The 113,239-nt window shown below is 65.5% G+C and carries 104 protein-coding genes and 2 tRNA genes (2 of these 106 running past the window's edge); 40 read left to right on the top strand and 66 right to left on the bottom strand.

The window, feature by feature from the left end:
- Positions 1-452: the beginning of an ABC transporter permease gene (locus N7I30_RS08290; protein WP_498638038.1), read on the bottom strand. 2,146 nt of this gene lie to the left of the window's left edge; only the first 452 of its 2,598 coding nucleotides appear in the window; its start codon is at positions 450-452; the stop codon falls past the left edge of the window.
- Positions 449-1,174 (bottom strand): ABC transporter ATP-binding protein, encoded by a 726-nt coding sequence (locus tag N7I30_RS08285; protein ID WP_498638036.1) that lies wholly within the window; start codon positions 1,172-1,174, stop codon positions 449-451. The genes N7I30_RS08290 and N7I30_RS08285 overlap by 4 nt, the downstream gene beginning before the upstream one ends.
- Before the next feature lie 16 nt (positions 1,175-1,190).
- Between N7I30_RS08285 and N7I30_RS08280 the strand changes: the two genes are divergently transcribed.
- Positions 1,191-1,919 (top strand): arylesterase, encoded by a 729-nt coding sequence (locus tag N7I30_RS08280; RefSeq protein WP_498638034.1) that lies wholly within the window; start codon positions 1,191-1,193, stop codon positions 1,917-1,919.
- Here the strand turns inward: N7I30_RS08280 and N7I30_RS08275 are convergent.
- Positions 1,894-2,583, bottom strand: a complete 690-nt coding sequence (locus N7I30_RS08275) for a GNAT family N-acetyltransferase (RefSeq protein WP_498638032.1) — start codon at positions 2,581-2,583, stop codon at positions 1,894-1,896. The genes N7I30_RS08280 and N7I30_RS08275 overlap by 26 nt on opposite strands.
- A 178-nt stretch (positions 2,584-2,761) precedes the next feature.
- Here N7I30_RS08275 and thpR point away from each other — a divergent pair, with 178 nt between their 5' ends.
- The 7 genes from thpR to N7I30_RS08240 all read left to right on the top strand — a co-directional run bounded on the left by thpR (position 2,762) and on the right by N7I30_RS08240 (position 7,633).
- Positions 2,762-3,355, top strand: coding sequence for an RNA 2',3'-cyclic phosphodiesterase (thpR, locus tag N7I30_RS08270; RefSeq protein WP_498638029.1), 594 nt, complete (start codon positions 2,762-2,764; stop codon positions 3,353-3,355).
- Between the two features lie 84 nt (positions 3,356-3,439).
- On the top strand, positions 3,440-3,820 hold the full coding sequence (locus N7I30_RS08265; RefSeq protein ID WP_029703649.1) for a YkvA family protein: 381 nt from the start codon (positions 3,440-3,442) through the stop codon (positions 3,818-3,820).
- Positions 3,821-4,176: 356 nt separating this feature from the next.
- Positions 4,177-4,683: an invasion associated locus B family protein gene (locus N7I30_RS08260; protein WP_024351891.1), complete on the top strand. Its 507-nt coding sequence runs from the start codon at positions 4,177-4,179 to the stop codon at positions 4,681-4,683.
- A 187-nt stretch (positions 4,684-4,870) separates the two neighbouring features.
- Positions 4,871-6,112, top strand: coding sequence for a dual-specificity RNA methyltransferase RlmN (rlmN, locus tag N7I30_RS08255; RefSeq protein WP_498638025.1), 1,242 nt, complete (start codon positions 4,871-4,873; stop codon positions 6,110-6,112).
- A 96-nt stretch (positions 6,113-6,208) separates the two neighbouring features.
- On the top strand, positions 6,209-6,664 hold the full coding sequence (locus tag N7I30_RS08250; RefSeq protein ID WP_277021908.1) for a hypothetical protein: 456 nt from the start codon (positions 6,209-6,211) through the stop codon (positions 6,662-6,664).
- 5 nt (positions 6,665-6,669) lie between these two features.
- A complete protein-coding gene (locus N7I30_RS08245) occupies positions 6,670-6,891 on the top strand; it encodes a BrnA antitoxin family protein (protein ID WP_498638023.1) in 222 nt (73 codons plus the stop codon).
- A gap of 82 nt (positions 6,892-6,973) precedes the next feature.
- On the top strand, positions 6,974-7,633 hold the full coding sequence (locus N7I30_RS08240) for a glutathione S-transferase family protein (RefSeq protein ID WP_188076427.1): 660 nt from the start codon (positions 6,974-6,976) through the stop codon (positions 7,631-7,633).
- A 13-nt stretch (positions 7,634-7,646) separates the two neighbouring features.
- Here the strand turns inward: N7I30_RS08240 and N7I30_RS08235 are convergent, their stop codons facing one another.
- A complete protein-coding gene (locus N7I30_RS08235) occupies positions 7,647-8,291 on the bottom strand; it encodes a LysE family translocator (RefSeq protein WP_024351896.1) in 645 nt (214 codons plus the stop codon).
- A 195-nt stretch (positions 8,292-8,486) separates the two neighbouring features.
- On the opposite strand from N7I30_RS08235, the gene N7I30_RS08230 reads away from it, so the two are divergent.
- Entirely contained in the window at positions 8,487-9,707 is a 1,221-nt protein-coding gene (locus tag N7I30_RS08230) for an argininosuccinate synthase (RefSeq protein WP_009207897.1), read from the top strand.
- A 95-nt stretch (positions 9,708-9,802) separates the two neighbouring features.
- Here the strand turns inward: N7I30_RS08230 and N7I30_RS08225 are convergent, their stop codons facing one another.
- Positions 9,803-11,596 (bottom strand): L-lactate permease, encoded by a 1,794-nt coding sequence (locus tag N7I30_RS08225; RefSeq protein ID WP_024351898.1) that lies wholly within the window; start codon positions 11,594-11,596, stop codon positions 9,803-9,805.
- Between the two features lie 167 nt (positions 11,597-11,763).
- On the opposite strand from N7I30_RS08225, the gene N7I30_RS08220 reads away from it, so the two are divergent.
- Both N7I30_RS08220 and N7I30_RS08215 read left to right on the top strand, forming a co-directional pair.
- Entirely contained in the window at positions 11,764-12,774 is a 1,011-nt protein-coding gene (locus N7I30_RS08220; protein ID WP_498638019.1) for an LLM class flavin-dependent oxidoreductase, read from the top strand.
- Between the two features lie 99 nt (positions 12,775-12,873).
- Positions 12,874-13,572 (top strand): HAD family hydrolase, encoded by a 699-nt coding sequence (locus N7I30_RS08215; protein WP_498638017.1) that lies wholly within the window; start codon positions 12,874-12,876, stop codon positions 13,570-13,572.
- Between the two features lie 17 nt (positions 13,573-13,589).
- Here N7I30_RS08215 and N7I30_RS08210 read toward each other — a convergent pair whose 3' ends face one another.
- On the bottom strand, positions 13,590-14,813 hold the full coding sequence (locus N7I30_RS08210; RefSeq protein ID WP_228240796.1) for an MFS transporter: 1,224 nt from the start codon (positions 14,811-14,813) through the stop codon (positions 13,590-13,592).
- Between the two features lie 139 nt (positions 14,814-14,952).
- A tRNA-Ala gene (locus N7I30_RS08205) sits at positions 14,953-15,028 on the bottom strand.
- Between the two features lie 176 nt (positions 15,029-15,204).
- Between N7I30_RS08205 and N7I30_RS08200 the strand changes: the two genes are divergently transcribed.
- Positions 15,205-15,507 (top strand): YggT family protein, encoded by a 303-nt coding sequence (locus tag N7I30_RS08200; protein ID WP_228240747.1) that lies wholly within the window; start codon positions 15,205-15,207, stop codon positions 15,505-15,507.
- A gap of 21 nt (positions 15,508-15,528) precedes the next feature.
- Complete coding sequence (locus N7I30_RS08195; RefSeq protein ID WP_498638016.1) at positions 15,529-15,846, top strand: DUF167 family protein; 318 nt, start codon at positions 15,529-15,531, stop codon at positions 15,844-15,846.
- A gap of 114 nt (positions 15,847-15,960) precedes the next feature.
- Here N7I30_RS08195 and N7I30_RS08190 read toward each other — a convergent pair whose 3' ends face one another.
- The 4 genes from N7I30_RS08190 to N7I30_RS08175 all read right to left on the bottom strand — a co-directional run bounded on the left by N7I30_RS08190 (position 15,961) and on the right by N7I30_RS08175 (position 18,140).
- The gene (locus N7I30_RS08190) at positions 15,961-16,110 is read right to left on the bottom strand and encodes a DUF1127 domain-containing protein (protein WP_155898549.1); all 150 of its coding nucleotides are present in this window, start codon (positions 16,108-16,110) and stop codon (positions 15,961-15,963) included.
- Between the two features lie 239 nt (positions 16,111-16,349).
- On the bottom strand, positions 16,350-16,886 hold the full coding sequence (ppa, locus tag N7I30_RS08185) for an inorganic diphosphatase (protein ID WP_009211470.1): 537 nt from the start codon (positions 16,884-16,886) through the stop codon (positions 16,350-16,352).
- Between the two features lie 212 nt (positions 16,887-17,098).
- Positions 17,099-17,605, bottom strand: a complete 507-nt coding sequence (locus tag N7I30_RS08180; protein WP_024351904.1) for a GNAT family N-acetyltransferase — start codon at positions 17,603-17,605, stop codon at positions 17,099-17,101.
- Positions 17,606-17,759: 154 nt separating this feature from the next.
- Positions 17,760-18,140: a PH domain-containing protein gene (locus N7I30_RS08175; RefSeq protein ID WP_024351905.1), complete on the bottom strand. Its 381-nt coding sequence runs from the start codon at positions 18,138-18,140 to the stop codon at positions 17,760-17,762.
- Positions 18,141-18,344: 204 nt separating this feature from the next.
- Between N7I30_RS08175 and N7I30_RS08170 the strand changes: the two genes are divergently transcribed.
- The gene (locus N7I30_RS08170; protein WP_498638012.1) at positions 18,345-19,556 is read left to right on the top strand and encodes an aminotransferase class V-fold PLP-dependent enzyme; all 1,212 of its coding nucleotides are present in this window, start codon (positions 18,345-18,347) and stop codon (positions 19,554-19,556) included.
- Positions 19,557-19,651: 95 nt separating this feature from the next.
- Here the strand turns inward: N7I30_RS08170 and typA are convergent, their stop codons facing one another.
- Positions 19,652-21,478, bottom strand: a complete 1,827-nt coding sequence (gene typA / locus N7I30_RS08165) for a translational GTPase TypA (RefSeq protein ID WP_228240750.1) — start codon at positions 21,476-21,478, stop codon at positions 19,652-19,654.
- Between the two features lie 311 nt (positions 21,479-21,789).
- Between typA and N7I30_RS08160 the strand changes: the two genes are divergently transcribed.
- Entirely contained in the window at positions 21,790-21,999 is a 210-nt protein-coding gene (locus N7I30_RS08160; protein WP_498638010.1) for a hypothetical protein, read from the top strand.
- A gap of 94 nt (positions 22,000-22,093) precedes the next feature.
- Here N7I30_RS08160 and N7I30_RS08155 read toward each other — a convergent pair whose 3' ends face one another.
- The gene (locus N7I30_RS08155) at positions 22,094-23,677 is read right to left on the bottom strand and encodes an alkaline phosphatase D family protein (RefSeq protein ID WP_498638008.1); all 1,584 of its coding nucleotides are present in this window, start codon (positions 23,675-23,677) and stop codon (positions 22,094-22,096) included.
- Between the two features lie 145 nt (positions 23,678-23,822).
- Positions 23,823-25,880 carry a M3 family metallopeptidase gene (locus tag N7I30_RS08150; protein WP_498638007.1) on the bottom strand — a complete coding sequence of 686 codons (2,058 nt, stop codon included), beginning with the start codon at positions 25,878-25,880 and terminating at the stop codon, positions 23,823-23,825.
- 291 nt (positions 25,881-26,171) lie between these two features.
- On the opposite strand from N7I30_RS08150, the gene N7I30_RS08145 reads away from it, so the two are divergent.
- Together N7I30_RS08145 and N7I30_RS08140 are read left to right on the top strand one after the other, a co-directional pair.
- Positions 26,172-26,591: a MarR family winged helix-turn-helix transcriptional regulator gene (locus N7I30_RS08145; protein WP_230788167.1), complete on the top strand. Its 420-nt coding sequence runs from the start codon at positions 26,172-26,174 to the stop codon at positions 26,589-26,591.
- A gap of 153 nt (positions 26,592-26,744) precedes the next feature.
- A complete protein-coding gene (locus N7I30_RS08140) occupies positions 26,745-27,977 on the top strand; it encodes a multidrug effflux MFS transporter (protein ID WP_498638477.1) in 1,233 nt (410 codons plus the stop codon).
- A gap of 39 nt (positions 27,978-28,016) precedes the next feature.
- Here the strand turns inward: N7I30_RS08140 and N7I30_RS08135 are convergent, their stop codons facing one another.
- The 6 genes from N7I30_RS08135 to N7I30_RS08110 all read right to left on the bottom strand — a co-directional run bounded on the left by N7I30_RS08135 (position 28,017) and on the right by N7I30_RS08110 (position 33,976).
- Complete coding sequence (locus tag N7I30_RS08135; protein ID WP_498638005.1) at positions 28,017-28,604, bottom strand: protein-S-isoprenylcysteine O-methyltransferase; 588 nt, start codon at positions 28,602-28,604, stop codon at positions 28,017-28,019.
- Entirely contained in the window at positions 28,601-29,800 is a 1,200-nt protein-coding gene (locus tag N7I30_RS08130) for a hypothetical protein (protein ID WP_498638003.1), read from the bottom strand. The genes N7I30_RS08135 and N7I30_RS08130 overlap by 4 nt, the downstream gene beginning before the upstream one ends.
- Positions 29,801-29,986: 186 nt before the next feature.
- A complete protein-coding gene (locus N7I30_RS08125; protein WP_155898552.1) occupies positions 29,987-30,775 on the bottom strand; it encodes a glutamine amidotransferase in 789 nt (262 codons plus the stop codon).
- Between the two features lie 4 nt (positions 30,776-30,779).
- Entirely contained in the window at positions 30,780-31,247 is a 468-nt protein-coding gene (locus N7I30_RS08120) for a tellurite resistance TerB family protein (RefSeq protein ID WP_228240756.1), read from the bottom strand.
- Between the two features lie 38 nt (positions 31,248-31,285).
- Positions 31,286-32,911 carry a heme biosynthesis protein HemY gene (locus tag N7I30_RS08115; protein WP_498638001.1) on the bottom strand — a complete coding sequence of 542 codons (1,626 nt, stop codon included), beginning with the start codon at positions 32,909-32,911 and terminating at the stop codon, positions 31,286-31,288.
- Between the two features lie 9 nt (positions 32,912-32,920).
- On the bottom strand, positions 32,921-33,976 hold the full coding sequence (locus tag N7I30_RS08110; RefSeq protein WP_498638000.1) for a COG4223 family protein: 1,056 nt from the start codon (positions 33,974-33,976) through the stop codon (positions 32,921-32,923).
- A gap of 109 nt (positions 33,977-34,085) precedes the next feature.
- On the opposite strand from N7I30_RS08110, the gene N7I30_RS08105 reads away from it, so the two are divergent.
- A complete protein-coding gene (locus N7I30_RS08105) occupies positions 34,086-35,243 on the top strand; it encodes a hypothetical protein (protein WP_498637999.1) in 1,158 nt (385 codons plus the stop codon).
- On the opposite strand, the gene N7I30_RS08100 is transcribed toward N7I30_RS08105, so the two are convergent.
- Together N7I30_RS08100 and hemC are read right to left on the bottom strand one after the other, a co-directional pair.
- Positions 35,240-35,938 (bottom strand): uroporphyrinogen-III synthase, encoded by a 699-nt coding sequence (locus tag N7I30_RS08100; protein WP_498637997.1) that lies wholly within the window; start codon positions 35,936-35,938, stop codon positions 35,240-35,242. The two genes, N7I30_RS08105 and N7I30_RS08100, sit on opposite strands and share 4 nt — an antisense overlap.
- A 16-nt stretch (positions 35,939-35,954) precedes the next feature.
- Complete coding sequence (gene hemC / locus N7I30_RS08095; RefSeq protein WP_024351921.1) at positions 35,955-36,890, bottom strand: hydroxymethylbilane synthase; 936 nt, start codon at positions 36,888-36,890, stop codon at positions 35,955-35,957.
- A 209-nt stretch (positions 36,891-37,099) separates the two neighbouring features.
- On the opposite strand from hemC, the gene tsaD reads away from it, so the two are divergent.
- The 6 genes from tsaD (at position 37,100) to N7I30_RS08065 (ending at position 41,009) form a co-directional block, all read left to right on the top strand.
- Positions 37,100-38,176: a tRNA (adenosine(37)-N6)-threonylcarbamoyltransferase complex transferase subunit TsaD gene (gene tsaD, locus N7I30_RS08090; RefSeq protein WP_498638476.1), complete on the top strand. Its 1,077-nt coding sequence runs from the start codon at positions 37,100-37,102 to the stop codon at positions 38,174-38,176.
- Positions 38,173-39,153 (top strand): NAD(P)H-dependent glycerol-3-phosphate dehydrogenase, encoded by a 981-nt coding sequence (locus N7I30_RS08085; protein WP_498637995.1) that lies wholly within the window; start codon positions 38,173-38,175, stop codon positions 39,151-39,153. Before tsaD ends, N7I30_RS08085 begins: the two co-directional genes overlap by 4 nt.
- Positions 39,154-39,216: 63 nt before the next feature.
- Positions 39,217-39,510: a YciI-like protein gene (locus tag N7I30_RS08080; protein ID WP_187391587.1), complete on the top strand. Its 294-nt coding sequence runs from the start codon at positions 39,217-39,219 to the stop codon at positions 39,508-39,510.
- 8 nt (positions 39,511-39,518) lie between these two features.
- Positions 39,519-39,956, top strand: coding sequence for an EVE domain-containing protein (locus N7I30_RS08075; protein WP_187391681.1), 438 nt, complete (start codon positions 39,519-39,521; stop codon positions 39,954-39,956).
- 86 nt (positions 39,957-40,042) lie between these two features.
- Positions 40,043-40,267 (top strand): DUF3072 domain-containing protein, encoded by a 225-nt coding sequence (locus tag N7I30_RS08070; RefSeq protein WP_024351926.1) that lies wholly within the window; start codon positions 40,043-40,045, stop codon positions 40,265-40,267.
- A gap of 76 nt (positions 40,268-40,343) precedes the next feature.
- On the top strand, positions 40,344-41,009 hold the full coding sequence (locus N7I30_RS08065; RefSeq protein ID WP_498637993.1) for a class I SAM-dependent methyltransferase: 666 nt from the start codon (positions 40,344-40,346) through the stop codon (positions 41,007-41,009).
- Positions 41,010-41,072: 63 nt separating this feature from the next.
- Here the strand turns inward: N7I30_RS08065 and N7I30_RS08060 are convergent, their stop codons facing one another.
- Complete coding sequence (locus tag N7I30_RS08060; RefSeq protein WP_498637991.1) at positions 41,073-43,397, bottom strand: FdhF/YdeP family oxidoreductase; 2,325 nt, start codon at positions 43,395-43,397, stop codon at positions 41,073-41,075.
- Positions 43,398-43,530: 133 nt separating this feature from the next.
- Entirely contained in the window at positions 43,531-44,064 is a 534-nt protein-coding gene (locus N7I30_RS08055) for a L,D-transpeptidase family protein (protein WP_277026088.1), read from the bottom strand.
- A 112-nt stretch (positions 44,065-44,176) separates the two neighbouring features.
- Here N7I30_RS08055 and N7I30_RS08050 point away from each other — a divergent pair, with 112 nt between their 5' ends.
- Positions 44,177-44,860, top strand: coding sequence for a response regulator transcription factor (locus N7I30_RS08050; protein WP_009211447.1), 684 nt, complete (start codon positions 44,177-44,179; stop codon positions 44,858-44,860).
- 226 nt (positions 44,861-45,086) lie between these two features.
- Positions 45,087-45,542, top strand: coding sequence for a cyclic nucleotide-binding domain-containing protein (locus tag N7I30_RS08045; protein ID WP_024351930.1), 456 nt, complete (start codon positions 45,087-45,089; stop codon positions 45,540-45,542).
- Positions 45,543-45,582: 40 nt separating this feature from the next.
- On the opposite strand, the gene N7I30_RS08040 is transcribed toward N7I30_RS08045, so the two are convergent.
- The 4 genes from N7I30_RS08040 to N7I30_RS08025 form a co-directional block, all read right to left on the bottom strand.
- On the bottom strand, positions 45,583-46,389 hold the full coding sequence (locus N7I30_RS08040) for an exodeoxyribonuclease III (RefSeq protein WP_498637988.1): 807 nt from the start codon (positions 46,387-46,389) through the stop codon (positions 45,583-45,585).
- 185 nt (positions 46,390-46,574) lie between these two features.
- Positions 46,575-47,297, bottom strand: coding sequence for a hypothetical protein (locus N7I30_RS08035; RefSeq protein ID WP_498637986.1), 723 nt, complete (start codon positions 47,295-47,297; stop codon positions 46,575-46,577).
- A 268-nt stretch (positions 47,298-47,565) separates the two neighbouring features.
- Positions 47,566-48,210: an outer-membrane lipoprotein carrier protein LolA gene (locus N7I30_RS08030; RefSeq protein WP_024351933.1), complete on the bottom strand. Its 645-nt coding sequence runs from the start codon at positions 48,208-48,210 to the stop codon at positions 47,566-47,568.
- Between the two features lie 165 nt (positions 48,211-48,375).
- Positions 48,376-51,222, bottom strand: a complete 2,847-nt coding sequence (locus tag N7I30_RS08025; RefSeq protein WP_498637983.1) for a DNA translocase FtsK — start codon at positions 51,220-51,222, stop codon at positions 48,376-48,378.
- A gap of 206 nt (positions 51,223-51,428) precedes the next feature.
- Between N7I30_RS08025 and N7I30_RS08020 the strand changes: the two genes are divergently transcribed.
- A complete protein-coding gene (locus tag N7I30_RS08020; RefSeq protein WP_498637981.1) occupies positions 51,429-51,698 on the top strand; it encodes a GNAT family N-acetyltransferase in 270 nt (89 codons plus the stop codon).
- A gap of 88 nt (positions 51,699-51,786) precedes the next feature.
- Here N7I30_RS08020 and N7I30_RS08015 read toward each other — a convergent pair whose 3' ends face one another.
- From N7I30_RS08015 to tesB, 4 genes are all read right to left on the bottom strand, one after another.
- Positions 51,787-53,151 carry an ammonium transporter gene (locus N7I30_RS08015; RefSeq protein WP_498637979.1) on the bottom strand — a complete coding sequence of 455 codons (1,365 nt, stop codon included), beginning with the start codon at positions 53,149-53,151 and terminating at the stop codon, positions 51,787-51,789.
- A 283-nt stretch (positions 53,152-53,434) separates the two neighbouring features.
- The gene (locus tag N7I30_RS08010; protein ID WP_491391818.1) at positions 53,435-54,805 is read right to left on the bottom strand and encodes an ammonium transporter; all 1,371 of its coding nucleotides are present in this window, start codon (positions 54,803-54,805) and stop codon (positions 53,435-53,437) included.
- A gap of 17 nt (positions 54,806-54,822) precedes the next feature.
- Positions 54,823-55,161 (bottom strand): P-II family nitrogen regulator, encoded by a 339-nt coding sequence (locus N7I30_RS08005; protein ID WP_029703667.1) that lies wholly within the window; start codon positions 55,159-55,161, stop codon positions 54,823-54,825.
- Positions 55,162-55,400: 239 nt separating this feature from the next.
- The gene (gene tesB / locus N7I30_RS08000; RefSeq protein WP_277024931.1) at positions 55,401-56,267 is read right to left on the bottom strand and encodes an acyl-CoA thioesterase II; all 867 of its coding nucleotides are present in this window, start codon (positions 56,265-56,267) and stop codon (positions 55,401-55,403) included.
- Between the two features lie 140 nt (positions 56,268-56,407).
- On the opposite strand from tesB, the gene N7I30_RS07995 reads away from it, so the two are divergent.
- The 9 genes from N7I30_RS07995 (at position 56,408) to N7I30_RS07955 (ending at position 64,561) form a co-directional block, all read left to right on the top strand.
- Positions 56,408-57,658 (top strand): ubiquinone biosynthesis hydroxylase, encoded by a 1,251-nt coding sequence (locus N7I30_RS07995; RefSeq protein ID WP_498637975.1) that lies wholly within the window; start codon positions 56,408-56,410, stop codon positions 57,656-57,658.
- Between the two features lie 194 nt (positions 57,659-57,852).
- A complete protein-coding gene (locus tag N7I30_RS07990) occupies positions 57,853-58,203 on the top strand; it encodes a DUF2849 domain-containing protein (RefSeq protein ID WP_498637973.1) in 351 nt (116 codons plus the stop codon).
- Between the two features lie 73 nt (positions 58,204-58,276).
- Positions 58,277-59,965, top strand: a complete 1,689-nt coding sequence (locus N7I30_RS07985) for a nitrite/sulfite reductase (protein ID WP_498637971.1) — start codon at positions 58,277-58,279, stop codon at positions 59,963-59,965.
- A complete protein-coding gene (locus N7I30_RS07980) occupies positions 59,962-60,465 on the top strand; it encodes a DUF934 domain-containing protein (RefSeq protein ID WP_498637969.1) in 504 nt (167 codons plus the stop codon). The genes N7I30_RS07985 and N7I30_RS07980 overlap by 4 nt, the downstream gene beginning before the upstream one ends.
- A 4-nt stretch (positions 60,466-60,469) precedes the next feature.
- Entirely contained in the window at positions 60,470-61,258 is a 789-nt protein-coding gene (locus tag N7I30_RS07975) for a phosphoadenylyl-sulfate reductase (protein WP_024351943.1), read from the top strand.
- Positions 61,255-62,157, top strand: a complete 903-nt coding sequence (gene cysD, locus N7I30_RS07970) for a sulfate adenylyltransferase subunit CysD (RefSeq protein WP_188076392.1) — start codon at positions 61,255-61,257, stop codon at positions 62,155-62,157. Before N7I30_RS07975 ends, cysD begins: the two co-directional genes overlap by 4 nt.
- 1 nt (position 62,158) lies before the next feature.
- The gene (gene cysN / locus N7I30_RS07965) at positions 62,159-63,895 is read left to right on the top strand and encodes a sulfate adenylyltransferase subunit CysN (protein WP_498637965.1); all 1,737 of its coding nucleotides are present in this window, start codon (positions 62,159-62,161) and stop codon (positions 63,893-63,895) included.
- Entirely contained in the window at positions 63,895-64,062 is a 168-nt protein-coding gene (locus tag N7I30_RS07960) for a hypothetical protein (RefSeq protein WP_498637963.1), read from the top strand. The genes cysN and N7I30_RS07960 overlap by 1 nt, the downstream gene beginning before the upstream one ends.
- Positions 64,063-64,249: 187 nt before the next feature.
- Complete coding sequence (locus N7I30_RS07955) at positions 64,250-64,561, top strand: hypothetical protein (RefSeq protein ID WP_498637961.1); 312 nt, start codon at positions 64,250-64,252, stop codon at positions 64,559-64,561.
- 81 nt (positions 64,562-64,642) lie between these two features.
- Here the strand turns inward: N7I30_RS07955 and N7I30_RS07950 are convergent, their stop codons facing one another.
- From N7I30_RS07950 to N7I30_RS07935, 4 genes are all read right to left on the bottom strand, one after another.
- Positions 64,643-64,843 carry a Trm112 family protein gene (locus N7I30_RS07950; protein WP_024351947.1) on the bottom strand — a complete coding sequence of 67 codons (201 nt, stop codon included), beginning with the start codon at positions 64,841-64,843 and terminating at the stop codon, positions 64,643-64,645.
- A 94-nt stretch (positions 64,844-64,937) separates the two neighbouring features.
- Positions 64,938-65,624, bottom strand: coding sequence for an LON peptidase substrate-binding domain-containing protein (locus N7I30_RS07945; RefSeq protein WP_498637960.1), 687 nt, complete (start codon positions 65,622-65,624; stop codon positions 64,938-64,940).
- Between the two features lie 147 nt (positions 65,625-65,771).
- Positions 65,772-66,833 (bottom strand): thioredoxin, encoded by a 1,062-nt coding sequence (gene trxA / locus N7I30_RS07940; protein ID WP_498637958.1) that lies wholly within the window; start codon positions 66,831-66,833, stop codon positions 65,772-65,774.
- Positions 66,830-67,795, bottom strand: a complete 966-nt coding sequence (locus N7I30_RS07935) for a prolyl-tRNA synthetase associated domain-containing protein (protein ID WP_498637956.1) — start codon at positions 67,793-67,795, stop codon at positions 66,830-66,832. Before N7I30_RS07935 ends, trxA begins: the two co-directional genes overlap by 4 nt.
- A 40-nt stretch (positions 67,796-67,835) precedes the next feature.
- On the opposite strand from N7I30_RS07935, the gene N7I30_RS07930 reads away from it, so the two are divergent.
- Positions 67,836-67,910, top strand: a tRNA-Gly gene (locus tag N7I30_RS07930).
- A 213-nt stretch (positions 67,911-68,123) separates the two neighbouring features.
- Positions 68,124-68,498 carry a hypothetical protein gene (locus N7I30_RS07925; RefSeq protein ID WP_498637954.1) on the top strand — a complete coding sequence of 125 codons (375 nt, stop codon included), beginning with the start codon at positions 68,124-68,126 and terminating at the stop codon, positions 68,496-68,498.
- 177 nt (positions 68,499-68,675) lie between these two features.
- Here N7I30_RS07925 and N7I30_RS07920 read toward each other — a convergent pair whose 3' ends face one another.
- On the bottom strand, positions 68,676-69,017 hold the full coding sequence (locus N7I30_RS07920; protein WP_188076385.1) for a DUF1330 domain-containing protein: 342 nt from the start codon (positions 69,015-69,017) through the stop codon (positions 68,676-68,678).
- Between the two features lie 20 nt (positions 69,018-69,037).
- Positions 69,038-69,439, bottom strand: a complete 402-nt coding sequence (locus N7I30_RS07915) for a hypothetical protein (RefSeq protein ID WP_188076384.1) — start codon at positions 69,437-69,439, stop codon at positions 69,038-69,040.
- A gap of 132 nt (positions 69,440-69,571) precedes the next feature.
- Here N7I30_RS07915 and N7I30_RS07910 point away from each other — a divergent pair, with 132 nt between their 5' ends.
- A complete protein-coding gene (locus tag N7I30_RS07910) occupies positions 69,572-70,414 on the top strand; it encodes a helix-turn-helix domain-containing protein (protein WP_498637952.1) in 843 nt (280 codons plus the stop codon).
- A gap of 381 nt (positions 70,415-70,795) precedes the next feature.
- Here the strand turns inward: N7I30_RS07910 and N7I30_RS07905 are convergent, their stop codons facing one another.
- The 13 genes from N7I30_RS07905 to N7I30_RS07845 form a co-directional block, all read right to left on the bottom strand.
- Positions 70,796-73,336 (bottom strand): DEAD/DEAH box helicase family protein, encoded by a 2,541-nt coding sequence (locus tag N7I30_RS07905; protein WP_498637951.1) that lies wholly within the window; start codon positions 73,334-73,336, stop codon positions 70,796-70,798.
- The gene (locus N7I30_RS07900; protein WP_498637950.1) at positions 73,336-75,138 is read right to left on the bottom strand and encodes a hypothetical protein; all 1,803 of its coding nucleotides are present in this window, start codon (positions 75,136-75,138) and stop codon (positions 73,336-73,338) included. The genes N7I30_RS07905 and N7I30_RS07900 overlap by 1 nt, the downstream gene beginning before the upstream one ends.
- A complete protein-coding gene (locus tag N7I30_RS07895; protein ID WP_498637949.1) occupies positions 75,138-76,352 on the bottom strand; it encodes a hypothetical protein in 1,215 nt (404 codons plus the stop codon). The genes N7I30_RS07900 and N7I30_RS07895 overlap by 1 nt, the downstream gene beginning before the upstream one ends.
- Positions 76,352-79,552 (bottom strand): UvrD-helicase domain-containing protein, encoded by a 3,201-nt coding sequence (locus N7I30_RS07890; protein ID WP_498637946.1) that lies wholly within the window; start codon positions 79,550-79,552, stop codon positions 76,352-76,354. Before N7I30_RS07890 ends, N7I30_RS07895 begins: the two co-directional genes overlap by 1 nt.
- A 2-nt stretch (positions 79,553-79,554) precedes the next feature.
- A complete protein-coding gene (locus N7I30_RS07885) occupies positions 79,555-82,101 on the bottom strand; it encodes a PD-(D/E)XK nuclease family protein (protein ID WP_498637944.1) in 2,547 nt (848 codons plus the stop codon).
- Between the two features lie 124 nt (positions 82,102-82,225).
- Entirely contained in the window at positions 82,226-84,307 is a 2,082-nt protein-coding gene (brxL, locus tag N7I30_RS07880; protein WP_498637943.1) for a BREX system Lon protease-like protein BrxL, read from the bottom strand.
- Between the two features lie 7 nt (positions 84,308-84,314).
- Entirely contained in the window at positions 84,315-86,822 is a 2,508-nt protein-coding gene (gene pglZ / locus N7I30_RS07875) for a BREX-1 system phosphatase PglZ type A (RefSeq protein WP_498637942.1), read from the bottom strand.
- Positions 86,815-90,342 carry a BREX-1 system adenine-specific DNA-methyltransferase PglX gene (gene pglX / locus N7I30_RS07870; protein ID WP_498637940.1) on the bottom strand — a complete coding sequence of 1,176 codons (3,528 nt, stop codon included), beginning with the start codon at positions 90,340-90,342 and terminating at the stop codon, positions 86,815-86,817. The genes pglZ and pglX overlap by 8 nt, the downstream gene beginning before the upstream one ends.
- Complete coding sequence (gene brxC / locus N7I30_RS07865; protein ID WP_498637938.1) at positions 90,342-93,881, bottom strand: BREX system P-loop protein BrxC; 3,540 nt, start codon at positions 93,879-93,881, stop codon at positions 90,342-90,344. Before brxC ends, pglX begins: the two co-directional genes overlap by 1 nt.
- A gap of 3 nt (positions 93,882-93,884) precedes the next feature.
- The gene (locus tag N7I30_RS07860) at positions 93,885-94,490 is read right to left on the bottom strand and encodes a DUF1788 domain-containing protein (protein WP_010336175.1); all 606 of its coding nucleotides are present in this window, start codon (positions 94,488-94,490) and stop codon (positions 93,885-93,887) included.
- Positions 94,490-95,092 (bottom strand): DUF1819 family protein, encoded by a 603-nt coding sequence (locus tag N7I30_RS07855; RefSeq protein WP_069709526.1) that lies wholly within the window; start codon positions 95,090-95,092, stop codon positions 94,490-94,492. The genes N7I30_RS07860 and N7I30_RS07855 overlap by 1 nt, the downstream gene beginning before the upstream one ends.
- Entirely contained in the window at positions 95,089-95,991 is a 903-nt protein-coding gene (locus N7I30_RS07850) for a BrxR family helix-turn-helix transcriptional regulator (RefSeq protein WP_009450526.1), read from the bottom strand. The genes N7I30_RS07855 and N7I30_RS07850 overlap by 4 nt, the downstream gene beginning before the upstream one ends.
- Positions 95,992-96,257: 266 nt before the next feature.
- Positions 96,258-97,229 carry a LysR family transcriptional regulator gene (locus N7I30_RS07845; protein ID WP_498637935.1) on the bottom strand — a complete coding sequence of 324 codons (972 nt, stop codon included), beginning with the start codon at positions 97,227-97,229 and terminating at the stop codon, positions 96,258-96,260.
- A 207-nt stretch (positions 97,230-97,436) separates the two neighbouring features.
- Here N7I30_RS07845 and N7I30_RS07840 point away from each other — a divergent pair, with 207 nt between their 5' ends.
- Positions 97,437-98,066 carry a TetR/AcrR family transcriptional regulator gene (locus N7I30_RS07840; protein WP_498637934.1) on the top strand — a complete coding sequence of 210 codons (630 nt, stop codon included), beginning with the start codon at positions 97,437-97,439 and terminating at the stop codon, positions 98,064-98,066.
- Here the strand turns inward: N7I30_RS07840 and N7I30_RS07835 are convergent.
- The 15 genes from N7I30_RS07835 to N7I30_RS07765 form a co-directional block, all read right to left on the bottom strand.
- Positions 98,061-98,282, bottom strand: a complete 222-nt coding sequence (locus N7I30_RS07835) for a DUF2274 domain-containing protein (RefSeq protein WP_038148826.1) — start codon at positions 98,280-98,282, stop codon at positions 98,061-98,063. The two genes, N7I30_RS07840 and N7I30_RS07835, sit on opposite strands and share 6 nt — an antisense overlap.
- Positions 98,283-98,284: 2 nt before the next feature.
- Positions 98,285-99,385, bottom strand: a complete 1,101-nt coding sequence (locus N7I30_RS07830) for a TraB/TrbI/VirB10 family type IV secretion system protein (protein ID WP_498638472.1) — start codon at positions 99,383-99,385, stop codon at positions 98,285-98,287.
- Positions 99,386-99,414: 29 nt separating this feature from the next.
- Positions 99,415-100,428 carry a P-type conjugative transfer protein TrbG gene (trbG, locus tag N7I30_RS07825; RefSeq protein ID WP_498637932.1) on the bottom strand — a complete coding sequence of 338 codons (1,014 nt, stop codon included), beginning with the start codon at positions 100,426-100,428 and terminating at the stop codon, positions 99,415-99,417.
- A complete protein-coding gene (gene trbF / locus N7I30_RS07820) occupies positions 100,425-101,114 on the bottom strand; it encodes a conjugal transfer protein TrbF (RefSeq protein WP_498637930.1) in 690 nt (229 codons plus the stop codon). Before trbF ends, trbG begins: the two co-directional genes overlap by 4 nt.
- Positions 101,111-102,475 carry a P-type conjugative transfer protein TrbL gene (gene trbL, locus N7I30_RS07815; protein ID WP_498637929.1) on the bottom strand — a complete coding sequence of 455 codons (1,365 nt, stop codon included), beginning with the start codon at positions 102,473-102,475 and terminating at the stop codon, positions 101,111-101,113. Before trbL ends, trbF begins: the two co-directional genes overlap by 4 nt.
- A gap of 3 nt (positions 102,476-102,478) precedes the next feature.
- The gene (gene trbK-alt, locus N7I30_RS07810; RefSeq protein WP_498637928.1) at positions 102,479-102,766 is read right to left on the bottom strand and encodes a putative entry exclusion protein TrbK-alt; all 288 of its coding nucleotides are present in this window, start codon (positions 102,764-102,766) and stop codon (positions 102,479-102,481) included.
- A 20-nt stretch (positions 102,767-102,786) separates the two neighbouring features.
- A complete protein-coding gene (gene trbJ, locus N7I30_RS07805; RefSeq protein ID WP_498637926.1) occupies positions 102,787-103,569 on the bottom strand; it encodes a P-type conjugative transfer protein TrbJ in 783 nt (260 codons plus the stop codon).
- Entirely contained in the window at positions 103,566-106,073 is a 2,508-nt protein-coding gene (gene trbE / locus N7I30_RS07800; RefSeq protein ID WP_498637924.1) for a conjugal transfer protein TrbE, read from the bottom strand. The genes trbJ and trbE overlap by 4 nt, the downstream gene beginning before the upstream one ends.
- A 10-nt stretch (positions 106,074-106,083) precedes the next feature.
- Complete coding sequence (locus N7I30_RS07795) at positions 106,084-106,365, bottom strand: VirB3 family type IV secretion system protein (RefSeq protein ID WP_024707401.1); 282 nt, start codon at positions 106,363-106,365, stop codon at positions 106,084-106,086.
- Entirely contained in the window at positions 106,365-106,697 is a 333-nt protein-coding gene (locus N7I30_RS07790) for a TrbC/VirB2 family type IV secretion system protein (RefSeq protein ID WP_009450539.1), read from the bottom strand. The genes N7I30_RS07795 and N7I30_RS07790 overlap by 1 nt, the downstream gene beginning before the upstream one ends.
- Positions 106,694-107,686 (bottom strand): P-type conjugative transfer ATPase TrbB, encoded by a 993-nt coding sequence (gene trbB, locus N7I30_RS07785; RefSeq protein WP_498637921.1) that lies wholly within the window; start codon positions 107,684-107,686, stop codon positions 106,694-106,696. Before trbB ends, N7I30_RS07790 begins: the two co-directional genes overlap by 4 nt.
- A 146-nt stretch (positions 107,687-107,832) precedes the next feature.
- The gene (locus N7I30_RS07780; RefSeq protein ID WP_009450541.1) at positions 107,833-108,294 is read right to left on the bottom strand and encodes a ribbon-helix-helix domain-containing protein; all 462 of its coding nucleotides are present in this window, start codon (positions 108,292-108,294) and stop codon (positions 107,833-107,835) included.
- A 14-nt stretch (positions 108,295-108,308) separates the two neighbouring features.
- Complete coding sequence (locus N7I30_RS07775) at positions 108,309-110,297, bottom strand: conjugal transfer protein TraG (RefSeq protein WP_498637919.1); 1,989 nt, start codon at positions 110,295-110,297, stop codon at positions 108,309-108,311.
- Between the two features lie 175 nt (positions 110,298-110,472).
- Positions 110,473-111,705 carry a DUF3363 domain-containing protein gene (locus N7I30_RS07770; RefSeq protein ID WP_498638470.1) on the bottom strand — a complete coding sequence of 411 codons (1,233 nt, stop codon included), beginning with the start codon at positions 111,703-111,705 and terminating at the stop codon, positions 110,473-110,475.
- 1,153 nt (positions 111,706-112,858) lie between these two features.
- Positions 112,859-113,239, bottom strand: partial view of a lytic transglycosylase domain-containing protein gene (locus N7I30_RS07765; RefSeq protein WP_498637917.1) — the 3' portion only. Its footprint extends 330 nt past the window's final position; only the last 381 of its 711 coding nucleotides appear in the window; its start codon lies beyond the right edge, outside the window; its stop codon occupies positions 112,859-112,861.

Below are 113,239 nucleotides of genomic sequence, written 5' to 3'. Positions count from 1 at the left end.
CCGAGCGGCGCCGCAGGCGTGGTCTCCAGCGTGCCGAAGAGCGGATAGGCACCGTCGATGGCCTTCACCTCGGCCAGCGACTGGTCGGTGCCGTCGGGAAGCCGCACCATGGAGCGCAACGACGCGGCTTCGGCCACGTCGCCGAGCTCGTTGAAATAGGCCATCTCCTCGGCCGTGGCTTCGCGCTGGACGAGGGCGAAACGCAGATCGCCGCCGAGGATGGCGCGCCCTTCCTGGGCGATGCCGCTGGTCATCATCGTCGCGACGGAATTGACCGCGCCGATGGCCGCCACGCCGAGCGTGATGCAGGCGAGGAAGATGTAGAAGCCCGACAGACCGCCGCGCATCTCGCGCAGGGCAAAGCGCAGCGCCAGCCGGAAATGGCTGCGCCCGCCGACGATGTCGGGCCGCGCCGGCGCGGCGACGGCTTCGGTGGTGTCGGCGACGCTCATCCGGCAGCGCTCGCGAGCTCTGCCTCGGTCCGCGTGCCGGGCGCATCGCGATCGTCGTAGATGACGCCGGAACGCACGGCGATCTCGCGGCCGCAGCGATGGGCGAGCGCCGGATCGTGAGTGACCAGCACCAGCGTCATCTGGCGGCGCTGCTGTTCGGCAAAGAGCAGATCGGCGATCTGCCGGCCGGTTTCCTGGTCGAGATTGCCGGTCGGCTCGTCGGCGATGAGGATCGCCGGCTCCGGCGCCAGCGCCCGCGCCATGGCAACGCGCTGCTGCTCGCCGCCCGACAGTTCGCCCGGATAATGCGACACGCGGTCGGCGAGGCCGACCTGTCCCAGCTCGTGGGTGGCGCGCTCGAAGGCCTTCGGATGCCCGGCCAGCTCCAGCGGCACCGCGACATTCTCGAGCGCCGTCATGTTGGGGATCAAGTGGAAGGACTGGAAGACGATGCCGACATTCTGGCCGCGGAAGGCAGCGAGACGGTCTTCGCTGAGACCCTCCAGCGAGCGTCCGGCGATCTCCACCTTGCCGCTGTCGGCCCGTTCCAGACCTGCCAGCACCATCAGCAGCGTCGACTTGCCCGAGCCGGACGGCCCGACGATGCCGACGGACTCGCCGCGATCAACGGACAGATCGACGCCCTTGAGGACGTGGACCGCGCTTCGGCCGGACCCGAGCGTCAGATGAACGTTTCGTAACCGGATCGCTGGTTCTGCCAAGCCTGCCAGCTCCTATATGCGGGGGCGACCGCCCCGGCTGGGGCCTGCGCTATATGGGTGTGCGATGCAACGCTTCCAACCGATCCTGATGGTCATGACAATCTTGTCATGGCTGATGCTGCCGGCCGCGGCACTGGCGCAGCAGACGGCCACGCCCCCCGAGGCGGGCGAAACGCTGCAGATCGTCGCATTCGGCGACAGTCTGAGCGCCGGCTACGGCGTCGGCCCGGGCGAATCCTTCCCCGAGCAGTTGCAGGCGGCCCTGCGCGATGCCGGCCACGACGTCAGCGTCGCCAATGCAGGCGTCTCCGGCGACACCACCAGCGGCGGCCTCGCGCGGCTCGAATGGTCGGTGCCGCAGGAGGCCGATCTGGTCATCGTCGAACTCGGCGCCAACGACGCGCTGCGCGGCATCTCGCCGGAGATCACCGAGCGCAATCTCGACCAGATCCTCGCCAAGCTGCAGACCCGCGACCAGACCGCACTTCTCGCCGGCATGATGGCGCCGCCCAACATGGGCCCCGACTACGCGGCCGAGTTCGACGGCATCTACCAGCGTCTCGCCGACAAATACGACGTCGCCTTCTATCCGTTCTTCCTCGATGGCGTCGCCGCCGAGCCGGCGCTCAACCAGGACGACGGCATGCATCCCAATCCGGAAGGCGTCGCCGTCATCGTCGAGCGCATCCTGCCGGCGGTGACCAAGGCGCTCGATGCGATCAGTGCGGAGCGGGAAACGGGTTGAAGCTCGCGGCCAGCCGGCGCAGCGGCGCGGCGAAGCTGCGCAGGCGCTTGCGCCGCCATTCGATCATGGCGAAGGCGAAGGCTTCGGTCTCGTCGGTCCATTCCCGCGCCATGCTCCGCACGTCGGCATAGGGCCGCAGGATCTCCGCGGTGACGTCGCCGGCCTCGAAGCTGAGGTCGGCGCCGTGCTTGGCGGCGATCGCCTGCATGCGGCGGTTTTCGCGCAGACAGGTCAGGAACAGCCGCCGCACGCCGCGATTGCGCGCGCTGGCGACGAGCCGGCCGAACAGGCGGTCGCCATGGCCGTGGCCCTGATAGGGCTTCTCGATGGAGAACGCGCCCTCGGCCTCGTCATGCGAGCCGGTCAGGAAGCGCAGTTCCGCGGCGCCGCGCAGTTCGCCGTCGATGAACAGGCCCTTGACCAGGGCCTCCTCGCCGAGCGCCAGCGACACGTAGCGTTCCAGGAAGAAATCGTTGACCGCATTGCCGAAGCGCAGGCGCCGGATCTCGGGGTCGAGGCGCTTGAGATGGGCCAGCAGCAGCGGCTCCTCGCCCGGATGCAGGCGCCGGACATGCACCGGTCCGGAGGCGGCACCGGACTGGGCGGCGGCCGCAACGGTAACGCTGGGCGCTGACGGGCGTGCAGGAGACGGGACGTTGGACATGCTCTTCAGCCTTGTTTCGTCCTCCCGCGGCGATCTCCCGAGCCGCAAAGTGAATATAATTGTGCATTGCGAAACGAACAACGCGGCGAAGGCCCGTGCAGGGCTGCCCTGTGCTTGCCACATGGCTCGCGAGGTGAGACGCTTTTCGCGATGGCAACACCGCACGGAGGTCTTTCCGATGCCGCGACTGTTCACCGCCCTCGAGATTCCCCACGACATCGCCCTGTCGCTGTCCTTCCTCCGCGGTGGCTTGCCGTCGGCCCGGTGGATCGATGCCGAAAACTACCATCTGACCCTGCGCTTCATCGGCGACGTGGAATCGCGCCTGGCCGACGAGATCGTCGCCCAGCTCGACCGGATCGACTGTTCGGGCTTCACTTTGTCGCTGAAGGGGGTCGCCGCCTTCGGATCGAAGAAGCCACATTCGCTCTATGCGGGGGTCGAGGCGCCCGTGGAACTGGCCGAGCTGCAGGCCGAGATCGACCGGATCTGCCGCCGGGTGGGCCTGCCCGCCGACCCACGCAAATTCGTGCCGCACGTGACCATCGCCCGGCTCCGACAACCCAAGGTCGAGGAGGTCGCCCGCTATCTCGCCGGCCGCGGCAATTTCTCGACCCTGCCCTTCAAGGTCTCCCGCTTCGGCCTGTTCTCGGCGAAGGACTCGGTCGGCGGCGGCCCCTACATTCTGGAAGAGGCGTTTCCGCTGGCGCCGGACGGCGCCGCGCACCAGGATATCGCTGCCGACCAGGTGCAGCAGTACCGCGTCGGCTGAAGGAACGGGACGCCCCGGCGAACCGCCGGGGCTTGAGACGCCGCCCGATGCGATCCATCTACCGTCCGCGAGACGGAGAATGCGATGGCAATCGAGAACGGCAAGATCGGCGAAATCCTGCGCCCGGGCAGCGAGGCCGAGCAGGCGCGGCAGGAATCGGACGTCCGCCGCTCCTTCTTCGACACGGTCCGCCGGGGCCTGCGCCACATCCCCTTCATGGAGGACGTGGTGGCCTCCTATTATTGCGCCCTCGACCCGCAGACGCCGGCTGCCAGCCGCGGCGTCCTCCTCGCCGCGCTCGCCTATTTCGTGCTGCCCTTCGACATCGTTCCGGACTTCATCCTCGGTCTCGGCTTCACCGACGACATCGCGGTTCTCTGGGCCGCATTCCGAACGGTGCGCGACAATATCCGGCCCGAACATTATGCGAAGGCGCGCACGGCCCTGGGCGAACTGGACGACTGAGATCGACGGGCGCCGTGGCCGTCCTGCCGGCCGAAATCGCGCCAACCCCATGTCTCGCAACGATTTTCGGTGCTTTTTCCGCGAATTGCGGCATACGCGCCAAACTGTCGCCCGATTCTTTCCGTCATTCACATTCCGTGAAGTCGGCGGATGTGCCGGGGCTGTCCCGCGTGGTGACGACGCCGGGGGCCTTCTTGGCCCACAGGCCGGACATCGACGATCTTCGGCCGCACCTTGGGGTTTCGTTAACCAAGGATAAAGGCCCGGCCGCTAGACTGCGACAGTAATCTTTCGTCCGGCGTCGCGCCGGTCGCCACAGCCATACCACGCACGCACATCGAAATGAGCGGGGAACCATGAACCTCAAGAACGTCCTGACGGCCGCTGCGGCCATTCTGATCTTCTCGAGCGCCGCCGGGGCGGCCCAGACCCCGACGCGCATGAACCAGTTCAACGCCTGGGGCACCTATTCCTACTCGGGCTCCGACGGGAAGATCTGCTACGTCCTGTCGACGCCGACCAAGATGACGCCGGCCAATGTCGATCATGGCGACATCTTCTTCCTCGTCTCGCAGAAGCCGGGCCAGGGCGTCTCCTACGAGCCGCAGGTCGTCATGGGCTATGCGCTGAAGGAAGGCTCCAAGGTCATCGTCGACGTGGACGGCAAGGATTACTCCATGTTCGTCAAGGGCGAGTCCGCCTGGATGGAGAACGCTGCCGAGGAACCGCAGCTCGTTGCCAATCTGCGCGCCGGCCGGGTGATGACCGTCGAGGCGACCTCCCAGCGCGGCACCGAGACCAGCTACACCTATTCGCTCTCGGGCGTGACGGCGGCGCTGAACTCGATCAACGACTGCAAGTAGGCCTCACCGGCTTCGGCCGGGGTCTGCCATCGCTGAAAACGCCGGGCCCGGAAGCCCGGCGTTTGGCGTTTCAGGCAGCGGAAAGACGGCCTGACCTTGCGAAACCGACCGGAAACCGTCATGTGACGGGGTGAATTTCCGAATTTCAGTCAGTCTCGCCGGCACGTCGCCTGCGAAAGGACACGCTATGGCCGTCTCGCTCGATCTCGCCCACGCCGCCAATCGCCCGCGTCCCGCGCCGCCGGCCATGCCCATGGCCGGCGACGAGAAGCCGTCGCTGGTCGGCCTCGACCGCGCCGCCCTCGGCGAGGCGCTGTCCGCCGTCGGCGTGCCGGACAAGCAGATCCGCATGCGCGTCGCGCAGCTCTGGCACTGGCTCTATGTGCGCGGCGTCGCCGATTTCTCGCAGATGGCGAATGTCGCCGGCACGCTGCGCCAGGCGCTGGACGAGGCCTATACGATCGCCCGGCCGGAAGTGGTCGACGAGCAGATCTCGGTCGACGGCACCCGCAAGTGGCTGTTCCGCTTTCCGCCGCGCGGCGCCGGGCGGCCGGTCGAGATCGAGACCGTCTACATTCCCGAGGAAGGCCGCGGCACGCTGTGCATCTCCAGTCAGGTCGGCTGCACCCTGACCTGCACCTTCTGCCACACCGGCACTCAGCGCCTCGTGCGCAACCTCCTGCCCGACGAGATCGTCGGCCAGATCCTGGCGGCGCGCGAGCGGCTCGGCGATCTGCCGGACGCGGCGACCCCGGCCGGCGCGATCGTGCCGAACGGTGGCCGGCTGGTGACCAATGTCGTGCTGATGGGCATGGGCGAGCCGCTCTACAATTACGACAATGTCCGCCAGGCGATGGCGGTCGCCTCCGACGGCGAGGGCCTGTCCCTGTCGAAGCGGCGCATCACGCTGTCGACCTCCGGCGTCGTGCCGTCGATCGTCAAGGCGGGCGAGGAGATGGGCGTCAGCCTGGCGATCTCGCTGCATGCCGTGCGCGACGAATTGCGCGACGAACTGGTGCCGATCAACAAGAAGTACCCGCTCAAGGACCTCCTCGACGCCTGCCGCGCCTATCCCGGCCTGTCGAACGCCCGCCGCATCACCTTCGAATATGTGATGCTGAAGGACGTCAACGATTCCATGGCCGACGCCAAGGAACTGGTGCGCATCCTTCGCGGCATCCCGGCCAAGATCAATCTGATCCCGTTCAACCCGTGGCCGGGCTCGGCCTATGAATGTTCCGACTGGGACCAGATCGAGCGCTTCGCCGACTATGTGAACCAGGCCGGCTATGCCTCGCCGATCCGCACGCCGCGCGGCCGCGACATCTTCGCCGCCTGCGGCCAGCTGAAGTCGGAATCCGAGCGCATGAAGAAGAGCGCCCGCGATCGGCTCGAATCCCTGCGCGCCAGCGAACTCGCCGCGGACTGATCGCGGTCTGCGCGCCGTGGCCCGTCCTGCGAGCCGCCCCATATTCAGCCTGCGGGGCGCTCGCCTCGGCCGTTCGGGAAGGATAAGAGCCGCCGCATGAGCACCGTCCTGCGTTTTCTCTTCGTGATCCCGATCGGCTTCGTCGCCGCCGTCATGACCGCCGCCTTCGCCATGCTCTGGCCGTTTCTCGACGCGCCGCGAGGCATCACCGGCGCCGATCCCGTCTTCCTGTTCCACACCGGCATCGCCTTCTTCGCCCAGGCGGCGCAGATCGGCTCGGTCGTGCTGGTGCCCTGGGCCCTGTTCATGGTCGCCACCGAGCTCTTCGCCCTGTCGTCGATCGTTCTCCACATCGCCGCCGGCATCATCGGCGGTGTCGCGATCATCGTCACCGCCTATGGCGGCAGTGCTCCGCATATGAGCGTCCAGACGGCGATCGTCGTCGCCTCCCTGTGCTTTGCCCTGGCCTACTGGATCGTTGCCGGACGAACCGCCGGCCGGTGGCGCCGCCGCAGGACCGAACCGAGCGCCGACGGCGCCAGCGAAGGATAGACAGAATGGCCCGCCGCCCCACCGATCCCCGCGCCGCCGCAGAGGCCGTCTTCAAGCCCGCCGCGCCGTCCAACGAACGGCTGAAGGAAACCTCCACCGGCGTTCCGACGGCGAAGGAGATGGTCTCGTTGCGGATCGACCGCGACGTGCTGGAGCATTTCCAGGAGGAGGGCCCCGGCTGGCAGGACCGGATCAACGCCGCCCTGCGCAAGGCGGCCGGCCTCTGAAGAGGCCTTCCCGCACGTCGTTGCGGGATCATGGCGCGCCGGCAGACCTTGCCCTGACGCTGCACTGCGGCAGATTGGCGCCATGATCACGATCCATCACCTGAACAATTCGCGCTCCCAGCGCGTCCTGTGGCTCCTCGAGGAACTCGAGGTCACCTACGAGGTGAAGCGCTACGAGCGCGCCAGGGACATGCGCGCGCCGGCCGAGCTGAAGGCCGTCCACCCGCTCGGCAAGTCGCCGGTGCTGACCGACGGCGCGCGGACCGTCGCCGAGACCGGGGCCATCGTCGAATACATCCTCGCCGGCCATGGCAACGGACGGCTGATGCCGCCTGAGGGCAGCGCGGATTACTGGAACGCCCGCCACTTCCTGCACTATGCGGAAGGCTCGGCGATGCCGCCGCTGTTCCTGATGCTGGTGCTGCAGATGATCCCGGCCCGCGCGCCCTTCTTCGCCAAGCCGATTCTCAAAACCTCGATGAAGAAGGTCGACGACATGCTGGTGCGCCCGCAGATGGCGCTGCATCTCGACCATTGGGAAGCCTCGCTCGGCGACACCGGCTGGTTCGCCGGGCCGGAAATGACCGTCGCCGACATCATGATGAGCTTTCCCGTCGAGGCGGCCGCCCAGCGTTTCGGCTACGAGGACCGACCGAAGCTGCGCGACTTCCTGCTGCGCATCCACGAGCGCCCGGCCTATCGCCGCGGCCTGAAGCGCGGCGGCCCCTACGCCTACGCCTGAGGCGCGATCGGGCTCAGCGCCCCTGCGTCAGAAGGATCTTCACCGCGAAGGCCGAGAACACGCTGGCGAACAGCCAGTCGATGCCGCGCATGATCTTCGGCCGGCGCTTCAGCGCCGCCGCGAACCTGTCGGCGGCCAGGATCATCGCCGCGCTCATCGGCACCGCCAGGACGATGAAGAACACGCCGAGGAAGAACAGCTTGCCGGCGACGTCGCTGTCCTGCGCCGAGACGAATTGCGGCAGGAAGGTCACGAAGAACAGGATGATCTTCGGATTGAGGAGATTGATCCCGATCCCGGTCAGCCAGTTGGAGAACAGGCTGTGCGGGCGCCGCGCCGCGGTGCCGTCGAGGCGGAAGGTGGAACTGCCGCGCACCGCCTGGATGGCGAGGAAGACGAGATAGCCGGCGCCGACGATCTTCAGCGCCAGGAACGCCTCCGGCGAGGCGGCGATCAGCGCCGAGATGCCGAAGGCGGCAAGGCTGGTGTGGACGAGGATGCCCGTCGCCGCCCCGAGCATGGCCGCGAAGCCGGCCGCCCGCCCTTCCGACAGGGTGCGGCCGAGAAACAGCGTCATGTCCGGCCCGGGGGTGATCGTCAGGACGAACGCCGCGGCGACGAAGGCAAGCAGCGTCGCAAGATCGGGAAGAAAGCTCATCGCGCCCTCATCTGTGTGCCGGGACCCTTCGCTCGCGCCATCTGCGGCAGCGGCAGACCGGCGCCGAACCTAGGCCCGCAACGGGCCGAACGCCACCGGATTTCCGCCCGCACCGGCCCTGCCCGTGCGACGCCCGGTTTCCCTCGCGGCCCGCTTTGCGCTAGAGCCCATGCAAACGGCAAGACGGAAGAACCCATGGCACAGCATCGCGACATCAAGAAGGTCGTCCTCGCCTATTCGGGCGGCCTCGACACCTCGATCATCCTGAAATGGCTGCAGACCGAATACGGCGCGGAGGTCGTCACCTTCACCGCCGATCTCGGCCAGGGCGAGGAGTTGGAACCGGCCCGTAAGAAGGCCGAGATGATGGGGATCAAGGAGATCTACATCGAGGACGTGCGCGAGGAATTCTGCCGCGACTTCGTCTTCCCGATGTTCCGCGCCAATGCGGTCTACGAGGGCACCTACCTTCTGGGCACGTCGATCGCCCGGCCACTGATCTCCAAGCGACTGGTCGAGATCGCCCGCGAGACCGGTGCCGACGCCATCGCCCATGGCGCCACCGGAAAGGGCAACGACCAGGTCCGCTTCGAGCTGTCGGCCTATGCGCTGGCCCCCGACATCAAGGTCATCGCGCCGTGGCGCGACTGGGAGTTCAAGTCGCGCACCGATCTCCTCGATTTCGCCGAGAAGAACCAGATCACCGTCACCAAGGACAAGCGCGGCGAGGCGCCCTTCTCGGTCGACGCCAACCTGCTGCACTCCTCCTCCGAGGGCAAGGTGCTGGAAGACCCGGCGGAATCGGCGCCGCCCTACGTCTTCATGCGCACCGTCAGCCCCGAGGACGCGCCGGACCAGGCGACGATCATCACCGTCGGCTTCAAGAACGGCGATCCGGTCTCCATCGACGGCAAGGCGATGAAGCCGCACGAGTTGCTGGCGGCGCTGAACGATCTGGGCCGCGACAACGGCATCGGCCGTCTCGACCTCGTCGAGAACCGCTTCGTCGGCATGAAGTCGCGCGGCATCTACGAGACGCCGGGCGGCACGATCCTGCTCGCCGCCCATCGCGCCATGGAATCCATCACCCTCGACCGCGGTGCCATGCACCTCAAGGACGAGCTGATGCCGCGCTATGCCGAGCTGATCTACAACGGCTTCTGGTTCTCGCCGGAGCGCGAGATGCTGCAGGCCGCCATCGACCACAGCCAGCGCCATGTCGAGGGCACGGTGCGGCTGAAGCTCTACAAGGGCAATGTCATCGTCGAGGGCCGCGAGAGCGCGAAGTCGCTCTATTCCGACGCGCTGGTCACCTTCGAGGACGATCACGGCGCCTACGACCAGAAGGACGCCGCCGGCTTCATCAAGCTGAACGCCCTGCGCCTGCGCACGCTCGCCAAGCGCGACGGCCGCTAGGCTCTCGCCCGGCGCCCGCGCGCCGGCAGCAGTCCCGAACGACAAAGGCCCGGCGGATCGCTCCGCCGGGCCTTTTCTTTGCCGGAACCGTGCGCCTATCGGGCGGGCGCCGGCTCCTGCGCGGCGACCGGGCGCCGGCTGCGGTTGAAGGCCATGGCGGTCAGGACGATCGCCAGCCAGACGACCGCCAGGATCAGCCAGATGCCGCCATAGATCAGCCCCATGCCGATCAGGCCGGCCTGCACGACGTAGTAGGCCATGGGGATCAGTGTCATGCGGATCACCTCGCCCTCGCGGTCGGTCAGGCCCACCACGGCGGAGGCCGCGACGACATTGTGGACGCAGATCATGTTGCCGGCGGCCCCGCCCACGGCCTGCAGCGTGACGACGATCATCGCGCCGGCCGCGCCGAGCCCGATCTGTTCGGCCGCCGAGAACTGGAACAGCGAGAACATCATGTTCGACACGGTGTTCGAGCCGGCGATGAAGGCGCCGAGCGCCCCGATCAGCGGCGCGAAAAGCGGCCAGGCGCTGCCAACGACGCTGGAGACGCCTTCGGCCAGTACCAGCGGCATCGATTCCAGCGGCCCGCGGCCGGTGTTCAGGAACACCTGCACCATCGGCACCGCCAGGAGCAGCGCCGGCGCCGCGGCGACCATGGTGCGGGCCGAGCCGGCCCAGGCCCTTGCATAGGCCTTGCCGCTCATGCCGAAGATGAACACCGCCAGCAGCGAGGCAATGATCAGCACCGCACCCGGCGAATAGAGCAGCTGCGCCGTGGCGTTGATGCCCGAGCCGAACAGATCGTTGAAGGCGAGCGTCGCGCTCGGCGAGGTCAACGCCGCCTTCAGCGGCGCGATGACCCGGGTCAGCACCAGCAGCACCGCGATGATCAGATAGGGCGACCAGGCCCGCATGAGCGAGATCTGCCGGCCGCTGGCATGGCCCGCCGCCACCTCTTCGGCCTCGGCGGCCTTCAGCGTGCCGAACCAGTGATCGTTCCAGCCCTGCCGCGCCGGGAACTCGAACCGGTCCTTCGGCAACAGGAAGCCGCGGCGCGCCGCCGGCACGACGATCAACAGGCCGATCAGGCCGCCGACCAGCGACGGAAACTCCGGCCCCAGCAGCCATGCCACCAGATAATAGGGGACGGTGAAGGCGATCCCGGCGAAGAGCGCGAACTTCCAGACCCGGAAGCCCTCGATGAAGGAGCGGTTGGCGCCGAAGAAGCGGGTCAGCATGCCGACCATGATCAGCGGGATGACGAAACCGACGAGCGCGTGGACCATCGCGACATTGGCGGCGATGGCATAGACATAGTCGATCAGCGGCAGCGGCGAGATGGTCTGCAAGACGCCGTCATTGCCCGACAGGCCGGTGTTGATGCCGACGAGCATCGGCGTGCCGACGGCGCCGAAGGAGACCGGCGTCGACTGGATGATCAGCGTCACCAGCACGGCCGCCATGGCCGGGAAGCCGATCGCCACCAACAGAGGTGCTGCGACAGCGGCGGGGGTGCCGAAGCCGGAGGCGCCCTCGATCATCGAGCCGAACAGCCAGGCGATGATGATCGCCTGGATGCGGCGGTCGGGCGACAGATCGGTGAAGCCGCGGCGGATGGCGCGGATGGCCCCGCTTTCATGCACGGTCTGCAGGACGAGAATGGCGCCGAAGATGATGAAGAGCAGCGTCAGCGCGGTGACGAGACCGTTGACCGTGGCGCCGGCAACCGTGCCGAGATCCTGGCCCCAGACGGTGAGCGCGATTATCGCCGTGGCCGCATAGGCCACCAGCATGGCGAGCTTGGCCGATCGCCGCATGACGACGAGCAAGACGAACACGATCGCGACCGGCAGCAATGCCAGGCCGAAGAGAACTCCCTGCCCCATTCCCGTTTCCTCCGAAGGGTGAGTGACTTGGCTGCTAATTTTCCTCGGCTGGACAGAAAGCAAGAGGGATTGTTCGCCGTCCTGACGATTGACTGTTCAGACCGGCTTTTCCCGGGCTCCTGCGATCCCCAGATAGACGAAAGTCTGATCCCGAAAGGTGCCAAGCGATGATCCCCTATTCCGTCCTCGACCTGTCGCCGATCCCCGAGGGCGGCACCGCCGCCGACGCCCTGCACAATTCCGGTGACCTGGCACGCCACGCCGAGGCGCTCGGCTACACGCGCTACTGGATGGCCGAGCATCACAACATGACCGGCATCGCCAGCGCCGCGACGGCCGTGGCGCTCGGCTATGTAGCGGGGCAGACGCAGACGATCCGCGTCGGCGCCGGCGGCGTCATGCTGCCCAACCATGCCCCGCTGGTGATCGCCGAACAGTTCGGCACGCTGGCGACGCTCTATCCCGACCGGGTCGATCTCGGCCTCGGCCGCGCGCCGGGCACCGACCAGATGACCGCGCGGGCGCTGCGCCGCAGCCTCGACAACTCCGACAACTTCCCCCAGGACGTGATGGAGCTGATGGTCTATTTCGAGGAGGCCGAGCCGAACCAGCGCATCCGCGCGGTGCCCGGCGAAGGCACCCGGGTGCCGGTGTGGATTCTCGGCTCCAGCCTTTACGGCGCCCAACTCGCCGCCCATCTCGGCCTGCCCTATGCCTTCGCCTCGCATTTCGCGCCGGGCGCGCTCGCCCAGGCCATCGAGGTCTATCGCGACAGCTACCGGCCGTCGGAGCGCTGGCCCGAGCCGCATTTCATGCTGGCGGTCAACGTCTTCGCCGCCGACAGCGACGAGGAAGGCCGGGTGCTGAAATCCTCGATGCAGCAGGCCTTCGTGAACCTGCGCACCGGCATGCCGGGACCGCTGCCGCGGCCGGTCGACGATTTCGAGGCCCGCGTCGACCCGATGGCGAAATCCATGGTCGACCAGGCGTTGTCGGTCTCGGCCACGGGCTCGCCGGCCAGTGTCGCCGCCAGCCTGTCGGCGCTGATCGACACCTACCGCCCCGACGAGGTGATCCTGACCGGCCAGATCCACGATCACGCGGCCCGCAAGCGCTCCTTCGAGATCGCCGCCGGGGTGATGCAGGAGATCGGCGCCCGACGCGACGCCGCCGAATAGGCAGTCACGGGTTTCGGAAGAGCGGTCCGCCGCCCGGGCGCTTTGCAGCGCCGACGCGCGGCGCTACAGATTGCGCGTCACGGATGCGGAGTGTGCCCGATGCCCGCCCTCACCACGATCGGCTTCGATGCCGACGACACGCTCTGGCACAATGAGCGGTTCTTCCAGCTGACCGAGGCCCGGTTCCGCAAGATGCTGGCCGATCATGCCGATGCGGAGCTGGTCTCCAGCCGGCTCCTGGAGGCCGAGCGTCGCAATCTCGGCCACTACGGTTTCGGCATCAAGGGCTTCGTCCTGTCGATGATCGAGACCGCGCTGGACGTCACCGGCGACACCGCCTCACCGGCCATCGTCCGGCAAATCCTCGATGCCGGCCGCGAGATGCTGGAGCACCCGGTCGAAGCCCTGCCCGAAGCGCAGGAGACCCTTGCCGCGCTTACCGGGAGCTATCGGCTGGTGCTGATCACCAAGGGCGACCTGTTCGACCAGGAGCGCAAGCTCGCGGCCTCCGGGCTGGGCGACTATTTCGACGCGGTGGAGATCGTCAGCGACAAGACGGCGGCGACCTATGAGCGGCTGTTCGCCCGCCATGGCGACGGGCCGGCCCGCGCCATGATGGTCGGCAATTCGCTGAAGTCGGATGTGCTGCCGGCGCTGGCGGCGGGCAGCTTCGGCGTCCATGTCCCGCACGAGCTGACATGGGCGCTGGAACATGCCGAGGCTCCAAAGAGCGCGCCGCGTTTCCGGCAGGTCGACAGGCTCGGCGAAGTGCGCACCATCCTCGCAGAGATCGGCTGAGCGCGGGCCGGCCCGCCTCAGTCGCGGCCGGCCAGATGCTGGGCCTTGCGCAGATCCGGGAACATCCACGACCACAGGCCGGCGACGCCGACTGTCGCGAGCCCGCCGAGCACCACCGCCGGCACGGCGCCGATCCAGAAGGCCATCACCCCGGCGCGGAACTCGCCGAGCTCGTTGGACGCGCCGATGAAGACCATGTTGACGGCATTGACCCGGCCGCGAACCTCGTCCGGCGTCCAGAGCTGCATGATGGTCTCGCGGATGTAGACGCTGATCATGTCCGACGCGCCCATGAAGATCAGCGCGACGATGGCGAGCCACGGCACGGTGGCCATGCCGAACAATGCGGTAAAGGCGCCGAACAGGCCGACGAAGACGAACATCTTGACGCCGGCATGGGTCTTGATCGGGTGGGCCGCGAGCCACACCGCCATCGACACCGCGCCGATGCCCGGGGCGGCGCGCAGGAGCCCGAGCCCCCAGGGGCCGACATGCAGGACGTCCCGTGCATAGACCGGCATCAGCGCCACGGCGCCGCCGAGCAGCACGGCGAAGAGGTCGAGCGAGATCGCGCCGAGCACCACCTTCTCCGACCAGATGAAGCGGAAGCCGGCGACGATGGTCTCGAAGCTCGCCGGCTCGCTCGAGCGCTTCTGACTGGGCGCGGTGATCGACAGGACCAGCACAGCAGCCGCGACGAACAGCGTCAGGCCGGTGCCGTAGGCGGCGACGGGCGACACGCCGTAGAGCAGCCCGCCGGCAACCGGGCCGACAATCGCCGCGATCTGCCAGGAGGATGAGTTCCAGGCAATCGCGTTGGCGAGTTCGCGCTTGGTGACGAGATTGACCACCAGCGACTGCGAGGCCGGGCCGAAGAAGGCGCGGGCAATGCCGAAGCCGACGAGAATGGCGAAGACCGGATAGGGTGTGGCGAGACCGTGCCAGGTCAGGAGCAGCAGCCCGAGGGCGCCGAGCGCCTCGACGAGGATTGCCACCGCCATGATCATCCGCCGCGAATAGCGGTCGGCAGCCGCCCCGGTGACCAGCACCAGGACGAGAGCCGGCAGGAACTGGCAGAGGCCGACGATCCCCAGATCCAGCGGATTGCGGGTCAAATCGTAGATCTGCCAGCCGACCGAGACGACGACGATCTGGATGGCGAAGGTGGAGAAGAAGCGCGACAGCCAGTAGCGCAGGAACCGCGGATTGCGGAAGGCGGCGAAGCGATCCTCGACCGGAATGGCGCTCGCGTCCGGATCGCCCGGCGCGGCGGAAGCGGTCTCACTGTCCTGTGTCACCCACGCACCTGCAACGATCCGGCCCGCACCAACCGGGCAAGGCGGACCATGACTGCGCGATGTCCTGGAAGGAAATGATGGCTGGTGGAGCTGAGCGGGATCGAACCGCTGACCTCGTCATTGCGAACGACGCGCTCTCCCAACTGAGCTACAGCCCCGTCCACCATTTCGACCGGCATTTAGTGCCGCGGCGCCGGCCCTGTCAACGCCCCTTGCATGGCGGCCACGGCGTGACCGAACCGGGCCGGTCGCGCAAGCGGCGAAGCGGGCGCGGCTTGCGTATCGGCAAGGCGATGGCTACATCCGAAACCGTTATCGCAAAGGGCCCGATTTGATGCTTGCAGTCACCTACGTCCTCTATCAGGCACTCAATCTGTACTGGTGGATCGTGATCGCGTCGGCCGTGTTGTCGTGGCTCTATGCCTTCAACATCGTCAATCCCGGCAATCCCTTCGTCGACTCCGTCGGCCGCTTCCTGTGGCAGATGACCGAGCCGGTCTATCGGCGCATCCGCCGCGTCCTGCCGGATCTCGGCGGCATCGACCTGTCGCCGCTGGTCGTCCTGTTTGCCATCATGTTCCTGCAGTATCTGATCGCGGTCTACGTCAATCCGGCGATCTACAGCGCCGGCATCTGAGCGATCGCTCCGCCCGGTCCGGTGACGGACGCGCGCTTCTGGCGGCCTGACGGCGAGGATGCCGTTCTCGTCGATCTCCGCCTGACGCCGAAATCCGCCGCGGACCGGATCGAGGGCAGCGTAACGGATGCGGCGGGACGCGCCTTCCTGAAGGCGCGGGTGCGGGCCGTGCCCGAGGACGGCAAGGCCAATGCCGCGCTTCTCAAGCTCCTGGCCAGGACGATCGGCGTTCCGAAATCGGCGGTGACGCTGGTTGCGGGCCACATGTCGCGGGTGAAGACCCTGCGCCTCACCGGCGACGCTAAGCGTCTCGCGGCGGCGCTGAACGCCCTGAACTGACCTTTAGACACCAAAACGCCGCCCGAACTCAGTCGAAGGCGGCGTGGCATGCATTCATGTGGGGCAGAGCGGATCGATGCCCGATCGCGGCGTCCTGCGCCGCGGCCTCAAGTCTCAGAGACGGCCGAAGCGGACGGCCTGAGTGATCTGCGACCGGCCGACGCCGATGTCGGCGAGCTCGCGGTCGTCCATCATTTCCAGCTGGCGGATCTGGTTGCGATGGTTGCGGTAGGTGTTGAGGCGGGTGGTCAGACGGCGAAACATGGGATCCTGATTCCAGGGTTTGGGGTTTTCGATAGCCATCAAATAAGAGATCGCACTGCACAAAAGTAGTGCGTTTTGCTGCACGTCTCGTGTGCATTCTGCGCATGACGCAGTCATCAGTCCGTCAATATCTTCGATGCTACATTGCTCCGCCCCCTCGTCCGGACGGCGGAATGCAGAACGGGCGCGGCAGTTGCCCGCCACGCCCGTCACTGGATGCTGTCTGTGGACCGGTCCGGTCAGCCCTTGGCGTTTTCGGCCCGCTCGACCGCCGCGGTGATCAGCGAGCGCGCCTTGGCGCTGTCGCCCCAGTCGCCGATCTTGACCCACTTGCCGGGCTCCAGATCCTTGTAGTGCTCGAAGAAGTGGGCGATCTGCAGCAGCGTGATCTCCGGCAGGTCGCCATATTCGCGGACATTCTCGAAGCGGCGCGTGATGTGCGGTGACGGCACGGCGATGATCTTCTCGTCCTCGCCGCTGTTGTCTTCCATGACCAGCACGCCGATCGGGCGGCAGTTGATCACGCAGCCGGGAAACAGCGGGCGGGTGTTGCAGATCAGGACGTCGATCGGATCGCCGTCATCCGACAGGGTGTGCGGCACGAAGCCGTAATTCCCCGGATAGGTCATCGGCGTGTAGAGGAAGCGGTCGACGACCAGGCAGCCGGCGTCCTTGTCCATCTCGTACTTGATCGGGTGGCCGCCCAGCGGCACCTCGATGATGACGTTGATGTCTTCCGGCGGGTTCTTGCCGCGGGCGATCGCGTCGATGCGCATGATGTGTCCTTCCAGATGTGGCCTGTCGATCCGAACGGGCGACCCGCCTCGCATGTCCCCAAAGGACGCGAGAGCGATCCATGGCAGGGATGATCGCGTTGGTGGCCCGGTTTTCCCGAAGACGCTCTAGCCGCTCCGGCGAACCCGCGCAACACGCGGCTGCGCAGGCTGTACGGCCCTTCGGCCGGGCGCAGGCGCGTCGGCTGCGGAGGTCAGTTCCAGAGGAAGGCGATCTTGGCGACCTTGCGCGTGTCGAAGCATTCGCTGCCTTCGGCGATGTCGCGGCCGCCGAGGCGCCCGTAGAACTCGATCGCCCGGTCGTTCTCGGCCAGCGCCCAGACCACCAGCCCCTTCAGGCCCCGCTCGCGCAACAGCGCGGCGGCGGCTTCGAACAGGCGCTTGCCGAAGCCCAGCCCCTGATATTCGGGCCGCAGATACAGTTCGTAGATTTCGCCGTCGGCGCGGAGCGCCTCGGTGCGGTTGCGGCCCAGCGTGGCGTAGCCGATCGGCGCGCCGGAGAACTCGGCCACCAGGATCGCCGCGCCGCTGCGGATCGCCGTGTCCCACCAGTCGTCGTTGCGCCGGCCGATCATCTTCTCGAGGCTGCCATGCGGGATCAGCCCGCCATAGGCGCCGCGCCACGAGGTGGCATGCACCGCGGACAGGGCGGCGGCATCGTGCGGTTCGGCCAGACGGATTTCGGCGGCAAGCGTCTTCATGGAAGCTTAACCATAACCCACATCGAACGATCCGTCTTGGTTCGCCGGCACCGTCCGGCGATTCGCGGCGACTGTAGTCGTCCGGGAGTCCGAGCGGGGACACAGCAAGTGGCTATCCCCCGGTTTTTGCTGGGAGGTCGGATCGAAGGCGCGGCTATCGGGGCGCCAGCACGCCCTGCGCCAGCGCCCGCTGGATGCCGGCAATGTCGGCACGCCGCGACAGCGGCCGGGTGATCGGTGACTGGCCGGACACCCAGAGCGTCATTTCCGAATCCGTATCGAAGCTGCCGGCGGTCTCGATGGCAAACATGGTGATCGACCGATAGGGCACCGACTGGATGTGCCGCTTGCGGCCGGTCATGCCCTGCTTGTCGACCATGATCAGCCGCAGATCGGTGAACACCAGCAGATCCCGCACGATCTGGAAGGCGAGTTCGACGCCCTCTCCCGGCAACAGGATCGGCGCCAGATCGGCCTCGATCGCCGTCGCGTCCGCATCGCTGGAAAGGCCCATCAGGCCGGAAATCAGTCCCATCGCGTCACATCCCCGTTTCGTCTTCGCCGCCATTTCGGGCGCCGTCCGGCACTGTCCACCCGCGATGCCCACCGACGACGGCCATCAGTTTTTCTAAGGCATGGGTCAGAATTTGAAACTCTGCCTTACCGACCCGGCGGATTAAGGTCTGCCCACCTGGCCTCGCGGCACCCGTTCGCGCGGCTGCGCGTCTGGGAGGATCGCATGAAGCACGGTATCCGGCATCTCTACATTCCCGGCCCCACCAATGTCCCGGAGCGCGTCCGGCGGGCCATGAACGTGCCGATGGAAGACCAGCGGGCGCCCGACTTTCCAGCCTTGTCGCTGCCCCTCTTCGAGGATCTGAAGCGCGTCTTCAAGATGCGCGAGGGACGCGTCTTCATGTATCCCTCCTCCGGCACCGGAGCCTGGGAGGCGGCGATCCAGAACACCCTGGCGCGCGGCGACAGGGTGCTGATGTCCCGCTTCGGCCAGTTCTCGCATCTGTGGGTCGACATGGCCCAGAGGCTCGGGCTCGACGTCGACGCCATCGACGTGGAATGGGGCGCCGGCGTGCCGCTCGATGCCTATGAACGCGCGATCGCGGCGGACCGGGCGCATGCGATCCGCGCCGTCTTCGTCACCCACAACGAGACCGCCACCGGCGTGACCTCGGATGTCGCCGGCGTCCGGCGGCTGCTCGATGCCCATCAGCATCCCGCACTGATCTTCGTCGACGGTGTCTCGTCCATCGCCTCGATCGACTTCCGGCAGGACGAATGGGGCGTCGATCTCGCCGTCGCCGGCTCGCAGAAGGGCTTCATGCTGCCAGCCGGCCTGTCCTTCCTGGCCGTCTCCGAAAAGGCCCTGGCGGCGGCCCGCGACAACCGGCCGAAGATGGAGCGCACCTATTTCGCCTTCGCCGACATGATCACCCACAACGACAACGGCTTCTTCCCCTACACGCCGCCGACGCAGTTCTTCCACGGGCTGCGGGTGGCGCTGGACATGCTCTTCGAGGAAGGGCTCGACAATGTCTTCGCCCGCCATCACCGACTGGCCGAGGGCGTGCGGCGGGGCGTCGACGCCTGGGGCCTGAAGCTGCAGGCCGTGGCGCCGCAATGGCATTCCGACACGGTCTCGGCGATCCGCGTCCCCGAGGGCGTCGACGCCAATGCGGTGATCCGCACCGCCTATGAGCGTTACGACACATCGCTCGGCGGCGGGCTGGCGCAGCTCTCCGGCAAGGTGTTCCGCATCGGCCATCTCGGCGATCTCAACCCGGCGATGTGCCTGACGGCGCTGAGCGTCGCCGAAATGGCGCTGGCCGATGCCGGGGCGCGGATCGAGCTTGGCTCGGGCGTCGCCGCCGCACAAGGCTGGTACCGGGATGCCGCCGCCGAGGGCAGCGCCCTCATGCAGCACGCCGCGGAATAGAGATTTCCGCTAACTGAACTCGCAAACGAAAAGGGCCGCGCATCCCGGATGGAATGCGCGGCCCTTTATGTATCCGGCGAATGCCGTGCTGCGGATCAGGCCGCCTTGCGGCTCTTGTCGAAGCGCTTGCGCTCGTTGGAGTCGAGATAGATCTTGCGCAGACGGATCGTCTTCGGCGTCACCTCGACGAGCTCGTCGTCCTGGATCCACGAGAGCGCCCGGTCGAGCGTCATGCGGATCGGCGGCGTCAGCTTGATCGCCTCGTCCTTGCCCGATGCGCGCATGTTGGTCAGCTTCTTGCCCTTCAGAACGTTCACTTCAAGATCGTTCTCGCGGGTGTGGATGCCGATGATCATGCCGGCATAGACCTTGACGCCGGCGTCGATGACCATCGGGCCGCGGTCTTCCAGGTTGAACATGGCGAAGGCCACGCTCTCGCCGGTGTCGTTGGAGATCAGGACGCCGGTGTTGCGGCCCGGCAGCTCACCCTTGAACGGGGCGTAGCTGTGGAACAGCCGGTTCATGATCGCGGTGCCGCGCGTGTCGGTCAGGAGCTCCGACTGGTAGCCGATGAGGCCACGGGTCGGGGCATGGAACACGAGGCGCTGGCGATCGCCGCCCGACGGGCGCAGCTCGATCATCTCGGCCTTGCGCTCGGACATCTTCTGCACGACGACGCCGGAATGCTCCTCGTCGACGTCGATGACGACCTCTTCGATCGGCTCGAGCGTCTGGCCGTTCTCGTCTTCCTTCATGACCACGCGCGGACGCGAGATGCCGATCTCGAAGCCTTCGCGGCGCATGGTCTCGATCAGCACGGCCAGCTGCAGCTCGCCGCGGCCGGAGACGTAGAAGGAATCCTTGTCGGCGGCTTCCTCGATCTTCAGCGCGACGTTGCCCTCGGCTTCCTTCAACAGGCGGTCGCGGATGACGCGGCTGGTCACCTTGTCGCCCTCGGTGCCGGCGAGCGGCGAGTCGTTGACGATGAAGGACATCGTCACCGTCGGCGGATCGATCGGCTGGGCGTGCAGCGGCTCGTTGACCTGCGGGTCGCAGAAGGTGTCGGCCACGGTGCCCTTGGACAGGCCCGCAATGGCGACGATGTCACCGGCTTCGGCGAAGTCCAGCGGCACGCGCTCGAGGCCGCGGAAGGCGAGGATCTTGGAGATGCGGCCGCTTTCCAGCAGCTTGCCGTCGCCATGCAGCACCTTGACCGCCTGGTTCGGCTTGATCGAGCCGGACTGGATGCGGCCGGTGATCAGGCGCCCGAGGAACGGGTTGGCTTCGAGGATGGTGCCGATCATCTTGAACGGCTCGTCCTTGCCGGCCGTGTCCGGCTCCGGGACATGCTTAAGGATCAGGTCGAACAGCGGGGTCAGGCCCTGGTCCTGCGGGCCTTCCGGCTCCTCGGCCATCCAGCCGCCGCGGCCCGAACCGTAGAGGATCGGGAAGTCGAGCTGCTCTTCGGTCGCGTCGAGCGAGACGAACAGGTCGAAGATCTCGTTGAGGACTTCCTGATGGCGCTCGTCGGCGCGGTCGATCTTGTTGATCGCCACGATCGGCTTCAGGCCGACCTTCAGCGCCTTGCCGAGCACGAACTTGGTCTGCGGCATCGGGCCTTCCGACGCGTCGACCAGGATCACGGCGCCGTCCACCATGTTCAGGATACGCTCCACCTCGCCGCCGAAATCGGCGTGGCCCGGGGTGTCGACGATGTTGATGCGGGTATCCTTCCACTCGACCGAAGTCGCCTTGGCCAGGATGGTGATGCCCCGCTCCTTCTCCAGATCGTTGGAGTCCATCGCGCGGTCTTCGGTGCGCTGGTTCTCGCGGAACGATCCCGACTGCGCCAGGAGCTTGTCGACGAGTGTGGTTTTGCCATGATCGACATGCGCGATGATCGCGATGTTGCGGAGCTTCATAAGTGTCACCGGAAACGAGTTAAGGCCGCGGCGGGACCATCAATGGTCCACCCGGCGCGAATTCCACGCTCCCATACAGCAATTTGTGCGGGTGCGAAAGGTGGAGGCGTGTTTATGCGGCGCGACCCGCCCGTCCTCTTCACGGAAGACGGGGCGAACGCGACCGAACGAGCAACCCACATAGTCATTCTGCGCCCCGGACACAACAACCCGGCGCGATACATGCCGCAACCGGACTTGACACAACGGAACAAACGACGAACCATTTGTCCGCTGGAGTTCGATTCGCAGTCCTGCGGAAGGATGACACCATGACGACTGACAGCGGAAAAACCTTTCGGAACGCCGGGTTCGGCCAATACGTGACCAAGAGTTACGCCGAGACACACCCCCACACGACGATCAGCGAGACCAGAGGCGGCGGCTCCACCCATGGCGCCCATCGCAGCGCGATGACCGGCCGCTTCGTCGGGCCGGCCGCGGCGGGCCGCTGGCCGGACCGGACCATCAAGGACAGCTGATCCGTCACGGCGGCGCCGCCCGACGACCAGGAACCGGCGACCGGCTGATGCGCGTGGCTCAGCCAGCCGAGCTGTTTGTCTGTCCGCCGCTGCGTCACCCGCGCCGGACGGGGTCGAGCGTCGTCGTCCAGAGTTCCGTGTCGTCGGCATCCATCAGCCGGACCGTCATCTGTTCGCTGTCGCCGTCGATCTCGACGAGGCCGAAGAACTGCAGGCCCATGGACGGCGGCAGGTTGGCGCCCTGCTCCTCGGTGGGCGCCTTCACGAACCGCACCTCCGGCCCGAAGGTCTTGTCGAGATCGTTGGGGCCGAAGGTGCCGGCATGGATCGGGCCCGACACGAACTCCCAGAACGGGTCGAAATCCTGGAAGGCGGCGCGATCCGGGCTGTAATGGTGGGCCGCCGTGTAGTGGACGTCGGCGGTGAGCCAGACCGTGTTGGCGATGCCGGCCGACTTGATGAAGCGCAAGAGGTCGGCAAATTCCATCTCGCGGCCCTTCGGCGCGCCGCCATCATTGTTGGACACCGCCTCGACGAGCTTCCTGTCGCCGACATTGTCCCAGACGACGAGGCCGATCGGCATGTCGGAGGCGATCACCTTCCAGGTGGCGTCGGAGTTGGCCAGTTCGCGCTTCAGCCAGGCGATCTGCTCGGCGCCCATCATCTGCGTCGCCTCGGAGGCCTCGCTTTCCAGCCCCTCGGTGTTGCCGCCGCGATAGGAGCGCAGGTCGAGGAAGAACACGTCGAGCAGCGGGCCATAGGCGATCTTGCGATAGACCCGACCGGGCTCCTCGGCGACGTATCCGATGGGCGTCATCTCGTGGAAGGCGCGGGCGCTGCGGGCGGCCAGCAGCGCGATGTCCTTGACCGCATAGCGGTCGTCGGCGGTCAGGTCCTTGGCCGAGGACCAGTTGTTGATGACCTCGTGGTCGTCCCACTGGAAGAAGGTCGGGACGCGCGCATTCATCGCCTGGACGTTCTTGTCCATGAGATTGTACTTCCACTGGCCGCGATACTCGTCCAGCGTCTCGGCGACCTTTTCCTTCTCCGGGATGAGGAGGTTCTTCCAGACGCTGCCGTCGGGAAGTTCCACGCTCTCCTTCAGCGGACCGTCGGCATAGATCGTGTCGCCCGAATGCAGGAAGAAGTCCGGCTCGTGCTTTGCCATGGTGGCATAGGCCTTCATGCCGCCGCGGCTCTCGTCGATGCCCCAGCCCTGCCCGACCGTGTCGCCGGACCAGGCGAAGCGGATCGAGCGCCGCGACGCCGGCGCCGTGCGGAAGCGGCCGACGATGGGCTCGGAGACGCCGTTGACGTCGCCGAGATCGGTGGCGACGGCGCGCCAGAAGATCTCCTGGTCGGACGGCAGGCCGGCGATCAGCCGCTTGGCGGTGAAGTCGGATTCCGGCAGCGTCGTGAGGCTGTGCAGCTTCTTCGCATTGGCGAAGCTCTCGGTCGTCGCCCATTCGAAATCGATGCGCGACGGCCGGTCGGCCCGCGTCCACACCATGCCGGAGGTGGCGTCCACGTCGCCGGTCTGGACGCCGTGGGTGAAGGCCGGGCGGCTGGCCGCACGGCTGATCGCCGGCATGGCGAGGCCGGAACCGGCGACGAGCGCCGCCGCCCCCGACGAGGCGAGGAAGCGGCGGCGGGACAGGGGAAAGCGTTTCGCAGACATCGGGGAACCTCCAGCGGAAAGAGGCCCGCACCATCGCCAGCTTGCGTGGCAGGGCGATTGCAGCCCTGCGAAACTTTCGAGTCGTTCCAAACTGCGGCGGCGCCAGCGAAATTCCGGCCGGCCGCCGCGAAGGTCGGCCCTGGCCTCAGCCGGTCACGAAGCCGCGCTTGCGCAACAGCGCCCCGGAGGTCGGCATGCGGCCCCGGAAGGCGGTGTAGAGATCCGCTGCGTCCTGCGAATTGCCGGCGGAATAGACATGCTCCAGAAGCCGCCCCGCCGTCTCGGGATCGAACGGGTCGCCGGTCTCCTCGAACGCCTCGAAGGCGTCGGCGTCGAGCACCTCCGACCACATGTAGGAATAGTAGCCGGCCGAATAGCCGTCGCCAGAGAAGATATGGGCGAAGTGCGGCGAGCGGTGGCGCATGACGATCTCGCGCGGCATGCCCAGTTCTTCCAGCATGGCCCGCTCGGCGGCCAGCGGCTGGTCCGGCACCTCGCGCAATTCGTGCAGGCCGAGATCGATCAGTGCCGAGGCAGTGTATTCGACCGTGTCGAAGCCCGCGTCGAAGCTCTTGGCGGCCAGCATCTTGTCGAGCAGCGGCTTCGGCAACGGCTCGCCGGTCCGCACATGCCGCGCATGCTCCGCGAGCACGGATGGAACGGTGAGCCAGTGCTCGTAGAGCTGCGAGGGCAGCTCGACGAAATCGCGGGCCACCGACGTGCCGGACAGCGACGGCCAGGTCACGTCGGACAGGAGCCCGTGCAGGGCATGGCCGAATTCGTGAAACAGCGTGCGCGCGTCATCAAGCGACAGCAGCGCTGGCTGGCCAGCGCTCGGCTTGGCGAAATTGCAGACATTGTAGATGATCGACAGCTGCCCGCCATCGAGCTTGTGCTGGCTGCGCAGGGCGCTCATCCAGGCGCCGGACCGCTTCGACTGCCGGGCGAAATAATCGCCGAGGAAGAGCCCGCGCGGCCGCCCGTCGCGGTCGGCGACCGCCCAGACCCGCACATCCGGATGCCAGGCCTTCGCCTCCGGCAAGGGCGTGAAGGAGAGGCCGAACAGCCGGCCGGCCACGTCGAAGGCTGCCGTGATCATCCGGTCGAGCTCGAAATACGGCTTCAGCTCGCTCTCGTCGATGGCGAACTCCCGCTGCCGCCGCTGCTCGGCGTAATAGCGCCAGTCCCAGGGCTCCAGCGGATGATTGTCGCCGCGCTCGCCGGCCAGCAGGCGGAGCGCCGCCGCATCGTCGGCCGCGCGCGTCTTGGCATGCTCCCAGACCTCTTCGAGCAGCGTGCGCACGGCGACCGGCGTCTTGGCCATGGTGTCGTCCAGCTTGTAGGCGGCGAAGCTGTCGAAGCCGAGCAGCCGCGCCTTCTCGGCCCGCAGCCGGAGAATGTCGGCCATGACCTGCCGGTTGTCGGACGCGCCCTCGTTCTCGCCGCGGCTCGTCCAGGCGCGGAAGGCTTTCTCGCGCAGGTCGCGCCGCGTCGAGTAGGAGAGGAACGGCACGACCACCGAGCGCGACAGGGTGACGGCGTAGTTCTCGAGCCCGCGATCGGCGGCGACACCGGCCATGGTCGAGATCAGATCGTCCGGAAGACCCGCCAGATCGTCTTTTTCGAGGCTCATCACCCAATTGTGTTCGTCAGCCAGAATGTTCTGGGAGAAGCGGGTGCCGAGCGAGGACAGTTCGGCATCGATCTCGGCCAGCCGCTCGCGATCGGCCCCTTCGAGCCGCGCGCCGCTGCGCACGAAGCCCGCATGGATCCGGTCGAGAAGCCGCCGGTCTTCCGGCGACAAAGTCGCCGCTGCATCGCGATCGGCATGGACCGCATCGATACGGGCGAAAAGCACAGCATTGAGAGTGATTTGCGACGAATGACGCGAGAGAAGCGGCGAAACGTCGCGCTCGACCCCCTGCAATGCCGGGTTCGTATGGGCACCGGCAAGGGTGAAGAAGATCCGCGCCACCTCCTCCAGCTTCCGGCCGGCACGCTCCAGGGCGGCGATCGTATTGTCGAAATCGGCAGGGGCAGGGTTCTCGGCGATCGCCGTGATTTCAGACAGATGCTCGCTCATAGCGGCGCGAAACGCGTCCGGAAAATCTTCGGGACGGAATTGATCGAAGTCAGGTACTTCGCTGGCTAATGCGTCAGGATGGTTGTCGTCGAGCGGGACTGCGTGGTGCAAATCGTTCATCTGTCTGCCTTTATCCGCCTCTGCCATGCGCGTGTTCCACGTGTAGATGATGCGGACAGGGTTCAGATGAAAGACCATCGTGCTATTCTGGTCCTGCCGACAGGGTGAAATCCTTCACCCCGGCATTGAGCGAGTAATGTCATTCAGAGCCGGGACGGCTCACCGGAAAACGTGAAACAAGGGCCGCAACCAATGTCGCAACTTCTACCGGGCAACGCCCTTGGCTTTGTTATCGTGGACCTCGGGCGGCTGTATCGGCAGGCTTTCGAGAAAGCGGTCATCGACGCGGGAATGGAACTGACCCCGGGCGAGATCAGGGCGCTTGCCTATGTCGGCCGCTACAGCGGTTCGCGTCAGGCAGTTCTGGCCGAGCGGATGGGCGTCGAACCGATGACCCTGTCGGCCTATCTCGACCGGCTCGAGGCGCGCGGCCTGATCAGCCGCTCGGTCGATCCCAACGACCGCCGCGCCAAGGTCATCGCGCCGACCAGCTCCGCCGAGCGGGTGTTCGAGGAAGCCCGGCCCGTCGCCCTCGCCGTCTATGAGCGCACCGTCAGTGGCCTGTCCGAGGACGAGCGCAAGACCGTCGACGTCATCATGCGCAAGATGCGGGCGAACCTGACCAACGTGCCGCTGAGCGACGGCGACGACCGCGACGCGCCGGAGCCGCTCGCCGATGTCGCGGAGATGCGGGTACAGGGCGCAGCCTAAGGCTCCCTTACGTCTGGCAAGGGCGGCGCGTCGACCCTAGATGGCGGGGATCGGGACGGAACGGCGTGCATCGCGCGGCGTTGCCGTCCCTTTCCGGACAGCCACTCACCACGGACCGCCGCCTTGACCGCACAAACTGCCCGCGCGCCCATCATGTCGGAGCGCCGGACGAGCCTCATCGGCGGTTGCCTCGTGGCGATCGGCCCGATTTCCATGGCGCTCTACACGCCCGCCATGCCGACGCTGGTCGCCGAGTTCGACACCACCGAATCGATGATCAAGCTGTCGCTGGCGGTCTATTTCGCCGGCTTCGCGCTGACCCAGCTCGTCTGCGGGCCGATGTCCGACGCCTTCGGACGGCGCGTCACCACGCTCGGCTTCATGGTGCTGTACCTGGCCGGCGCGATCCTCGCCATGGCCGCCGCGAGTGTCGAGATGCTGATCGCCGCCCGCATCCTGCAGGGTGTCGGCGCGTCGGTGGGCGTCGCCACCGCCCGCGCCATCGTCCGCGACCAGTTCGAGGGCGAGACCTCCTCGCGGATCATGAACACCATCGGCATCATCCTGGCGCTCGGCCCCGCCGTCTCCCCGACCATCGGCGGCCTGACGCTGGAGCTCGCCGGCTGGTACGCGATCTTCGTGGTGATGATGTTCTTCGGCCTGATCGTCATCGGCGTCACGCTCGGCGCCATGCGCGAGACCGTCGTGCCCGATCCCAGCCGCATCCAGCCGAAGGCGATCCTGCACTCCTACCGGCGGCTGATCACCAACCGCCACTTCATGGCGACGAGCCTCACCGTCGCGGGCTCGGTCGGCGCGCTCTACACCCTCGCCACGGTCCTGCCCTTCGTCCTGATCGAGCGCGCCGGGCTGACGCCGACCGAATACGGTATCGGCATGCTCGGCCAGTCCGGCATGTTCTTCTCCGGCTCGCTGGCCATGCGCTACCTGATGACCCGCACCAGCGCCTATCGTCTCGTGCCGGTCGGCCTCGGCTTCATCGGCGCCGGCGCTCTGTCGATCGCCCTGTCGATCGCGGTCCTGCCGGTGACCTATCTGTCGATCATGGTGCCGGTCGGCCTCTATGCCTTCGGCATCGCCTTCGTCATGCCGGCCATGACCACGGCGTCGCTGGCGCCATTCCCGCACATGGCGGGCGCCGCCTCGGCGATGATGGGCTTCATCCAGATGGGAGCGGGCCTCGTCGGCGGCGCGATCTGCGCGGCTATCGGCGAGCCGGTGCTGGCCACGCAGATCGTCATCCCCGCCCTCGGGGTGATCGCCATCGGCTCCTATGCGGTCTATCGGACGCGTCCGCATCTGGCCGAGCCGGAGCCCGCGCCCGAAGTGCCGGCGCCGGAACTCAGCTACGACGGCCGCAGCTGAACCAGCGGTTCGCCCCGCTCCGCGGGCATCGGGACCAGGTCAGAAGATGCCGGGAATGATCCGCGCGGTGCGCGCCCGGTAGGCGCGATATTCGTCGCCGAAGGCCTCTTCCATCATCCGTTCCTCCGGCGCGACCCGGGCCGCGAAGAGGATGCCGAAGCCGATCAGCCCCGCCGGCCCGGCGATCCAGTTGGGCACCAGCAGCGCCTGCGCCAGCGCCATGGTCCAGAAGGCCGAATACATCGGGTGCCGCACCCGCCGGTAGATGCCCGACGTCACCAGCTTGTGCTTCTCGCGAATGTCGAGCGAGACCGACCACATCTTGCCGAGCGCCTTGTGGGTCTTGCGGAAGAGGACAAGCGCTCCTGCCATGGCGCCGAGGCCCAGAGCGATCTGCCACCAGGCCGGATCGTAGGTTGCGGATTTCGGCCAGCCGGTGGCGACGAACACGCCCGGCAGGATGCCGAGCCCCATCAGCGAGATCGCCATGCGCAGCGTTTCCGCCGGGCCGCGGCGGCTGCGCTCGACACGGGCGCGCTTGGCCCGCCGCTCGAACGGGTAGCGGATCACGTACCAGCCCGCGACCATCAGCGCCCAGGCGACCGATCCGACAAGGGCCGGCGTCACGGCCGCGCTCCTTCGCCCGCAGCGGGCGGCGAGAGCGGCGGCAGATCGACGGTTTCGAGGCGGCCGTAATCGACCAGCGGGCGGGGTCCGAGCAGAAGCATGTGGAACGAATAGGCGCTGCGCCGCTCGACCGCGAGGACGAATTGCCGGTGCAGGCGAAAGAAATCGCGCTTGATGCGCCGGTAGGTGGCCGTCGTCACCAGCCGCTTGAAGCGGATCCGCACCACCGCAGGCGCCTCGCCCTCCCTGATGCCCAGCGAGCGGGCCGGGTCGGATCTGTAGAAATTGATCGGGTCGGACAGGCCCTGCACGTCGATCCAGGGCACCGCATGGGTCACCACGATCTCGCGCACTGCCCGGCGCTGGGCACCGGCCGCCGGATGCAGCGCGGTCTTCATCAGGCTCGACCCGACGGTCAGCACCTGCAGCGGGCGGTCGCGGCGCAGCCCCGCCGCAAGCGCCCGGCCCAGCGCCAGGACGGCGAGGCTGGCGCCAAGACTGTGTGCGGCGATCACGATCTCGTCCGCCTCCGTCCCGGCCACGGCATGGCGCATGGCCTCGGCATGGGCGTCGATCCGGCGCGTGATGGCGGGATTGCGGTCGCGGCAGAAATCGCGGGCCATCGCCCAGTCGTCCATCGCCGTCAGCACGTGCAGGCGGCGGTTGGCGTAGAGCAAGAGCGCCCAGGCCGTCGCGAGCCCGGCCAGAACGGCGACCAGGAGGCCCGCAGGACCCGGCAGCGGAGCGAGCGCTGCCACGAGGCGACCGATGATCCAGCCGCCGAACAGCGTTCCGGCCAGAACGGCCAGCGGAAACAGGTAGAAGAACAGATAGCGCCAGCTCACCCGGGCGTAACGGAACACCGTCCCGGTGACGAGGAAGTCGCCGAGACCGGCCAGCCCGCTGAAGAGCCGCCGAAGCGACGAGCGCCCGGCATAGGCCAGGATGAGGTCGCTCCAGTCGCAGAAGACGAGATCGGTGTGGGTGCGCCAACCGTGGCCGGTGAGTTCGGCCCGCAGCACGCCGCGATGGGTCGCTGCCTCGGTCTCGGCGCGGCGATCGGTCGGCTCGATGGCGAGCCGCGTGTCCCAGAGCGGAGCCGTCCGGGCCGCGGCGCGCGCGAAGCGGTCCATATGCGCGGTGATCGGCATGGGCTCGAAGCCGGGAAACACGAACACCAGCCGCTTCTCGATCATGCCATCTCCAGCGGCCGCACGATTGGGCGGACCGAATGTCCGGCCTGGCGTGCAGCCTTCCACGCGATGCCCGCGCCCTTCAGCCGATCGCTACGCTACGTCGCAGCATTTGCAAAGATGCATGCAGGACAGCCGAGCTTTCCCGAGGTTCGATCGACCGCCAAGACCCCATCCGCCGCACCGGGTTCAGCCCTTCGGATGCGCCCCGAAGATGCGGGCGAGGAACTCTTCCAGCCAGCGCCGGACCGGCGCGTCGTAGATTGCCCGCCCGTCGAAATGCTGGCGGCGTCCCTGGGCGCCGGGCAGTGTCAGCCGCGCATGGCCGCGGGTCGTCCAGCGATGCATCATCGCCAGTGTCAGCTCGGCATGGAACTGCACGCCATAGGCATTCGGGCCGTAGCTGAAGGCCTGGTTCGGATACCAGTCGCCCTCGGCCAGAAGCGTCGCGCCCGACGGCAGGTCGAAGCCTTCGCGGTGCCATTGATAGACCATCTCCGGCCAGTGCGGCAGCAGCGCCCGGCCCTGCGGCGTCGCCTTCAGCGGATAGAAGCCGACTTCCGCCAGCCCGTCGCGATGGCTGCCGACACCGGCGCCGAGATGCTTGGCGAGCATCTGCGCGCCGAGACAGATGCCGAGAAACGGACGCTCTTCGGCCAGCGGCACCTTCATCCATTCGATCTCGCGTACGAGATGGGCGTCGGTATCGTTGGCGCTGGGCGGGCCGCCGAAGACCACCGCCCCGCGATGGTCGTCCAGCGTCTCCGGCAGGGCATCGCCCATCACCGGCCGGCGGATGTCCATACGCACGCCATGGGCGTCGAAGACCTGGCCAACGCGCCCCGGCGTCGAGCTTTCCTGGTGCAGGACGACGAGAATCGGACGGGGATCGTCGGTTTCCAGCGTATAGGCATGCCGGGCGATGGCCTGCGCGACCGTATCGGCGCCGTCACTGATGCTGTTGTCGTAATAGGCCATGAAATCAGTCGGCGACCCCGCTTCTCGTCGCTGCCTCCCGCTTCATCAACATCCGGTCCCGCGTCGAGACGCCGAGCAGGTCGGAGACCCGCCAGATCAGATTGTCTTCCAGCTCGTGAACCGAGCCGTCGGCATAGGTCACTTCCCAGAGCAGCTCGACGAAACGGATGCGCTCGGCCTCGCCCAGCCGGTTCTTCAGGACCGAGGTGAAGTTGTAGAGATCCACCGCCTCCGTGTCGGCCTCGTCACCCGCCGCGACGATCCGGTCGACCTCGTCGGGCGCCAGCGCGAATTCCTCGCGCAGAACCTCGTGCAGGCGGATTCGCTCGTCATCGGTCACGACGCCGTCGGCCCGGACGATGTGGAACAGGAGCGCGGCCGTCGCCACGCGCAGATCGTCTTCCGGGTCCTTGCGGCTTTCCGCCGGCCCGGCCCCGATATTACGCAGAAAATCGCGGAATGCTTCGAACATCGTTCCTCGCCGTGAGCGGCCGTCGGCCTTGAGAGCCGTCAGCCGAACCGCGCTTCCTTGCGCTCTTCGCTGGTCGGCGCGGGTTTGGTTTCCTTCGGCGGGTCAACTGCCTCGGCCTTGCGCGGTTCCGCCGGCTTCGTCGCATCCGTGGCGGCCGGCTGGGTCGCCGCTCCGCCGGTTCCGCCGCTGTTCGCCGCGGGAGGCGTAGCCGGCTTTGCCGGTTCGGACGCCGCCGGCTTGGCCGCCGCAGGCGTTGCGGCAGGCACGGCCACCGGTGTCGCCGGCTCGGGCGTTTTCGCCTCGGCACCGATCGTCTGTGCAGGACCGTGATCGGCCTCGCCGTCCTGCGCGTCGATCATCGGACCGTCGCCGTCGCCGATCCGCTCGACCGGCACCTTCCATTCGAAGGCGTCGAGACGTCCGGTGACCGGCGAGATCGGCGCCCAGTTGCGCGACACGACGCCGTCGGCCGTCCAGGCCGGATCGCGCGGCGCGCGGATGGCGCGTCCGAGCCACTCGCGCACCCGGCCGACTTCGCCGGTCTGCGCTTCCTCGATATCGGCGAGCAGCAGATAGGTGCTCTCGCGCGGCTCCGCATCGGCCGCGGCCATTGCGGATTTACGGGCCAGATCGAATTCGCCGGCATCGAGCGCCGCCCGCGCCAGGCACATCTCGGCTTCCGCACCGCTATGCAGGCCGTGCAGCTTGCGGGCCCGCTTCAGCCGGTCCTCGGGCGAATCGCCCGGCCGGGCATGCACATAGGCCTCGGCGATGTCGGGATGCGGCTGGCTGATCCAGCTGGTCTCCAGCACCTTCGAGCCGCGGCGCAGATCGCCCAGGCGGAACAGCGCCTCGGCAGCGACCAGGGCCGCAGGCGGCAGGTCGGGCGCGAGCTTCTGCGCTTCCAGCCCGGCGGTCTTGGCCCCCGCCGGATCGCGCTCCGACAGCGTCATCGCCTTGGCGGTCAGAAGCACGGCGCGCATCCGCTTGGATTCGTCGCGATCGACCAGCCGGGTGTTCTTCTGGGCTTCCAGGATGGCGAGCGCGCCGTCCCAGTCACCGGCAAGGCACTTCGATTCCAGGACCGCACCGCCGGCCCACGGCACATGCGGCGCGATCCGCACGGCGCGCTCGGCATAATGGCGGGCGGCGGATTCGTCGCCGACGCGCTCGGCTTCGAGGAACAGGCCACGCAGGGCGAGAAGCCGGGTCTCCGGATCGCGCTCCATCTGCTCGAAGGCCGAGCGGGCGCGGGCGTGATCCCCCTCGATCATCGCCGTCTGGGCGTCGAGGAAGCGGATCAGCGGCTCGCGCCGCGTGCCGAGCAGCTTGTCGCTGCGCTTGGTCATGCGGCGGGCGAGCACGGCATCGCCGGCACCGGCGGCGATGATGCCGCTCGACAGGGCCTTGTAGCCGCGGTCGCGTCGGCTCGTGCTCCACCAATTGCCGATGGCGCCGGGCGTCTTGAAGAAGGCCCGCACCAGCCAGACGACGAGCAGCACGGCGAAGATCAGGACACCGAGGCCGATGAGAAAGACCATCAGGCTGGTGGCGACCTGCTGGCCCTGCCAGACGAAGGTGACGCTTCCCGGATTGTCGGCCAGCCAGGCAAAACCGATGCCGGCGGCCAGAACGACGAGAAGGAAGGCGAGGATTCGCAGCATGTCTGTTCCTTAGCCCTGATTGTCCTGGGCAGCCGGCTGGGCCGGCGCCGTGGCCGACGCGAGCGCGTCGGCGATGACCCGGTCGGCGGTCTGCCGGGCTTCGACCTGGTCGGCGAAATCCTGGCTGGCCTCCTTGGCCGCGTCGGGAAGCGTCTGCCACTCGGCGGTCCAGGCAGCCAGATCGCCCGCGCCGATGGCGGCATCGAGCCGTGCCAGGCTTTCGTTCGGTCCGCCTTCGCCCGGCTCTGCCGAAGCCGACGGCTCGACCGGTCGCACCTGCACCAGCGAGCGCAGGCCCGACAGGAGCTGGTCGCCCACCGGCGCATCCGGCGCAACCGGCGTCAGCTGGCTGGCGATGCGGTCCTCGACCTCGGGCCAGCGCGTGGCCAGCTCGCGCTCGGTCGGCACGCCGTCCGCCGCAAGGGCCCGCAGCTCCTCGGTCGCACCCTCGCCGCCGGCGATCTGCGCGTAGTTCTCGAGCTGCTGCATGAACGGCCCGCCCGCATCGATGGCGGCCTTCAGATTGGCCGCGGCGAAGGCCTTGGAGGCCTGCAGGTTGCGCGCTTCGACGGTGGCGATGCGGCTGTCGAAGCCGGTAATCGTCTCGTTGATGGCAGCAATGCCCTCCTGCGCGCTGGCGGCTGTCGCCTGCGCGTCGCTCGCCGCCTTGGCGGCGGCATCGGCGCTCGACTGGGCCGCATTCGCCGCCTCCTGCGCAGCGCTGGCGGTCTGGCCCGCCTGCTCGGCAGCCTGCTGGGCCGCCGTCGCGGTCTGTGTCGCACCCTCCGCAGCCGTGCGGGCGGCTTCCGCCGCCTGCGCAGCGCTGTCATCCGCCGGTGCGGCAGCAGCCTGCTCCAACGCATCGACGCGGCCCGTCAGGGCCTGCGTGTCCGCACCATCGCCGGCCGGCGTCGCCGGCAGCGCCGCGAACTGCTCGCGCAGGGCGGCCACTTCGCCATCCAGATCCTGCAGCGCGCTTTCGCTGGCGTAGCTTTCGCCCGTGGTCTGCTCGCTTGCGCCAAAATTCGGCAGATAGCCGGCCGACTGCAGCGCGGCCCCGCCCACCAGGGCGACGATCGCGCCGACAAGGCCCGCCGCGGCTGCGCCGCCGAAGCCGAGCCCGGAGGACCGGTCGGTCGCCGCCGATGTCGTCGTGCGACCCGTCGATGGACCCGTGGTGCCGGTCGTGCGCGACGCTGCGCTCGTGCTGGAACTGCCGGACGAGGACGTCGTGGACCCCGTTGCGGCGGACGCTGGCTTGCTGCCGGCAGCCGGGGTGCCAGTCGTGGCTGGCGTTGCCGATGCCGGCCGCGAAGCGCCCGTGGTCGATCCGGTGCCGCCCGAACCCGTCGAGGCGGGCTTGCCGGCAGTTGAAGCCGAGGCGGTTGCCGACGCCGGAGTGGATGTCGGCTTGGCAGGCGAGCTGCCGGTGGTCGCGGACCCACCGCTTGCGGAGGATTGCGCCGAACCGGAAGCGGCGGACGTCGGCGCGGCCGCGCCGCTGGAAGCCGCAGGCTTCGATGCATCCTTGCCCGCGGTAGCCGCCGGAGTCCCGGTCGCGGACGCCGTCGTCGGTGTTGACGTCGCGCCGCCCGAGGCCGGTGTTGCGGTCGCCCCGCCCGATGCCGGTGTTGCCGGCTTCGCGGCCGTGCCGGTCGCTGCCGGGGACGCGGTCGTGCTCGATGGCTTCGCAGTCGTTGCGGAGGAGGCCGGCGCGGTGGTCGGCTTGGCATCGCTCGGCTTGGTGCCGGTCGCGGCGCTGGCCGACCCCGACGTCGCAGCGGTCGCCGTCCCGGCGGAGCCGGTCTTGTCGGAGGCCTTCGGATCGCTGGCGGGCTTGGCGGCCGGCGACGACGTCGCTGCCGTTGCCGGCTTCGACGGCTCGGCCTTGGCCGAACCGGTCCCGGCCGCACCGGATGCCGTCGCATCGCCGATCTTGGGCTCGCTCGCACCGCGGCTCGAGGTGTACTTCACCTCGCTCTTCGCCGTGCTGGCGGACGCCGTGGGCGCAGCGCCCGTCTTCGGCGCTGTCTTGCCATCCTTCGATGCGTCGGTCGGGCCGGCGGGCTTGGCAGAGGCCGTCGCGCCAGTGTCGTCGTTGTTCTTGTCGGTCACCGGTTCGTTCTTTTCCGCCTTGAGATCGATCGTCTGGCCGCGCGTCTTGCTCGGCCTTGAGCGCCGGGGACGGTTGGTCATCGAAACTGCTCCATTCTCACCGGGCTTGGCAGGGATATCGGGTCGATTTCCGCACCGCACGCATTCACGCTATTCGTCCTTCATTCGCACGGGCCGCGCAAGCGCCGCATCAGACCTGATCCTTCAACTAGGTTAGTCGAGCCGTTCGAAAAGCGAGGCAAGCCGGGTGTCGTCAGATAGGCGTACCGTTTCGGCGAGATTTGCAGGCAAAGCCGCGGCAATTCGCGCCGAGAGCGCCAGGATCCTGGGCGCCGGCTGGAAGAGATCGGGACAGGTCGCGACCAACTCGCCATAGGCTGTCGCCTGCCCGGCCGACAAAAGCAGCACCGCGTCGGGCGGCCCGTCATGCAGGACAGCCGCGACGGCGCTCCGCTCCGGGCGATGGGCAACCGTCTCGTAGACCTCCCAGACATTGCAGCCGATTCCCGCCGCCGCCAGCGCCGTTTCCAGCGTCCCCGTATGCGGCCGGCCGGCGGCATAGAGGATCATTGACCCTCCATCGAGCCCTGCGTCCCGGGCCAGCCGGGCGATGTCCTCGGCCTCCCCCGCGGCCACCCGCACATCGGTGAAGCCCGCCGCCAGCAGCGCCGAGCCGGTCCGCTCACCGACGGCAAAGACCGGGCGCCCGTCGCCCGGAAACGCCTTCGCCAGGGCGGGCACCGCGCGCATGCTGGTCGCGGCAAGGGCGGCGAAGTCGCCCGTCGGAGCGGGGCCGCCGATCGTCCGCATCGATTCCACCGGCAGAACGAGCGGCCGATGGCCCCGCTTGGCGAGCGCCTCGGCCGTCTGCACGGCCGCGTCCGCCGCGCGCAGAATCAGCACCCGGGCCATGGCCGGCCGCGCCGCGTCAGGCGCCCCAGCCGTCGAAGAAGCCCGGCCCCGCCGCGTCCAGCACGTCGCGGCCGGCCAGCCGGCCCAGCGCTTCGGCATCGGTGGCGATGCCCGTGCGCCGGGTCTCGTGCATCCGGCTGCCGTCCGGCGTCAGGATCATGCCGTGCAGGGTGACCGTGCCGTCCTCGGCCAGCACCGCATGGGCGGCGATCGGCGTGCGGCAGGACCCGTCGAGTTCGGCGAGAAAGGCCCGCTCGGCGGTCAGCGCCACGGTGGTCCGCGGGTCGGCGATCGCCGCGACGAGGCCGTGCACCCGTTCGTCGCCGATCCGGTTCTGGATGCAGATCGCCCCCTGTCCCGGCGCCGGCAGGAAGCGCTCGACCTCGAGAATTTCCGTTGCCACGTCCTGCATCGCCATGCGGTTGAGGCCGGCCAGCGCCAGCAGCGTCGCGTCCACCTGTCCCTCTTCCAGCTTGCGCAGCCGGCTCTGGACGTTACCCCGGAAGGTAATCACCTTCAGATCCGGGCGCATCCGCTTCAACAGCGACTGGCGGCGCAGCGAGGCCGAGCCGATGGTCGCCCCGTGCGGAAGTTCGTCGATGGTTGCCGCCGTGCGGCCGATGAAGGCGTCGCGGACATCCTCGCGCGGCAGATAGGCGGAGACCTCCAGCCCCTCCGGCGAGGCGGTCGCCATGTCCTTGGACGAATGCGCCGCGATGTCGATGCGCCCGTCGATCAGCGCCGCTTCGATCTCCTTGGTGAACAGCCCCTTGCCGCCGACTTCCGACAGCGGCCGGTCGAGGATGCGGTCGCCGGTGGTCGAGATCACCTCGATCTCGAAGGCCTCTTCCGGCAGATCGTGCGCCGCCATCAGGCGGGCGCGCACCTCGCTCGCCTGCGCCTTGGCAAGCTGGCTGCCGCGCGTGCCGATCCGGATGATGTCGCTGGCCATGGTCTGTCCCGTCAGTTCGCTTTGCATGTCGTCGGCTCGTTCATAGGGCGGGCGGGCGCCCACCGGAACCGTCCGGCCCGGAATTTCGACCGCCGCCGACCGGTTCCGACCGGCGATCGACGGTGGCGGGACGCGCGCCGATCGCCTATGTCGGCAGCACGCCATTACCGCCCGGACCGAACGTGACGCCTGCCAATCCGCCCCGCCCCCTGATCCTCGGCATCGAGACGAGCTGTGACGAGACCGCCGCGTCGGTCGTCGGGCGCGACGATGCGGGCGCGCCGGTCATCCTGTCCAATGTGGTGCTGAGCCAGGTCGAGGAACATGCCGCCTTCGGCGGTGTCGTGCCGGAGATCGCCGCGCGGGCCCATGTCGAGGCGCTGGACGGCATCGTGAAGGCGGCGATGGACGAGGCCGGCATCGGTTTCGACGAACTCTCCGCCGTCGCGGCGACCACCGGCCCCGGCCTTGTCGGCGGGCTGATCGTCGGCGCCATGACCGGCAAGGCGATCGCCGCCGCGCGCCGCCTCCCCTTCTTGGCGATCAATCATCTCGAAGGCCACGCCTTGACGCCGCGCCTGACCGACCGCCTCGCCTATCCCTATCTCCTGCTGCTGGTCTCCGGCGGTCACAGCCAGATCGTGCTGGTGCGCGGGCTCGGCGCCTATGAGCGCTGGGGTACGACCATCGACGACGCGCTGGGCGAAGCCTTCGACAAGACCGCCAAGCTGCTCGGCCTGCCCAATCCCGGCGGGCCGCATGTCGAGCGGCGCGCGGCGGCGGGCGATCCGAAGCGCTTTGCCCTGCCCCGCCCGATGAAGGGCAATCCGCGGCTGGACTTCTCCTTCTCCGGCCTGAAGACGGCCCTGCGCATGGCGGCCCAGGCCGCCGCGCCGCTGTCGCCGGCCGATGTCGACGATCTGTGCGCCAGTTTCCAAGCCGCCGCCGCCGACAGCCTGGCCGACCGGGTCGGCCGCGCCCTGACTCAGTTCCGCGACCGCTTTCCCGATCTCGCCGATCCGGTGCTGGCGGTGGCCGGCGGCGTCGCCGCCAACCGGGCGATCCGCACCGCGCTCGAGGCCCAGACCGCACGGACCGGTGTTCGGCTGGTCGCGCCGCCGCTGGCGCTGTGCACCGACAATGCGGCGATGATCGCCTATGCCGGGCTGGAGCGTTTCGAGGCCGGCATGGTCGATGGCCTCGACGCGCCGGTGCGCTCGCGCTGGCCCCTGGACGGGGATTCGGCGCCGATGATCGGCTTCGGCCGACGGGGAGCCAAGGCATGAGCCACTTCGCCATCATCGGCGGCGGCGCCTGGGGCACCGCGCTCGGCTGCCTCTATGCCCGTGCCGGCCACGCGCCGCGGATCCTGGCCCGCGATGCCGAGACGGTCGCGGCGATCAACGAGAGCCGGCGCAACCCGCGCTATCTGCCCGACACGCCGTTGCCGGCCGGCCTCACCGCGACCACAAAGCCGGCCGAAGCGCTCGCCGAGGCCCGCACCATCCTCTTCGTCGTGCCGGCCCAGAGCCTGCGCACCGTCGCCGCCGATCTCGCCCCGCACATTGCCGACGACGCCCTGGCGATCCTCTGCTCCAAGGGCATCGAGCGCGAGACCGGCCGCTTTGCCACCGACGTTCTGGCCGAGGTGCTGCCCGGCCGCCCCCTCGCCGTCCTGTCCGGCCCGAGCTTTGCCGCCGACGTGGCGCGCGGCCTGCCCACTGCGGTGACCATCGCGGCCGAGACGGAAGAGGCCGCCGACGCGGCGGCGCGGCGTCTGTCCACCGACACCTTCCGTGGCTATGCCACCGCCGACATGCGCGGCGTCGAGGCGGGCGGCGCGTTGAAGAACGTCCTGGCGCTGGCCGCCGGCGCGGTTGCCGGCCGCGGCCTCGGCGCCTCTGCCCAGGCTGCCATCGTCACCCGCGGCTTCGTCGAGCTGCGCCGTCTGGGCGCGGCGCTCGGCGGCCGCCCGGACACGCTGATGGGCCTCTCCGGCCTCGGCGATCTGGTTCTGACCTGCTCCAGCGCCCAGTCGCGCAACTTCGCCTATGGCATGGCGCTCGGCCGCGGCGACGACCGCACCGGGCTGAAGCTCGCCGAGGGCGTGTTCACCGCCGAGATCGCCGCCCGCCTGGCGCAGGAGCACCGCATCGACGCACCGATCATCGCCACCGTGGCCGCCATTCTCGCCGGCCAGCTCGACATCGACGCGGCGATCGAGGCCCTGCTCGCCCGCCCCCTGAAGCGGGAAACCGTTTGAACCCGCGGCACCGGGCTGTCGCCTGCGTGCCGTTTTTCTGACCCACCAGACAAGGATCACCCGATGCTCTTTGCCATTCTCTGCGACGACAAGCCGGACAGCCTGCAGCTGCGCCTCGACACCCGCGCCGACCATCTGGCGTTCCTGCACGGTCTCGGCGACGGGCTGAAATTCGCCGGCCCGTTCCTCGGCCCCGACGACAAGCCCTGCGGCAGTCTGGTGGTGATCGAGGCGGACTCGCTGGACGCGGCCAGGGCAACCGCGGCGAAGGATCCCTATGCACTGGCCGGGCTCTTCGCCAAGGTCGATGTCCGCCCCTGGAACTGGGCCATCAAGAACCCGGCAGCGACGGCATGAGCGAGGGCATGCGCTACTGGCTGTTCAAGTCCGAGCCGTTCAAATGGTCCTTCGACCACCAGAAGAAGGCCGGCGACAAGGGGCAGGAGTGGGACGGTGTCCGCAACTACCAGGCCCGCAACTTCATGCGCGAGATGAAGGTCGGCGATCGCGGCTTCTTCTACCATTCCAACGAGGGCAAGGCCGTCGTCGGCATCGTCGAGGTGATCGCCGAGGCCCATCCCGATTCCACCGCCAAGGACGGCAAGTGGGAGTGTGTGGACATCAAGGCGGTGATGGACGTGCCCAATCCGGTGACCCTCGATGCGGTGAAGGCCGAGCCGGCGCTCAAGGACATGGTGCTGGTCAACAATTCCCGCCTGTCTGTGCAGCCGGTCGAACCGGACGAGTTCCGCACCGTCTGCGAGATGGGCGGGCTCGACCCCGCCAGGGCCATGGGCAAATAGCCGCAGCGACGGCGCATCGGCGCCATCGCGGGAACGGAGCCGCGCCATGAACATTTCCGGAACAACACAATCTTCGGAGACACGTCATGGATACTGCGAACGCCAAGGTCGACACCGGCTCGAACACCGAGAAGGACCCCGAAACCTGGACGACGGGCGGCGAGCCCATGACCGGGGCCCAGGGGTCCTATCTCAAGACCCTGTGCGAGGAGACGGGACACCCCTTCGACGAGACGCTGAGCAAGGCCGATGCGTCGATCCTCATCGACAAGCTGCGCGCCGAAAGCGATCGCGTGAAGAACGAAGCCTGATCGGTTTTCTGCAGAAAAGCGCGGGCCGCCCCGGCGGCCCCGCCCTTTCATCGCCCGTGCAGCCAAGCGTTCCGGCATGAAGGATCGCATCGTCCCCGCCGACGCCGAGCGCTTCATTCGCGCCAACACGGCGATCCTCGCCCCGCCCCATGTCCCGGAAATCCGGCTGCATCTGGCCGACGAGGCGCATGATCTGTGGCTGAAGACCGAGGCGGAACTGGACGCGATCGGCCTGCCGCCACCCTTCTGGGCCTTCGCCTGGGCCGGCGGACAGGCGCTCGCCCGCCATGTCCTCGACCATCCCGGCCTCGTCCGGGGCCGGCGCGTCGCCGATTTCGCGACCGGGTCCGGCCTCGTCGCCATCGCAGCCGCGCGCGCCGGAGCGTCTTTGGTCACCGGCTACGACATCGACCCGTTCTGTGCCGCCGCGATCCGCCTGAACACCGCCCTCAACGAGACCCCGGTCGGCTTCGATGCGCGCGACATCATCGGTGAGATCCCGCAGGCCGACATCCTGCTTGCCGGCGACGTCTTCTTCGACGTGGACGTGGCCCGGCGGATCACGCCGTGGTTCGACCGGCTGAGCGCCGAGGGCATCACTGTTCTCGTCGGCGACCCGGGCCGGGCCTATCTGCCGGCCGACCGCGTCAGCAGGCTGGCGACCTACGAAGTGCCGGTCACCCGGGCGCTGGAGGACGCCGAAATCAAGCGCACCAATGTCTGGCGGTGGACGGGCGCCTGATCGACAGGCGTCAGTCCTTCGCATGATTCCCGGGCCGTCAGCGGCGGGAGACCGGGACCCGGCTCAGGCCGCGGCCTGCCGGCCCCGCTTGGTCAGCCGCACCGGGATCGACTTGGCGGCCGGCACATGGGCCCGCCTGGAATGGTGCCACAGCGGCAGCAGCGCGTTCAGCTCAGGATAATAGCCGCCGCAATTGCCCTTCGGCATCGCCCAGGCATGGACCCGGTAATCCTCGACCTTGCGGACGATCCCGTCGTCGGTATGGGTCTGGACATCGACGCGGTCGTCGTTGCGAAGACCGAGCCGCTGCATGTCCTCCTCGTTCATCAGGATGACCATGCGGGTGCCGAACACCCCGCGCAGACGGTCGTCATAGCCGTAGATCGTCGTGTTGAACTGATCGTTCGAGCGCAGGGTGATCAGCTTCAGGACGTCGGCACTGGTCGTGTCGATGTCCGGGTCGACGTCGAAGGTGTCCGGGGTGAGGAAATTCGCCTTGCCGGATTCCGTGCGCCATTCGCGATAGGAGGCGCCGATGTCGCGGTGGAACCCGCCGGGCGTGCCCATGCGCTTGTTGAAGTCGCGGAAATCGGTCGGATAGGCGAGCTCGATCGCGTCGCGGACCTTGGCGTAGTCGCCGACCCATTCATCCCACGGCACGGTCGATTTGCCCGGCACCAGCGCCTTGGCGAGTTCGGCGACGATCTTGGGCTCCGACAGGAGCTCGCGCGACGCCGGCTCGCGGTGGCCGAAGGAGGCATGGATGCAGGCGGTCGAATCCTCCATGGAAACCGTCTGCGGCCCGCTCGCCTGCGTGTCGCGCTCGATCCGGCCGATGCAGGGCAGGATGTAGTTGATCTCCGCCGTCAGCAGGTGATTGCGGTTCAGCTTGGTTGAGATCTGGACATTGAGGCGCATGCGCCGCCAGGCATCCTCCATGCGGGCCGTGTCGGGAATGGCGCGGGAGAAATTGCCGCCCAGCGCCACGAAGGCCTTCACCGATCCGTCCAGAATGCCCTCGCAGGTTCCGATCGTGTCGAGACCGTCCTCCTTGGGAACCGTGAAGCCGTAGAATTCCTCGAATTTCTCCACCGGGATCAGCTTCAGCTTCTCGGTGATGCCGACAGTGCGCTGGCCCTGCACGTTGGAATGACCGCGGATCGGCGAGATGCCGGCGCCCGGCTTGCCCATCATGCCGCGCATCAGGAGGAGGTTGACCAGCATCTGCACGTTCTCGATGCCGTGCCGGTGCTGGGTGAGGCCCATGCCGTAATTGCCGATGACCTTCTCGGCCTTCGCATAGACCCGGCCGACATGCTCGAGCTCGTCCCGCGGCAGGCCGGAGCAGCGCACGATCTCGTCCCAATCCGCCTGCCGCACGAAGCGCTCGAACTCGTCGAAGCCGTGGCAATGCGTCTCGATGAAATCGACGTCGAGCACCCGCGACCGGCCGGTCTCCCGGGCCGCATCGTCGAGGGCGAAGACCGCCTTGGCGATGCCGGTCATGGCCGCGATGTCGCCGCCGCCGCGCACCTGGTAATAGTCGCTCGACATCTTGGTCCCCTCGTCGGGGGACAGCATCTCCGTCGGCGACTGCGGGTTCTTGAAGCGCATCAGGCCGCGCTCCAGCACCGGATTGAAGGTGATCACCGGCGCCCCGCGCTTGCGCGCCTCCTGCACCCAGTGCAGCAGTCGCGGCGCATTGGTGCCGGTGTTGTGGCCGAAGAAGAACATCATGTCGCACTGGTCGAAATCGTCCAGCGTGACCGTGCCCACCGGCGAGCCGATCGATTCCGGCAGGCCGACCGACGTGGATTCGTGGCACATGTTGGAGCTATCCGGCAGGTTGTTGGACCCGTAGATTCGCGTCATCAACTGCCACATATGCGAGGTCTCGAGCGCGGCGCGGCCCGAGACGTAGAACACCGCCGATTTCGGATCGATGGCGTTGAGCTCCGCCGCGATCTCGCGGAAGGCGTCCTCCCACTTCACCGGTACATACTGGTCGAGCGTGCGGTCGTAGCGCATCGGGGTCGTCAGCCGACCCTGCTTCTCCAGATCGTGGTCAGTCCACTCCAGAAGCTCGCTCACCGTATGTTTCGCGAAGAACTCGCGGTCGCAACGCTTCGGCGTCGTCTCCCAGATCGTCGCCTTGGCGCCGTTCTCGCAATATTCGAAGGTATGCGGCTCGGCGGGCTTCGCCCAGGAGCACGAGACGCATTGATAGCCGTCGGCCTTGTTCTGCTTCTGCAGGGTCGCCCACAGGGTGGACGCCAGCATGCCCTCGTCCTTGGCGTGGGACAGGAGCGACTTGACCGAGCCCCAGCCGCCGGTCGGCTGGTCATATTGTTCGATGGTCGGATTGTCGGTGTTTTCGCTGCGTTCCATGTCCGTCTCCATGCAACCTGTCAGGAGAGCTCAGGAGCCACTCCCGGCAAACCGTAAGCCTGACGGGTCAACTCCGCAGGCTCGCACGCGGTTGCATGTGACGAATTGTCGGGTCGCTGAAGAACGCCGCGCGTCAGCGCTGCACCACCAGCCTTGCGCCGCGCCTCAGATACGGCGCCAGCCGCAGCATGTCGGCCGGCGCTACCGCGACGCAGCCCTGCGTCGGTGGATAGCCGGGCTTGGCGACATGCAGGAAGATCGCGCTGCCGCGGCCCCGGCCCCGCTGCCGGATGTTCCAGTCGAGCACCACGACGAAATTGTAGAGGCGGTCGGCGCGCGCCATTCGCTCGGCGCTCGCCGGAAACGGCAGCCGGACATGGCGATTGTAGGCCGCGTGGTCGGGCGCGTCGCACCATCCGTCCACATCGGCCCGGATCCGCCGGATCGGCAGCGGCGCAGCCGGGCGCGCCATCCGGCCCGGCCGGTGCCAGGCCGACAGCACGTCCATCGCGGCGACCGGCGTCGCGCCGTCGCCTTCGCGCTTGAAGATCGTCGTGCCCGAGCGGCCGAGTGCGCAGGGCAGGCGCAAAGGCCCGGCGCACAGGATGCCGCGACGGGGATTGCCGGGCGCGCGCCGGACCATCAGCACCGGTTTTTTTGGAATCATTCGCAACTGGACCATGACACGGCGGGAAAACCGCCTATGTCTATCACGAATTGTTACAGCCGCGAGCCGCTCAGTCGGGGCGACGGCAGAGAAAACCGGGCGACGATATCGCATGAGCGTACGCAGCATTCTCATCGTCGATGACGACACCGATCTTCGGCAGACCCTGGCCGACCAGCTCTCCCTCCACGAGGAGTTCACGGTCCTGCAGGAGCCCGACGCCACCAAGGGCATCAATGCCGCGCGGGCCGGGCTGATCGACCTCGTGGTGATGGATGTCGGCCTGCCCGACATGGACGGCCGCGAGGCGGTGAAGGTCCTGCGCAAGACCGGGTTCAAGGCGCCGATCATCATCCTGACCGGCCAGGACACCGACGCCGACACCATTCTTGGCCTCGAGGCGGGGGCGAACGACTACGTCACCAAGCCATTCCGCTTCGCCGTGCTGCTGGCCCGCATCCGCGCCCAGCTGCGCCAGCACGAGAACAGCGAGGACGCGACCTTCCAGGTCGGCCCCTACATCTTCAAGCCCAGCCAGAAGGTGCTTCTCGACGACAAGGGCGGCAAGATCCGCCTGACCGAGAAGGAGACGGCGATCATCCGCTATCTCTACCGCGCCGACCGCCGGGTGATCACCCGCGACGTGCTGCTGGAGGAGGTCTGGGGCTACAATTCCGGCGTCACCACCCACACGCTGGAAACCCATGTCTACCGGCTGCGCCAGAAGATCGAGGCGGACCCGTCCAGTGCACGGATCCTGATCACCGAATCCGGCGGCTACAAGCTCGTTCCCTGATGCTGGCCGCCTCGGAAAGCTGCGGATGAGCGTCGCCGCCCGGCCGGAAGCGGCAGGTCGTGAGTTTCCATCAATTCGCCGCTCCCGTATAACCATTCGCTAACGCTCCCATGGCGGGGAAACAGGTCCGGCTGCGCCGGGCAACGAAACGACGGGCAGCCAGAGCTGCGACGGTACTGGTCAACGGGCCGCCGCGAACCCGGCAGGAGATCGGTGCGCCGACCAGATGAGTCTCGAAAGCGACATCGCCGTCCTGCGCAACGTGCCCCTGTTCGAGGATCTGCATGCCGACCAGTTGCGGCTGCTGGCCTTTGGCGCCGAGCGTCGGCGGCTGCACCGCGACGAGTTCGTGTTCCGCGAGGATGCCCGCTCCGATGCCGGTCTGGTCATCGTCTCGGGCGAGATCGCGCTCCTGCGCGGCCGGCCCGAGCGCCAGATCGTCGTCGGCACCTACGGCCCCGGCACGCTGCTGGGCGAAATGGCCCTGATCACCGAGACCCGGCGCCCGACCAGCGCCCGCACGCTGACCGACTGCGAACTGATCCGCATCACCCGGCCGCTGTTCCGGCGCATGCTGGAGGAATATCCCGACTACGCCGCCGGCCTGCACGCCAAGCTGAAGGCCCGGCTTGCAGAAATGACCGGCGACATCCTCGCCATGGAACACCGCTTTACCAGCTGAAACCGGGCCGCGCCCGCGAGAGGGGCGTCCTGTTCCTACCTCAATCGATGTCGAAGCTCGCCAGCACCGGCACGTGGTCGGAGGGCCGCTCCCAGCTGCGTGCGGCGCTCATCACGTCGATCGTGGTCAGGGCCGGCGCGAGGTCCTGCGATCCCCAGATATGGTCGAGGCGTCGGCCGCGATTGGACGCCGCCCAGTCCTTGGAACGGTAGCTCCACCAGGTGAACAGCTGCTCCTCCATCGGCACGTGATGGCGCATCAGGTCGGTCCAGCGCCCGTCGGCCTGCGCCCTCAGCAGCCCCTCGCATTCGATCGGCGTGTGCGACACCACCTTCAGAAGCTGCTTGTGCGACCAGACGTCGGTCTCGAAGGGGGCGATGTTGAGATCGCCGACGAGCAGCGAGGAGACGCCCGGCTCGGCCTCGGCGCTGATCAGCCGCATCTCCTCGATGAAGTCGAGCTTGTGCTTGAACTTGACGTTGACCTCCGGATTCGGCTCGTCACCCCCCGCCGGCACATAGAAATTGTGCACCCGCAGCCGCCGCCCGCCGATGCTCAGCCGCGTCGACAGATGGCGCGCATCGCCGATCTGGCAGAAATCCTGGCGCACGATGTCGTCGAAGGGCTGCTTCGAGACCGTGGCGACGCCGTGATAGCCCTTCTGGCCATGGATCGCGATGTGCTCGTAGCCGAGCGCCTTGAAGGCCTTTTCCGGAAACTGGTCGTTCGGGCACTTGGTCTCCTGCAGGCACAGGATATCCGGCTGCCGCTCTTCCAGGAGCCGCTGCACCAGGGGCATGCGCAGGCGCACCGAGTTGATGTTCCAGGTCGCGATGGTGAAGGGCATGGGCAGTTCCGGCGAAAACACGATGGGGCCCCCGCTTAGGCGGCCTGCCGGCACCGTTCAAGTCTTGCCCGCTCACGCAACCGGCGCCGCACGAGGCGGCGCCGATCCGGTTCGGTATGGCGAAGGAGCCGACGGCCGGAACAGCGCTGCCTCCGTGCCGCGGCCCCACTCCGACCGACGACCGGTCAGCGGACCTGCTGGACGACCTTGCAGAGCGCCACGAGACCGCGATCGAAGGCGTTCGGATCGGCCATGATGCCGGTGCAGCGACGGACCATCGCCGTCTGCTCCGACCGCGACATGCCCTCGAAGGCCGCATGATAGCGCGCATCCTCTCCGTCGAAGCCCTGCGCGGTGCCCGGATTGGGCATCTGCGGGCTGGTCGGCGCGGGCACGGCGGTGCCACCCGGCTCCTGCGCCGTGCCGCCGATGGAGACGCGGCCGTTCGTGCCGATGCCGTTCTGGCCGCCGAGGGAGGCCGACACGCCCGCATCGGCGCCGCTGCCGCCGCCGGCCGACGCTCCGACACCGGCGTTGACGCCATTGTTGCCGCCAACCGAGGCCCCGACACCGGCGTTCACGCCATTGCCGCCGCCGATGGATGCACCGGCCCCCGCGTTGACGCCGCTGCTGCCACCGACCGAAGCCCCGGCGCCTGCGTTGACGCCATTGCCGCCGCCAACCGATGCGCCCGCACCGACACCGCCGCCGTCATGGCCTCCGGCCGAAGCGCCGACCCCGGCACTGATGCCGCCGCCGCCACCGACCGACGCGCCCACGCCGGCACTGACCCCGCCGACGGAGGCGCCGACGCCCGCGCCGATCTGCGCCAGTACGGGCGGCGCCACCGCAAGCGCCGATCCGACAAGAAGAGTAGAAAGGATGATCCGAGGGTTTGCTGCACTCATGACTGCCTCCTTTTCTCGTGACTGCCGAACAGCAGTTGTCGAACGGTTAAGCCAGTCGGAGGACGGATCGTTTCAGGCCACCCGTCTTGCGTTAATCTTTTGATTAACACCGGGTAACCATGAAAAACCTGTTTCGAGCAAGATATTGCGCTGCGATAGGCAGGGCGATGCCGGTCTTGGCGCCGCGGGATTATGACCGCGGTCGCCGAAGCGGGAACCGGCGAAGCGCCGCAGGGCCGGCCTTGCCAGCCCCGCGACGCGGGCCGCGTCAGTTGCCGGTCTGGCCCTGGGCGATCGCGGTATAGGGGATCTTGAACGTCGATTCGGCGATGTCGCCGCCATGCTTGACGTTGTAGATCATCACCGTGGTGTCCTTGCCCTGCTGGTCGCGGATCGTCCACTGCTTGAGCTCGTAGCTCTTCGGATCGAACATCAGCGTGATGCGCGAATTGCCGAAGATCGAGCTGTCGCCCATGACGATCGTCGTCAGGTCCGGCTCTTCCTTGACGCTCTGGATATTCGCCTGGGAGAGGTCGATCCGCCGGTCGAGCAGGAGCTTCAGCGGCGTCTTCGACAGCGGATAGGTGTCCCAGGTGTTCAGCTTCTTGTTGTTGATCGCCACGGTGGAGCCGTCGGCGATCACCCGCAGCGGCTGCTGGGTGTAGTCGAAGCGCACCTTGCCGGGCTTCTCGATATAGAACTTGCCCTCGGTCTGCCGGCCGTTCGGATCGAACTGCACGAAATCGCCGTGCATCGAGGGGATGCCGGCGAAATGATCGGCGATCTGCTGTGCGCCGGCCTGCGCCGCGGCAGGACCGGCCGCCATCGGACCGCAGACCGCGGCGACGGCAAGCGTCGCAGCCAGGGCGCGGGTCGTGGCGAAGCGGGAGATGATGTCGAATGTCTTGGCCATGGTGATGGATACTTCCCTTGTTCCGAAGTCCGCCCTTCGTCTCATGCGGGGGATATAGGGCCCCGGAGCCGTTTCGGCGCGGGGGCCCTTCCTTGGACGTCAGTCTGGGGGAGCAATGGGGCGCGCGTGCGGCGCACGCGCCTTGTTTCGCGCGCCCTCCGGCGATCACATGCGATCGTCTTCCGTCGGAACCAGGATTTCGCGCTTGCCGGCGTGGTTGGCCGCGCCGACGACGCCCTCGCGCTCCATCCGCTCGATGATCGAGGCGGCGCGGTTGTAGCCGATCGACAGCCGCCGCTGGACGTAGGAGGTCGAGGCCTTGCCGTCGCGCAGGACGATCGCCACCGCCTGGTCGTAGAGGTCGGCGCCCTCGTCCGGCTCGCCGCCGCCCGAACCGCCGCCGGAGCCGCTGTCGCCACCATCTTCCTCGTCCTCCTCGAGGATCGAGTCGAGATAGTCCGGCACGCCCTGGCTCTTCAGGTGATTGACGATGTCCTCCACCTCGGCGTCGTCGACGAACGGGCCGTGGACGCGCTGGGTGCGGCCGCCGCCGGCCATGAACAGCATGTCGCCCATGCCCAGGAGTTGCTCGGCGCCCTGCTCCTGCAGAATGGTGCGCGAGTCGATCTTCGAGGTCACCTGGAAGGAGATACGGGTCGGGAAGTTGGCCTTGATCGTACCGGTGATGACGTCGACCGACGGGCGCTGGGTCGCCATGATGACGTGGATGCCGGCGGCGCGGGCCATCTGCGCGAGGCGCTGCACCGTGCCCTCGATGTCCTTGCCCGCGACCATCATCAGGTCGGCCATCTCGTCGATGATGACGACGATGTAGGGCAGCGGCGACAGGTCGAATTCCTCGGTCTCGAAGATCGGCTCGCCGGTCTCGCGGTCGAAGCCGGTCTGGACCGTGCGCGAGATCGTCTCGCCCTTCTCCATGGCGGCCTTCACCCGGGCATTGAAGCCGTCGATGTTGCGCACGCCGACCTTGGACATCTTGCGATAGCGGTCCTCCATCTCGCGGACGGTCCACTTCAGCGCGACGACCGCCTTCTTGGGGTCGGTGACCACCGGGGCCAAGAGATGCGGGATGCCGTCATAGATCGACAGTTCCAGCATCTTCGGGTCGATCATGATCAGGCGGCACTCGGCCGGGGTCATCCGGTAGAGCAGCGACAGGATCATGGTGTTGATCGACACCGACTTGCCCGAGCCGGTGGTACCGGCCACCAGCAGATGCGGCATCTTGGCGAGGTCGGCGATCACCGGCTCGCCGCCGATGGTCTTGCCCAGCGCCAGCGGCAGCTTGGCCTTGTTCTGGATGAACGCGTCGGAGCCGATCATCTCGCGGAAATAGACCGTGTCGCGACGCTGGTTCGGCAGCTCGATGCCGATGGCGTTCTTGCCGGGAATGACCGCGACGCGGGCGGCGATGGCGCTCATCGAGCGGGCGATGTCGTCCGACAGGCCGATGACGCGCGACGACTTGATGCCGGGTGCCGGCTCCAGTTCGTAGAGGGTGACGACCGGGCCCGGACGGACCTCGATGATCTCGCCCTTGACGCCGAAATCCTCCAGCACGCCTTCGAGCAGGCGGGCATTCTCCTGCAGCGCCTCGGGTGACAGCGAGCTGTCGCGGCTGCGCGGCTTGGGCGGCGTCAGGAATTCGATCGACGGCAGTTCGAAGCGCACCGGGTCGGCGACCGTGGTGACCGGCTTCAGGGCCGTGGCGCGGCCGGAGCCGGTGCGCAGGCGCTGCTGTTCGGCGGTCACGGTGGCCTGCGGCACGACGCGCACGCCGGCATCGGGCTGCGGCGCGGCGGCGCGCTGCGGCGGCCGGGCGGGAGCCCCCTGCCCTTCGGCGCGGCCCCGCGGCTCGCTGCGCGGCGATTCGGCGGCCGGCGCCTTGCGGCCCGGGAAGGCGACGATGTTGCCGGCCAGAAGCCCGCGCCAGCCGCCGTTCTCCTCGGGGATCGGTGCGGCGTTGGGCGACACGCGGTCGGCGGGGCCGACCACCATGGCATCATCGTCGAGGGCCGGCTGCGGCTCGTCGAAGCTGCCGTCATAGGCCGCCTGCTCGTCGCCATAGGGCACGTCATCCTGCCAGTTGCCGGCATCGGTCATGCCGTCATCCTCGGGATAATCCGCCATCGGGTCGTGATAGCCGGCGCCGGTCTCGGCCTGCGCGGCGACGCGAATCTCGCGCCCGGCCTGCATCTGCGGCTGCTGCGCGGCCTGCGGCGTCGCGAAGTCGTCGTCCTGCCAGTCGTCGAAGCGGTCGCCGAATTCCGCCGGCTCGCGCGCGGCGCGCCGGGCTTCGAGATGACGCTGCACCGAAGAGCGGACCGAATAGGCCGTATGAGCCAGTGCGCCGATGGCCAGCGCCACGCGGCTTTCGCCGGCCTCCTCATCCTCGTCCTCGACGGGACGGCGGCGAGTGTCGGCCACGGGCCTGGCGCGGTTGCGATCGATCAGCCCGGCGCCGTTGAGGAACAGCCAGCCGGCCGGCGCGGCGATCATCACCGCGAAGACGAAGCCGAGAAAGCCGCTCGGATAGGCGCCGGTGGCCAGCGCCGGGAATTTCAGCACGATGTCGCCGGCCACGCCCCCAAGCCCGATCGGCAGCGGCCAGCCGGCCGGGGCCGGCAGGCAGCCGAGGGCCGCCGAGGCCAGAACGATGCCGGCCAGCGCATACCAGGCGCGGCGCCAGATATGGTCGACGGACAGGCCGGACAGGAACAGAAGGCCCCAGATGGCCGGCAGCGCGACGAGCAGCGCCGCGCCCAGGCCGAAGATCTGCATAGCGAGATCGGCGACCACGGCGCCGGCCGGACCGGCCCAGTTCTCGACCATGTTCTGGTTCGACTGACTCAGCGACGGATCGCTGACCGTCCAAGTGGCGCAGGCGACGCCCAGATAGGCCGCCAGGCCGATCAGACCTGCCGCGCCGCAGAGTTCGCCCTGCCGCCGGATGAAGGAAGTTTGGCTGTCGCCACTCGCCGTCGATGCCATCGTGTCCTGCCTGTCTCGTCGTGGCGGACCGGCCCGAAGCGGCGGGTCCACTGCTTGCGCGGAGAGTAGGCGCGGCTGGTTAAGACCCGTTTAAGCTTAAGAGGAAGTTGCGGCGGCGCGACAAAGCCTGCCGGAACCGCCTCCGGCTTGCCACGGCGCGCCTCGCCTCCCATGTCGCGGCCGACAGTGACAGACGGAGCAAGGACATGGACATTCGCCACGAGAATCACGGCGGCAGGGGCCGCTTTTCGACGCCAGGCGGCGAGTCGGAGCTGACCTACACGATGGCCGGCGACACGACGGCGATCTTCGAGCACACCTATGTACCGGCCAGCGAACGCGGCCAGGGCATCGCCGCCAAACTTCTGGCCGCGGCGGTCGACTGGGCCCGCGGCGCCGGCCTGACCGTGGTGCCGCAATGCTCCTACGTTCAGGCGCAGTTCCGCCGCCATCCCGAATACCGCGAGCTTCTCTGAAGCCGGCGCCGGCTGCCGCCTCCCCTTACAAACGCCAACGGGGACAGGCTTGCGCCCGTCCCCGTCGAGTCAGCCCTGGGAGGATGGCTTACGAGTGGTAGGCGACCTCGCCGTGATAGGCGAGATCGAGGCCCTGGCGCTCGGCCTCGGCGGTCGGCCGCAGCCCGACGGCCATGTCGACGAGCTTGAAGAGGATCGCCGAGATGACGCCGCACCACACGATGGTGACGAGGACGGCCCAGATCTGGATCATGGTCTGTGCGGCGATGGAGAAGTCCGCATCGCCCGTGCCGCCCAGCCAAGGCGCGGTGAAGATGCCGGTGCCGATCGCCCCGACGATGCCGCCGACACCGTGGATGCCGAAGACGTCGAGGCTGTCGTCATAGCCGAACTTGTTCTTCACGACATCGACGAAGAAGTAGCAGATGCCGCTGGAGATCGCGCCGAGCACGATGGCGCCGACCGGCCCGACCGTGCCGCAGGCCGGGGTCACCGCGACGAGACCGGCGACGATGCCGGAGGCCGCGCCCAGCATCGAGGCCTTGCCGCGCATCATCGTCTCGATCACGCACCAGGCGACCAGCGCGCCGGCGGTGGCGGTGAAGGTGTTGAGCATGGCCAGCACCGCGCCGCCGGTCGCCTCGAGATTCGAGCCGGCGTTGAAGCCGAACCAGCCGACCCACAGGATCGAGGCGCCGACCATGGTCAGCGTCATCGAGTGCGGGGCCATCATGTCGCGGCCGAAGCCGGCGCGCTTGCCGACGAACAGGCAGCCCACCAGCGCCGCAATGCCGGCATTGATGTGGACGACGGTACCGCCGGCGAAATCGAGCGCGCCCCAGTTGAAGATCAGGCCCGAGCCGTCCCACACCATGTGGGCGATCGGGAAATAGACCAGCGTCACCCAGAGCACGGTGAACAGCATCACCGCCGAGAACTTGATGCGCTCGGCGAAGGCGCCGACGATCAGGGCGGGCGTGATCACCGCGAAGGTCATCTGGAAGGCAATGAACAGATATTCCGGCAGCGCGACCCCGTCGGTGAAGGTGGCGGCGGTGGAATCGACGGTCACCCCGGCGAGGAACAGCTTGCCGAAGCCGCCCCAGTAAGGGCTGGTGCCGCCGCCGAACGCCATGGAGTAGCCGTAGACCACCCAGATGATCATCACGACGCCGGCGATGACGGTGCACTGCATGAGCACCGACAGCATGTTCTTGGCCCGCACCAGCCCGCCATAGAACAGCGCCAGGCCCGGCAGCGTCATGAACAGGACGAGCAGCGTCGCGGTCATCATCCAGGCGACGTCGCCCTTCTCGACGACGGGTGCCGCCGCCGCAGCCGCATCGGCCACCGCGGCATCCTGGGCCAGTGCCGGACAGGCAAGCGCCGCGGCAAGGCCGAGGCCTGCGGCGAGAGCCGGCAGAGGGCGTTTCAGACGGGAAGTGGTGACCATGTCGCTCTTCTTTCCAGTGCGCCCCTGCAGGGGCCGGAGAGGAAGCGTCGCGGCGCTCCCGCGGGCAGACAATCAAAAGCCGTGCCATATTCTCAAGCAGCGCGCAGCGCCTCTAAACTGGCCGAACTGACGCCATTCCCGCCGCCGCGGCTGCGCAATCTGCCTGTTCCGTGCCCAGAGTGACGCTTAGTTAGGCATATCGGTCACGCGTTCGGCATTGGCGCCCCGAACGTGAAAAGGGGGCCACAGGGGCCCCCTTCTCGCATCGTTCTGCAGGTTCGGATCAGGCGCGGCCGACCGAGAACTCCGGATAGGCTTCCACGCCCACCTCGGTTCGATCGAGGCCGAGCGCCTCTTCCTCCTCGCTGACCCGGATGCCCATCACCGCCTTCAGGATCGCCCAGACCACCAGGCTGACGACGAAGGTGAAGACACCGTAGGCGAGGACGCCGATCAGCTGCACGCCGAAGCTCGTCTCCGCATTGGTCAGCGGCACGGCCATCGTGCCCCAGATACCGGCGAGGAGATGGACCGGGATCGCACCGACCACGTCGTCGATCTTCAGCTTGTCCAGCAGCGGCACCGCGAAGACCACGATCACGCCACCGACGGCACCGATCAGGATCGCCGACAGGGGCGACGGCTGCAGCGGCTCCGCCGTGATCGAGACCAGACCCGCCAGGGCGCCGTTCAGCACCATGGTCACGTCGACCCGCTTGTAGATGACCTGCAGCAGGATCAGCGTGGCGACCACGCCGCCGGCCGCGGCCAGGTTGGTGTTGGCGAAGATGCGCGACACGTCCGACACGTCGTTGATCGTGCCCATGGCGAGCTGCGAGGCACCGTTGAAGCCGAACCAGCCGAGCCACAGGATGAACGTGCCCAGCGTGGCGAGCGGGATCGACGAACCCGGCATGGCGACGCCGCGACCGTCAGCGGTGAAGCGGCCCTTGCGTGCGCCCAGGAGCAGCGCGCCCGCCAGTGCAGCCCAGCCACCGACCGAATGGACGAGGGTGGAACCGGCGAAGTCGGAGAAGCCCATCACCGACAGCCAGCCGGCGCCCCACTGCCAGGAACCGGCGATCGGGTAGATGAAGCCGGTCAGGATGACCGTGAAGGCGAGGAACGGCCACAGCTTGATGCGCTCGGCCAGCGTGCCCGAGACGATCGAGGCGGCGGTGGCTACGAAGACCATCTGGAAGAACCAGTCGGAGGCCGTCGAATAGCCGGTGGCGAGGTTGTTGCCGCCCACAGCGTCGAAGCTGTAGGTGCCGAAGGAGCCGAAATAGCCGCCGTCGACGCCGGTGTACATGAGGTTGTAGCCGACGATCCAGTACATGATGCCGGCGATGGAATAGAGCGCGATGTTCTTCAGGCACTGCATCGACACGTTCTTCGAACGCACGAGGCCGGCCTCGAGCATGGCGAAGCCCGCCGCCATCCACATCACCAGGAAGCCGCCCACGAGGAACAGCAGGGTGTTGAAGATGTAGGCGACGTTCGGCTCGGTCGCGTAGGCGACGGCTGCCGCGGCAGCGTCGGAGCCCTGGCCCGCGGCTTCGGCAGCCGCTGGCGCGGCGTCCTGGGCGAAGGCGGCGGTGGCCGCCAGGCCGGTCAGCGTGCCGGCGGCGAATAGGAGTTTCGTGAACTTCATGGTCCGGTCGCTTCCTCTCACAGTGCGTTGACGTCGACTTCGCCGGTCCGGATGCGGACCGCCTGGTCGATGCCGAAGACGAAGATCTTGCCGTCGCCGATCTGGCCGGTCTTGGCGGCGGTCTGGATCGCCTCCACCGTCCGGTCGACCAGATCGACCGCGACCGCGACCTCGATTTTCAGCTTGGGCAGGAAGCTCACCGCGTATTCCGTGCCGCGGTAGATCTCGGTGTGGCCCTTCTGGCGCCCGTAGCCCTTGACCTCGGTGACCGTCAGCCCCTGGACGCCTATGCCGGTCAGTGCTTCGCGCACCTCGTCCAGCTTGAATGGCTTGATGATCGCCATCACGATTTTCATGTTCACCTCGAACCTTGGGCGGCTGGGAGCACCGCCGAGTTGAGCCAGCGAATGCCGGGAGCGTCATGCGCCCGACGGTTGACTGACTCAGAGGAAAACAAGGTCCGTGCCAAACGGGCCGAACAACCGCCAATCCGGCGATTTTTCTGGCCGGGGCCCTCGGGCGCCACTTTTTCAGGCACCCGGCATCAAACCGATCTGCATATTTTATGTGCAGATCGGTTGGTCGTGGTGGTTTTCTAGGCGCCCCGGCGCGGCCGGATCAGCCCCTCCTGCGCGACCGACGCGGTCAGGACGCCATTGGCGGAATAGAGCGAGCCGCGGGTCAGCCCGCGGGCGCCGGAGGAGGACGGGCTGTCCTGGGCATAGAGCAGCCAGTCGGAGACCCGCACCGGCCGGTGGAACCACATGGCGTGGTCGAGGCTGGCGGCCTGGATGCGCTTGTCGAACACCGACAGGCCGTGGGCGAAGAGCGAGGTGTCGAGCAGCGTCATGTCCGACAGATAGGCCAGCACCGCCGCGTTCAGCGCCCGGTCGTCACCGATCTCGCCCGGGCAGCGCACCCAGACCCGCTGCACCGGCTCCAGCTTGTCGGTCGTCAGATAATGGTCGAAGGAGATCGGCCGGAACTCGATCGGCCGCGGCCGCTCCCAGTAGCGCCGCACCGCTTCGGGCGCCCGCTTCAGGATCGTCTGGTTCAGATCCTCGCCATGGGGCACCTCGTCCGGGCCCGGCACGTCCGGCATCGTCGCCTGGTGGTCGAGCCCCTCCTCGTCCTTCTGGAACGAGGCCGACAGCGAGAAGATCGCGTGGCCGTGCTGGATGGCGACGACCCGGCGGGTGGTGAAGGAGCCACCGTCGCGGATCCGGTCGACGTCGTAGATGATCGGGGTGGCGGGGTCGCCGGGCCGCATGAAGTAGGAATGCAGCGAATGGCAGAAGCGGTCGGCCGGCACGGTGCGCTGCGCGGCGACCAGCGCCTGGGCGATCACCTGGCCGCCGAAGACCCGCTGCCAGCTCTGGTCCGGACTGGTGCCACGGAAGAGATTCTCCTCGATCCGCTCCAGGTCGAGGGTCTCGAGGAGCTTTTCAACGGCCTCTGTCATCCTAGATTCACTCCGGTACGCGGACAGATCGCCGCCGTTCGCCTGACCCGGCGTTGCACCACAAACCGGCAGATGGTCAACCGGTTTCGGACCGAATCTGCCCCGCCGCCCTCGCGCGTGCGCGATATCAGGAGCCTTGCATGTCCGACGACACCCTTGCCGATACCACGCCCGAGCACGCCGACATCGTGGTCGCCGGCGCCGGCTATGTCGGCCTGACGACGGCGGTGGCGATCGCGGATGCCGCGCCGTCGCTGAAGATCGTCCTCGTCGACGCCGCGCCCGAGGGCGTCTGGCAGCGCGACGGCCGTGCCTCGGCCGTGGCCGCCGCCGCCATCTGCATGCTGGAGCAGCTCGGCATCTGGCAGGAGGTCTCCGACGAGGCCCAGCCGATCACCGAGATGATCGTCACCGATTCCCGCACCTCCGATCCGGTGCGGCCGGTCTTCCTGACCTTCGGCGGCGAGGCGCGGCCGGGCGAGCCCTTCGCCCACATGCTGCCCAATGTCGCCCTCAACGGCGCCCTGCGCAAACGCGCCGACGCCCTCGGCATCCAGATCCGCGCCGCCACCGCGGTGTCCGGCATCGACCAGAAGCCGGCCTCGATCCGCGTGAAACTGGCCTCCGGCGGCGCCATCGAGGCGCGACTTCTCGTCGCCTGCGACGGCGTGCGCTCGGCGATCCGCGACATGGCCGGCATCGGCACCGTCCACTGGGATTACGGCCAGTCCGGCATCGTCGCGACCGTCGCCCACGAGCGGCCCCATCACGGCCGCGCCGAGGAGCATTTCCTCCCCTCCGGCCCCTTCGCCATCCTGCCGCTGAAGGGCAACCGCTCGTCGCTGGTCTGGACCGAGCCGACCCGCGAGGCCGACCGCCTCGTCGCCTCCGATGACATGATGTTCGAGCTGGAGCTGGAGCAGCGCTTCGGCCACAAGCTGGGCGCCCTGACCGTCGAGGGCGGCCGCCGCGCCTTTCCGCTCGGCCTGACGCTCGCCCGCGACTTCGTGCGGCCGCGCATCGCGCTGGCCGGCGATGCGGCCCACGGCATTCACCCGATCGCCGGGCAGGGCCTCAATCTCGGCTTCAAGGACGCCGCGGCGCTGGCCGAGACCGTCGTCGAGGCCGCCCGCCTCGGGCTCGACATCGGCGCCCTCGACACCTTGCAGACTTACCAGCGCTGGCGGCGCTTCGACACGGTACAGATGGGCATCACCACCGACGTCCTGAACCGGCTGTTTTCCAACGACAACGGCCTGTTGCGCGCGGCCCGCAGCTTCGGCCTGTCGCTGGTCGATCGCACCCCGCGGCTGAAGGATTTCTTCATCGGCCAGGCCGCCGGCCTGCATTCCGGGGCCTCGCCGCGGCTCCTCCAGGGCGAGGCCATCTGAGGGTTCCGCCGCGGCAAAACGGCAGCATTTCGGGGCGTCTGGAACGATTCTATCGCCCCGCACGCCCCCGGCAGCAAATTCTTTCCCGCCTTGCCGCTGCTCGGCAATGCCCGCCGCCGATCCGAGGATCGAATACGCCTATGTAGGGTCAACGCGACGTGGCCTTATGGGGCCGATGGCAGGGAGCAACCGACATGGCGAAGGATCACCGCGCCGGATCGAAGGTCAGGGGCGACAAGCTGCCGGCGATCGTGATGGCCAATCACCTTCTGGAAGGCGACGTCGTCTTCCTCGCCGACAGCGGCTGGACGCTCGACCCGTCCAAGGCCCGCGTTGCCTATGACGCCGAGACGGCCGACGCCATGGAGGCCGAGGGCAAGGCGGCGCTCGCCGCCAACATGGTGGTCGATCCCTATCTCGTTCCCGTCGACATCGAGGAGTCCGGCCTGCCGGTCGCCCGGCATTTCCGCGACGCCATGCGCCAGAAGGGTCCGTCGATCCATCCGGACATGGGCAAGCAGGCCGAATACGAGACGCCCGCCTGAGCCGCGCAACGGCGCGACAGGGGATGGCAGCCGGCCGGACCGGCGCCGAGACGAGCTTGAAGAGGACACGAGCATGTATCGCTATGACGAGTTCGACGAGGAGTTCGTGCGCGAACGCGTGGCCCAGTTCCGTGGCCAAGTGGCCCGGCGGCTGGACGGCTCGCTCTCGGAAGACGAGTTCAAGCCGCTGCGGCTGAAGAACGGCCTCTATCTCCAGCTCCATGCCTACATGCTGCGCATCGCCGTGCCCTACGGCACGCTGAGCTCCAGGCAGCTGCGCCAGCTCGCCGACATCGCCGAGACCTACGACAAGGGCTACGGCCACTTCACCACGCGCCAGAACCTGCAGTTCAACTGGCCGAAGCTGAAGGACGTGCCGGCGATCCTCGACATGCTGGCCGATGTCGAGATGCACTGCATCCAGACCTCCGGAAACTGCATCCGCAACGTCACCGCCGACCAGTTCGCCGGTGTCGCCGCCGACGAGGTGGAGGATCCGCGCCCGACCGCCGAGCTGATCCGCCAGTGGTCGAGCCTGCATCCCGAATTCACCTGGCTGCCGCGCAAGTTCAAGATCGCCGTCACCGGCGCCGAGCACGACCGCGCCGCGATCATGGTCCACGATGTCGGGCTGAAGATGAAGCGCGGCCCGGACGGCGAGCCCGGCTACGAGGTCGTCGTGGGCGGTGGTCTCGGCCGCACGCCGATGATCGGCAAGATCGTTCGCGATTTCATTCCGCGCGACGAGCTGCTCGCCTATCTCGAAGCGATCATGCGGGTCTACAATTCCGAGGGCCGACGCGACAACAAGTTCAAGGCGCGGGTGAAGATCCTCGTCCACGAGACTGGCGAGGAGGAATTCCGACGCCGGGTCGAGGCCGAATACGCCCAGCTCGACGGCCCGACGATCAACGCGCCCGAGGACGAGGTGGCGCGCATCGCCGCCTATTTCGCGCCCCCGGCCTACGAGACCCTGCCCGACACCTCCGAGACGCTGGAAGCCGCGCGCCGCGCCGATCCCGGTCTCGACCATTTCGTCACCCAGAACGGCTTTGCCCACAAGCAGCCGGGCTACATCGCCCTGACCATCTCGCTGAAGGCCATCGGCGAGGTGCCGGGCGACATGTCGGCCGAGCAGATGCGCGTCTTCGCCGACATTGCCGAGCGCCATTCCCTGTCCGAGCTGCGCGTCACCCATTCGCAGAACCTCGTCCTTCCCTATGTGAAGAAGGACGACGTGCCGGCGGTCTATGCGGCGCTGAAGGCGGCGGGCCTGGCGACGGCCAATGCCGGCCTCGTCACCGACATCATCGCCTGCCCCGGCCTCGACTATTGCGCGCTGGCCACGGCGAAATCGATCCCGATCGCCCAGGAGATCGCCCGGACCTTCCAGGACGAGGACCGCCAGCGCGACATCGGCCCGCTGCCGATCAAGATCTCCGGCTGCATCAATGCCTGCGGCCACCACCATGTCGGTGCCATCGGCATTCTCGGCCTCGAAAAGGCCGGCAAGGAGAACTACCAGATTACTGTCGGCGGCGACGCCACGGAGAACGCCGCGCTTGGCGAGCGCCTAGGCCCCGGCATCGACGCCGAGGACGTGCCGGGCGCGATCGAGAGCATCGTGCAGGTCTATCTCGGCGAACGCCGGGAGGGCGAGGAGTTCATCCAGACCGTGCGCCGCGCCGGGTTGGAGCCGTTCAAGGCCGGCTTCACCGCCTATATCGCTTCGCGCCAGGCCGCGACGGAGGCAGCCGAATGACCCTGATCCGCGAGACCGGCGAGACGCCGGACCATTATCGCCGCGTCGACAGCATCGAGGCCCTCGGCACGGACGGGGCGCTGATCGTGCCGCTGGCTCTGGCAGAGGCGGCCAAGGACCATCTCGCCGGCCGCCGCTTCGGCCTGTCGGTGCCCAACAACGCCGCGGTGGAAGACATCGCGCCATTGCTGGTGGACGTCGATCTGGTCGTGGTCGAGTTCCCGGCCTTTTCCGATGGCCGCGGCTTCTCGCTGGCCAAGCGCCTGCGCCGTGCCGGCTTCGAAGGCACGCTGCGCGCATCGGGCCCGCTCATCGCCGACCAGTTCGCCGATGCGCTGGCCTGCGGCTTCGACGAGGTGGAGCTGCCCGAGACCATGGCCAACCGCCAGCCCGTCCAGCAGTGGATGGAGGCCAAGGACGCCATGAGCCGCCACTACCAGAACGGCTACGGCGACGACCGCAGCATCCTGAGAAAACGGCTGGCCGCCCGCGAGGCTTGAAACGATGACCGCAACCCTGCCCGATCTGGCCGCGACACTGAACGGTGAATTCGCGGGCCTGACGCCGCTCGAACGCCTGCAGGCGATGGTCGCGCGCGTCGATGGTCCCGTGGTCTTCACGACCAGTCTCGGCATCGAGGACCAGATGATCACCCATCTGATCTTCTCGAACGATCTGCCGATTCAGGTGAAGACGCTGGACACCGGCCGGCTGTTTCCGGAGACCTACGCGCTGTGGCGCGAGACCGAGGAAAAATACGGCCGGCGCATCCGCGCGATGTATCCGCAGGCCGAGGCGCTGGAGGAACTGGTCAACGATCAGGGCATCGACGGCTTCTACTACGCGCCGGAATTTCGCAAGAACTGCTGCGGCGTGCGCAAGGTGGAGCCACTCGGCCGGGCGCTGGCCGGGGCGGCGGGCTGGATCACCGGCCTGCGCCGCGACCAGTCGGCCAACCGCTCCGACATGGATTACGTCGCCTTCGACGGCGCCCGCGGGCTGATCAAGGCGAACCCGATCTTCGACTGGACGCGCGAACGCATCGCCTCCTTCACCGCCGCCGAGGGCGTGCCGGTGAACGCGCTGCACGCGCAGAACTTCCTGTCGATCGGCTGTGCGCCCTGCACCCGCGCCATCCGGCCGGGCGAGCCCGAGCGGGCCGGCCGCTGGTGGTGGGAAGAAGAGACCAAGCGCGAATGCGGCCTGCATGTCGATGACGACGGCCGGCCCATGCGCGCCGACAACAACCGTCCCGCCGAAGGGGACGCGGCCTTCGAAAGGCTCCCGCAATGAAGCACATGACCCATCTGCAGCGACTCGAGGCCGAGTCGATCTTCATCATCCGCGAGGTTGCGGCGACCGCCGACAATCCGGTGATGATGTATTCGATCGGCAAGGATTCGGCCGTCATGCTGCATCTCGCCATGAAGGCCTTCGCCCCCGGCAAGCCGCCCTTCCCGCTGCTTCATGTCGACACGACCTGGAAGTTTCGCGAGATGATCGAGTTCCGCGACCGCCGGGCGCGCGAGCTGGGCCTCGACCTCATCGTCCACACCAATCAGGACGGCGTGCGCGACGGCATCAGCCCGTTCGCCTCGGGCAGCCGGGTGCACACCGAGGTGATGAAGACCCAGGCGCTGAAGCAGGCTCTCGACAAGTACCAGTTCGACGCGGCCTTCGGCGGCGCGCGCCGCGACGAGGAGAAGTCCCGCGCCAAGGAGCGCATCTTCTCGCTGCGTTCGGCCGAGCATCGCTGGGACGCCAAGAACCAGCGGCCCGAGCCCTGGCGGCTGTTCAACACCCGCAAGAAGAAGGGCGAGAGCTTTCGCGTCTTCCCGCTGTCCAACTGGACCGAGCAGGATGTGTGGGACTACATCGCCCTGGAGAACATCCCGGTGGTGCCGCTCTATTTCGCCAAGACCCGGCCGATCGTGCGCCGCGACGGCGCGCTGATCATGCGCGACGACGAGCGCATGGAACTGCGCCCCGGCGAGACCGTCGAGAACATGATGGTCCGCTTCCGCACGCTTGGCTGCTACCCGCTGACCGGCGCGGTGGAATCCGAGGCGGCCGATCTCAAGGACATCATCTCCGAAATGCGGGGCTCCCGCACCTCCGAGCGCCAGGGCCGGGTCATCGACCAGGATTCCGGCGCCTCGATGGAAGAGAAGAAGCAGGAAGGCTATTTCTGACATGACCATCGCCGTGCAGAAACGCCCCCGCGAGGATGCGGTCGACACCGCCCTCACCGGCCATGCCAATCCCGCCGTGATCGCCGAGGACGAACGCTTCGCGGGCCCCGCGCCCGACGATGGCGACGTGGCCGTGGTCGATCCGCAGGCCGCCATGCAGCCCGTGCTGGCGCCGGCCGAATCCCTCCTGCGCTTCATCACCTGCGGCTCGGTGGACGACGGTAAGTCGACCCTGATCGGCCGCCTGCTCTTCGAGACCAATGCGGTCTTCGACGACCAGATGGACACGCTGAAGCGCGATTCCCGCAAGTTCGGCACGACCGGCGAGGATCTCGACTTCGCACTGCTGGTCGACGGCCTATCGGCCGAGCGCGAGCAGGGCATCACCATCGATGTCGCCTATCGCTATTTCTCGACCGGCAACCGCGCCTTCATCATCGCCGACACGCCGGGCCACGAGCAGTACACCCGCAACATGGCGACCGGTGCCTCGCAGGCCGAGCTCGCCGTCATCCTCGTCGATGCGCGCAAGGGCATCCTGCCGCAGACGCGGCGGCACTCCTTCATCACCTCGCTCGTCGGCATCAAGAGCGTCGTGATCGCCATCAACAAGATGGACCTCGTCGACTTCAGCCAGGAACGCTACGAGGCGATCCGGCGCGACTACGAGGCGATCCTGCCGCAGCTCGGCTTCACCGACGTCTCCTACGTGCCGCTGTCGGCCAAGAATGGCGACAACATCGCCGCCCCGTCGCCGAACATGCCCTGGTATGACGGCCAGACGCTGCTGCAGCGCCTGGAGACGGCAACGCCGGAGACCTTCGACGCCGGCTCGGCGCCGTTCCGCCTGCCGGTGCAGTGGGTCAACCGTCCCAATCTCGACTTCCGCGGCTTTGCCGGCACCATCGTCGGTGGGCGCGTCGCCCCCGGCGACGCGATCGCCGTCATGCCCGGCCGCCGCACCACCACCGTCAAGGCGGTCTGGGGTCCCGACGGCGAAGTCGCTAGCGCCGAAGCCGGCGAGGCGGTCACCCTCACCCTTGCCGACGAGGTCGATGTCTCGCGCGGCGATGTCCTCGTCGGGCCGTCCGACACGATCGCTGCCCAGAAGACCGTGACCGCCGACATCCTCTGGATGGCCGACCGGCCACTGATTTCCGGCGGCCGCTACGTCGCGCGCCTCGCCACCTCGACGACGCCCGCCTCGGTGCGCAGCCTCGACAACGCCATCGACATCCACACCTTCGAATCCGGTGCGGCCAACGTTCTCCTGATGAACGAGATCGGCCAGATCACCCTCGGCTTCGACCGGCCGGTGATGGCGACGACCTATGAGGAAAACCGCGAGCTCGGCTCCTTCATCCTGATCGATTCGCTGACCAACGAGACCATGGCGCTCGGCATCGTGCGCACGGTCTCCGCCTCCGAGGAGATCACCCAGGCCGCGCCGGCCGAGGCGCCCCTCTCCCCTCTCGCCCGGGCGCAGGCCCTGTGGTTCGGCGCCGCCGAGGGCGAGCATCGCAAGGGCCACGGCAAGCTGATCCGCTACCGGGCGGCAGGGGCGGTGATGATCGGCATCCTTGCGCTGCTGTTCGGACTGGGGATCGGTTTTGCCGTTCTTCTGGCGGCGATCGACTTCGTGCTGCGGCCGTTCCTGGCGCTCATGACCGGCGGCGGCGATCTGCCCGGAAAGAACGGCGCCGACCCGACCACGGTGGGCGACGGAGCCGGCATTTGATGGCGGCAGGCACGATCGGGCCCTGCGCCGAGGATCGCGGTCACCGGAGCGACGACGAGATCCGCCGTCCGCGGCGGGTGCGGCGTCGGCTGCCGCTGATCGAACTGATGCTGCTGGTCGCCTCGATCGCGGTCTGCGCCGCCTTCGTGCTGGACTGGCTCGGCTGACAGGATGATCGCCATCCTCCCCGCCGAGGCCGTTAACCGGCACGGCGGGGAGATGGCCGCAGCATGGCCCCTGCCCGAAAATCGTCCCTGAATGAGCACCTCGCAGTCACGTCCCCGCCATCCACCCCGCCGAGGTTCTGGCCATGGACGGATCGGAGCCTTCGATCCGCATCGACGGAGTGACCTCATGAAGACCACCCTTCTCGCCGCTACGGTTCTCGCCTTCGGCGCCGGCGGCGCCTTCGCCCAGGAAGCCCAGACCGCGCCGCAGAAGACCCCGACCTGCGCCGAGGCCCTGCCCCAGATCGAATCGCTGATCGGCCAGGCCGACCAGGCCGGTCTGAAGACCAAGACCGCCGAGGATCACGTCGAGACGGCGCGCGCCGCCCAGACCTCGCAGGACGAGGAAGGCTGCATCCGCGCCCTCGTCATGGCGCAGAACGATGTGCTGACGCAGGCGCAGCAGGCCACGCCGGCGCCCGAGACCAAGCAGCAGTAAGAATTGCTCGTCTGAGACGAAGCACGAAGGGCCGGCGCATCAGCGACCGGCCCTTTTCATGTCGGCGGAGATCTGCGCGGCTCAGTCGAGGGTGCGCGCCTCGGACGGCAGCATGATCGGGATGCCGTCGCGGATCGGATAGGCGAGCCGCGCCGCCTCCGACACCAGCTCGTTGCGCTCCCGGTCGTAGCTGAGCGTCGTCTTGGTCAGCGGGCACACCAGCAGCTCGAGCAGCTTGGGGTCTGGCTGGCCGGCCTGGTGCCGGGGGCTCGTCTCGGTCATGGCATGTCCTTCAGCGCGGCGTTGCGGCGGCCGTTGCGCGTCTTATCGCCCGCCGGCCAACCGGCTGCAATCGCCGTCGGCCGGCATGGGACGCCTATTGCAGCGTATGCGGCGGCGAACCGTCGCCGCCATCGCCATCGCGGGCCAGCGAGATCTCGGTGATCGCGATCAGCGTCTCGGCCCGTGTCTTCAGGTCCGGCGCTTCCAGCAGCGCCTGCTTTTCGGCCGCGCCATAGGGCGACATCATGCAGAGCGCATTGACCAGCGTCTCGTTCGATGCCCGGGTGACGCTTTCCCAGTCGGCCTCGAGCTGGTTGGCGTCGAGATATTGCCGGAACGCCTTCAGGAGCGCGTCGCGATTCACCTCTTCCGCGCCCTTGCCGAAATCGAGATCGCCGAGGAACGGCTTGACCCGAAAGGAGCGATAGGGCGCGCGGGTGTCCAGCTCTTCCAGGGTCCGGAAGCGCACCACGCCATGCAGATTGAGGATGTAGCGGCCGTCGCCCGATTCGGTCAGCGAGGTGATCCGGCCGAAGCAGCCGACCTGGCAGAGTTCGGGTTCGCCGTCGGGACTCGCGCCGCCGTCGAGGCTGGGCTGGATCATGCCGATGATCCGCGCGCCCGCCATGGCGTCGTCGATCATCTCCAGATAGCGCGGCTCGAAGATGTTGAGCGGCAGTTGACCGCCCGGCAGGAGCAGGGCTCCCGAGAGCGGGAACACCGGGACCGTGTCCGGCAGGTCCGAAGCGGTCCGGTAGTTGATATTGCCAGCGTGAACCAAACGATGTCTCCGTGTCAGACACCGAAGTTGGATCGGTCGCCGGCGATCTCAAGGGATGCGGCAGAAGGCGGCAGGCATGGCGCGCCCTTGCGTCCCCCCGCAAAGCCGGACCGGACCGCGCATTGTCGCGCGGTCCGGGGCAGGAATTCAGGAGAACAGGAGGCCCGACAGGCGCCGCCGCGCGTCCTTGGTCGCCGGATCGGTCGGCCCCCAGGCCTGGAAGAACTCCAAGAGCTTGGTGCGGGCCGCATCGTCGTCGAAGCTGCGGTCGCGGCGGATGATCTCCAGGAGGTGCCCCGCCGCCGTCTGGCGGTCGCCCCTGGCCTGGGCGATCAGCGCCAGATCGTAGCGCGCCCGGTGGTCGTCCGGATCGCTCTCGATGCGCTGCTGCAGCAGCACCGGATCGCCGAGCTGGGCGATCTCCTCGGCGAGCTTCAGCTTGGTGCGCACCGCTTCCACGGCGGGGTCCTCGGTCTTCCCCTCGCCGGCGGCGTCATACTGGTCGATCAGCGCCTTGGCGCGGGCCGCGTCGCCGGTCGCCAGATAGCATTCGGCCAGGCCGCCCGTCGCGCCGGCATGGCCCGGCTCGTGCTGCAGGACGGCGCCGAAGATCTGCGCCGCACCGCCCGCATCGCCATCGGCCAGAAGCTGGTTCGCCTGCTCCATCGCCTGGCCCACCGGATCGTTGCCGCCGCCGCCCTGGCCCTTGGTCACGCGATCGATGAAGGCCTTGATCTCGCTCTCGGGCAGGGCGCCCATGAAGCCGTCCACCGGCTGCCCGCCGACAAAGGCGAACACCGCCGGGATCGACTGCACGCCGAGCTGGCCGGCGATCGACGGATGGTCGTCGATATTCATCTTGACCAGTTTCACCTTGCCGCCGGCGGCCGCGACGGCGCGCTCCAGGATCGGCGTCAGCTGCTTGCAGGGACCGCACCAGGGCGCCCAGAAATCGACGAGCACCGGCTGGTTGCGCGACTCCTGAATGACGTCGGCCGGGAACTGCGCCGTCGTCGTGTCCTTGACGAGGTCGGCCGCCGCCGGGGCGGAGGCGTCGCCGAAACCCTGCAGCGTGGTCGTCGGAGCGGCGGGCGCTGCCGGGGCCGCCGGCTGCCGCGGCGCGGCGGACGGTGCTGCCGGCGTGGTCGACTGCTGGCCGTAGCCGCCATAGGAGGTGCCGCCGTAGGGGGCGTAGGGATTGTCGCTCATTCTGCCTGTCCGTCGCCGGCCGGCGCCTCGAGCCCGATGACAAGCGGCTCGTGCCCCGTTGATTGGAAGAACGCCATCAGGTCCGCCGTCGCGATCGTCGTCGTCGCTTCGTTGGTCATGGGATGGCAGTTCACCATATCGTGCATCAGAAGGCCTTCATCAAGCACGAGGCGGACCGTGCCGTCGCGATCGTTGACGACGCCGAAGGCGGTCACCGATCCCGGCTCGACGCCGAGCAGCGCGCGCATCTGGTCGGCGCTGGCGAACGACAGCCGCCCCGACGCGCCGATGCGCTTGTGCAGGCCCTTCAGGTCGACGGTCCGGCTCTCTTCGGCGACGACCAGGAAGATCGTCCCCTTCTTGTCCTTCAGGAACAGGTTCTTGGTGTGCCCGCCGGCGATCGTGCCGCGCAGCGCCTGGCTTTCCTCCACCGTGTGCAGCGGCGGATGCGCCACGGTCGTGGTGGCGATGCCGAGCCCGTCGAGATAGGCCATCAGAGCGTCGCGGTCCTTCATCAGGCGTCTTCCCTTGCGATTGGCGAACAGCGCCGCGTTACCGCACCTGCGCCCGCTTGCGAAGACCCGGTGCTGGCCGCTGCGCCGCGCGGCATGACAATGGCACCGGATGCACGACACGATCTCCAGCGCGATCTGGCCCGGCTGGTTGAGCATGAGCGACTCACTTCGGGTCCAGTCTGAAAGATCCTGGGAGAGTATCGTCGTCTCCGTCCTGCCTCCGAGCGTTCCGGCCGCGGCCCTTTCCGCCGCTCTCCACTGCGGAGCCCGTCGCGCCTTTGGGCCCTCCTCCAACCCCCGTGCCCTCGCAACCCCTGGCTCCGGCATCCCGCCGGATCCCTCGCCAAACACCCCGGAATCCCGTGCGTTCCGGCCCGCGCGGCACGCCACGAAAATCCGTTCGATTCCCGTCATTTCGCTGTTGCAATCCACCGACGATTGGGGCATACACCGCTCGTCCGCGGCGCTCAGGCGCCGCACGGAGCGGGCGGGCGTAGCTCAGGGGTAGAGCACAACCTTGCCAAGGTTGGGGTCGTGGGTTCGAATCCCATCGCCCGCTCCAATTTCTCCCCATCTCGACATTTCTGACAGCGTTGATCGCGATGCGATCCTGCTGGTTTCGTTCGTGCGAGGCCGCGTCTGTTTCGACGTGCCGTGCGAACCTACCCGACGCGAGGCGCATTTCCTCGGCGCACCAGCATCGGCCGCATTCTGCGCAACGCCCCGTGACCTCCTGCACCGGCCGCCTAGATGGCAGGGCAAAGGAGTTCCCATCATGAACAAGCTCATCCCCATCGCCCTCACGGCGATTCTGGCCCTGTCGGCCTGCAGCGACGAATCCGAAACCGACGCCGCCGATCCGGCCGTGTCCACCACCAGCGAGACGGCTCCCGCGCCGTCGACGACCGAACGCGAGACCGGCGAAGCCATGGAGGCGATCGGCGAGGCCGGGCGCCAGACCGGCGAAGCGGCCCGTTCGGCGCTGGAAGACCTGTCCGAGGCCGCCGGTCCGGCCATCGACCAGGCGCGCGAGGCCGGCAGCAAGGCTCTCAACGACGCGAAGGAGGGGCTGAACAACGCCACCCGCAACGCCGCCTGCCGGACGGCTCGTGCCGCCGAGGACGCCGACGGCATCGCTGCCAATTGCTAGACCGACAGCGCCGCCCGGCGAGGCGGAGCGGGGGTGATCCTCCGCCCGCCCCGCCGGGTGGCCTTTGGACCAAGCCGGCACTCCGACCACGATCGCGCCGGGCGGGCCGGAAGGGCGATCCCGGCAACTCTCCCCGCTCGGCAAACTATGGCGACGACCACAGCAAGCCGGACGGGCTCAGACCCCGCCCGCCTTTTCTTTCGGTAAGATGTCGGTCGCCCGGTGATCGTCGCCGACACCCTCGATCAGGAAGATCTCGCCCTCCGCGCCCTGCATCCGCAGGGGCCTGATGGCCTGATAATCCGGCGAATCGTACCACGCCCGCGCCAGGCCCATGTCCGGGAAGGCGAGAACGACGATGTCGTCGCTCACCTCTCCCTCGCAAAGCTCCTTCGCGCCGCCATGGATGAGGAACCGGCCGCCAAACGGCGCCAGCGTGGCGTCGATCCGCTTGAGATAGTCGACAATGCCCTGGTTCAGCGTGACATTGCGCAGATGGGCGATGGCATAGGCGGGCATGTCGGCCTCCCTGTTCGTTTTCACGCCAGCGCCGGGCCGGACCGTTGTACCGCCCCGAACTCGAGAACGGCCAGAAGAGCCACGACGACGGCCTGGGCAAGGAGACAGATCCAGCCAGCGAGATTGGGCGCGAGAACGCCGCTTGCCGGCAGGGTGACGCTGGCGACGACCCACAGCGCATTGCCGAGAACGACCATGAGAGCCGCCCAGCCCGGTATCGGTCGGAGCCGGGCGACGGCGACCATGAAGGCGGCAACCGGGAGAAGAAGCATGCCGGCACCCGAAAGAAAGCCGGCGGGAATCTGTGTCAGGTCGGCGAGCGGGCCGGAGGCGGCCAGAAGAAGACCGCCCATCAGGGAGCAGGTGACCGCATCAAGGGTCAGCAGGGTGCGGAGGGTGGGAAAGCGCGGGTTGCGTTCCATCGGTTCAGCCTTTCCTGAGCGATGCGGCTCGATCCACCGGGCCGCTGCCGGCGATCCTCATCGCGTATGGGACCTCTGTCGATTACGTCCGAGGTCATTGCGCAGGCCAGGCGGGGCGACGAAGGAATGGCCATGACACGCGCACGACCATCGGCGGGAGATCTCCTGCGCCAATGGCGCCAGCAGCGGCGCTTCAGCCAGTTGGCCCTTGCCCTCGACGCCGGCATTTCCCAACGCCATCTCAGCTTTCTGGAATCAGGCCGGTCGGCGCCGAGCCGGGCGATGCTCCTGCGCCTTGCGGACCATCTCGACATGCCGCTGGAGGCACGCAATGCCCTTCTCCTCGCCGCCGGCTTTGCGCCGCTCTTCTCGCAGCATGACCTCGCGGACGCCGAACTGACGGCCGCCAGGGAGATCATCGACCGGATCCTTTCCGGCCACGCGCCCCACCCGGCCCTGGCCGTGGACCGCCACTGGACGCTGCTTTCCGCCAACGCTGCGGTTGCGGCCCTGACGGCCGGCGTCGCGGGGCACCTCCTCACCGGCGCGGTCAACGTCCTGCGCCTTGGCCTGCATCCGGAGGGACTGGCCCCGCGGATCATGAATTTCGCCGAATGGCGCGCGCATCTTCTGCGGCGCCTCGCCCGCGACGTCGCCCTGTCGGCCGACCCCGTGCTGGCCGCCCTCCTGGAGGAGCTCGAATCCTACCCGGCGCCCACCCAAGCCGACATGTCAGCGAACCCGGAACCGCCCGAACCGGCCGTGGCCGTGCCGCTGACCATCGCCAGTCCACTCGGGCCACTGACCTTCCTCAGCACCACCACGATGTTCGGCACGGCCACCGACGTCACCCTGGCCGGGATCGCCATCGAGAGCTTCTTTCCAGCGAACCGGCAGACGGCCGACGCCATGGCGACACTCGCCGGCAGCGTAGAGGACGGCTCGTCCGAGCCGCAGGACCAGATCAGTCTGTAGGGAGGTCGCGGCGAGGCCCGCAAGGCGGACCGGGGAGGCAGGCAGGGGCCCGGATCATGGCACGCCCAACGATCGCTTGCGGATCAAAGCGCCAGGAACGACGCAACAGCAGCGAAACAGGGCCCCAAACGACAAACACTCCCGGAGCCGGGGCTCGCGGGAGTGTCTGAAACTTGGTTGCGGGGACCGGCATCGATCACAACTTGCAATCGACGCCGGTAAAGATGGTTGCGGGAGGCTGCAACCACCATTACTTGCGACCTACTAACAGCCAATTTCCTATCAACGCCAAATCCAACGCGAGGAGAATGGTTGCTAAAAATAGCAGCTTTCATTCCATCCTATTCCGAACAGCAGCGTGAGTATCGGTTACACTACAACTCAACCGCCACGTTTTCCCGGCGAAAAATCCGGCACTGCGCGCCGAACGCGGTCAGCGCAGGTTCGTTTGTCATCTGTCACCTCTGACCGACCTGGAACGGGACGCAGGACATCGCCATGCAACTGCGCCCTCAGTTCCAGCCAACGCGCCTTGAGAACCTGCCAGTTGTGATCGTCGTATGTGCCACTGACGACAACAGGGTGAACCCGAATGCGGGGCGGGAGACCATCACCATGATCCCTCCATTTCCGCCATTCGCGAAGCCAAAGACTGTTCTTGCGATCCACACGCCCAATCTGCTGCTCGACAATGCCGGGATTCCACTCCGCGTGCAGTAGAATCACTGTGCGACAGGCCTCATGCAGATTCAGGCCCTCACGCCCGACGCGGGATTGCGCGAGGAGCACCATCGGCCAACTGGACGACCGGTTGAATGCAGATTGCAGCATACGCCGCGTTTGCGGTGCGGTTGCGCCTGACATCATCCTGGCGAAGTTGCCCTCGCGCCCGGAATAATCGTTCAGCCAGGCATCCAGCCGGGCTTTCTGCGTATCGTTGTTCTCTGCTTCATCATCCCCGGCAAGCTCCATGAGCAGTTTTTCGAACAGCCCGAGCATTTCCCGCCCCGTCCAAGAAGCGCCCGCAACTTCCCGCCTGCCACCAAGTGCCTCGAGCAATGCCCCGAATTGAAGGTCTTGTTTGCCGTCCTCATGGCGCAGAATCTCTGACAGAAATGCAGCAGTTCCTCCCTCCAGCGCAAGGTCTTCCAACTCCCGATGAAGCCGTGCGAGTTCAGCCCGGCGCTCGCTCGACCACTCCTGATAGCGGGTTTTCAACATCACATCGATTTCGTCGACCCCACCCGACACCGCAAGATCAGGATCCCTCATCGCCGCAATGACGGCTGCTATATTGCTTTCCCCGATCCCACTGGCAGGCCAGTGCTGTCCGTCTCGCAAACGACGCAGCATCTCACGTGCGTCCAGCAGTCTGGTCAGCACATTCATCGGCGTCAGGAACCTGCCGAAGACGAGCACTTTCTCGCCGGCCCGTGTATAGGCCTCGATTTGTCTCACAGCCGCCAGGATCGCAGGGTGGCTATAGATGTCGTTGCTCTCAGCGGTGAAAGCTTCCGTCCAAAACCCCGCCGGACCAACGAGGTTTGCATCTGTCATGCCTGAAGGGCTGTCTTCCTCATCCTCTCCAAAGCCGAACCCATACCCCTGGGCAACGGCGAGCCTGACCCGTTTCACACGCGGATCATCCTGAGGGAGTAACGACAGCGCCTCAGCCGCACAAAAGCGGCGCAACCAGTCACGGGTAAAACCGTCTGCCTCCGGTGAAACCGGGATATCGGTGACCTCACGATAATCACCATGACTGTCTTTGAAGACGCAGAATTCGGGGTCACTTCGTTTGTCCCGGCGCAGGACGTGTGGTCGCAATGCTGCGTAGAACTGCCGGGCGGAGGTCTCGAATTCCCCGGTCAGCGTCTCGTCCAGTTCTTCGGTTTGAATCCGACGAACAACATCCACATAGCCGGTGATCCATTCCGTCAGCTCTGCGAGCGCAGTAATATCCTGATCGTCATCGCGACCATTGAGTCGCTCCAGCGTGTCGATCCACTGGCTGGAGTCCAGCTCGACCGGGGTTGCGGTCATGCCCAGACGAAAAGGATCATCCGCTTCCCAGCTTACCGGGCCGAGAATGCGCGAAAGGCTTGAGTCTGCGCCGCGCGCCTTGTGGGCTTCGTCAACGACTATGAGATCAAACTGACCCAGGCCATAGCCGATCAGCGGCAGGATCCTGTTCTTGTAATCGTCCGCCGAAAGCCATTTCTGATCGCCGTTAATGGCATCGCGCGGCAGTTCTTGGTCCAGAATCGTTTGGGCAATGTGCCGCGCCGCACGGCGACTGGCATATACATAGCCCACCTCACCCGAATGGAAATTTTCGCGCATGAAGTTGCGCCGTCGGCCGTCAATCAGGCGGGCGACGTTGGGTAAGAGTTCCCGGCGCCAGCCTCCAGCGGGGCCTTCTCCACGATTGGGAAACTGCATGTTCGCGAAGGAATGAGAGATCATTATGATCTCTTCGGCGGCCCAGCCGTTCTCCGGCAACTCACGCTGCTTGCGGCGATCCGAAAGCCACTCCTTATGGCTGTGTAACCGTCTTGCGCTCCCCTCCGCATCGGTATCGTGTAAGAAACCGGAGATGAAACCATCATAGCTGCGCAGCGGCAGCAATGTCTTGTCGTCGGCGTTGAACCGTTTCAGTTCCTGTTGCCATTGTGCCCCAAGGCCCGCGGGCAGAACAATGGCGCTGCGCCCGCCCGCCTCCCGCACCGCTGCGATCAGCGCCGCCGCAATGCGGGTCTTGCCCATACCCACCTCATCAGCCAGCAGGGCCGAGCGTTGGCCCGCCCGGATACGGCACGCTAGTTCTGTGACACTCGCCTTCTGGCCATGATCTAGCAGGGTATCATCAGGCGTCCCTGCGATACGATCCAGAATGCTCGCGACCTCGTTCCAGTCCACCATCACGCGGCTTCCCGTTCCCAGAGCGATGGGTAAGCGCTGAGCTCCCACGCGACGGACACTGCCAAAAGCGCATCTCTCAATAGGTCTGGCGAAACCCCTTCCGGGCGCATACGCGGATCTACCAGAGCAGGCAGAGGATTTGCCCTGGCGTTCCGGAAGAACTCGAGCATCGTTTTTTCGCGAGACGCGATAGCGCAAAGGTTCTGTTGCAACTCCCGACACCACCTTTGCCAGTCCCGCGGGTTCAACCTTGCCTGTGTCTCACAAAGACGCACCAGAAGTTCCATCATCCTGCGAATGGGATAGGCAGCTGGCGGAGCTTCGGTGGTATCTGAGGCGTCGGTGAGCGGCTCTTCGCCTTCCTCACCCTCATCTTCGCTGTCAGCATCACCTGGCTCGGGAAATGAGCCAAGGCTGGCAAGGATATCTTCGACCGACATATCGGAGGGGCGAGCGACAACAAGTGCGCCGGAAGAAATGACAGGCAGCCGCCAGCCGCCCTCCGCGAGGGTCACAATTGCTGGAGCCGGTGCAGGCCATGGACAAGGTGTCTGAGCCTGAGCCGCATCGACACCAATCACCATCACCGATTTGTCGTCGGGGGCCGAGAGCACCCCGTCTTGCCATATAAACCACGCAACTGGCGGCTGGGTTTCTGGCTCATCGGGGCGCACAAAGCCTTCCCCTTGCTGCAGGGCCTCGGGCGTCACCACATCAGTGAACTGGATCGGCAAAACAGCGGCGATACCGTTCCGCGTGTCTCTGCGTCGCGGCCATTTCAGTCCTCCCGGCAGATCGACGATCACACCTGCCTCAAGGTTTCCCCCGGCGCTTGCGGCACGCTCAAACCCGTTCATGCTCAGATTGCCGGATCCAAGATAAGCCCGTCCCGAGGCCTCGGTCTCGCCCGACGCCAGCACCACAAATTTTGCATGCAGGCACCCATCAGTTCCATGCAAGACAGAGCGCGGAGGGCGCAAGTTCCAGCCTGCGTCAATCAAGGCACCGGCCCGGGCAGCAAGCCCCTGACAGGAGGACGGGTTGAGAAACAGGTCGAGAGCCGCTGTTTTCGTCAGGGATTTCTCCTGCACCAATGCGCGGCGCAGTCGCTCTGGCAGGCCAGCAGCACCATCGCCGTCGCTCTCGAAATAGCCAGACCCGAGGATGAGACGGTCGGCCTTCTTTTTGGTACCCAGGCGCTCGACCACCTGAGGAAACAGCGCCTGATTGCGGCTGTCGATGAAGCGGGGACGCGCGGATGACGTGGGCAAGGCTGTGATCGCGGCCTCCAGCAGGGTGTCTGGCCGGTGCCCGTCAAAACTGCGTTCGATCAGGGCGCAATCTGCCCGCTCGCGCAGCCATCCAAACATCTCATGCGCAGCGCGGATATCGGCAATGTCCTGTGCGTCAGGCACAGCAGAGTCCAGATCGATCGACCAGAACAGGTCGATGCTGCGAGTAAGCGGATCCTGTGTCCAGTTCCCCGTGCTGACAGCGAGGCGAATGACATAGCCATCTCCGCCGCGCTTGCGAAAACCCAGAAGCGCCACCTTGGCATGGAGAAGGTTGTAGCCGCGTCCCTCGAGGCGCATCCACATCCAGGCAAGTCCCGGAACGTCCGAGATCGCATTCATGGTTGGATGGATGAAGGCGGCCAGCACCGGGCGCGCCATCTCGCCTGTGAATGTTCGGCGGATCTGCCCCAGGACCTGCCGCGTCGCGGTGAAGCCGCACATAAGGCCAAAGTCGCCATAACAATCTTCGGGCGGCATGAAGAGGGAGTAGAGCGTCGTGTTCTGCATCAGACGGCCTCCGATCCCGCGTCACGGCTGCCCGGGTTCACCTTTCCGGACAGCTCCGTCACCAGACAATGAAGATTGTGCAGCCGGAAAAGCTGCGGCGCGAAGGCCTCGTCCTGAGGGGGCCGGTTCTCGTCCTGGGTCTCCGAGCTGCCCCGCAACTCGCTCGCAGCCGGCCCGAGAAAAATGTGGCCTTCGCGCTGACAAATCACGGTAGAATCGCGCTCGGCCAGCCTCTGGATCAGCTGCTGATCGGACAGATGTCGGATTTCCGCGATAAATCTGCGGCTAGTCTCCTCATTGCCCTGATCGACAAGCGCGCCTTTTGCCGAGGCCAGATCTCGCAATTGTTTCAGCGGCTCGGTGGCGACTTCGGCTGCCTCCGCTTCTGACAGGCGCACAGGCTGATTATCGTCGCGAAGCTTCAGCAGGTGCTGTTCCAACTGGTCCAACACCGTCAACGCGGCATCGCGAATATCCATAAAAGCCGCTCCGGCGCGCAGATCCGACCAGTGATCCGGCGCAACCCCCGCCAATGCGGTTTCCTGGCCCAAATGCGCGGAGCTGGGGCCAGTGCCGAGGCGCGCCAGGGCCCGGCGCCGGGTCGAGCCGGGATCATTTCCGTCGAGCAATCGGGCAAGGATCAGTTTACGCACCGCTTCCGGGACAGCCCCAACCGGGGAAAGCACTGTCAGGGCCTCCTTCAGGCCATGTGGCTGCCTGCCATGCGCCCAGGCACCAAGCAAACGGCGCGGTTCTTTCATCGCATTCAGCTCCAACAGCTCTCTGCCAGCGCTATGTATGCGAAACGCGCCGTAGCGGCTGCCCTGCACGAACCCGAGTGCGACCAGAGGCTGCACCATCGCCATGCGGATCGGCTGAACCACATAAGTTCCGCGACGCCTGAGATTGTGGAAACTGCTATCCTTCAAGCCCTGCATCTTCCGCGCCCCTCGCACGCGGCGATCCTGCGGACCCGCGATGACTTCAAGCATGACACGCGCTTCGACCGCGTTGCCGACAGGCAGTGCCGGCACACCAAGTTCCTCGGCGATAGAGATCGCCAGAACCGACCAAAGGATGGGCATGGGAAACCACATGCCGCCGATTCCGGGGACCGCCCGATCATTGAAATGACGAACCGCCGCCGCAAGCCCGAGGTTCTGCTGGCGCCGTTGCGAAACCACGGTATCGGGCGCAAGTATTCCCCAGGGCATCAGTTAACTCTGGCCTGTGCGAAAGCTCCCGCTGACGCGCCCTCATCTGCCAGTTCCAGCCAACCGTGATCGACCCAGAACACCGCCACGCCCTGCAGCGGATGCTGCGGGTATAGTCCGGCCAACAGTCCAGCATAGCTGGAAAGCTGTGGCCAATAGGGGCCAAACCCGTCACCGCCGCCGCCGGATTTATGGTCGATCAGCATCGCGCCTGCCGGGCCGATGGCGAGAAGGTCGAGGGCACCGGGGATCTCTGCACCCTCGGGCGTGTGGCCAAGCACCGGAATCTCGGCGCGCAGGTCCGTATAGCCCTGATCGGCAAGCCAGGCTTTCAGCGCCGTGGCGCGCTCGGCCACTAGCGCAAGAGTGGCGTCGTCAAGCCCGGTCGCGAGAACCAAAGCCGGGGCCAGATCGGGCCGGGTCAGGTATGTGCGCAGCGCCAGATGCAGTGCTGTGCCGCGGTAGGCATCGTTCAGTGCCTTTGGCCAGGGTGCTCCGATGTTGATACGGCGGGACACGGGCGGCACCCCCGCACTACGGGTTTGCGAGGGCTGCAGCCGCCAGGGTGTCAGCGGTGTCACGGGCAACGGCGCAGCGGCACCGAATCGCAGCGCTGAGGCTGCCGCACCGCCTGCGTACTCGGTAAATCCCGCCTCTTCAGGCAGTTGCGTGATCAGCGCCGGGCAATCCACGCCATTGATGCGCAGGCTGCCCGCCCCGATCTGCGGCGCGCAAGTATCGGACAGGATATGAAACAGGTTCGTAGCCTCGGGCGCGTCTTCTTCGCGGTCCTTCAGAAAACCTGGCCATTCCAGCACCATCCGGTCACGGGCACGGGTCAGGGCGACATAGAGAAGGTTTTTCGCATTGGTTTCAAAATCGGCGCGGCGATCTTCGATGAAACGGCGGGTCGCCTCGGGCGCGGCAAAGCCGGGCGTGTGGATCAGGCTCGCGGACCCAAGCACCACCGCCATATCGTCGATGCGGTCCAGGGCATCGAAACGGGTCGCAGTGGCCCCCGCACGTTCCTCAATGCCATAGTCGAACTCGGCGACGACAGTGATCGGCCATTCCCGCCCTTTGGAGGCGTGCCAGGTGACGATCTCCACCGCCTCGGCGCTGTTGGCGGAAGGATCGGGATGACGGTCGAAATCGCGCTCGCTCCCACGGGCGTCGAGCCAGCCGAGAAAGACCTTGGCAGTCTCGCCGTGGAACCCCGAGGCGGATTTGAGATCGCGATGCGCGGCTTCGAACTCACCCGCCTCAGCCTCTAGCCGCAAAAGATCGGCACGGGATTGGGCGGCGTCAGGCTGACGTTCCGCCCAGAGGCGCAGGCCGGCGGCATCCAACACCAGATCAAGGGCCGCACCCACCGGCAGGCGGGCCAAAAGGTTCGACAGAGCGGCGAGTCGCATCAGCACCGGGTCATCCACCAACCGCCCTTCCATTTGGGCGGATAGCGCCTCCTGCAAGGGCAGCGGGTCCGGGCCAAGCGTGCGCAAGAGCAGCCCGGCATGGATATCCGCCGGATTGGCGGCAAAGGCCAGCGCGGCGCGGGCGGCAACAATCACCGGGCTTTTCGCCCAGCCATCCTCGGCGATCCGCACCGGAACGCCGCGCGCGCGCAATTCCTCGGCATAGCGGGCGGCGGTGGTGTGGCGGCAGACCAAGAGCGCGATATCCGAAGGCCGCGCCGGTCGGGCGGCCTTCGTGTGGCGGTCGGTGATGGTCTCAGTATCAGTCAGGATACGGGCGATGCGCTCGGCGATGTGTTCTGGGGGCTGCGAATACTTTTGTGAGCGCCGTCCCTGCGTAGCGTTCAGAACCTCGATCGCGGGACCTGCGACCGCATCGCGGGTCGGCGCCAGCGGGTTATAGCCCTGCCCAAAGAGGCCAGCCCCCATCGCATTGACGAATTGCATGATGGCTGGGGTCGAGCGCCAGTTGCGGTCCAAAGGCTGGGTCGCATCGGGGTTTGCCGCCGCCAGCGCTGTGGATAGGCGCGGATCGGCGCCCTGAAACCCCATGATCGACTGTTTGACATCGCCCACCAGCAGTGTACGCGGCGCGTGCTGGCCCAACTGCCACAAAAGCGCGAATTGCACAGGGTTGGTATCCTGGAATTCGTCGATGATGACGCAGTCGATCTCGTCCAGCACCGCTTGCCGCACGGCGAGGTCGGTGCGGAGCAGGTGCTCAGCCCCGGTGATCATATCAGCAAAGTCGATCAGGCCGAGCGCCTTCTTGCGGGTCTCATAGGCCGCCATCACCTCTTGCGCGCAGGCGATCAGGCAGGACAGGTGCAGCTTAGCATCGGCCAGCGGGCCGGGATGGCAGGGCAGCACATCCGCCGCCGCCATGATCGCCGTGGCAAGGTCGTCATATCCCGCAGGCGTCTTGCTGGAGCGGTTAGAGATGAACAGGCTGCGCAGATCGTTCCAGACCTGCCAATCCCGATCCAGAAGATCGGGCGCGCGATCAACACGTTTGAAAAGCGCGAGGTTTTTCTCCAGCTTCTCGACATTGGTTTTGGCGGTGATCCCGGCCATGCCTCCCTCGGGAAAGGCTGCGATCATGACCTGCACGGCCGTCTGCAACGCGGTAGTCGCGGCGATAGGGTCATCCAGAACCGGCCCGTAAACCGCATCCAGCCGCGTCAGTGCCGGAGCGATCAGGCCAGCGTCACGCCCCTTGTCCCCAAGGCCGCGCAAGAGGTCGATCATCGATAGCACCCGGGCGCGCAAACTGTCTTCGACCGTCTCGCCCTTCACGAAGTTCGGGGCGTAACCGAACCGCTCGGGCGCGGCCTTGATCGGGTCCAGCGCCTTGGCATGTGCCAGTGCCTGACGGATCAGCAGATCCCGCTCGGCATCGCCCAGATGGCGCGGCTGCGGCGAGGCGCCAGCCGCCAGAGCATGTTCGGTCAAAAGCCGCAGGCCCAGTCCATGTATGGTCGAGACATAGGCGCGCTCGACCGCCATCGCCTCGGCGACCAGTCCATCGGCCAGAAGGCCGGCACGGATCCTTTCGCGCAACTCGCCAGCCGCGGCCTCGGTAAAGGTGACGGCAAGGATACGTTCGGGCCGGACAATGCCGCGTTTCACCCAATCGGACAGCTGGGTCTTGATGCGGTGGGTCTTGCCCGCGCCGGCACCCGCGGGAACGATGACCAGACCTTGATCTGCATTGACGGGGGCCATGGTCATTCCTCCTCGAGCGTGCGGATGAAGGCGGTGACCAGGGCCGAGCCATCGGTCAGCGCATATGGGGTGAAGCCGGCTTCTTTCTTGAAGAAGGCCGCATCCTCAGAGGTGTTCAGCACGACCCGTCCTGCACCAAGTTCGGCCAAGCGTTCCGCCAGCTTGGCTACCGCCCCGGCATTCACCGCATCGCCCATGTCGCGGGCGGGCGAGCCCTCGGGCAAGACCAAACCCGAAGTCAGCAGCCCGCCATCATTCATCAGGTGATAGGCGACCGCCACCTTGCGGCCGATCAGCGGGTCCATGCCGTCACCCTCGCGCCGCATGGGCCGCGCTATCATATCGGCGTAAAGCCCTGCCTGCAGATCCCAGCCCGCCTCCATCCGCTGCCGTCGGCCCTTGGTGCCGCTTTTCTTGTGATCGATGATCAAGAGCGCACCATCAGGCAGTTCAAGGATCGCGTCGGCCTTGCCATGCAGATTGATGCCATGCGCCTCACCGGCCAGCCAGATTTCATTGCCGATGATCTTGGCATTGAGCGCCAGCAAATGGTCGCGCCAGCGCAGGGCCGCCGCCATGATCTCACGCTCCAAACCGTGGCGCTCCATCTCCCATGACGGGCTGCGCAGATAGCCCGCGTGACGGGTGAGCGCGCGGTCATAGGCCTCGGCGATCAGTTCTGCCAGCGCCTCGGTTTCCGGGAACGGCTGATCCTTCAGGAAGACATGCTCAAAGACATCATGGGCGATATTGCCCCTTGCCATCACGTCGAGTTCTTCGGTCGACCAAGACATATCCTCGGCCCCAACCTCGGCCAGAAGCCAGGCGAGCGGGCTGACAAGCAGCGTCTCGAGCCGTGAGGGCGATTGCGGTTTGGCGGTGCCGTCATCGCGCCGACGAAGGGACAGAAGGTCTTGCCCCGGGAAAGCAAGCTCCTCAGGCAATTCCGCGGGTTCCGGCACCGGCATCAGATGGTGATACGCAATCGGCCATTCCGCAGGGCTCTGACGCGACAGATCGGTGATCAGATCGCTGGCATCCTCAACGCCCGCCACCGCCCGCGCCACCAGCGACAACCCGGCCGAAGGTTGCAAGCGCCCGCCCGCCAGATCGCGCCATGGGATGAGGAAGGTGACGCTGCCGGAAACCGCCTGAAGCTGTTGATCAAGTAACGCGAGGCTTTGCGCCAGCCCCTCGGCCCGACCGCGAAGGTGAACGCCGGTTCCCGCGTGTATCGCAGCGATCTCGCTGTCAAGAAACAGCGGATTGGCACGCGGGCGAGTTGGGTAAAGCCCGTCGGTGAAATCGCTGACGATCAGATGGCGGCATGGGCGCCACGGGCTTTCATGCGCGGACCAGAGGCTGACGCCTTCAAGATTGCGGTCGGGGTCCGCAACCATGGGCGGCGCGATCTGAATGCCACGCAGAATTATCTCCCAATCCGGCGTGCCTTCGCCGGCGGGGACAGTCAGCCGCGCGCGGACCTGATCGCCTTTTCCGATCCGCTCGCAGATCCGGTCCAGCAGGAATCGCAGCTGCGGCAAGCTGCCGGCCGAGGCGCGGATATCGTCCCACAGTTTCTTATGTGCGGGCGTGTCCGTGAGGATGGCGCCTCGGAAATCGCCACCCATGAGGCTTTCGGCAAGATCGCGCCCGGTCTGTGCCGCCCAGGGCATCAAGGGAGAAAGCACGAGGCTCGCCAAGACCATAGCCGGAGTTGGCGGTCGCTTGGCCAGCGCCAGATGTAGCGCGGTCTCGCCAATGACATCTCGCTCGGGTAATTGGCCCGGAAGGCCCGAGAGCGGCACTCCCTGGGCTGAGAAAGCGCGCGCGATCTGGCGCAGATCATCGCCCGACAGCACGGCGATTTCACGGGCCGAAACGCCGGACTCAATCAGCGCCCGGGCTTGGGCGGCGGCGAAATCGGCGCAGGCGGCGGGATCGCGCAAACCATAGAACGCGAGGCTGTCATCCAGAACCCCGGCCTCGGTATCCTGCGCTGAAACACCGCCCTGCAGCGCGTGCAGGCGGCTGCCGATTGCGGCCCGGGGCGTATAGGCGCTTGCGGGAACAGTGCCGAACTCGTCCCGCAACCGGGCAAAAAGCGCCTGCAGCGCCGCAGGAGCTAGAGGATCCAGCGAACCTTCAACCACCGGCAACGAGCCCAGGAACGACCCATGCGGCAGGGCCAGCACATGGGAAATCGGTGCCAGCCCCTCTGGCAGCGCATCCCCCAACCTTTGCCACAACGCGACCAGCGCCAAGAGATGCCGCTTGGCGCGGCTGTCTGGCAGGTGATCGACGTTCGGCACCTTCAGATCCGGCGTGGCCAGCACAAGATCCGTCAGCGCGGCGGTCACCGCCGAGATCGTCTCGACAGGCGCATTGGCAAGACTTTCGGCCCAGACCGGGTCAGGCGCCTCGGCAATGGCACGCCCCGGCGCCCATTCGGCAGAAATGGGGGCAAGGGACAATTCGGCAAGACCGGTATCGGTCAGGCGGTATTGCAGGCCGGAGCGCGGATCAGTGACGAGGAAGGGGTAGTGCATGAATGGCCTGCAATCTGCGGATCAGGAAAACTGTAACGAGGATGAGGGCTTGGGCATCGAGGTCGACTTCTTGCTTCCCGCCGAGCGCGTAGCCGAACCTGCACCGCCAACACGGTCGACGAAGCTAAAGGTTCTCGACATAAGTCACGTAGAAACCACGGACCATCCGGTGCTCCTGCATCCGTTCTCCCAGCGAGAAACCGTTCATCTTGCGAGGCGTTGGCTGGAAAATATCCAATCCGCGATCCAGAACCATCTTCCAGCCAGTATCCGTCGTGATGTCGCGTGCATGGAGAGTGCCGCTCCCATCGAAGGCCCATGTGAAATCGACGCCCGTGCCTGTGCAGGCTTCAGCAATCCCGTCCAGGCACTCTCGCTGCTCCTGAATGTTCCCATCGTCCGGAGCCGTGACAAGATGCACAGCGATCTGATCTTCAGGCTGTTTGCGCCTAATCAGCATCTCGATCAGTTCCATCACGTTGCGCGCCTGATGGAACTTCCGGATATAGGGGTCTGTGATGATGATCCGCGTCGCGCCATCCGTCCAAGGACCAAAGATCTTGTCGAAACTGATGCCCTTGCGGTTTTCTGTGAAAACGACATGTCCGGGAGTTGGGGGGGAGTGCGGGGCAGCGGTAACGGTAGGCGCTGCGGAAGCAGCCGCCGTTGAGACCGGCGCTGCCAGTACCGACCCAATCTCTTGTTGATTCACACCGTCACTTCCATCGTCGGCTGATCGACGGTGGTAGAACTGGGGGAACTCCTCTTCCTCGAGCGTGGTTACGGCGCGTTTTGCGCCATCAGAGGCGATGTAATGGAAATCTGCTGCCTCAAAGGTGCTGTCGATCCGCAGGAGCTGGTCCTTCACCCGCTTGCGGCATTCAATCGCAAACCGCAGCAGCTCTTCAACTTCGGCTTCTGTCTCGCCTCCATTCGGGAAGATCAGCTTCAGCAGGCCTGACATGGTCTTGTTGATCGCGGCGCGGTCCCGGATATGGGTCTGAACCGGAATGGTGAAATAGCGATCTGGCCGGTGCGAGAAGTCCTCCGCACGCAGATGGCGCAGGATTTCGGCGAGATAGTCGACAATGAACCCATAGCCAGATGTGAACATCTCACCCCGGATGATGTCGACCTCCCATCCAGGCAGATAGGCGTGCAATCGATCGATAAAGGCGCTGTCGTGGAACTGCGGCGGCAAAGCTTCGAACAGGTCCGTATTTTTCAGCATCCAAGGCACGTTATGGTCCGTGTTGCCGACGAAGGCGAAGCTGGCCTCGGCGCCCATCGGATTTACACCACGAGAGAACTGCTTGTTTGCCATGTAGTTCTTCATGATATCGACGAGCGCCTTGTTGGCCGTCTTCTCGCGGCCGGCAAATTCGTCAAAGGCCACGACATCCCAAAAGCCGACCAATCCGATCCGGCCATTGGAATTGTTCACGAAAAGCTTGGGAACCGTGATTTCACCGCCCGAGATCAGCTGACCATGTGGTGAAAACTCGGAATAGATATGAGATTTTCCTGTCCCCTTGGGACCAAGCTCGATGAGGTTGTAGTTGCGCTCAACAAATGGGACCAAGCGCAACAGTTGCAGAAGTTTTGACCGGCGCCCGAACAGTGACGGGTCAAAGCCGATGCTCTGCATCAGGAGATCGATCCATTCCTCGGTGGTGAACTTGTCCCGCGTCTCGCGATAACCATCATAGTCGACACGGGCGATCTGGATCGGCTTCAGCGTGTCGATGATCCAAGGAGAGATCCGGCTGTCTTCCGAGAATTCATACTGCACATCGGCGATGCACCAAATACCCGTAACCAGCAGTTTCGGGTGCGCCTTTACCGTGGCGCTGTCGATGGCAACCCGCTTGATACCGAGGTTTTCAAAGACCGCCTCATAGGCATCGGTCTTTTCGTTCAGCGCCACGCTAACCTGATCGATGACCTTGTAGCGGCCACGCTCCTTGATCGTTGATTGTACCAACCCCGCTTCGGAACGATGGACGTAGTGCTTGCGCAGGATGTCCTTGACCGTTTCAATGCCTGTCGCAATCGAGGCTTCGTCATCGGTCGCGCAATATTGGCCGAGAAGGTATTCGAGCACATAAGTGGGGACAATGGCGTTCCCCTTCACGGCCTTCACCAGGTCCTTACGGACCACGAAACCGGCAAAATGCTCATTGATCTTGTCATCAAGGGTCGACATCGGCACCTCAGAAATCGAAATCTGTACTGATCCCGCGTTTCAGCAGCAGCGGCTGCGAAGCGTGATCTTCGAAATGGCTGGTCTTGCCGATGCGCGTTCGCAGCTTCAGGAAGACTGTCTGATTGTTATAGGCGTCTGCCGCCTTGGACAGCAGGAAGCTCCGCGACAGCTCGCGCTCACGCGGGTTCTCGGACGTGAAATCGAATTCCAACTCGGCTTCGTCAGAGATGAGTGTTCCATCGTCAGCAAAGATGGCTGCATGCACCTGCCGGAGCTGCTGCTTGTCGGTCACTGGCTCCGCCTGATAGAAAGTGACCTGGATCTGGCCCGTGGTGATCTGAGCACGGGGTGGCGGAATGATCTGCACCGAAACCTGTCCGACATCCTCCTTGCGCTGCTTGCCGACACGCAGGACCGGCAGGACGATCTCCTGCAGGCTCGCCCCGCCATGGACAAAGCGGCTGCCCGATCCTTTGACGCGCAGGCGGTTGATCGAGTTCGGGATCAGAATGTCCTGCTCACCTTCCAGCCCAAGCTGTGCAGCAGAGAACTTCTTCATGCCGCCACTGCTGTTAAGGCCTCGGCCGATCACGAAGCGCCGGTTTCGTGTAACGATCTCGCCTTCCGGCTCGCTCACCGCGAAGCCGCTCTCTTCCAGAGCCTTGTGCTGCCACAGGAAGCCGTGATCGGCGGTGATCAGGATGTTCGAGAAATTGGCCGACGTCAGCTTGCGCACCAGCTTCACCAGATCCTCAATGGCAGCCTCTGCCGCAGCCGGGACATTTTCCTCCGTGGCGAGCTTGTCACCGATCGCGTCGATCTGGTTGTGGTAGAGATAGAGGGTGTCATGATCCCGGAAGAGGTCTTTGCCCTCTGACGATCCAAGGTTCATGAAATCCTTGGCCGCAAGCACCTTTACCCGGTCTCCAGCCCGGCCAGCAGCCAGCGCCTTCTCGCGGGCGGCGGCGCCCATGGTGCTTTCACCGTCCAGAAGCACCAGATCGTTGTCATCGCGGATCGCCAATTGCCGGTGCGGCAAGAGCGCCGCCATACCTAGTTGGGTATAGCTGGGCAAAGCTCCGATCATCGGCTTCAGATCGGCATCGAACCGGTTGAGTTTGCGGATCTCGCGCAGCGCCTCTTCGGCTACCTCGTAGCGTAGCGCGTCCGAGATGATGACGACGACCTTCTGGTCTTTGCGTCTGAACTCCGCGGCCTGTTCGCGATAGAAATCTACCTGACGCGGAAAGCCCGGAATCGTCCAATCCGTCAGGCGGGCAATCTGATCCTGCCAGGCGTCGTTGAGCTTCAGCACGAAATTCGTGGTGTAGCGGTTCTCGACCGCATCATAGAGCGCGGACAGCAGCCCGGACTGACCGCTTTTCTGCATGTGATAGATGAACTTGCGATAAAGCTGATCCAGTCGGAACCAACTCGCGGAATAGCGTTTCACGCCATCGGACAGGCTGGTCATCGTCAGGTCAGCCTCGGCGAGCGCCTGCTGGAACTCGGTCGCATAGCCGATGGCCTGATAGACATCCGCGTAGCTGCTATACCAATGGCTCTGGCGGCGGTCGCGCACCCATTTCAGCACATCTGTCGCGGACAGGCTCTGCCGGGCCAGCCCCTCAACGATGGCGACGACGATCCGCCGATCCACTTCCTCGAAATGATCATGCGGGATTAGGGTACGGAAATCGCGTGAAGCCAGATTGTCCCTGATCTTCAGTACGTCCTGATAATCGCCCGACAGCTTCTCGAACGTTTCACCCCACCGGCGCGAGGCGCTCCAGCGGCGGAACATCAGCGCGGCATCCGTGTTCAGGGGGGCAGCTTCTCCTATGGCCCGCGCCCAAGCGCTGGAAAACAGCGTGATGGCGAAATCCTGAAAATCCGGCGCATCCGCCGCATAGCCATAACGTGCTGTCACTTCCTTCCAGAAGAACTCTGCCAGCCCGACCCGATCCACCAACTTCAGCGCCTCATCACGGCCTGCAGCCAGCTCGGCCAGCAACGCCTCGATCACCGTATCCAGATCGCCATCCGCACCAGCGCAGACCGCCAGCATCTTGCGGCGGACATCGTTGGCGCTTTGCGATGGCCGCTCGCGCTCGATGGCGCGCAATGCTTCCAACCGTTTTCCGGAACGGTAGAATTCGGCGTGATCGCGCACGGCCGCTTCGTATTTTGCGGGGATGCCGAGATCCGCGACCCATATCGCCGCCTGATCGGCGCGGAAGACAGCACTCGCCAGTTGCACATCTAGCAGCCAGTTCTCGGGCATCGGCGGCTCGGGGCCGTCCTTGTAAAGCAGGAACCGCGCTTTCGGCTCCTGCCGCAGCATGCGGTGTTTCAGGCCAAATTCGTTGTTGGCGATCTCCACCTTGGTCACGCCGGGCAGGACCACCACGTCGAACGCCGTGCGCAGATCACGGGCGGCGTCATACCAGAAGACGATGCGATGCCCCTGATCCTCATAGAGCCGCATCAGGCCGGAGGTGATGCGGTCAGTCATCCGCAGCCTCCAGCCCCTTGATCAGCTTCAGCGCACCGGCGAACAGCGGGTAGTTACGCTTCACGCCGTCATCCAGATCGATGGCGATCTTCTGCTGCGCCATCGGATAGACGACTTCGCGTTCCCATTCGGTCAACTCGGCAATCTGTTTGATGACCGTGGCTGTTTCCTTCTGCGCCTTTGTTTGCTGGGCGGGCGTGGCGGCAGGATCTACAGCCAGCTTTTCCAGCCGGGTGCGCTCCACCTCCAGCTTATGGATGAACTCACGCACATATTGGTTCAGCACGACCGAGACGGTGTCAGGCCGGTAGCGGTGCATATAGATCAGCGCATTGAAGCTGCCCTTTGGGCTGGAGAACATCCAGTAGATAGGGCGCTTCTTGTAGCGACGCACATGATAGTCGAAGAAGTCCTTTGTGAACCAGCGGCGCAGATCCTTGCCGAGCGCCGCCTCAACGAAGGCAAGGTTTTCGCGGAACTTCGCTTCGCCAAAGGTGACGCGCAGGAAATCGCGGGCGCGGGTGACGATGTCATCGGCGAACCAGTCGGCATCCAGCACCGGGATGACATTGTCGCGGTCTGGCGCGAAGCTGGGTTCCGGCACACCTTGTTTTTGCAGGGCGGCCAGATACTCCTCGATCCCTTCGCCCTGATTGGCGAGGATCAGGCCCGGAGCGTCGAGGCTGTAGCGCCCGAACATGCAGCCCACCGCATAGTGGAGGAATTCGGCCACCGTATCCTCACGCAGCCGCGCCTCGCGGTCCTCTTCCGAACCCTTCACGCCATAGCGATAGGCCGGGTTGCAGGTAAGCGTGATTTCCTCGATCGGTACTTCGGGGGTGAGTTCATCAGCCAAGCCATACGCGTCGATGAAGATGCGGTTGTTCTCTTCCTCCAGCCGGTGCATCTCAACGGTCATGCCCTGCCAATGGGCACGGAGATTGGCGTAGCTGGCCGCCAGCGTGTCAGCCCGGTGGTCGGGCGAGAGCAGCGGCAGCGTGGTGAAATCCCAGGAGGTTTCCTCCGAATCCCAGTCCGATTTGGACAATTTCACAAGCCGACGACCATTTGATTGGGCTGCCAGATCTTTCAACGTTGCCGGGTTTACTGGGATGGCCTGAACTTGCCCTCCTTCATAGTTAATTGTCGGAGAGAGCTTTTCGATAAAGGGGAAGGATGTCTTGCTGTTGAGTTGGGAGGCCAATGACATCATGGTTTCTTCGTCAGTAAAGATGCTTGGCCCTGCGACATCGAAGATGCTACCGGGGCTGTAGTATCGGATTGCGAACTTCCCGGTAGAAACTTTCGACCAAGAGATAGACGCTCGAAAGAAGAATTCTTCGCTGACGATGCGTCCACCACTGGCGCCCTCGGCAGCTTTCTTGATCTCTTTTCCGTCATGCTGCCAATTAACAATTGTGCCGTGGTTGCCAAACCAACGCCGGAACAGCCCACCTTTGTTATAAGGAAACCACTTTATCTCCGATTCTTTGGCATCCAAACGCGTCGCGGCGTCAAGTTTCAGCGCAGAAACTGGGACCTCGAACCATGATCGAGTGAAGCGGACATTGTCGGTTGTTGACATCCCATTCTTAACCTCGGCGAAATCGCTGACCGACGAGCTGTCCGCGAAGGCAGCGCCGACTGCATCTGAAATCCAGTAGGCAATTGGCTTTCCAGGAAGTACCTCAAAATTCTCTTGATGGGTAAAGTGAACTCTTCCCTCGGCTCTGTATCGCCTGAACACGGCGTCCTTGTCAGCTGCCTGTGGAGCATCATTCAAGTTTATAAATGAGCCGATTTTCGGTTCGGTTGTCGTTCGAAGGACGAAAGCCGCAGCCTGAGCGACTTTAGAGTTAAGTTCCGGGAAACTATTGTACCCGATCTGTATCAGCGATGAAATTTCTGCTTCGCCAAAAATCTTGCCGCGAAGTCTTTCATATGCAGATAGGAACAACCAACTCTGCATCGTCACGAGAGCAGAGCAACCTCCAAGCCGGGAAAGTCTCATGTTTCTGTCTATGAACATCGAGAACAAGTCGGCTTTGCTGTTCGGATAGTTCTCTTTCGAGAATGCGCTCAGTGCACCGTTCACGCTGCCAGTGCCCGCATAGGGCGGATTGGCTACCACCACGTGATATTTCGGCGACAGCGCCTCGGCCATGCGTAGCACGGCTACGACACGTGCCTGCACCTCCTTCAGCAACAGGTCGGAACCGAAATCCCGCGCCTCCACTACGCGCAACGTCTCCGCCGGGTCGCGCAGTTTCGGCACGATCAGCGAGCCGAAGTTCTTGGCCTGCTCGAACTGCCCCAATGTTTCGCGCAGTTCATCGGTGAACAGATCCTTGCCCACCACGGCGGCCACGTCCTGCATCTCGGCAGGCGTGAAGCGCACATCCTGTAGCACGACGATATCGGGCTTTGCCTCCATCCGCAGGAACCGCCGCCGCCCCAGCTTCGCCGCCGCCTTCATCGACAGTGCAAATGCCGCCAGCGCTCCGGCGCGGTCGTCGATCTCGATGCCAGTCAGGTTATGCCGCAGGATCAAGCCGGGGATTTCGGCCGCGTCATGGCCTTCCTCGGCATAGATTTCATAGAGCAGGTCAAAGGCGTAGGTCAGCATATGACCCGAGCCGCAGGCCGGATCGCAGATGCGGATATCCTCGGGCCGGTTGATGCGCAGAAAATCAGTCTCTGGCTCTTCCGGCGCGATGTAATAATCCATCTTCGCCGCCAGCCCGGACTGCGGACGGTTCAGCAGCCACAGCCGCCCCAGCGAGTTTTCCACCAGATAGCGGACGATCCAGTGCGGGGTGAACAGCTGCGTCGCGGCAGGGATATTCTCCGCCGTGATCTTCTGGTTCTTCTTCAGGCCCGCAAAAACCTGATCCTTCTTCTCGCTGATGTAGAACTGATAAAGCCAGCCGATGATCTCGACATCCTGGCAGGCATCTTCCGTCATCACCTCCCGCAGGCGGGCAAGGATGCTGTCCGGCGACAGAAGATCGTCGGGCATCAGCAGTTCGGTATAATCCTCGGCCCGGTCGAGCATGTCGGCGCGCTCGAACATATAGGGCATCGCGCCGTGCCATTCGTTGCAGGCATGGATCAGCAGCAGCCGATAGGCTTCGGCCTGTCCGTCATGGGCGGGACGGGTACCATTCAGATATTCGGCAATCTCCGGCCGGGCGCGGTCCGGCAGATTGCCCGCCATCGCCTCGGCCAGAATTTCGGGCCGGGTGGCGCCATCGGCGGGCGATACCACGCGTGGGTTGGTCAGCCCCGTCACATCCATGAAGCGCAGCGCGGTGAAGCGGTTGAACCAGGTATAGGCGGCCTGTTCGATCACATGGGCACGGTTGCTTTTGGCGGCCGCTTCCAGCCTGGCAATTGCCTTGGGATGTTCGCGGCGGGCCGCTGCGCCCTCGGCCAGCACCATCTCCAGCCGGGCGGTGACCTGATCGATCAGCAGATTGCGCGCACTTTGCGCAAATTTCTTGAGCGCGTTGGTATCCATCAGACAATCACTTTCTTGCCCGCACCGATCTCGGCCAGCAGGGTCTTTTTCATCTCGTCGAGGTAGCGGGTCACATCGTCCGCATCTTCGAGATAGGCTTTCCCGATAGAGACGGTGATCGACTGGGCGTTGACATACTGGGGCTTTGCCGGTGCCGGCGGCACATATGGCTTGGCCGGGGCTTCGGCCACGCCACCTGCAGGTTGGGGCTGCGCCGCGGGCGTCGGCGCCGGTGCAGGCGTCAGTTCGGCGACCCGGGTCAGCGTATCGGCCAGAAGGTTGGAACGCACCTCGGTCGCCCGATGGCGCAAGGCCGGGATCAGGGTTTGCGAGGCCACGGCGGATTTCTGCGCGGCAAGCTCATCCCGAATACGCGTCTGCTGCTCTGGCGGTAGCGCACGGAATTCCGAGGTCTGGGTGGTTTTCTCGGCCACTCCTTCAATCGCGGCGATGACGGCGTTGCGCTCGGCCAAAACCGTTTGTTCGATGCGTTCCTTCAGGGCGTAGAAATCCGCCTTCAGTTCCTGAATCGCGGTGCCCTTGAAGCACTGCGGATCGGCTAGCGCCTGACGCAGCGCATCGGCGGCAGAATCCTCGGCAAAGGTGACGTTCTGATCCTGCGCCGTCAGGAAAGCGCGAACCTCGTCATAGATGCCCTTCTGCGGTCCGGACATGAAGCTACGGATCTTGTCGAGGATATCCTCCTTGGCATCCAGCAGCTGATCTTCCTGCCCAACCGGGCCGGTAATGAACCAAGTCGCCGACTGATCACGCATGCTGTCGAGCAGAGTCCGCAGAGGATCGAGAGCTGCAATAAAGGGGTAGCCGGTCGACTGCCGGCCAAGACCCTCCAGTTCGCTAGTCAGCTTGCGCAACTGGGCCTGCCACTCCGACCCAAGGCTGCGCGCGTCATTTCCAGAGGCGGGCAGATCGAACAGTGCCTGAAACAGTTCGCGCGATTTGCGGATCTGGGCAGCAGTGAACTCGATCTGCGGGGAAAGCAGAATGTTGCCAAGGGCATGGCTGTTGCGCAGCCCCTGCACCAGCGCATCCCCTTCCAGCAAAGCACTGTCGGCCCGAGCCTCAAGCTTGCCGCGCGCGACAAGGCTCGCGGTCAGGCAGAGAACCGCGATGGCGGGCCAGCCATAAGGTTTTGCTCCGAACTTCTCGACCAAAGCTTTGACCGAGACCCGCGTCCCAAGGCGCATCTGAGCCTGAGCATGATTCAGCACGTCCTGCTCGGCTTCGGTCAGACCGCTGCCTTCGCCGCCAAAAAGCCCGCCATCAACGCGTCCGGCTCGTCCAAGATCTGCTTCGGTGTAAGTGGCACCGCGCAGGACAGGCAGGCTGGTATAGACCTTGTCCACCAAGACCTGGAAACCTTTGACCAGCCGATCCTGCGGATCTTCGCCACCGATCTCCAGCTCGGCACCGCGCACGAAGAGCCGAGCATCCGCGATAAGGCCGCGCAGCCGCTGCACCAGTTCCTTTTCGCGCCGCGTATTCTGGTCACGCTTTTCCGCAATGATACGATCACGACCGGGTTGGGCATCCCCGCTGGTGACCTGACGCGCAAATTTTACGGTCTGAAGCCAGAGGACGAGATCGCGCGTAAAGCGCACATCACGCCCGAGCAGGACAATCATCTCATCGCTTGCCATGCTGTTCGAACGAACCACATCCGGCGCGTCGGAATCGTCGCTGAACGGCGAGATGATATTGACGGAAAGCTCATGTTCCCGGTTCAGGCTGTGGCCATCAAGCTTGCGGGTGAAAGCGTAATCGACACCCGTGCCGGCATGCTTGATCTTGCCGTGACGGAGGATCGCGCCGAACGCCAGTTCATCTAGCTGCCGTTCTATCTCGGCGGGATCGACGGCGATTGCCTTGATCTCGGCCTCGACGTCCTTTTCCTCATTGGTGAGGAATTCATAGACCTCGCCGTTGCGCTGGATCAGCGTCTGACGCTCCAGAAGCGACAAGGCCTCCTCGATATTGCGGCGCTGCTCGGTCTGGTCCGCCTCGAACCGGGACAACAGGAGGATCGATATGTTGCGGGCAGTCGGTTTGAATTCCTTGACGTATTTGACAAGGAACAACACCTTCAGCACCCGCACGGCAAAATCATCGCCAAGGTTCTTTTCAGCCAGTTGGATTGACTGCTGAACCGATGATTTCAGGGCGGTGCGAATCCCCTCAAACATCAGGTCAAAGGTCGCCAGCCCCCCAACCGGCGTGTCGGCTAGCTTTTTGGCCACCTCCTGAAACACCCCCAGCATAGAGCGTTCGCCGACCGAGCTGTGCTTACCCTCAAACGCGTTATGCTGCGAGAGGCCCATGATCGCGCGCTGGAACAGGTCATACTGGTAGTTCGGGAACGGGTAGCTCGCGACGAACTGGTCTTTTCCGGAGAAGTTCCTGAACTTGAAAGAATTATCGCCGAAATCGAACAAAGTGCGCAGGTTGTTTTCCTCAGCATCATAAAGATTGCCAAGGGTGATCTGACCAGCCTCGGTCTTGGCCAGCAGACGGCGCTGGATGACTTCGGCCACATCCTGAGAGTTCAGCGGCATCCGGTTGGCAAAGCGCGCCTGGATTTTCGAGAAGTCATTTTCTTGCTGCGCCGTCAGATCCCCGATGACCGAACCCATGTCCTGCTGGGCGGTGACGACAATCCAGGCCTGCCCCTTGCACTTCGTGTTCAGGCTTTCGGCAATGGTTTGCAGGTTCGTCATGAGCTTGACGTTGTCGGCGATATACTGCCCCACCTCATCGACGAAGAAATTCAGCCGGAACTTCGGCCCCTGCGCATCGATCCACGACTTCACCATATTGGCGAAATCCTCGATCGAAACCTTCGTATCCTTACGATACTGGCCAAGAATATCCTTGACCTCATCGCCCGTGACCTCGGCAAAGGCGGCGGCAATGTGCTTACCTTCCATCAGAGCCTGTTCGCGCCCGCGCTCCCAAGGCTTTCCGGAAGATTGCGCAAAGGCCGCCTTGAAGGCATCGAGCTTGCCGCGACTGTCGAGATCACGCTCGAACTGCGCGATATGCGGGAGCTTGCCATAGTAGCCGCACATCTCGTCAAAGACCTTCTGGAAGACTGCAAGAAGCGCATCGACATCCGCCTTCGAGATCACATCCGCCTTCTGGTCGATATTGAACAAGACCGACCGGGATGGAATCGACACTGCCTTGCGCAAAGCCCCCGCCAGCATCGGGTTGCCCGCAAGCTTCCGCTCAAAGATTTCGACGGCACGCTGCCCTTCGACCTCGTCATTCTCCAGCAGAAGGGCGAGCATCTTCAGCAGGTGAGACTTACCTGACCCGAAGAAGCCAGAAATCCACACGCCGTTCGCGGTATCATAATTGTTGTAGGCGTCGAGGAATTGCTCCAGCCGAGCGCCGATCTCATTGGTGATGACATATTCATCGAGCTCGGTCAGGAGGCTGGCCTTGTCGTCAGCCTTGATCACCCCATCGATCGAACGGTCGACCGGCTTGGCAAAGATATCACGCAGAAAAGTAGCCATCGGTCAGACCTCGTAATTCATGATATTGAACGCGCGGTAGTATTTGTCGTCATGGAGTAAGCCGAACAATTCCAGCGATGCTCCTGTCGCCAGCGCGTGCGTGTATTTTCCCGGAAAGAACATGACCGTCGGGCGATCTTTCGCGGTGCTTTGCAGGTTGTTGAGTACGTTGTGCGACCGCAGGTAGGGGTAAACCTCGCCTACGCCTGACAGGAAGATCACGTCGTGCGGGACTTCTTCGATGTGCCGCGCAATCTCTGGAATGAGGTGTGCCTGCGGGTCCAGAACCCCCTGCAACAGTTCCTTGAGCTCCGCCTTTTCCGTTTCGGCTTCAACCTCAAGGATCTGCTCGAAGATACCCCGGTCTTCGAGGATCCTGATCGAAAGGTCATAGAGATCAATATCAAGTACGCGCACACCGGCGTGGCTCAGCCGGGCGATCAGATCCTCGCGATCCTCGCCTAGGCTCAGTCCGTCTTCGGCATCAAAAGCGCAGATAAAAAAGGGAACCTCGTTTCCCAGCCCTTGCTTTTGCAAGAACCGATCGCTGGAAACTACCCTGAATAGGTGCTCGGCGCGGGCGCGCCGATCAGTTTTCGTGCCCACCATTACCCCCCATTTCCGGGAAAGACCTGCAAGTCCGCCGGATTACTCTCCTCAATCAGCCGCTTCATGCGCCCCGATAACCAAATCGGCTGAATTCTACCCTCGACGCTTATCAAACCAACTTCACGTAGTATCCGAAACAAGACCTGACGCAATTTTGCGCAGGTTGAAGCTGAAAGAGCGGCGAGGCCGGGATCGCTTTCAGCCTTCTCCGCGAGAAAGCGGTCAAAAACCTCATGGCCCAGGTCGAGCCGCCATGATTGGTAGCGTTCGCTGATCACCTCGACTGCGAATTCGTGGACAAAACGATAGGTCCGGCAGACCGCCAGCCACATCATCGCCTGCTGCTCGGCGCGGTCAGCCTCTACCGACAGGTAATGACGTTCGGCATCGGAGAGATGGCCTATCCGGTCGTACACTTCACGAAGCGCGCGGGTTTGCGAGGCCAGTTTGGGTAAGGATGACGCGCCCTGGGCCAGCAACCGCTCACGAGCAGATGCCCAGTTCTCACCGGGTTGATAAGCTTGAGCAATCACGATGCTCTCATTGAGCATCAGCCCGCCCACGCCAAAGGACATCCGATATTTCGCTGCGGCCACCATCATTTAGGTACCGCCCCGCTTGCTGTGTCAGCCTCATCGAACTCATGCTGCGCACGCTCAAGGGCGGCGGCAACCTCGTCTTCGTCAGCCGCAACGATATGCTGGGTCCGGGGATCACGCAGCCTAGCCCCATCAAGGAGTCCTAGCCGCTTGAGCACATAGAACAGCATGGCGTAGCGAACTGTCAGCACAGCGCGCCCGTCCGCCATGTTGTAATCCTTTGCGACCACCGCCTGCTGACCGACCGACAGATCAGGATGCGGCACAAGGGTGATATCGAAGGTTTCCTGCCACAGCCGGTCCTGTGCCGCAGCAGCACCTGGCTCGCCGAACTCGCCGAATCCAAGGACACGCGAGAGCAGGAAATCCTTGAAGCGCTCCGTCTCATGGCACCAAGCCCGCACATGCCAGCGCAGACCATCAAAGCCGAAGGCATGCGGGGTGATACGCCGCCATGCCGGATCGGGCCGATCGCGGTTCATGGATTGGTAGTGAAGGTCCAGCGACCTTTCCTCCCGCACTGCCGCCAGAACTGAACGCAGAACTTCGGTATCGACCTTACGGCGCAAAGTCAGAGCGATATCCATGTCAGGCGGGGCAGCGAGCCAGTTCGCCCCGGCGTCGGCGAAACCTTCCGCCATCGATCGGAGCCGCATGAGATAGGCGTCCGGGTCCGGGTCTAGAAACACCGGCTGAAATTCCGGGCCGGCTACGTAGCGGCGAGCGCTTTTGTCATAGACCGCATTCTGCGGCGCACGCTCCTGATAATGGGTCAAGTCCTTTGACGCCTGCGGAACGGAGACGCCAAACGTATCGATCAGGTCAGAGCGATTGACACCCCCCTCCCAGAACAGGCGGAATTCGATGAACTCCAACCGCCTCTCGACACCCCATTTCAGCATTGCTCGTCCCGCCGCACTTGAAAGGATAAAAAGTATATGGGACACCTTGTGATGTCCGTATATTTTCTATTCTAACAAACCTCAAACTGTCAAGCCCGAGGAAGGCCGGATGCGCACCGTGTCACCGTGCACAAACACGGCGGGGCAAAAGCGCTATCGAAGTCGATCAGCCTGGACGTGGGCAGGGCCACGACATCTTCGATACCGACACGGTCGATGTCGATTGCAGCCAATGCTACGGCGTGATCGTACAGTGCCGTCAAACCCTATTTTCGCCGGGCCAGCCCTGTCAGCGATCGTGCCAGGCTCAGCAGCCGCCGAGACGCCGGATTGTCGTTTTGCGCGGACCAGACCATGCTGAAGGGCAGCACCTCATCCGCAAGTTCCCGGTAGGTGATCCCTGGAAACTGGGCGACGGTCGTTGCTTCGCTCGTCAGAGTGAGGCCGCGACCGAGAGCGACCAGCGATAGGATATTGTCGCGGCCGACCTGCTGAGACTGAATATCGAGGTGGCGGCCGAGACCGGCAAGGTGAGCAACCAAATAGTCGTGGATCTCCTGACCCGGCGCAACGTCACTCACAATGAACCGCTCGGAGACCAAATCGCCCCATCCAAGTTCCGGCTTGCCCGTCAAAGGGTGGTTATCGGGCAGCACCACGAAAACCTTCTCGCACCATAAATGCTCCGCCTCACAGCCATCCCATGCCGCGGTTCCCGTGATGAATGCGACGTCCAGACAAAGTTTCCGGACAGCCGCGATGTGCTCGGGCGGATTGCCGTCAATAAGGTCGACCTGCACGTTCGGGTGGCGCGTGCCGAAGGCACGCAACAGATCGAACAGAAATCCTGACGCAAGGGACGAAAATATCCCGACCTTGATCAGCCCTTGCTCCGCCCGGCCAACCGCCGCCACCTTGGTCACCCCAATGTCGATCTGGCGAAGAGCATGGCGAGCGTTGCGCAGGAATTCCCGCCCGGCGACGGTCAACCGCACCCCGCCAGAATGCCGCATGAAAAGCGACGCCCCGAGTTCATCTTCGAGATCACGGATTCGTCGGCTGATGGAGGATTCCTGCACCGAAAGCGCGGCAGCAGCCTTGCGAAAACTCCCATAATCGACGGCGGCAACAAAATATCGCAACTGGTTCAGCCGGACCGCAGATGTACCGGGTTTCCCCTCAACGGCCTTTGTGAGGCTATCATCAGGCGAGGTCTGATTGTTCCCGGTCACAGCCATGGTGCATCATCCGAAACAGCGTTCGGTTTCTGACGGGCACCCCGCCATCATCAACGCGAAAATCGATCTGTGTGCGTTCATCGGCTCTCCGCACATCCTCAAACTAAACGACGTTCAGTTACCGAATGCTGCTTCTTGACTTCCGGCCCGTCAACGAAAAAAGTAAATGTCGTTTAGTTTTCACGACAAGTTGCAACAGGCATCCGAATGGCCCGTCCCCGGAAAGAGCAAGAACTTGATATTGCTCGTCGCGCGATCGACGAAACGATCCGGCTGCTGTCAGAACGTGGCGACCTCGACGTACCGCTGACTGCGGTCGCGCATGCCATCGGTTGCACAGCGCCAGCACTTTACGGCCATTTCCGCAACAAAAGCGCCTTGTTGCGCGCCGTTCGGGACGAAGGTTTCAACCAGCTCTACAGAGAAAAGCTGGCCGTCTTCCAGCAGATGCGCGGCAATCCATTCGGCTATTTGCGTGATGGCAGCTATGCCTATGTCCGCTTTGCCCTGGAAAACCCCACCCTGTACAGGCTGATGTTCACACCGCCGCCACGGCTCGGAGTCAGCGACGATCCATGGTCGAGCGAAGCTGGAAGACAGATACTAAATCTATTGCTGACGGGACTTCGCTGCTCTCAGGACCAAGGCTTTTTGCCCGGCATGGATCTGAGCCGTTACAGCTTTATGTTCTGGTCAACGGTACATGGTGCGGTAAGCCTCACCCTTCAGAACCGGGAAATGGATCAGACTGCCAAATGGGATGCGACACGAAAGGCCGTCGATACGTTGATGGAAATCATCGCCGCGACGCGCCATGACTCGCTCGGCACCTCATGAGCGAGACCTTCGGGCGCTGGCAAAGCCCCGATCTGTCGCAATGAACCGTTCCAGCATCGGCACAATCAGCCTGACAGGATCGGCAGCGGGCTGGCCGGTTTCGCGAGCCAGCACTTCTGCATAGGCGGCAAGATCGCGGTGCAGCGGCCCCGGCAGTTCCACCGTCACCTTCACGGGCTTGTCTTCGATGAGGGGGCCGAGTTTCAGCTTCGTCATGGTCAGTTCCTGTAAGGTTCGAGTACGAGATCGCGGGTAACGATGACCCTTACCGGGTAGCCCGGCCGGATGGTCAGGGTCGGCGCAACCTGCAACTGGCGCTGGACGATCTGTTGCCCGGCCTGATTGATGGTATCCTGCGCTCCGTCGCGGATAGCGCGAATCAGACGATCCTCGTCGTCGGTCGCCAGTTCCGTGCCGATGCCGAGCAGCGTGGACAGCCCCGCCGCCTTCATCAGATCCCACCAGTGGTAATCAACGCCATCTTCCAGCCCGGCATAGCCGGAAGCGTCCGCACCGGGCTGGCGCTCCAGCACGATGGAGCGGCCATTGGGCAGGATCAGGCGGTTCCAGACCAGCAGCACGCGGCGCTGACCGAATTGCACACCGGCGTCATACTGACCGATGATGCGCGTTCCCTGCGGGATCAGGAGCAGGCTGCCGGTCGGGCTGTCATAGACATTTTCCGTGACCTGCGCGGTGATCTGGCCGGGAAGGTCCGAGCGGATGCCGGTAATCATCGCCGCCGGGATTACGGCCCCTGCCTGAAGGATGTAGGGCGAGGCTGGCGCCATGATCCGATCCATGGCAACGGTCTGCCGTTCCACCGGCCCATTCAGAAATGCCGTGTGGCGGTCCTGTGTTGCGGGCTGGCCACCAAGGTCAAGGCCAGCAAGGCCCGGCATATTGGAGCCAGGCGTCGTCGCTGATCTCTGCCCCGACTGGAAGAACACGGTGCTAAGACGTGCGGCTTCTTCCTCGGCAAGACGTCGCTCCTCGGCAGGATCACGGGTTGGTGTTGCCATAGTGGGCGGCGTAACGGGTTGCCCCCTGTTCTGGGCGTCGAGGATCGGGCCACCGAGATCGCCCGGCAATGCCGGCCCCAAGACCGGCCCGGTATAATCCTTCGGCAGACCCGCCAGTCCATCTGCCGTGGCGCGGTTCTCGGTCGAATAGAGTTCTTCACCGTTTCCGCTCATGTCGCGCGTCTGGAGCGCATAGATCAGCGCCCCGCCGATGCCGAGGAGCGCAACAGCCCCGGCACCGGCCAGCATCTTGCGCGACAGGCGCGTGACGCGCGGCGGCTCAGCACGCAGACGCATCGGCGTTGGGTTGGTAGTAGCCTCTTCACTCATGACGGTTGCTCCCCGGTTTTAGCGGGCTGGGCAGCTTGCCTTTGCTCGATGCGAACGATCCTGACCGTCTGCTGCTGTTTGCCGCTACCAAGACGCAGCTCAGCCGCTCCGAACAGCCGATCGACGATCAAGATGTTCTGGTGGATTCGGCTGTTGACGATCTGGGTCTCGCCCTCGGAACCAATGACGAAGATCGGCGGCATCTCTCCCTGCACGATGCCGCGCGGGAAAACGACATAGACACGGCGGCCATCGTCGAAGACGGAAATCGGCCGCCATGGCGGCGTATCTCCGGTCAGGCCGTAACGATAGTTGCGTGCCGCCTCGACCGGGATGATGGGTGCTGCGGGAACGGTCTGGCGCTGACCGGCAGGCAGCGCCGGATAAGACCAGGATACGGACGGCATGTAGAGCGCCTCACGGGCGCGCAGCTCGATCATGTAGGTGCGCCGATCGGTCGTCACCACGAGATTGGTTGAGATGTCGGGTCGGGATGGTTTGACGAGAATATGGACCCGGCGCGACGTACCGCTCCCGCTCTCGGTATCGCCAATGATCCAGCGGGCGGTGTCTCCCGCCGCGATCGGTCCCGCGCCGGTCAGGCTTTCGCCCGGCTCCAGCGCAATATTGGTGATCTGGCCCGGTGCGGCATAAACCTGATAGAGCGCGCCTTCCGACCAGGGATAGATCTGGATGGCGTTATAGTAACCCTCGCGGCGCGGCTCGACGCGGGCGGCGGCATTGGCGTTCTCAACCCGGCCTGCCGGTGTTCCGGCAGCGGTTCCGCCGCGTGCGACCGTCCAGGCCGGCGGCGTGTGAAGCGGCCGAGGCCGGTCATCGGTGACAGCGGTCGGCACGACGGGCAACGCCGGCACATCGGCATCATAGCTGAACTGCGGCGTCTTGTTGGTGGCGCAGCCTGCCAGCATGGTGACCGAAAGCAACAAAGCTGCAAAGGCGGGTTTACGGAAAACCGGCAAGGCGGAATTGCGGGAAGACGCGATGGTCATTGGCTCATCTCCCGCGACCATGAAATTGCATTGACGTAGATGCCGAGCGGATTGGCGCGCAGACGCTCGGCATCGCGCGGCGTCTGGATCACGATGGTCAGGATCGCGGTCCAGCGCTCGGTCGTGGAAAGCTGCCCGTTCTCGTAGTGGCGCTCGGTCCAGGCGACTCGGAAGCTGTCGTTCGAGGCGCGGATGACGCTGGAAACCTCGACTGCGATCTGCTGGCGGCCGACACGGGTGAACGGATCATTGGCGCGGGCATAGTCGTTGAGCGCGGCCGCTCCCCTATCCGTGGTGAACTCATAGGCGCGCAGCCAGTTCTGGCGCACGACGATGGCATCCGCCGGGATCGAGCGCGTCTGCTCGATGAAACGGCCAAGATGGAAGGCGATCTGCGGATCGGTCGGACGGTAATCGGCGGTGGCTGCGGCGACGGTCTGGGCTTGGCCGAGATTATCGACCTGCACCACCCAGGGCACGACGGTCCCTCGCGCCGATTGCAGAACGAGCGCGGCAGCGAAGCCTGCCGAGAGGATCAGCGAGCCGAAGGCCATATAGCGCCAGTTCTTGGCCTGCACGCGAGCCGAGCCGATGCGCTCGTCCCAGACTTGTGCGGCTTTCTGGTAAGGCGTCTCGGGTTCGGGCGATTTGCCGTAATGGGTCGCTGGACGTCTGAAGATGTTCATGAGCGGTCACTTTCGGAGATGTTGACGGAAGAGCCGCCGCCGTGGCTGTCACCGGAGCGGACGGCATGGGCGGCCATGGTCGTGCCGTGATTGAGCGCCTGGCGGCGGTGCATCTGCTGCGCCCATGCAGGCGGGCCGCCCGCCGGTGCGGAGGCGGGTGCGGCAGCGCCAGCCACACTCGCACCGCCAATGGTTCCCTGCGAGGACGATCCACCGGTGACGCCGAGCCCGGCGCGCGCGCCATCGGAGAAGCTGGATTTGACGCTTTCCGCTGCTTTCGAGGCCGTCCGTTTCAGAGGCGCTGCGGCTGTGGAGCCTGCCGCGCGGGCAACACCGCCGAGGCCGGAGACAACACCGGCAGCGCCTGACTGGCCGAGCGATCCGACACTATAGGCGGCGCTCGCCGCACCTGCGGCAGCAGCACCGCCACGGACAGCCGCAGCTCCACTCGACAGCGCCGCTGCCCCTCCCTTCGCGGCCATGCCTGCGGCAGCGCCGCCGGCAAGCATCATGCCGCCAGCTGCAAGGCCGGTTCCAACTGCTGCACCTGCGCCAAGCTGCGGGCCGCCAGAAACCAAACCGGAAGCGATGCCAGGACCGAAGATGCCGAGGCCGAGAAGGGAAAGGGCTGCCAGCACGATCGCCATGGCGTCGTCGATGGTCGGCGTTACGCCGCCGAAACCGGCCGTAAACTGCGAGAACAATGTCGAGCCGATGCCGATGATGACGGCGAGCACCAGCACCTTGATGCCGGAGGAGACGACATTGCCAAGAACGCGCTCGGCCATGAAGGCGGTCTTGCCGAAGAGGCCGAAGGGAATGAGGACAAAGCCCGCCAGCGTAGTCAGCTTGAACTCGATCAGCGTGACGAAGAGCTGCACGGCGAGAATGAAGAAGGCGAGCAGTACCAGCGCCCAGGCGAACATTAGGCAGGCGATCTGGATGAAGTTCTCGAAGAACGACCAATAGCCCATCATGTCCGAGATGGATTCGAGCAGCGGGCGACCGGCATCGAGGCCGGTCTGCGCCACCTTGCCGGGCCGCAGCAGATCGGCGGCGGAAAAGCTGGTGCCCGAACCTTTCAGGCCAAGACCTGAGAAGCTGTCGAAGATGATCTGGGCGAGATTGTTCCAGTTGCCGATCAGATAGGCGAAGACGCCAATGAACAGCGTTTTCTTGACCAGCCGGGCGATGATGTCGTCGTCGGCACCCCAGGACCAGAACAATGCCGCCAGCGTTACGTCGATGACGATCAGCGTGGTGGCAATGAAGGCGACCTCGCCACCGAGCAGGCCGAAGCCGCTATCGATGTAACTGGTGAAAACACCCAGAAAGTTGTCGATGACGCCGGTGCCGCCCATGGTTCACTGTCCCCCGTTCTGATGCGGAGCGGCGGGCACCGGCGTCCGGCCGAGGAACCGGTCGCGGTTCTCGGCCCAGGTGGCGAGGCAGCCGGGATCGTTCACGGCGGCCTCGCCTAACTGCTGGCAGTGGCGCAGGCTCTGGCGCAGCGGATCGGCAGGCGCCTGAAGCGCCGGGGCCGGACGGGGCTGCGCTGGTTCGTCCTCGCGTGTCATTTCGATCACCGTCGCGGTGATGGCGATGGCCACGAATATGATCGCGCCCAGCCGGGCCAGCATATTGCCGTCCATGTCGCGCCCCTCCTGTCCGGTCAGTTGTTGCCGTTGCCGAACATCCGGGCATTGCCGGGTTGATAGCCCGATCCCGGCGTCAGAAAGCGCTCGCGCTGGATGCGGCCCTGTTCGGCGGCGGTGGCGCGTTCGGCTTCGATCAGGGCTTCGGAGCGACCATTGGCGGACATCAGCGCGATCAGGTCGGAAAGCTGCTGCGACTGGAGCGCGAGAAGCTGATTGCCCGCCTGCGTCGCCTGCAACGCGCCGGTCGCGTTCTGGCTCTGCCCGACCAGAGCGGACATCTCGGCGCGGTTGGTGTCGATATTCCCGACGACACCAGCCTGCACGCGCATGGCGTCCTGCAAGCCGCCGACAGTATTCTGCCAGCGGGACCGCGCATCGGCGACGAGCTGGGCGTCGGTCGCGGACAGCGAAACCTTGCCGTATTTCTGTTGGAACATTTGATCGACGTTCTGCACGTCGAAGGCAATGTTCTGCGCCTGGGCCAGAAGCTGCTGCGTGCGCTGGACATTCTGCTGCAAAGTCTGGAGCGAGGAGTATGGCAGACTGGCGAGATTCTTCGCCTGATTGATGAGCATCTGCGCTTCATTCTGAAGCGAGGTGATCTGGTGGTTGATCTGCTCCAGCGTGCGTGCGGCGGTCAGAAGGTTCTGCGCATAGTTGGTCGGATCATAGACGATGCGGCCGAAGCCAAAAGCGTGAGCGGGGCTTGCCAGCATGGGCGACAGTGCAGCAGGCATGGCGAGCGTCAGCGCCAGCACGGATGCGCTGACATATCGGGAAACGGGGATACGGATCATGGCAGGGTCTCCTTTTCTTGGCTGTCATCTGGATGGATTTGATCTGGCGCGACCGGCCGAGCAGGCTCTGTCCGTTCGACAAGATTGGTGAGGTTCGGGATTAGATCGACGGCCCATTCGACGCCGCGATCGCGCAGCCAGGCTGCGAGAAAACCGTCCTGCCCATGCTCGGCGACGAGTTCGGCGATACGGGTCTGATCGGATTTGGATGATGCGGCGCAGAGCGCGAGGCCGACCTCGCTGAGGCCAAGCTCGAACAGGCGATTGCCGCGCCGCGATTGGCAGTAGTAGTCCCGCTTGGGCGTGGCCCGCGCGAGGATCTCGATTTGCCGGTCATTGAGGCCGAAGCGGCGGTAGATTGCCGTGATCTGCGGCTCGATGGCGCGTTCGTTCGGCAGCAGCAGCCGCGTCGGGCAACTTTCTATGATGGCAGGCGCGATATTGCTGCCATCGATGTCGGAAAGTGACTGCGTGGCGAAAATGACGGAAGCGTTCTTCTTCCTGAGCGTCTTCAGCCATTCGCGGAGCTGATTGGCGAAACCTTCGTCATCCAGCGCCAGCCAGCCTTCGTCGATGATGAGCAGGGTTGGCCGACCGTCGAGCCGGTGGCCGATCCGATGAAACAGATAGGACAGGACGGCAGGCGCAGCCCCAGTGCCGACCAGCCCCTCGATCTCGAAGGCCTGTACATCGGCTGATCCGAGATGTTCGGCCTCGGCGTCGAGCAACCGGCCATAGGCGCCGCCAATGCAGTAAGGGCGCAACGCCTGTTTCAGATCGTTGGATTGCAGCAGCACGGCAAGGCCGGTGATGGTCCGTTCCCCCGCCGGGGCGGATGCCAGCGATGTCAGCGCCGTCCAGATGTGCTCCTTCACCTCCGGCGTGATGCTCATGCCTTCACGCATCAGGATCGCGGCGATCCAGTCAGCGGCCCATGACCGTTCATAGGCATCATCGATCCGCGCCAGCGGTTGCAGGGAAACGGAAACCTCCGATCCCTCGGTCAATCCACCGCCGAGATCATGCCAGTCGCCACCCATGGCGAGCGCGGATGCCCGGATCGATCCCCCGAAATCGAAAGCGAAAATCTGGCTGCGATCATAGCGGCGAAATTGCAACGCCATCAGCGCCAGCAGCACGGACTTGCCTGCGCCGGTCGGGCCGACGACGAGGGTATGGCCCACGTCGCCGACATGAAGGGAAAGCCGGAACGGCGTCGAACCCTCGGTCTTGCCGTAAAGCAAGGGGGGCGCTCCGAGATGTTCGTTCCGTTCCGGCCCCGCCCACACGGCCGATAGCGGGATCATGTGGGCAAGGTTGAGCGTCGAGACCGGCGGCTGCCGAACATTGGCATAGGCATGTCCGGGGATCGAGCCGAGCCAGGCATCGACGGCATTGACGGTTTCCGGCATGGCCGTGAAGTCACGGCCCTGAATGATCTTCTCGACCAGACGCAGCTTCTCGTCGGCGATACGGGGATCGGCGTCCCAGACGGTGACGGTTGCTGTGACATAAGCCATGCCGGCGACGTCAGCGCCCAGTTCCTGCAAGGCCATGTCGGCATCGAGCGCCTTGTTGGACGCATCGGTGTCCACCAGCGCCGATTGCTCGTTGGTCATCACCTCCTTGAGGATCGCGGCGATGGATTTTCTCTTGGCGAACCATTGACGGCGGATTTTGGTGAGGAGTTTCGTCGCGTCCGTCTTGTCCATCAGGATGGCGCGGGTGGACCAGCGATACGGGAACGCGAGCCGGTTCATCTCGTCGAGCAGGCCGGGCGTGGTCGCTGTCGGAAAGCCTGTGATGGTCAGGATGCGCAGATGCGACAAGCCCAGGCGTGGCTCCAGCCCGCCGGTCAGCGGCTGATCGGCCAGCAGCGCGTCGATGTGCATCGGCACCTCGGGCACGCGGACGCGATGGCGGTTCGTGGAAATCGTGGAATGGAGATAGGTCAGCGTGCCCGCGTCATCGATCCAGTGGCATTCGGGCATGAAGCCGTCGAGTAGCGCCAGCACGCGGTCGGTGCGGTCGACAAAGCCGCGCATCAGTTCCCAGGGATTAACGCCGGATTGTTCGCGCCCCTCGTAGAGCCAGGTCTCGGCGCGAGCCGCATCTTCGGCGGGTGGCAGCCAGAGGAAGGTCAGGAAGTAGCCTGACACGAAATGCGTGCCCGCTTCCTCGAAGGCAGCTTTGCGCTCGGCATCAAGAAGAGCGGAGGCCGGATCAGGAAATTGGCTGCCGGGATAGGTCGCGGCTTCGCTTCGTTGTGCCTCAACAAAGATCGACCAGCCGGAGCCGAGGCGGCGCACGGCGTTGTTGATACGCCCGGCGACCGCGACCAGTTCGGCGGCAACAGCGGAATCCAGATCCGGCCCGCGAAACTTCGCAGTCCTCTGGAAACTGCCGTCCTTGTTCAGTACGACGCCCGAGCCAACCAGCGCGGCCCAGGGCAGGAAATCCGCGAGGCGGGTGGCGGTACGGCGATATTCGGTGAGGTTCATCATGGCCGCGCCCTCACACCGACAGATGACCGGGGATGCGCAGATGCCTGCGCCCGACCTCGACGAAGAGCGGATCGCGTTTGGCAGCCCATACCGCGAGGAAATGACCGACTGCCCAGATGGCGATGCCAACCAGCCAGAGACGGAGGCCGAGGCCGACGGCGCCGGCCAGCGTGCCGTTGACAATGGCAATCGAACGCGGTGCGCCGCCGAGCAGGATATGCTCGGTCAGCGCCCGGTGAACCGAGATGGAGAAGCCCGGCACCGTATCGAGCTGTTCAAACCCGCCCGCCATCAGATGAGCGCCCCGCCGCCGAACGAGAAGAACGACAGGAAGAAGCTCGACGCGGCGAAAGCGATGGACAGGCCGAAGACGATCTGAATCAGGCGGCGGAAGCCGCCGGAGGTATCGCCAAAGGCCAGCGCTAGGCCGGTGGCGATGATGACGATGACGGCGATGATCTTGGCGACAGGACCCTCGATCGACTGGAGGATCGACTGAAGCGGTGCCTCCCAGGGCATGGAGGAGCCGGAGGCGTGTGCGGCAGGCGCCAGCATCAGACTGATGGAAACAGTGGCAGCGGCGGTTGCCATGATGCGGCAGCCGCGTGAAATCGTGCGGATCATGAAAGGTTTCCTTTCGGGGTGGTTGCCAAAGTGATGGGATGCGTGATGGCGTAATCGCCGTCCGGCCCCAGCCCATCGACGCGGGCGAGTTCGACCAGCCGGCGGGAAGAGCCGCGTCCGGCAAGAACGGCGACGAGGTCGATTGTCTCGGCGATCAGGGCGCGCGGGACGGTGATGACGGCTTCCTGGATGAGCTGTTCGAGGCGTCGCAGCGCGCCAATGCCGGAACCGGCATGGATGGTGCCGATCCCGCCCGGATGGCCGGTGCCCCAGGCTTTAAGGAGGTCGAGAGCTTCGGACCCGCGCACCTCGCCGACCGGGATGCGATCCGGGCGCAGGCGCAGCGACGAACGCACCAGGTCGGAGAGGGTCGCCACGCCATCCTTGGTGCGCATCGCGACCAGATTGGGCGCGGCGCATTGCAGTTCGCGCGTGTCTTCAATGATCACGACGCGGTCCGAAGTCTTGGCGACTTCTGCCAGCAGCGCGTTGGTCAGCGTGGTTTTTCCGGTCGAGGTGCCGCCCGCGACAAGGATATTGGCGCGCGTGGCGACGTTCAGGCGCAGCACCTCGGCCTGAGCACTGGTCATGATCCCAGCGTTTACATAGTCGTCGAGCGTGAACACCGCGACGGCAGGCTTGCGTATGGCGAAAGCGGGTGCTGCGACCACCGGCGGCAGCAGACCCTCGAACCGTTCGCCGGTCTCGGGCAGTTCAGCCGACACACACGGATTGCGGGCATGAACCTCGGCGCCGACATGATGGGCGACCAGCCTGACGATCCGCTCGCCATCGGCAGCCGACAGCCTCTCCCCCGTATCGGCCAGCCCTTCGGAGAGCCGATCCACCCAGATGCGGCCATCGGGATTCAGCATCACCTCGACCACAGCTGGATCTTCCAGAAACCGGGCAATCGATGCCCCGAGCGCGGTGCGCAGCATCCGCGCACCACGCGCAATCGTCTCGGGTTTCTGATGTGATGCGGTCATGGCGGCCCCATTCATGGCGGGACGCGCAAAAGACGGACCCCGGATTGGGGTCGATTAAAAGAACCTGATTTAGGGCCGTTTCAACAGATGTTTACGCGTGTGCGGGCATCGGCGGCGCAGGGCGGCAAATAGGATGGATCTAAAGTTCAGAGCTGGTTTCCATCCGCTTCGGACTGGCCTTGTGACGAAAGATCGTGAAGCGAATCCATATCCCGCGACAACTCTTTCAGGAATCTGTCGCCGGAAGCCAGGCGCTTGCCCAGCGTCTGCATGAAGCCTTCGAAGCGCTCGTTGCCCTTGATGCGCGCCGATTGTTTCGCGCTATCTGACAGCGGCGGCGTCATGGTGAGCCAGAATTGTACGAACAGCGAAAGCGTCTCGCCGAGGATGGCCACATCTTCGTCCAGCATATCGAACTGGCGGCCAAGCTTATCCAGGCGTCGCGACATTGCGGCTTCCAGCCGTTCGGTCGTGTCACCGGACAGGAAGGATGCTACCGCAGCCTCGATCACTGCGGATTTTGAAACATTGCGACGCAGCGCCAGACCCTCGACCTGCTTCAGCAGATCCGGGGAGAAGTAGACATTCATGCGGGTGCGACTCGTCATGCCTGTCTTCCTTCTCAAAGCTCGATGCCGTCATTTGGGTCAAGTGACGCCTGCCGCGCGACCATGCGCATCCGCTGACGCATGGCACGGGCTTTGGCGGCATCGACGTCGGGCTCATCATCGAGAAAGTCGAACTCCTGCGATGGCGGCGGTGGTGGCGGGATGATTTCCTCATGCTCGGGAAGCTCCGGCTCACGACGGATACCGGCATTGGCAGGATCGTCGTCGGACGTCTTCGACGTGGGTCCGTGGCCGGCCGCGGCCGCAACAACACGGCTCGTCCAGTCGTCTGGCGCCGATGTTTCCATCTTCACCGACTGCTTGCGTAGATCGGGCGGCGGCAGCACCCGTTCCTGAAGCCGCGCATCGGCATAGTAGCGCGCCTTGGCGGCGCGGATGGGCGGCACACCCGCTACCATGACGATCTCGTCGGTTGGCGGAAGCTGCATGATTTCGCCGGGCGTCAGCAATGGCCGCGCCGTTTCCTGCCGCGACACCATGAGGTGCCCCAGCCATGGCGCGAGGCGATGGCCGGCATAGTTGGTGGAATCGCGCATTTCTGTCGCCGTGCCGAGCGCATCACTGATCCGTTTGGCGGTGCGCTCATCATTGGCAGCAAAGGCGACACGCACATGGCAGTTGTCGAGAATGGCGTTGTTCTGTCCATAGGCCCGCTCGATCTGGTTGAGCGACTGCGCGATCAGGAACGCTTTGAGGCCGTAGCCGGCCATGAAGGCGAGCGCCGATTCAAAGAAATCAAGCCGCCCGAGCGCTGGGAACTCGTCCAGCATCAACAGGAGACGATGGCGTTTTCCGGTGGTTTCCAGTTCCTCGGTCAGCCGCCGCCCGACCTGATTGAGGATCAGACGGATCAGCGGCTTGGTCCGGTTGATGTCCGAGGGCGGTACGACGAGGTAGAGGCTGACCGGTTCTTTTGCTCCGACCAGATCAGCAATGCGCCAGTCGCAGCGGGCCGTCACGCGGGCCACGACCGGATCTCGGTAGAGACCGAGAAAGGACATCGCCGTGGACAGCACGCCGGAGCGTTCGTTCTCGGATTTGTTCAACAGCTCGCGTGCCGACGAAGCGATGACGGGATGCACACCGGCTTCGCCCAGATGCGGCGTGTCCATCATGGCGCGCAAGGTTGCCTCGACCGGACGGCGGGGATCGGACAGAAAGCTCGCGACCCCCGCCAGCGTCTTGTCCTTCTCAGCATAGAGAACATGCAGGATCGCGCCGACCAGCAGCGAATGGCTGGTCTTTTCCCAGTGGTTGCGCTTGTCGAGACTGCCCTCGGGATCGACCAGAATATCCGCGATGTTCTGGACATCGCGGACTTCCCACTCCCCCTGACGGACTTCCAGCAACGGATTGTATGCTGCGGAATGAACATTGGTCGGATCGAACAGCAGGACGCGGCCGTAATGGGACCGGAAGCCGGCCGTCAGATTCCAGTTCTCCCCCTTGATGTCATGGACGATGCAACTTCCCGGCCAGGTCAGCAGCGTCGGCACAACGAGACCGACGCCTTTGCCTGATCGGGTGGGCGCGAAACAAAGGACATGCTCGGGGCCGTCGTGCCGGAGATAGTCCTTGCTGTGCCTGCCAAGGACCACGCCATCGGGACCGAGCAGCCCGGCAGCATGGATTTCCTTGTCCTCGGCCCATCTGGCCGAACCGTAGGTGGCGACATTGCGCGCCTCGCGCGCCCGGATGATCGACATGAAAAAAGCGGCGGCGATAGCGAACAACGCCCCGGACGTGGCGATGAACGCGCCCTCGGTGAAAATACCGGGCGCATAGGCGTCGAAAGAAAACCACCACCAGAAGAAGGCCGGAGGATAATAGACCGGCCATCCCGCAACATCGAACCATGGATTGCCGAGCTGGGGCTGAAAGCCAAGGCGGAAGGCCACCCATTGTGTCGAAGTCCAGACCATCGCCAGGACAATGGTGAATACGACAATGATCTGGCCCCAGAGTATTCGGCCACCACGCATACAGGCTCCAATCGGCAAGAGAGTCGGAGCCGATCAAAGAATAGACGTTTTCGAAAGCGGCAACAGGAAAAGCAGGGGTGCCGTGTTGCCGGATACTATCGGCGGCACATCGGACAGGCCCTTTCAGATGCCGATGTCGACAGAACAATTTGCGAGGTGCCAGATCGGCAAAGGCTCAAATCCCGAGCCCTCGTGTTCGCCCCATTTGCCACGATACCGATCCACCCTGCACGATGCCCGCAACCTCGCGGCCGAGCTGGCGGTCGATCACTGGCCGCCATGGGACAAGAGTGAACTCGTGGCTCTTTTCGACAATGGCGAACTTGCCGCTCGATAGATGTGCGGTCCCGGTGAACTTGCCGCTGATATTTTCGCCATCGGCAGCCGCCCGGAACGGCAAGCCTTTGCTGCTGGCCATTTCCGCACCGACGCGGGCCACTTCCCTTTCTCGCAGATTGGCGAGCAGGTTGCGCCGATAGAGGATGCGTCCATTCTGCTGCCGCGTGGCATCGCTCTGTGCGATATGGTGTTCACGCCGCTGGTCCATAGCCTCGCGCACCTGCTGGCCGAACCCTGCCGGGGTAAGGTCCGAGGCGTCCGGTGTGACCAATCGCCGGTCCAGCCAGGTCGCGCCATCGGCGCCGATCTGCTTTTCCAGATCGAAGGTCGAGACGACACGGATGCTGGCCTGCCGGTTGCGACCGGCATCATAGGCGGTGGCGCGGCTCTCGAAGTCTTCGGGGATGCGCCACTGGTCGGCGTCGATCCGCTCGGCAATCCCGGCCCGGCGTAGCGACTCCAATCGCCGGACATGGGCATCCAAATAGCCCTCGTAATCACCGCCCGGCACACGTCCCTCGAACTTCGCCTGTTCGAGGTGGCGGCTCGGTCGGTAGATACCATTTTCCGAGATCGCAGCGATGGTGCGATCGGATGGGCGTTGTGCTGTATCGGCGGGACCGACTTCCACGATGCTGCCGATCCGGGCATCTTCGACGCGGGCCGGATCAATGCCGGGAAGATGGTGTGTTCGCCCGTCGATGCCGTCCACCACGAGCGTCAGCTTTTCACCCATCTCATCGGTCAGATATTTGTCCACGACGCGGCCGGTGATGGGTGCCGCGGGTGCGGCATCGTGAAGCTGGAAGGTCATCGGATCACGTTCCTGCCCATCGGCCTTCAGCGCCTTGTGCATGTTGCGGATGATGTCACCGCGCTCACCGAGTTCACGCAGCGCTGGTTCCATCTTCGCGCCAAGCTCCCAGACGCCGGGTGCATGTTCCGTTGCCAACCCCATCTTTTCCAGTTTGGCGAGACGGCGCAGGCGAAGCGTGCGGTTGAACTGGCGGCGCGTGTCGTCGGGCTCATGGCGCAGATCGAGGATCCGTTCATCGGCCTCTTCGGTCATTGCCCGGTCGATCCGGGTGAAGCGGTCCTGGTCGATTTCGGCAGTCAACTTGCGGCTCTGCTCGATCTCGGTGGCGGGTCCAAGTTCCAGCGTGACCAGTTCGCTGGCCCGCTCACGAATACCATTTGCGAGATAGTCGCCATTGATGACCAGGTTCTCGCCCAGATCGTCCTTGCCCCGAACGATGATATGGGCATGGGGATGGCCGGTATTGTGGTGATTGACAGCCACCCAATCGAGCTTCGTGCCAAGATCGCCCTCAATGCGGCTCATCAGATCGCGGGTGTGCTCGGTGAGATCGGAAAGATCGGCGGCATCTTCCGGCGAGACGATGAAGCGGAACTGGTGGCGATCATCCTTGCCGCGGTCAAGAAACGCATCTCCATCGGCGCGGTCCTCGTTCGCCGAATAAAGCTGGCCGCGCTCGCCATCACGCGATGTCCCGTCTCGCTGGATATAGCGCAGATGGGCAGCCCCTTTGCCATTCTTTCCCGCGCCTTGGACATAACGGGTTTTGACGACGACGCGGCGCGCTCCGGCCGTACTGTGACGCCAGCCGCCCGACAGGGTTCGGGCGCGGACAAAGGCCGCACCACGACCACGCTTGACGCCCGGACCTTTGCCGGCCCACGATGCCTTCCCACTCTTTCCGGCCGAACCAGATGAAGGCGACGAGTAGGTCCGTGATGCGAATGATGATGATCTGCCGGGGCGGTTGCTATGCTGACGCGCCAGCTTCTTTGCCTGCGTCAGAAAGCTTTTCGCCTTGCCCGCCTTCGGCACGTCCGACCTGATGCGGCCAGGATTCGGGCGAAAGCGGTTCTCGTCGTCGCCACTCATCGTCGTATCCGAAGCCGTGACGGCGGAAAATCGGCCGATATTCGGTTAGAGTGCCGGTCAAAACCCAGCAACGCCAAGGCTTTGCGCCATATCGCGGCACGCGAGGCCCAAAAGCATGGTGCCGTGCGCCGCGTCCCAAAACAGTGTGCAGACAAGGGCTTGTCCAGAAACCGCCCCGACAGGGTGCCGGTTTCCTTTATCTTGCCCTCCGCCTTTCCTTCCCTTTTTGCCCTTCCTGCCGGGAATGCTGCCAGGCGCACCCAAGCCTGACTGCACACCGGAAATGGACCGAACGAGCGCGTAAACGCCATGCTCATGGCTTGTCGCCATCGCTCGCAAGGGCCACGAATATGCCGCTGTCCTGCGGCTCCTGAACGGCGGGATCGCGCATAGGAACGGTTGCGCGGACGTCGTTCGACGGTTGATTGGCCGTCGCCGAATGGCCGCTGGATTGCACAACGAAGAGCGGAGCTTCGCGCCAATCCGGCGGTGGCGGCGGCACGATCGTCGGCACATCAGGCGCAGTCGCCCTGCCAAGAACAGGTGCGAGCGTGGCGACATAGGCGCGCGTTTCAGCGGGCAAAGTGCGGCCCGTCGCCAGATGCTCGTCATAGCGACCGGGACCAGCATTGTAGGCGGCAAGCATGGCCGCAACATTGCCATAGCGGTCCCACATCTCGCGCAGATACGCCGT

Origin of the sequence: Aurantimonas litoralis, assembly GCF_026153195.1 — a bacterium.
Classification (GTDB): Bacteria; Pseudomonadota; Alphaproteobacteria; order Rhizobiales; family Rhizobiaceae; genus Aurantimonas; species Aurantimonas coralicida.
Note: the sequence above shows the minus strand (reverse complement) of the source record. Positions and strands in the feature narration are given on the sequence as shown.

Excerpts from the sequence above, each read along its gene's own strand:
- N7I30_RS08280 (WP_498638034.1), top strand. The coding sequence starts at position 1,191 with ATGCGGGGGCGACCGCCCCGGCTGGGGCCTGCGCTATATGGGTGTGCG.
- N7I30_RS08275 (WP_498638032.1), bottom strand. The coding sequence starts at position 2,583 with ATGTCCAACGTCCCGTCTCCTGCACGCCCGTCAGCGCCCAGCGTTACC.
- thpR (WP_498638029.1), top strand. The coding sequence starts at position 2,762 with ATGCCGCGACTGTTCACCGCCCTCGAGATTCCCCACGACATCGCCCTG.
- N7I30_RS08265 (WP_029703649.1), top strand. The coding sequence starts at position 3,440 with ATGGCAATCGAGAACGGCAAGATCGGCGAAATCCTGCGCCCGGGCAGC.
- N7I30_RS08260 (WP_024351891.1), top strand. The coding sequence starts at position 4,177 with ATGAACCTCAAGAACGTCCTGACGGCCGCTGCGGCCATTCTGATCTTC.
- rlmN (WP_498638025.1), top strand. The coding sequence starts at position 4,871 with ATGGCCGTCTCGCTCGATCTCGCCCACGCCGCCAATCGCCCGCGTCCC.
- N7I30_RS08250 (WP_277021908.1), top strand. The coding sequence starts at position 6,209 with ATGAGCACCGTCCTGCGTTTTCTCTTCGTGATCCCGATCGGCTTCGTC.
- N7I30_RS08245 (WP_498638023.1), top strand. The coding sequence starts at position 6,670 with ATGGCCCGCCGCCCCACCGATCCCCGCGCCGCCGCAGAGGCCGTCTTC.
- N7I30_RS08240 (WP_188076427.1), top strand. The coding sequence starts at position 6,974 with ATGATCACGATCCATCACCTGAACAATTCGCGCTCCCAGCGCGTCCTG.
- N7I30_RS08235 (WP_024351896.1), bottom strand. The coding sequence starts at position 8,291 with ATGAGCTTTCTTCCCGATCTTGCGACGCTGCTTGCCTTCGTCGCCGCG.
- N7I30_RS08230 (WP_009207897.1), top strand. The coding sequence starts at position 8,487 with ATGGCACAGCATCGCGACATCAAGAAGGTCGTCCTCGCCTATTCGGGC.
- N7I30_RS08225 (WP_024351898.1), bottom strand. The coding sequence starts at position 11,596 with ATGGGGCAGGGAGTTCTCTTCGGCCTGGCATTGCTGCCGGTCGCGATC.
- N7I30_RS08220 (WP_498638019.1), top strand. The coding sequence starts at position 11,764 with ATGATCCCCTATTCCGTCCTCGACCTGTCGCCGATCCCCGAGGGCGGC.
- N7I30_RS08215 (WP_498638017.1), top strand. The coding sequence starts at position 12,874 with ATGCCCGCCCTCACCACGATCGGCTTCGATGCCGACGACACGCTCTGG.
- N7I30_RS08200 (WP_228240747.1), top strand. The coding sequence starts at position 15,205 with ATGCTTGCAGTCACCTACGTCCTCTATCAGGCACTCAATCTGTACTGG.
- N7I30_RS08190 (WP_155898549.1), bottom strand. The coding sequence starts at position 16,110 with ATGTTTCGCCGTCTGACCACCCGCCTCAACACCTACCGCAACCATCGC.
- ppa (WP_009211470.1), bottom strand. The coding sequence starts at position 16,886 with ATGCGCATCGACGCGATCGCCCGCGGCAAGAACCCGCCGGAAGACATC.
- N7I30_RS08180 (WP_024351904.1), bottom strand. The coding sequence starts at position 17,605 with ATGAAGACGCTTGCCGCCGAAATCCGTCTGGCCGAACCGCACGATGCC.
- N7I30_RS08175 (WP_024351905.1), bottom strand. The coding sequence starts at position 18,140 with ATGGGACTGATTTCCGGCCTGATGGGCCTTTCCAGCGATGCGGACGCG.
- N7I30_RS08170 (WP_498638012.1), top strand. The coding sequence starts at position 18,345 with ATGAAGCACGGTATCCGGCATCTCTACATTCCCGGCCCCACCAATGTC.
- typA (WP_228240750.1), bottom strand. The coding sequence starts at position 21,478 with ATGAAGCTCCGCAACATCGCGATCATCGCGCATGTCGATCATGGCAAA.
- N7I30_RS08160 (WP_498638010.1), top strand. The coding sequence starts at position 21,790 with ATGACGACTGACAGCGGAAAAACCTTTCGGAACGCCGGGTTCGGCCAA.
- N7I30_RS08155 (WP_498638008.1), bottom strand. The coding sequence starts at position 23,677 with ATGTCTGCGAAACGCTTTCCCCTGTCCCGCCGCCGCTTCCTCGCCTCG.
- N7I30_RS08150 (WP_498638007.1), bottom strand. The coding sequence starts at position 25,880 with ATGAACGATTTGCACCACGCAGTCCCGCTCGACGACAACCATCCTGAC.
- N7I30_RS08145 (WP_230788167.1), top strand. The coding sequence starts at position 26,172 with ATGGAACTGACCCCGGGCGAGATCAGGGCGCTTGCCTATGTCGGCCGC.
- N7I30_RS08140 (WP_498638477.1), top strand. The coding sequence starts at position 26,745 with ATGTCGGAGCGCCGGACGAGCCTCATCGGCGGTTGCCTCGTGGCGATC.
- N7I30_RS08130 (WP_498638003.1), bottom strand. The coding sequence starts at position 29,800 with ATGATCGAGAAGCGGCTGGTGTTCGTGTTTCCCGGCTTCGAGCCCATG.
- N7I30_RS08125 (WP_155898552.1), bottom strand. The coding sequence starts at position 30,775 with ATGGCCTATTACGACAACAGCATCAGTGACGGCGCCGATACGGTCGCG.
- N7I30_RS08120 (WP_228240756.1), bottom strand. The coding sequence starts at position 31,247 with ATGTTCGAAGCATTCCGCGATTTTCTGCGTAATATCGGGGCCGGGCCG.
- N7I30_RS08115 (WP_498638001.1), bottom strand. The coding sequence starts at position 32,911 with ATGCTGCGAATCCTCGCCTTCCTTCTCGTCGTTCTGGCCGCCGGCATC.
- N7I30_RS08100 (WP_498637997.1), bottom strand. The coding sequence starts at position 35,938 with ATGGCCCGGGTGCTGATTCTGCGCGCGGCGGACGCGGCCGTGCAGACG.
- hemC (WP_024351921.1), bottom strand. The coding sequence starts at position 36,890 with ATGGCCAGCGACATCATCCGGATCGGCACGCGCGGCAGCCAGCTTGCC.
- N7I30_RS08085 (WP_498637995.1), top strand. The coding sequence starts at position 38,173 with ATGAGCCACTTCGCCATCATCGGCGGCGGCGCCTGGGGCACCGCGCTC.
- N7I30_RS08080 (WP_187391587.1), top strand. The coding sequence starts at position 39,217 with ATGCTCTTTGCCATTCTCTGCGACGACAAGCCGGACAGCCTGCAGCTG.
- N7I30_RS08075 (WP_187391681.1), top strand. The coding sequence starts at position 39,519 with ATGCGCTACTGGCTGTTCAAGTCCGAGCCGTTCAAATGGTCCTTCGAC.
- N7I30_RS08070 (WP_024351926.1), top strand. The coding sequence starts at position 40,043 with ATGGATACTGCGAACGCCAAGGTCGACACCGGCTCGAACACCGAGAAG.
- N7I30_RS08065 (WP_498637993.1), top strand. The coding sequence starts at position 40,344 with ATGAAGGATCGCATCGTCCCCGCCGACGCCGAGCGCTTCATTCGCGCC.
- N7I30_RS08060 (WP_498637991.1), bottom strand. The coding sequence starts at position 43,397 with ATGGAACGCAGCGAAAACACCGACAATCCGACCATCGAACAATATGAC.
- N7I30_RS08055 (WP_277026088.1), bottom strand. The coding sequence starts at position 44,064 with ATGATTCCAAAAAAACCGGTGCTGATGGTCCGGCGCGCGCCCGGCAAT.
- N7I30_RS08050 (WP_009211447.1), top strand. The coding sequence starts at position 44,177 with ATGAGCGTACGCAGCATTCTCATCGTCGATGACGACACCGATCTTCGG.
- N7I30_RS08045 (WP_024351930.1), top strand. The coding sequence starts at position 45,087 with ATGAGTCTCGAAAGCGACATCGCCGTCCTGCGCAACGTGCCCCTGTTC.
- N7I30_RS08040 (WP_498637988.1), bottom strand. The coding sequence starts at position 46,389 with ATGCCCTTCACCATCGCGACCTGGAACATCAACTCGGTGCGCCTGCGC.
- N7I30_RS08035 (WP_498637986.1), bottom strand. The coding sequence starts at position 47,297 with ATGAGTGCAGCAAACCCTCGGATCATCCTTTCTACTCTTCTTGTCGGA.
- N7I30_RS08030 (WP_024351933.1), bottom strand. The coding sequence starts at position 48,210 with ATGGCCAAGACATTCGACATCATCTCCCGCTTCGCCACGACCCGCGCC.
- N7I30_RS08025 (WP_498637983.1), bottom strand. The coding sequence starts at position 51,222 with ATGGCATCGACGGCGAGTGGCGACAGCCAAACTTCCTTCATCCGGCGG.
- N7I30_RS08020 (WP_498637981.1), top strand. The coding sequence starts at position 51,429 with ATGGACATTCGCCACGAGAATCACGGCGGCAGGGGCCGCTTTTCGACG.
- N7I30_RS08015 (WP_498637979.1), bottom strand. The coding sequence starts at position 53,151 with ATGGTCACCACTTCCCGTCTGAAACGCCCTCTGCCGGCTCTCGCCGCA.
- N7I30_RS08010 (WP_491391818.1), bottom strand. The coding sequence starts at position 54,805 with ATGAAGTTCACGAAACTCCTATTCGCCGCCGGCACGCTGACCGGCCTG.
- N7I30_RS08005 (WP_029703667.1), bottom strand. The coding sequence starts at position 55,161 with ATGAAAATCGTGATGGCGATCATCAAGCCATTCAAGCTGGACGAGGTG.
- tesB (WP_277024931.1), bottom strand. The coding sequence starts at position 56,267 with ATGACAGAGGCCGTTGAAAAGCTCCTCGAGACCCTCGACCTGGAGCGG.
- N7I30_RS07995 (WP_498637975.1), top strand. The coding sequence starts at position 56,408 with ATGTCCGACGACACCCTTGCCGATACCACGCCCGAGCACGCCGACATC.
- N7I30_RS07990 (WP_498637973.1), top strand. The coding sequence starts at position 57,853 with ATGGCGAAGGATCACCGCGCCGGATCGAAGGTCAGGGGCGACAAGCTG.
- N7I30_RS07985 (WP_498637971.1), top strand. The coding sequence starts at position 58,277 with ATGTATCGCTATGACGAGTTCGACGAGGAGTTCGTGCGCGAACGCGTG.
- N7I30_RS07980 (WP_498637969.1), top strand. The coding sequence starts at position 59,962 with ATGACCCTGATCCGCGAGACCGGCGAGACGCCGGACCATTATCGCCGC.
- N7I30_RS07975 (WP_024351943.1), top strand. The coding sequence starts at position 60,470 with ATGACCGCAACCCTGCCCGATCTGGCCGCGACACTGAACGGTGAATTC.
- cysD (WP_188076392.1), top strand. The coding sequence starts at position 61,255 with ATGAAGCACATGACCCATCTGCAGCGACTCGAGGCCGAGTCGATCTTC.
- cysN (WP_498637965.1), top strand. The coding sequence starts at position 62,159 with ATGACCATCGCCGTGCAGAAACGCCCCCGCGAGGATGCGGTCGACACC.
- N7I30_RS07960 (WP_498637963.1), top strand. The coding sequence starts at position 63,895 with ATGGCGGCAGGCACGATCGGGCCCTGCGCCGAGGATCGCGGTCACCGG.
- N7I30_RS07955 (WP_498637961.1), top strand. The coding sequence starts at position 64,250 with ATGAAGACCACCCTTCTCGCCGCTACGGTTCTCGCCTTCGGCGCCGGC.
- N7I30_RS07950 (WP_024351947.1), bottom strand. The coding sequence starts at position 64,843 with ATGACCGAGACGAGCCCCCGGCACCAGGCCGGCCAGCCAGACCCCAAG.
- trxA (WP_498637958.1), bottom strand. The coding sequence starts at position 66,833 with ATGAGCGACAATCCCTACGCCCCCTACGGCGGCACCTCCTATGGCGGC.
- N7I30_RS07935 (WP_498637956.1), bottom strand. The coding sequence starts at position 67,795 with ATGCCCCAATCGTCGGTGGATTGCAACAGCGAAATGACGGGAATCGAA.
- N7I30_RS07925 (WP_498637954.1), top strand. The coding sequence starts at position 68,124 with ATGAACAAGCTCATCCCCATCGCCCTCACGGCGATTCTGGCCCTGTCG.
- N7I30_RS07920 (WP_188076385.1), bottom strand. The coding sequence starts at position 69,017 with ATGCCCGCCTATGCCATCGCCCATCTGCGCAATGTCACGCTGAACCAG.
- N7I30_RS07915 (WP_188076384.1), bottom strand. The coding sequence starts at position 69,439 with ATGGAACGCAACCCGCGCTTTCCCACCCTCCGCACCCTGCTGACCCTT.
- N7I30_RS07910 (WP_498637952.1), top strand. The coding sequence starts at position 69,572 with ATGACACGCGCACGACCATCGGCGGGAGATCTCCTGCGCCAATGGCGC.
- N7I30_RS07905 (WP_498637951.1), bottom strand. The coding sequence starts at position 73,336 with ATGGTGGACTGGAACGAGGTCGCGAGCATTCTGGATCGTATCGCAGGG.
- N7I30_RS07900 (WP_498637950.1), bottom strand. The coding sequence starts at position 75,138 with ATGCAGAACACGACGCTCTACTCCCTCTTCATGCCGCCCGAAGATTGT.
- N7I30_RS07895 (WP_498637949.1), bottom strand. The coding sequence starts at position 76,352 with ATGCCCTGGGGAATACTTGCGCCCGATACCGTGGTTTCGCAACGGCGC.
- N7I30_RS07890 (WP_498637946.1), bottom strand. The coding sequence starts at position 79,552 with ATGGCCCCCGTCAATGCAGATCAAGGTCTGGTCATCGTTCCCGCGGGT.
- N7I30_RS07885 (WP_498637944.1), bottom strand. The coding sequence starts at position 82,101 with ATGCACTACCCCTTCCTCGTCACTGATCCGCGCTCCGGCCTGCAATAC.
- brxL (WP_498637943.1), bottom strand. The coding sequence starts at position 84,307 with ATGTCGACCCTTGATGACAAGATCAATGAGCATTTTGCCGGTTTCGTG.
- pglZ (WP_498637942.1), bottom strand. The coding sequence starts at position 86,822 with ATGACTGACCGCATCACCTCCGGCCTGATGCGGCTCTATGAGGATCAG.
- pglX (WP_498637940.1), bottom strand. The coding sequence starts at position 90,342 with ATGGATACCAACGCGCTCAAGAAATTTGCGCAAAGTGCGCGCAATCTG.
- brxC (WP_498637938.1), bottom strand. The coding sequence starts at position 93,881 with ATGGCTACTTTTCTGCGTGATATCTTTGCCAAGCCGGTCGACCGTTCG.
- N7I30_RS07860 (WP_010336175.1), bottom strand. The coding sequence starts at position 94,490 with ATGGTGGGCACGAAAACTGATCGGCGCGCCCGCGCCGAGCACCTATTC.
- N7I30_RS07855 (WP_069709526.1), bottom strand. The coding sequence starts at position 95,092 with ATGATGGTGGCCGCAGCGAAATATCGGATGTCCTTTGGCGTGGGCGGG.
- N7I30_RS07850 (WP_009450526.1), bottom strand. The coding sequence starts at position 95,991 with ATGCTGAAATGGGGTGTCGAGAGGCGGTTGGAGTTCATCGAATTCCGC.
- N7I30_RS07845 (WP_498637935.1), bottom strand. The coding sequence starts at position 97,229 with ATGGCTGTGACCGGGAACAATCAGACCTCGCCTGATGATAGCCTCACA.
- N7I30_RS07840 (WP_498637934.1), top strand. The coding sequence starts at position 97,437 with ATGGCCCGTCCCCGGAAAGAGCAAGAACTTGATATTGCTCGTCGCGCG.
- N7I30_RS07835 (WP_038148826.1), bottom strand. The coding sequence starts at position 98,282 with ATGACGAAGCTGAAACTCGGCCCCCTCATCGAAGACAAGCCCGTGAAG.
- N7I30_RS07830 (WP_498638472.1), bottom strand. The coding sequence starts at position 99,385 with ATGCGTCTGCGTGCTGAGCCGCCGCGCGTCACGCGCCTGTCGCGCAAG.
- trbG (WP_498637932.1), bottom strand. The coding sequence starts at position 100,428 with ATGACCATCGCGTCTTCCCGCAATTCCGCCTTGCCGGTTTTCCGTAAA.
- trbF (WP_498637930.1), bottom strand. The coding sequence starts at position 101,114 with ATGAACATCTTCAGACGTCCAGCGACCCATTACGGCAAATCGCCCGAA.
- trbL (WP_498637929.1), bottom strand. The coding sequence starts at position 102,475 with ATGGGCGGCACCGGCGTCATCGACAACTTTCTGGGTGTTTTCACCAGT.
- trbK-alt (WP_498637928.1), bottom strand. The coding sequence starts at position 102,766 with ATGGACGGCAATATGCTGGCCCGGCTGGGCGCGATCATATTCGTGGCC.
- trbJ (WP_498637926.1), bottom strand. The coding sequence starts at position 103,569 with ATGATCCGTATCCCCGTTTCCCGATATGTCAGCGCATCCGTGCTGGCG.
- trbE (WP_498637924.1), bottom strand. The coding sequence starts at position 106,073 with ATGATGAACCTCACCGAATATCGCCGTACCGCCACCCGCCTCGCGGAT.
- N7I30_RS07795 (WP_024707401.1), bottom strand. The coding sequence starts at position 106,365 with ATGGCGGGCGGGTTTGAACAGCTCGATACGGTGCCGGGCTTCTCCATC.
- N7I30_RS07790 (WP_009450539.1), bottom strand. The coding sequence starts at position 106,697 with ATGATCCGCACGATTTCACGCGGCTGCCGCATCATGGCAACCGCCGCT.
- trbB (WP_498637921.1), bottom strand. The coding sequence starts at position 107,686 with ATGACCGCATCACATCAGAAACCCGAGACGATTGCGCGTGGTGCGCGG.
- N7I30_RS07780 (WP_009450541.1), bottom strand. The coding sequence starts at position 108,294 with ATGACGAGTCGCACCCGCATGAATGTCTACTTCTCCCCGGATCTGCTG.
- N7I30_RS07775 (WP_498637919.1), bottom strand. The coding sequence starts at position 110,297 with ATGCGTGGTGGCCGAATACTCTGGGGCCAGATCATTGTCGTATTCACC.
- N7I30_RS07770 (WP_498638470.1), bottom strand. The coding sequence starts at position 111,705 with ATGACCGAAGAGGCCGATGAACGGATCCTCGATCTGCGCCATGAGCCC.